General features: G+C 51.0%; 99 protein-coding genes and 3 pseudogenes (1 of these 102 running past the window's edge). 42 read left to right on the top strand and 60 right to left on the bottom strand.

The window, feature by feature from the left end; genetic code table 11:
* Nucleotides 1–40: 40 nt before the first annotated feature.
* On the bottom strand, nucleotides 41–1,561 hold the full coding sequence (locus tag LGV68_RS15025) for an aldehyde dehydrogenase family protein (protein WP_252535636.1): 1,521 nt from the start codon (nucleotides 1,559–1,561) through the stop codon (nucleotides 41–43).
* 294 nt (nucleotides 1,562–1,855) lie between these two features.
* Between LGV68_RS15025 and LGV68_RS15020 the strand changes: the two genes are divergently transcribed.
* The 3 genes from LGV68_RS15020 to LGV68_RS15010 all read left to right on the top strand — a co-directional run bounded on the left by LGV68_RS15020 (nucleotide 1,856) and on the right by LGV68_RS15010 (nucleotide 5,355).
* On the top strand, nucleotides 1,856–3,604 hold the full coding sequence (locus tag LGV68_RS15020) for a sigma-54-dependent Fis family transcriptional regulator (protein WP_252535634.1): 1,749 nt from the start codon (nucleotides 1,856–1,858) through the stop codon (nucleotides 3,602–3,604).
* 434 nt (nucleotides 3,605–4,038) lie between these two features.
* Complete coding sequence (locus LGV68_RS15015; protein WP_020332484.1) at nucleotides 4,039–4,968, top strand: LysR family transcriptional regulator; 930 nt, start codon at nucleotides 4,039–4,041, stop codon at nucleotides 4,966–4,968.
* Nucleotides 4,969–4,971: 3 nt separating this feature from the next.
* Nucleotides 4,972–5,355 (top strand): VOC family protein, encoded by a 384-nt coding sequence (locus tag LGV68_RS15010; RefSeq protein WP_222728889.1) that lies wholly within the window; start codon nucleotides 4,972–4,974, stop codon nucleotides 5,353–5,355.
* Between the two features lie 59 nt (nucleotides 5,356–5,414).
* Here LGV68_RS15010 and LGV68_RS15005 read toward each other — a convergent pair whose 3' ends face one another.
* From LGV68_RS15005 to LGV68_RS14985, 5 genes are all read right to left on the bottom strand, one after another.
* The gene (locus tag LGV68_RS15005) at nucleotides 5,415–6,860 is read right to left on the bottom strand and encodes a PepSY domain-containing protein (protein WP_238855868.1); all 1,446 of its coding nucleotides are present in this window, start codon (nucleotides 6,858–6,860) and stop codon (nucleotides 5,415–5,417) included.
* 106 nt (nucleotides 6,861–6,966) lie between these two features.
* Nucleotides 6,967–7,323, bottom strand: coding sequence for a hypothetical protein (locus tag LGV68_RS15000; RefSeq protein ID WP_047462935.1), 357 nt, complete (start codon nucleotides 7,321–7,323; stop codon nucleotides 6,967–6,969).
* A gap of 107 nt (nucleotides 7,324–7,430) precedes the next feature.
* Nucleotides 7,431–7,817 carry a cytochrome b562 gene (locus tag LGV68_RS14995; protein ID WP_158143104.1) on the bottom strand — a complete coding sequence of 129 codons (387 nt, stop codon included), beginning with the start codon at nucleotides 7,815–7,817 and terminating at the stop codon, nucleotides 7,431–7,433.
* Nucleotides 7,818–7,940: 123 nt separating this feature from the next.
* On the bottom strand, nucleotides 7,941–8,693 hold the full coding sequence (locus LGV68_RS14990) for a phosphatase (RefSeq protein ID WP_222741721.1): 753 nt from the start codon (nucleotides 8,691–8,693) through the stop codon (nucleotides 7,941–7,943).
* 150 nt (nucleotides 8,694–8,843) lie between these two features.
* Complete coding sequence (locus tag LGV68_RS14985; RefSeq protein ID WP_222762435.1) at nucleotides 8,844–9,290, bottom strand: SRPBCC domain-containing protein; 447 nt, start codon at nucleotides 9,288–9,290, stop codon at nucleotides 8,844–8,846.
* Nucleotides 9,291–9,541: 251 nt separating this feature from the next.
* Between LGV68_RS14985 and LGV68_RS14980 the strand changes: the two genes are divergently transcribed.
* From LGV68_RS14980 to LGV68_RS21470, 5 genes are all read left to right on the top strand, one after another.
* Entirely contained in the window at nucleotides 9,542–12,418 is a 2,877-nt protein-coding gene (locus tag LGV68_RS14980) for an HD domain-containing phosphohydrolase (protein WP_222762437.1), read from the top strand.
* 292 nt (nucleotides 12,419–12,710) lie between these two features.
* Nucleotides 12,711–14,213, top strand: coding sequence for a glucose-6-phosphate dehydrogenase (gene zwf / locus LGV68_RS14975; protein ID WP_020332475.1), 1,503 nt, complete (start codon nucleotides 12,711–12,713; stop codon nucleotides 14,211–14,213).
* Nucleotides 14,210–14,926 (top strand): 6-phosphogluconolactonase, encoded by a 717-nt coding sequence (gene pgl, locus LGV68_RS14970; protein WP_222779645.1) that lies wholly within the window; start codon nucleotides 14,210–14,212, stop codon nucleotides 14,924–14,926. Before zwf ends, pgl begins: the two co-directional genes overlap by 4 nt.
* 14 nt (nucleotides 14,927–14,940) lie before the next feature.
* Nucleotides 14,941–16,389 carry a decarboxylating NADP(+)-dependent phosphogluconate dehydrogenase gene (gene gnd / locus LGV68_RS14965; RefSeq protein ID WP_024374350.1) on the top strand — a complete coding sequence of 483 codons (1,449 nt, stop codon included), beginning with the start codon at nucleotides 14,941–14,943 and terminating at the stop codon, nucleotides 16,387–16,389.
* Between the two features lie 129 nt (nucleotides 16,390–16,518).
* Complete coding sequence (locus LGV68_RS21470) at nucleotides 16,519–16,647, top strand: hypothetical protein (protein WP_257939536.1); 129 nt, start codon at nucleotides 16,519–16,521, stop codon at nucleotides 16,645–16,647.
* A 64-nt stretch (nucleotides 16,648–16,711) separates the two neighbouring features.
* On the opposite strand, the gene LGV68_RS14960 is transcribed toward LGV68_RS21470, so the two are convergent.
* From LGV68_RS14960 to LGV68_RS14950, 3 genes are all read right to left on the bottom strand, one after another.
* On the bottom strand, nucleotides 16,712–16,948 hold the full coding sequence (locus tag LGV68_RS14960) for a hypothetical protein (protein WP_020432620.1): 237 nt from the start codon (nucleotides 16,946–16,948) through the stop codon (nucleotides 16,712–16,714).
* 182 nt (nucleotides 16,949–17,130) lie between these two features.
* Nucleotides 17,131–18,870 (bottom strand): methyl-accepting chemotaxis protein, encoded by a 1,740-nt coding sequence (locus tag LGV68_RS14955; RefSeq protein ID WP_165879438.1) that lies wholly within the window; start codon nucleotides 18,868–18,870, stop codon nucleotides 17,131–17,133.
* A gap of 134 nt (nucleotides 18,871–19,004) precedes the next feature.
* On the bottom strand, nucleotides 19,005–19,907 hold the full coding sequence (locus tag LGV68_RS14950) for a LysR family transcriptional regulator (RefSeq protein ID WP_020432634.1): 903 nt from the start codon (nucleotides 19,905–19,907) through the stop codon (nucleotides 19,005–19,007).
* 108 nt (nucleotides 19,908–20,015) lie between these two features.
* Here LGV68_RS14950 and LGV68_RS14945 point away from each other — a divergent pair, with 108 nt between their 5' ends.
* The 4 genes from LGV68_RS14945 to LGV68_RS14930 all read left to right on the top strand — a co-directional run bounded on the left by LGV68_RS14945 (nucleotide 20,016) and on the right by LGV68_RS14930 (nucleotide 23,952).
* On the top strand, nucleotides 20,016–20,876 hold the full coding sequence (locus tag LGV68_RS14945) for an MBL fold metallo-hydrolase (protein WP_252535632.1): 861 nt from the start codon (nucleotides 20,016–20,018) through the stop codon (nucleotides 20,874–20,876).
* The gene (locus tag LGV68_RS14940; RefSeq protein WP_252535626.1) at nucleotides 20,870–21,499 is read left to right on the top strand and encodes a DsbA family protein; all 630 of its coding nucleotides are present in this window, start codon (nucleotides 20,870–20,872) and stop codon (nucleotides 21,497–21,499) included. The genes LGV68_RS14945 and LGV68_RS14940 overlap by 7 nt, the downstream gene beginning before the upstream one ends.
* 196 nt (nucleotides 21,500–21,695) lie before the next feature.
* Nucleotides 21,696–22,616: a homocysteine S-methyltransferase family protein gene (locus LGV68_RS14935; protein WP_252535624.1), complete on the top strand. Its 921-nt coding sequence runs from the start codon at nucleotides 21,696–21,698 to the stop codon at nucleotides 22,614–22,616.
* 4 nt (nucleotides 22,617–22,620) lie between these two features.
* Nucleotides 22,621–23,952, top strand: a complete 1,332-nt coding sequence (locus LGV68_RS14930) for a basic amino acid/polyamine antiporter (protein ID WP_252535622.1) — start codon at nucleotides 22,621–22,623, stop codon at nucleotides 23,950–23,952.
* On the opposite strand, the gene LGV68_RS14925 is transcribed toward LGV68_RS14930, so the two are convergent.
* Both LGV68_RS14925 and LGV68_RS14920 read right to left on the bottom strand, forming a co-directional pair.
* Nucleotides 23,949–24,848 carry a DUF6279 family lipoprotein gene (locus tag LGV68_RS14925; protein ID WP_208593597.1) on the bottom strand — a complete coding sequence of 300 codons (900 nt, stop codon included), beginning with the start codon at nucleotides 24,846–24,848 and terminating at the stop codon, nucleotides 23,949–23,951. The two genes, LGV68_RS14930 and LGV68_RS14925, sit on opposite strands and share 4 nt — an antisense overlap.
* 80 nt (nucleotides 24,849–24,928) lie before the next feature.
* Nucleotides 24,929–25,852 (bottom strand): LysR substrate-binding domain-containing protein, encoded by a 924-nt coding sequence (locus LGV68_RS14920; RefSeq protein WP_020332462.1) that lies wholly within the window; start codon nucleotides 25,850–25,852, stop codon nucleotides 24,929–24,931.
* A gap of 143 nt (nucleotides 25,853–25,995) precedes the next feature.
* On the opposite strand from LGV68_RS14920, the gene LGV68_RS14915 reads away from it, so the two are divergent.
* Both LGV68_RS14915 and LGV68_RS14910 read left to right on the top strand, forming a co-directional pair.
* Nucleotides 25,996–27,177, top strand: a complete 1,182-nt coding sequence (locus LGV68_RS14915; protein ID WP_252535615.1) for a M20 aminoacylase family protein — start codon at nucleotides 25,996–25,998, stop codon at nucleotides 27,175–27,177.
* Nucleotides 27,178–27,205: 28 nt separating this feature from the next.
* Nucleotides 27,206–28,720, top strand: coding sequence for an AbgT family transporter (locus LGV68_RS14910; RefSeq protein WP_252535613.1), 1,515 nt, complete (start codon nucleotides 27,206–27,208; stop codon nucleotides 28,718–28,720).
* A 113-nt stretch (nucleotides 28,721–28,833) separates the two neighbouring features.
* On the opposite strand, the gene LGV68_RS14905 is transcribed toward LGV68_RS14910, so the two are convergent.
* The 3 genes from LGV68_RS14905 to LGV68_RS14895 form a co-directional block, all read right to left on the bottom strand.
* Nucleotides 28,834–29,964: a glycerate kinase gene (locus tag LGV68_RS14905; RefSeq protein WP_047461941.1), complete on the bottom strand. Its 1,131-nt coding sequence runs from the start codon at nucleotides 29,962–29,964 to the stop codon at nucleotides 28,834–28,836.
* A 19-nt stretch (nucleotides 29,965–29,983) separates the two neighbouring features.
* On the bottom strand, nucleotides 29,984–31,336 hold the full coding sequence (locus LGV68_RS14900; RefSeq protein WP_020432650.1) for a GntP family permease: 1,353 nt from the start codon (nucleotides 31,334–31,336) through the stop codon (nucleotides 29,984–29,986).
* Between the two features lie 160 nt (nucleotides 31,337–31,496).
* A complete protein-coding gene (locus LGV68_RS14895; protein WP_024375293.1) occupies nucleotides 31,497–32,630 on the bottom strand; it encodes a sugar diacid recognition domain-containing protein in 1,134 nt (377 codons plus the stop codon).
* A gap of 136 nt (nucleotides 32,631–32,766) precedes the next feature.
* Here LGV68_RS14895 and LGV68_RS14890 point away from each other — a divergent pair, with 136 nt between their 5' ends.
* On the top strand, nucleotides 32,767–33,753 hold the full coding sequence (locus LGV68_RS14890; RefSeq protein WP_202643829.1) for a D-glycerate dehydrogenase: 987 nt from the start codon (nucleotides 32,767–32,769) through the stop codon (nucleotides 33,751–33,753).
* A gap of 30 nt (nucleotides 33,754–33,783) precedes the next feature.
* Here LGV68_RS14890 and LGV68_RS14885 read toward each other — a convergent pair whose 3' ends face one another.
* Nucleotides 33,784–35,499, bottom strand: a complete 1,716-nt coding sequence (locus LGV68_RS14885; protein WP_199465869.1) for an ABC transporter substrate-binding protein — start codon at nucleotides 35,497–35,499, stop codon at nucleotides 33,784–33,786.
* Between the two features lie 90 nt (nucleotides 35,500–35,589).
* On the opposite strand from LGV68_RS14885, the gene LGV68_RS14880 reads away from it, so the two are divergent.
* The 3 genes from LGV68_RS14880 to LGV68_RS14870 all read left to right on the top strand — a co-directional run bounded on the left by LGV68_RS14880 (nucleotide 35,590) and on the right by LGV68_RS14870 (nucleotide 39,499).
* Entirely contained in the window at nucleotides 35,590–36,801 is a 1,212-nt protein-coding gene (locus LGV68_RS14880; RefSeq protein ID WP_222764614.1) for an MFS transporter, read from the top strand.
* A gap of 29 nt (nucleotides 36,802–36,830) precedes the next feature.
* Nucleotides 36,831–37,277: a GNAT family N-acetyltransferase gene (locus tag LGV68_RS14875; RefSeq protein WP_100268811.1), complete on the top strand. Its 447-nt coding sequence runs from the start codon at nucleotides 36,831–36,833 to the stop codon at nucleotides 37,275–37,277.
* 185 nt (nucleotides 37,278–37,462) lie between these two features.
* Entirely contained in the window at nucleotides 37,463–39,499 is a 2,037-nt protein-coding gene (locus LGV68_RS14870) for a methyl-accepting chemotaxis protein (protein ID WP_222766184.1), read from the top strand.
* 57 nt (nucleotides 39,500–39,556) lie between these two features.
* Here the strand turns inward: LGV68_RS14870 and LGV68_RS14865 are convergent, their stop codons facing one another.
* The 4 genes from LGV68_RS14865 to LGV68_RS14850 all read right to left on the bottom strand — a co-directional run bounded on the left by LGV68_RS14865 (nucleotide 39,557) and on the right by LGV68_RS14850 (nucleotide 43,935).
* Nucleotides 39,557–40,015, bottom strand: coding sequence for a GNAT family N-acetyltransferase (locus tag LGV68_RS14865; protein ID WP_252536771.1), 459 nt, complete (start codon nucleotides 40,013–40,015; stop codon nucleotides 39,557–39,559).
* 85 nt (nucleotides 40,016–40,100) lie between these two features.
* Entirely contained in the window at nucleotides 40,101–41,723 is a 1,623-nt protein-coding gene (locus tag LGV68_RS14860; RefSeq protein WP_252535603.1) for a methyl-accepting chemotaxis protein, read from the bottom strand.
* Between the two features lie 168 nt (nucleotides 41,724–41,891).
* On the bottom strand, nucleotides 41,892–43,139 hold the full coding sequence (locus LGV68_RS14855) for a dicarboxylate/amino acid:cation symporter (protein ID WP_032080720.1): 1,248 nt from the start codon (nucleotides 43,137–43,139) through the stop codon (nucleotides 41,892–41,894).
* A 418-nt stretch (nucleotides 43,140–43,557) separates the two neighbouring features.
* A complete protein-coding gene (locus tag LGV68_RS14850; RefSeq protein ID WP_143683944.1) occupies nucleotides 43,558–43,935 on the bottom strand; it encodes a RidA family protein in 378 nt (125 codons plus the stop codon).
* A 317-nt stretch (nucleotides 43,936–44,252) separates the two neighbouring features.
* Between LGV68_RS14850 and LGV68_RS14845 the strand changes: the two genes are divergently transcribed.
* Complete coding sequence (locus LGV68_RS14845; RefSeq protein WP_165879462.1) at nucleotides 44,253–44,420, top strand: hypothetical protein; 168 nt, start codon at nucleotides 44,253–44,255, stop codon at nucleotides 44,418–44,420.
* A gap of 52 nt (nucleotides 44,421–44,472) precedes the next feature.
* Here LGV68_RS14845 and arsC read toward each other — a convergent pair whose 3' ends face one another.
* The 3 genes from arsC to LGV68_RS14830 all read right to left on the bottom strand — a co-directional run bounded on the left by arsC (nucleotide 44,473) and on the right by LGV68_RS14830 (nucleotide 46,602).
* Complete coding sequence (gene arsC / locus LGV68_RS14840; protein WP_252535601.1) at nucleotides 44,473–44,892, bottom strand: arsenate reductase (glutaredoxin); 420 nt, start codon at nucleotides 44,890–44,892, stop codon at nucleotides 44,473–44,475.
* Nucleotides 44,889–45,923, bottom strand: coding sequence for an ACR3 family arsenite efflux transporter (gene arsB, locus LGV68_RS14835; protein WP_222751005.1), 1,035 nt, complete (start codon nucleotides 45,921–45,923; stop codon nucleotides 44,889–44,891). The genes arsC and arsB overlap by 4 nt, the downstream gene beginning before the upstream one ends.
* A gap of 220 nt (nucleotides 45,924–46,143) precedes the next feature.
* Nucleotides 46,144–46,602, bottom strand: a complete 459-nt coding sequence (locus LGV68_RS14830; RefSeq protein WP_158151905.1) for a GNAT family N-acetyltransferase — start codon at nucleotides 46,600–46,602, stop codon at nucleotides 46,144–46,146.
* Nucleotides 46,603–46,693: 91 nt separating this feature from the next.
* On the opposite strand from LGV68_RS14830, the pseudogene LGV68_RS14825 reads away from it, so the two are divergent.
* From LGV68_RS14825 to LGV68_RS14815, 3 genes and pseudogenes are all read left to right on the top strand, one after another.
* Nucleotides 46,694–46,885, top strand: a pseudogene (locus LGV68_RS14825) (tyrosine-type recombinase/integrase); the annotation flags it as partial.
* Nucleotides 46,886–47,301: 416 nt separating this feature from the next.
* On the top strand, nucleotides 47,302–48,216 hold the full coding sequence (locus LGV68_RS14820; RefSeq protein ID WP_252535594.1) for a DMT family transporter: 915 nt from the start codon (nucleotides 47,302–47,304) through the stop codon (nucleotides 48,214–48,216).
* A 265-nt stretch (nucleotides 48,217–48,481) separates the two neighbouring features.
* On the top strand, nucleotides 48,482–49,411 hold the full coding sequence (locus tag LGV68_RS14815) for a helix-turn-helix domain-containing protein (RefSeq protein ID WP_252535592.1): 930 nt from the start codon (nucleotides 48,482–48,484) through the stop codon (nucleotides 49,409–49,411).
* 80 nt (nucleotides 49,412–49,491) lie between these two features.
* On the opposite strand, the gene LGV68_RS14810 is transcribed toward LGV68_RS14815, so the two are convergent.
* From LGV68_RS14810 to LGV68_RS14770, 9 genes and pseudogenes are all read right to left on the bottom strand, one after another.
* Nucleotides 49,492–50,478 carry a sugar ABC transporter substrate-binding protein gene (locus LGV68_RS14810; protein ID WP_061055895.1) on the bottom strand — a complete coding sequence of 329 codons (987 nt, stop codon included), beginning with the start codon at nucleotides 50,476–50,478 and terminating at the stop codon, nucleotides 49,492–49,494.
* Nucleotides 50,479–50,502: 24 nt separating this feature from the next.
* Nucleotides 50,503–51,459 carry an ABC transporter permease gene (locus tag LGV68_RS14805; RefSeq protein ID WP_061055896.1) on the bottom strand — a complete coding sequence of 319 codons (957 nt, stop codon included), beginning with the start codon at nucleotides 51,457–51,459 and terminating at the stop codon, nucleotides 50,503–50,505.
* Between the two features lie 12 nt (nucleotides 51,460–51,471).
* Nucleotides 51,472–52,461 carry an ABC transporter permease gene (locus LGV68_RS14800; protein ID WP_222724472.1) on the bottom strand — a complete coding sequence of 330 codons (990 nt, stop codon included), beginning with the start codon at nucleotides 52,459–52,461 and terminating at the stop codon, nucleotides 51,472–51,474.
* On the bottom strand, nucleotides 52,458–53,957 hold the full coding sequence (locus tag LGV68_RS14795) for a sugar ABC transporter ATP-binding protein (RefSeq protein WP_252535586.1): 1,500 nt from the start codon (nucleotides 53,955–53,957) through the stop codon (nucleotides 52,458–52,460). The genes LGV68_RS14800 and LGV68_RS14795 overlap by 4 nt, the downstream gene beginning before the upstream one ends.
* 304 nt (nucleotides 53,958–54,261) lie before the next feature.
* Nucleotides 54,262–55,140, bottom strand: coding sequence for an arginase family protein (locus tag LGV68_RS14790; RefSeq protein ID WP_061055899.1), 879 nt, complete (start codon nucleotides 55,138–55,140; stop codon nucleotides 54,262–54,264).
* A 41-nt stretch (nucleotides 55,141–55,181) separates the two neighbouring features.
* Nucleotides 55,182–55,835, bottom strand: a complete 654-nt coding sequence (locus LGV68_RS14785; protein ID WP_203345229.1) for a cyclase family protein — start codon at nucleotides 55,833–55,835, stop codon at nucleotides 55,182–55,184.
* Between the two features lie 129 nt (nucleotides 55,836–55,964).
* Nucleotides 55,965–56,951 carry a zinc-binding alcohol dehydrogenase family protein gene (locus LGV68_RS14780; RefSeq protein WP_222751009.1) on the bottom strand — a complete coding sequence of 329 codons (987 nt, stop codon included), beginning with the start codon at nucleotides 56,949–56,951 and terminating at the stop codon, nucleotides 55,965–55,967.
* A gap of 124 nt (nucleotides 56,952–57,075) precedes the next feature.
* Nucleotides 57,076–58,008, bottom strand: coding sequence for a helix-turn-helix domain-containing protein (locus LGV68_RS14775; protein WP_222751011.1), 933 nt, complete (start codon nucleotides 58,006–58,008; stop codon nucleotides 57,076–57,078).
* Nucleotides 58,008–58,979 (bottom strand): annotated as a pseudogene (locus LGV68_RS14770) (PLP-dependent aminotransferase family protein); the annotation flags it as partial. The gene LGV68_RS14775 and the pseudogene LGV68_RS14770, both read right to left, overlap by 1 nt.
* Between LGV68_RS14770 and LGV68_RS14765 the strand changes: the two are divergent.
* Nucleotides 58,975–59,286: pseudogene (locus LGV68_RS14765) on the top strand (tyrosine-type recombinase/integrase); the annotation flags it as partial. The pseudogenes LGV68_RS14770 and LGV68_RS14765 sit on opposite strands and share 5 nt — an antisense overlap.
* A gap of 100 nt (nucleotides 59,287–59,386) precedes the next feature.
* Here the strand turns inward: LGV68_RS14765 and LGV68_RS14760 are convergent.
* A complete protein-coding gene (locus LGV68_RS14760; protein WP_020329838.1) occupies nucleotides 59,387–60,430 on the bottom strand; it encodes a GMP reductase in 1,044 nt (347 codons plus the stop codon).
* 571 nt (nucleotides 60,431–61,001) lie between these two features.
* Between LGV68_RS14760 and LGV68_RS14755 the strand changes: the two genes are divergently transcribed.
* Nucleotides 61,002–61,559, top strand: a complete 558-nt coding sequence (locus LGV68_RS14755; protein WP_233920834.1) for an outer membrane beta-barrel protein — start codon at nucleotides 61,002–61,004, stop codon at nucleotides 61,557–61,559.
* Nucleotides 61,560–61,701: 142 nt separating this feature from the next.
* Nucleotides 61,702–62,697 carry a 2-hydroxyacid dehydrogenase gene (locus LGV68_RS14750; RefSeq protein ID WP_047462007.1) on the top strand — a complete coding sequence of 332 codons (996 nt, stop codon included), beginning with the start codon at nucleotides 61,702–61,704 and terminating at the stop codon, nucleotides 62,695–62,697.
* Here LGV68_RS14750 and LGV68_RS14745 read toward each other — a convergent pair.
* The 5 genes from LGV68_RS14745 to LGV68_RS14725 all read right to left on the bottom strand — a co-directional run bounded on the left by LGV68_RS14745 (nucleotide 62,686) and on the right by LGV68_RS14725 (nucleotide 66,554).
* Entirely contained in the window at nucleotides 62,686–64,158 is a 1,473-nt protein-coding gene (locus LGV68_RS14745; protein WP_020329834.1) for a bifunctional ADP-dependent NAD(P)H-hydrate dehydratase/NAD(P)H-hydrate epimerase, read from the bottom strand. The genes LGV68_RS14750 and LGV68_RS14745 overlap by 12 nt on opposite strands.
* A gap of 98 nt (nucleotides 64,159–64,256) precedes the next feature.
* Complete coding sequence (locus LGV68_RS14740) at nucleotides 64,257–64,697, bottom strand: PAS domain-containing protein (protein WP_024375598.1); 441 nt, start codon at nucleotides 64,695–64,697, stop codon at nucleotides 64,257–64,259.
* On the bottom strand, nucleotides 64,697–65,701 hold the full coding sequence (locus tag LGV68_RS14735) for a response regulator (RefSeq protein WP_020329832.1): 1,005 nt from the start codon (nucleotides 65,699–65,701) through the stop codon (nucleotides 64,697–64,699). Before LGV68_RS14735 ends, LGV68_RS14740 begins: the two co-directional genes overlap by 1 nt.
* Nucleotides 65,702–65,813: 112 nt before the next feature.
* Nucleotides 65,814–66,053, bottom strand: coding sequence for a hypothetical protein (locus LGV68_RS14730; protein WP_020329830.1), 240 nt, complete (start codon nucleotides 66,051–66,053; stop codon nucleotides 65,814–65,816).
* Between the two features lie 144 nt (nucleotides 66,054–66,197).
* The gene (locus tag LGV68_RS14725; RefSeq protein WP_020329829.1) at nucleotides 66,198–66,554 is read right to left on the bottom strand and encodes a hypothetical protein; all 357 of its coding nucleotides are present in this window, start codon (nucleotides 66,552–66,554) and stop codon (nucleotides 66,198–66,200) included.
* A gap of 492 nt (nucleotides 66,555–67,046) precedes the next feature.
* On the opposite strand from LGV68_RS14725, the gene LGV68_RS14720 reads away from it, so the two are divergent.
* Complete coding sequence (locus tag LGV68_RS14720) at nucleotides 67,047–68,210, top strand: threonine/serine exporter family protein (protein ID WP_020432828.1); 1,164 nt, start codon at nucleotides 67,047–67,049, stop codon at nucleotides 68,208–68,210.
* Nucleotides 68,211–68,251: 41 nt separating this feature from the next.
* On the opposite strand, the gene LGV68_RS14715 is transcribed toward LGV68_RS14720, so the two are convergent.
* Complete coding sequence (locus tag LGV68_RS14715; protein WP_269205753.1) at nucleotides 68,252–68,458, bottom strand: ribosome alternative rescue factor ArfA; 207 nt, start codon at nucleotides 68,456–68,458, stop codon at nucleotides 68,252–68,254.
* Nucleotides 68,459–68,835: 377 nt separating this feature from the next.
* On the opposite strand from LGV68_RS14715, the gene LGV68_RS14710 reads away from it, so the two are divergent.
* The 3 genes from LGV68_RS14710 to LGV68_RS14700 all read left to right on the top strand — a co-directional run bounded on the left by LGV68_RS14710 (nucleotide 68,836) and on the right by LGV68_RS14700 (nucleotide 70,927).
* Entirely contained in the window at nucleotides 68,836–69,045 is a 210-nt protein-coding gene (locus tag LGV68_RS14710; RefSeq protein ID WP_000106983.1) for a cold-shock protein, read from the top strand.
* A gap of 115 nt (nucleotides 69,046–69,160) precedes the next feature.
* Nucleotides 69,161–69,703, top strand: coding sequence for a YaeQ family protein (locus LGV68_RS14705; protein ID WP_252535584.1), 543 nt, complete (start codon nucleotides 69,161–69,163; stop codon nucleotides 69,701–69,703).
* 180 nt (nucleotides 69,704–69,883) lie between these two features.
* Nucleotides 69,884–70,927, top strand: coding sequence for a GGDEF domain-containing protein (locus LGV68_RS14700; protein ID WP_233971813.1), 1,044 nt, complete (start codon nucleotides 69,884–69,886; stop codon nucleotides 70,925–70,927).
* Between the two features lie 61 nt (nucleotides 70,928–70,988).
* On the opposite strand, the gene hmpA is transcribed toward LGV68_RS14700, so the two are convergent.
* Nucleotides 70,989–72,173 (bottom strand): NO-inducible flavohemoprotein, encoded by a 1,185-nt coding sequence (hmpA, locus tag LGV68_RS14695; protein ID WP_047462017.1) that lies wholly within the window; start codon nucleotides 72,171–72,173, stop codon nucleotides 70,989–70,991.
* A 232-nt stretch (nucleotides 72,174–72,405) separates the two neighbouring features.
* Between hmpA and norR the strand changes: the two genes are divergently transcribed.
* On the top strand, nucleotides 72,406–73,992 hold the full coding sequence (norR, locus tag LGV68_RS14690) for a nitric oxide reductase transcriptional regulator NorR (protein WP_020329815.1): 1,587 nt from the start codon (nucleotides 72,406–72,408) through the stop codon (nucleotides 73,990–73,992).
* A gap of 66 nt (nucleotides 73,993–74,058) precedes the next feature.
* Here norR and LGV68_RS14685 read toward each other — a convergent pair whose 3' ends face one another.
* From LGV68_RS14685 to LGV68_RS14665, 5 genes are all read right to left on the bottom strand, one after another.
* Complete coding sequence (locus LGV68_RS14685) at nucleotides 74,059–74,928, bottom strand: mechanosensitive ion channel family protein (protein ID WP_222738362.1); 870 nt, start codon at nucleotides 74,926–74,928, stop codon at nucleotides 74,059–74,061.
* 275 nt (nucleotides 74,929–75,203) lie between these two features.
* Nucleotides 75,204–76,433 (bottom strand): peptidase T, encoded by a 1,230-nt coding sequence (gene pepT, locus LGV68_RS14680; protein ID WP_024375586.1) that lies wholly within the window; start codon nucleotides 76,431–76,433, stop codon nucleotides 75,204–75,206.
* A gap of 212 nt (nucleotides 76,434–76,645) precedes the next feature.
* Nucleotides 76,646–77,854 carry a NupC/NupG family nucleoside CNT transporter gene (locus LGV68_RS14675; protein WP_020329812.1) on the bottom strand — a complete coding sequence of 403 codons (1,209 nt, stop codon included), beginning with the start codon at nucleotides 77,852–77,854 and terminating at the stop codon, nucleotides 76,646–76,648.
* A gap of 559 nt (nucleotides 77,855–78,413) precedes the next feature.
* Nucleotides 78,414–79,364, bottom strand: a complete 951-nt coding sequence (locus LGV68_RS14670; RefSeq protein ID WP_233959247.1) for a DUF4382 domain-containing protein — start codon at nucleotides 79,362–79,364, stop codon at nucleotides 78,414–78,416.
* A 241-nt stretch (nucleotides 79,365–79,605) separates the two neighbouring features.
* On the bottom strand, nucleotides 79,606–80,964 hold the full coding sequence (locus LGV68_RS14665) for an alpha-amylase family glycosyl hydrolase (protein WP_252535582.1): 1,359 nt from the start codon (nucleotides 80,962–80,964) through the stop codon (nucleotides 79,606–79,608).
* A 313-nt stretch (nucleotides 80,965–81,277) separates the two neighbouring features.
* Here LGV68_RS14665 and LGV68_RS14660 point away from each other — a divergent pair, with 313 nt between their 5' ends.
* Nucleotides 81,278–81,931 (top strand): DsbA family oxidoreductase, encoded by a 654-nt coding sequence (locus LGV68_RS14660; RefSeq protein ID WP_044365326.1) that lies wholly within the window; start codon nucleotides 81,278–81,280, stop codon nucleotides 81,929–81,931.
* A gap of 65 nt (nucleotides 81,932–81,996) precedes the next feature.
* On the opposite strand, the gene LGV68_RS14655 is transcribed toward LGV68_RS14660, so the two are convergent.
* Together LGV68_RS14655 and LGV68_RS14650 are read right to left on the bottom strand one after the other, a co-directional pair.
* The gene (locus LGV68_RS14655; RefSeq protein WP_020329808.1) at nucleotides 81,997–82,197 is read right to left on the bottom strand and encodes a restriction endonuclease subunit S; all 201 of its coding nucleotides are present in this window, start codon (nucleotides 82,195–82,197) and stop codon (nucleotides 81,997–81,999) included.
* A 62-nt stretch (nucleotides 82,198–82,259) separates the two neighbouring features.
* Nucleotides 82,260–84,176 (bottom strand): methyl-accepting chemotaxis protein, encoded by a 1,917-nt coding sequence (locus tag LGV68_RS14650; RefSeq protein ID WP_032081710.1) that lies wholly within the window; start codon nucleotides 84,174–84,176, stop codon nucleotides 82,260–82,262.
* 302 nt (nucleotides 84,177–84,478) lie between these two features.
* Between LGV68_RS14650 and LGV68_RS14645 the strand changes: the two genes are divergently transcribed.
* The 7 genes from LGV68_RS14645 (at nucleotide 84,479) to LGV68_RS14615 (ending at nucleotide 92,194) form a co-directional block, all read left to right on the top strand.
* On the top strand, nucleotides 84,479–85,435 hold the full coding sequence (locus tag LGV68_RS14645) for a MoxR family ATPase (protein WP_020329806.1): 957 nt from the start codon (nucleotides 84,479–84,481) through the stop codon (nucleotides 85,433–85,435).
* 9 nt (nucleotides 85,436–85,444) lie between these two features.
* A complete protein-coding gene (locus tag LGV68_RS14640; RefSeq protein WP_020329805.1) occupies nucleotides 85,445–86,371 on the top strand; it encodes a DUF58 domain-containing protein in 927 nt (308 codons plus the stop codon).
* A 7-nt stretch (nucleotides 86,372–86,378) separates the two neighbouring features.
* The gene (locus tag LGV68_RS14635) at nucleotides 86,379–86,864 is read left to right on the top strand and encodes a DUF4381 domain-containing protein (RefSeq protein WP_038128037.1); all 486 of its coding nucleotides are present in this window, start codon (nucleotides 86,379–86,381) and stop codon (nucleotides 86,862–86,864) included.
* Nucleotides 86,851–87,819, top strand: a complete 969-nt coding sequence (locus LGV68_RS14630) for a VWA domain-containing protein (protein WP_252535574.1) — start codon at nucleotides 86,851–86,853, stop codon at nucleotides 87,817–87,819. Before LGV68_RS14635 ends, LGV68_RS14630 begins: the two co-directional genes overlap by 14 nt.
* Entirely contained in the window at nucleotides 87,812–89,737 is a 1,926-nt protein-coding gene (locus LGV68_RS14625; protein ID WP_252535557.1) for a VWA domain-containing protein, read from the top strand. Before LGV68_RS14630 ends, LGV68_RS14625 begins: the two co-directional genes overlap by 8 nt.
* Before the next feature lie 2 nt (nucleotides 89,738–89,739).
* A complete protein-coding gene (locus LGV68_RS14620; RefSeq protein WP_252535555.1) occupies nucleotides 89,740–91,401 on the top strand; it encodes a BatD family protein in 1,662 nt (553 codons plus the stop codon).
* A 73-nt stretch (nucleotides 91,402–91,474) separates the two neighbouring features.
* Nucleotides 91,475–92,194, top strand: a complete 720-nt coding sequence (locus tag LGV68_RS14615) for an SIMPL domain-containing protein (RefSeq protein ID WP_024375602.1) — start codon at nucleotides 91,475–91,477, stop codon at nucleotides 92,192–92,194.
* Nucleotides 92,195–92,210: 16 nt separating this feature from the next.
* Here LGV68_RS14615 and LGV68_RS14610 read toward each other — a convergent pair whose 3' ends face one another.
* Nucleotides 92,211–94,328, bottom strand: a complete 2,118-nt coding sequence (locus LGV68_RS14610; RefSeq protein ID WP_252535553.1) for a GGDEF domain-containing protein — start codon at nucleotides 94,326–94,328, stop codon at nucleotides 92,211–92,213.
* Between the two features lie 304 nt (nucleotides 94,329–94,632).
* Here LGV68_RS14610 and LGV68_RS14605 point away from each other — a divergent pair, with 304 nt between their 5' ends.
* The 3 genes from LGV68_RS14605 to LGV68_RS14595 all read left to right on the top strand — a co-directional run bounded on the left by LGV68_RS14605 (nucleotide 94,633) and on the right by LGV68_RS14595 (nucleotide 100,083).
* On the top strand, nucleotides 94,633–95,112 hold the full coding sequence (locus LGV68_RS14605) for a L,D-transpeptidase family protein (RefSeq protein WP_158129592.1): 480 nt from the start codon (nucleotides 94,633–94,635) through the stop codon (nucleotides 95,110–95,112).
* A gap of 227 nt (nucleotides 95,113–95,339) precedes the next feature.
* Nucleotides 95,340–99,140 (top strand): response regulator, encoded by a 3,801-nt coding sequence (locus LGV68_RS14600; protein WP_252535551.1) that lies wholly within the window; start codon nucleotides 95,340–95,342, stop codon nucleotides 99,138–99,140.
* Nucleotides 99,141–99,159: 19 nt separating this feature from the next.
* The gene (locus LGV68_RS14595) at nucleotides 99,160–100,083 is read left to right on the top strand and encodes a diguanylate cyclase (RefSeq protein WP_233926478.1); all 924 of its coding nucleotides are present in this window, start codon (nucleotides 99,160–99,162) and stop codon (nucleotides 100,081–100,083) included.
* 138 nt (nucleotides 100,084–100,221) lie between these two features.
* Here LGV68_RS14595 and astE read toward each other — a convergent pair whose 3' ends face one another.
* The 12 genes from astE to LGV68_RS14535 form a co-directional block, all read right to left on the bottom strand.
* Nucleotides 100,222–101,214 carry a succinylglutamate desuccinylase gene (gene astE / locus LGV68_RS14590; RefSeq protein WP_252535549.1) on the bottom strand — a complete coding sequence of 331 codons (993 nt, stop codon included), beginning with the start codon at nucleotides 101,212–101,214 and terminating at the stop codon, nucleotides 100,222–100,224.
* A gap of 9 nt (nucleotides 101,215–101,223) precedes the next feature.
* Nucleotides 101,224–102,573, bottom strand: coding sequence for an N-succinylarginine dihydrolase (astB, locus tag LGV68_RS14585; protein ID WP_020329792.1), 1,350 nt, complete (start codon nucleotides 102,571–102,573; stop codon nucleotides 101,224–101,226).
* A gap of 23 nt (nucleotides 102,574–102,596) precedes the next feature.
* Complete coding sequence (gene astD / locus LGV68_RS14580; protein WP_158129588.1) at nucleotides 102,597–104,069, bottom strand: succinylglutamate-semialdehyde dehydrogenase; 1,473 nt, start codon at nucleotides 104,067–104,069, stop codon at nucleotides 102,597–102,599.
* The gene (gene astA, locus LGV68_RS14575) at nucleotides 104,056–105,099 is read right to left on the bottom strand and encodes an arginine N-succinyltransferase (RefSeq protein WP_020329790.1); all 1,044 of its coding nucleotides are present in this window, start codon (nucleotides 105,097–105,099) and stop codon (nucleotides 104,056–104,058) included. The genes astD and astA overlap by 14 nt, the downstream gene beginning before the upstream one ends.
* 38 nt (nucleotides 105,100–105,137) lie before the next feature.
* Complete coding sequence (locus LGV68_RS14570) at nucleotides 105,138–106,151, bottom strand: arginine N-succinyltransferase (RefSeq protein WP_020329789.1); 1,014 nt, start codon at nucleotides 106,149–106,151, stop codon at nucleotides 105,138–105,140.
* Nucleotides 106,152–106,154: 3 nt separating this feature from the next.
* Nucleotides 106,155–107,369, bottom strand: coding sequence for a bifunctional succinylornithine transaminase/acetylornithine transaminase (locus LGV68_RS14565; protein WP_104965641.1), 1,215 nt, complete (start codon nucleotides 107,367–107,369; stop codon nucleotides 106,155–106,157).
* 133 nt (nucleotides 107,370–107,502) lie between these two features.
* On the bottom strand, nucleotides 107,503–108,489 hold the full coding sequence (locus LGV68_RS14560) for a helix-turn-helix domain-containing protein (RefSeq protein WP_252535547.1): 987 nt from the start codon (nucleotides 108,487–108,489) through the stop codon (nucleotides 107,503–107,505).
* Nucleotides 108,490–109,143: 654 nt separating this feature from the next.
* Nucleotides 109,144–110,130: an N-acetyl-D-Glu racemase DgcA gene (gene dgcA, locus LGV68_RS14555; RefSeq protein WP_202643778.1), complete on the bottom strand. Its 987-nt coding sequence runs from the start codon at nucleotides 110,128–110,130 to the stop codon at nucleotides 109,144–109,146.
* Nucleotides 110,123–111,145 carry an N-acetyltransferase DgcN gene (gene dgcN / locus LGV68_RS14550; protein WP_020329785.1) on the bottom strand — a complete coding sequence of 341 codons (1,023 nt, stop codon included), beginning with the start codon at nucleotides 111,143–111,145 and terminating at the stop codon, nucleotides 110,123–110,125. The genes dgcA and dgcN overlap by 8 nt, the downstream gene beginning before the upstream one ends.
* 83 nt (nucleotides 111,146–111,228) lie before the next feature.
* A complete protein-coding gene (locus LGV68_RS14545; protein WP_024374912.1) occupies nucleotides 111,229–111,948 on the bottom strand; it encodes an ABC transporter permease in 720 nt (239 codons plus the stop codon).
* Nucleotides 111,949–111,958: 10 nt separating this feature from the next.
* Complete coding sequence (locus LGV68_RS14540; protein ID WP_020329783.1) at nucleotides 111,959–112,675, bottom strand: ABC transporter permease subunit; 717 nt, start codon at nucleotides 112,673–112,675, stop codon at nucleotides 111,959–111,961.
* A gap of 61 nt (nucleotides 112,676–112,736) precedes the next feature.
* Complete coding sequence (locus LGV68_RS14535; RefSeq protein ID WP_020329782.1) at nucleotides 112,737–113,510, bottom strand: transporter substrate-binding domain-containing protein; 774 nt, start codon at nucleotides 113,508–113,510, stop codon at nucleotides 112,737–112,739.
* A gap of 233 nt (nucleotides 113,511–113,743) precedes the next feature.
* Here LGV68_RS14535 and LGV68_RS14530 point away from each other — a divergent pair, with 233 nt between their 5' ends.
* Nucleotides 113,744–114,727 (top strand): LysR family transcriptional regulator, encoded by a 984-nt coding sequence (locus tag LGV68_RS14530; protein WP_020329781.1) that lies wholly within the window; start codon nucleotides 113,744–113,746, stop codon nucleotides 114,725–114,727.
* Nucleotides 114,728–114,756: 29 nt separating this feature from the next.
* Here LGV68_RS14530 and LGV68_RS14525 read toward each other — a convergent pair whose 3' ends face one another.
* Nucleotides 114,757–115,343, bottom strand: partial view of a DJ-1/PfpI family protein gene (locus LGV68_RS14525; RefSeq protein WP_020329780.1) — the 3' portion only. 16 nt of this gene lie beyond the right edge of the window; only the last 587 of its 603 coding nucleotides appear in the window; its start codon lies off the right edge, out of view; it ends in the stop codon at nucleotides 114,757–114,759.

Genomic DNA, 115,343 nt, shown 5'->3' with positions numbered 1-115,343 from the left:
AGCGCCTATCAAAGGCGCTTTGGTTTGATATTGAAACGATTTAGAAGAAGCCGAGTGGATTTACATCGTAGCTCACCAACAGGTTTTTGGTGTTCTGGTAGTGATCCAGCATCATCTTGTGTGTTTCACGACCGATACCGGACTTCTTGTAGCCGCCGAACGCCGCATGCGCCGGATAAGCGTGGTAACAGTTGATCCACACGCGGCCTGCTTCGATGTTGCGTCCCATGCGATACGCGAGGTTGGTATCGCGTGTCCACACCCCGGCGCCCAAACCATATTCAGTATCGTTGGCAATGGCCAGCGCTTCCGCTTCATCTTTAAAGGTGGTGATCGCAATCACCGGACCAAAGATTTCTTCCTGGAACACGCGCATTTTGTTGTGACCGGCCAGCATAGTTGGCTGAATGTAGTAACCCTGGCTGATGTCGCCTTGTTGCTGCGCAACTTCACCGCCACACAAGACTTGCGCCCCTTCCTGACGGCCAATTTCGAGGTAGCTCAGGATCTTATCAAACTGCTCTTGTGATGCCTGCGCGCCCACTTGGGTATCGCTGTCTAACGGGTTCCCTTGTTTGATGGTTTTCGCACGCTCCACCAGCTTGGCGATGAACTTGTCGTAAATCGATTCGTGGATAAGCACGCGCGACGGACAAGTACACACTTCGCCCTGATTGAAGAAGGCCAGCAACGTCCCTTCCAGACATTTTTCCAGATACGCATCTTCGTGATCGAACACATCGGCGAAGTAGATGTTTGGTGATTTACCGCCCAGCTCCACAGTGGATGGAATTAAGCTCTCAGCGGCGCATTTCAGAATGTGGTGTCCGACATCGGTTGAACCCGTGAACGCCAGTTTCGCGATGCGATTACTGGTCGCCAGCGCCTGCCCCGCTTCCACGCCATAACCGTTGACCACGTTCACCACGCCCGGTGGCAGCAGGTCACCAATGGTTTCCATCAGCACCAGAATTGACGTCGGCGTTTGTTCTGCTGGTTTGAGCACCACACAACAACCAGCTGCAATCGCAGGCGCGAGTTTCCACGCGGCCATCAGCATCGGGAAGTTCCATGGAATGATCTGCCCGACCACACCAATCGGTTCCGGGAAATGATAAGCGGCAGTGTTGGCATCAATTTCTGCCGCGCTGCCTTCCTGAGCGCGAATACAGCCTGCAAAATAACGAAAGTGATCGACCACTAAGGGCAAGTCTGCCGCGAGCGTCTCACGAATTGGTTTGCCATTTTCCCACGTTTCAACAAAAGCCAATTTCTCGAGATTCGCTTCCACGCGGTCGGCTATTTTCAGCAGAATATTGGCGCGCTCCGCCACGCTGGTTTTGCCCCACTGTGCCCGTACTTCATGTGCTGCATCCAACGCCAGATTGATATCTTCAGCGCCCGAACGTGCTACCTGACAGTACACCTGGCCATTCACCGGCGAAATGTTGTCAAAATATTCTCCGTTTACTGGTTTCACCCACTGGCCACCAATGTAGTTATCGTAATGGCTTTTGAAATTGAAAATCGCGTTGTTGGTTCCTGGTTGCGCATAAATCATCGTTCGATCCTTCTCACTTTCTCATTCACGTTAGTTTGTTGTTCGGGTGTCGCGTTTTCCTTTTAATTCCGTCCCTTAGAAGACCGTTTAAAACAGACAAGCGGCGCACCTTCTGAAGTACGTAACGCAAATCACAAGCCAGAGTGCGAATTCTTGTTGTTAATGAAATGTAAAACTATGATTAACAAAATGATTAAAAGATCAGTGCTTCAACGGAATGGATGTTCGGGAGCTGCCCCCGATGTTCCAGTGTCCCAAAATGACACACTGCCACTGTGACAACATGGAACAGTTATGCAAATTCAATCAGTTAATCAAGATTGGCTCACCACTTCCTGGCATCGCAGCCAAGAGGCCGGGCTGACACAGCGAACTCGGCCGGAACATATTCGTCTGCCGAACCATGAGCTGAAAGAACGTAAATGGCGCGCCACATCGCTGCTTTCTGCTGTCGAAAAATACGCGCTACCGCTGTTCAATCAAATGTGTGGTCACAGTGACAGTCGTTTGATTCTGACCGATAGCGAAGGCGTGATCCTCGCCACTTGGGGTCAGCAACATTTTAGCGAGAGACTGACGGAAATCGCGCTGGAATCCGGTGCCTGCTGGCAGGAAAAGCTCAAAGGCACGAACGCAATTGGTACTGCGATTGTCGAAGCGCGACCCGTGACCATCATCGGCAATCAGCACTATATTCGTCAGCACCATTTCATCAGTTGTTCCGCTTGTCCGCTGTTTAATCATCAAGGCAAACTGCTCGGCATTCTCGATATCACCAGTGAGCAACAGCAGCACGATCTCTCTACTCAAGTACTGGTGCAAAACATGGTGCAGTTGGTGGAAAACCATCTGCTGTGTGATATTCCGCAAGGCTCGACTCGTATTGATCTCGCCTACGACCGTTCGCTGCTCAACAGTGGCTGGCAAGGCATCGTGATTGCCGATGAAGGCGGAAAAGTGCTGGCACACAACCACATTGCCGCGCAGCTATTAGCGCAAAATTCGGTGGTGGGCCACTCGATTGAAGAGCTGTTTGATACCCGCGTGGCGGGTTTTGTGTTTGAAAAGCATGAACTCAAAGCCAAACCGCGCACAACACGGGCCTACTCCGCTTCCTGTGACCTGCATTTTGGTGATACCCATGTTGAGCAGGCGTGGCAACAAGCCAATAAACTGATCGACAAAGACATTACTCTGTTGATCCTCGGTGAGACCGGGGTCGGTAAAGGAGAATTTGTTAAAGCGCTGCACAAACGCAGTTCGCGCCACAGCAAAGCTCTGGTCAGCGTCAACTGCGGCGCGCTACCCAAAGACTTAATTGAATCGGAATTGTTTGGTTATGTCGCGGGCGCCTTTACCGGCGCCAACAGCAAAGGCTATCAGGGTAAGATTCGCCAAGCCGATCAGGGCATTCTGTTTCTGGATGAAATTGCCGACATGCCGTTGGAGGCGCAATCGCGTCTGCTGCATGTGTTGCAAGACAAGCTGGTCGTCCCGGTTGGATCCAACCAGAGCTATAACGTCGACATTCAGATCATCGCCGCCACCCACAAAGATCTCGAACAGGCGGTGGCTGAGGGTCGTTTTCGTCAGGATTTGTATTACCGACTCAACGGATTGGTGTTGCAACTGCCCGCTCTGCGTGAACGTCAGGATAAAGCGGCACTGATTGAGCATATCCACCACAAATATCGCATTGGCGCACAAGCACTCTGCCCTCACCTGATGACACTGCTGTGCAGCTACCATTGGCCGGGTAACATTCGTGAATTGGATAATTTAATGAAGGTTGCGTCATTACTGTCCAGTGACGAGCCGGAATTGCGTCTGGAACACGTGCCCGGGCATATCACCAAATCCCTCACCAGTACCGCGCTTCCCCCCGCAGATAGCGCAGCGATGGATCTCAAATCAACGGTTGAAGATACTCTGCTGCAAGCGTATCAAGCCAATCAAGGCAACATCAGTCGGACATCCAAGATGCTGGGAATCAGCCGCAATACCCTGTATCGCAAGCTTAAATCGCTCGGCATTTTGAAATAATCCGATGGATAGTTAAAAGTGATGATTTTGACCCTCAGGCTCACTGATTCCAATGAGCCTGTCTTTTTAAAAGAAGACAACATTTTCGCGTGAATACGCGCTTTCTTGAACGCAATATTTATGATTTCAATTCACTAATCGAGCAAAATAAAATTTAGTTTTATCAATTAGATACTAATATGCGGATGATTTATTGGTTTGATGAATACCATTTTTTGGCACAGCGCACAGATTGAGATATTAAAAACGATAGTCGGACACTTATCCGCCACAAATCTGCCAAAATGTCGCACTTTCTTACACTAACCGAACGATTACCTATAAAATCGACGGTTCGATGTTTGCCACTCTGTCCTGTTGCACAAGGAGTTCGTGGCAGCACTAAAGAGCATCCGAAACATGAATTTTTGGAAAATTGAAGAAGTAGAAAGACCATGTTAAATACCAAACTCATTGGCCTACTTCCCGACTTAGCGACATTTATTTTGGTGGTAAATGAAGGCAGCTTTACAGCCGCTGCCCACAAACTTGGGGTTACCCCCTCTGCACTGAGTAAATTGATCACTCGCCTGGAACTGGCCCTTTCCGTCAAACTGTTCGAACGTACCACCCGTAAACTGATCATCACTCAGGCGGGGCAAAAGGTTTACGATCAGTGCCTGGTGATGGTGAATGCTGCTCAACAGGCCGTTGAGCTTTCCGGCTCCGATCACACAGAGCCGTCCGGCGCACTCACAGTCGCGGCGCCAGAGGCGTTTCTGAACTCGGTGTTGCAGCCCTTTGTAGTGCCATTTCTCAAAAAATACCCGCAAATCCAGCTCAAGCTGCGCGCCGCCGATGGTGAAATTGATCTGTTCAAACACAATATCGATGTGGCATTTAAACTAACGGACAAACCGGATGAAAATCTGGTGCTGCGCGAACTGTGTAAAACCAATCTGGTATTGTGCGCCAGCCCGGACTACCTTGAGGAACGAGGTGTTCCGACTCATCCCACGCAGCTGACTGAGCACGATTGCCTGTATCTGGCCGAAACCGACAAAGATCACCTGTGGGACTTTTTGAAAGACGATGAATTTCACACTGTTTCGGTGAGCGGACGTTACGCCGTCAACCATTCGCAAATGCGCTTGAATGGAGTGAAAAATGGTTTGGGTATCGGTATCTTTCATGACTTCGTGGTACAAGATGCGCTGGCAGAAGGCAAAGTAGTTCAACTACTCAAAGACTGGACCATTAAAAGCAACTATCATGGCGCGATTGCCATGCAGTACGCGCAGACCAAATACATGCCCGCTCGCCTGCGTGTGTTCATCGACTACGTCATGAAGCATCTCAGCCCGAAACTGAACGAGAAAGGATAAGTCATGCTGAAACGGATTCACCACACCGCCATTATCTGTTCCGACTATGCTCGCTCAAAAGCTTTCTATACGGAAGTTCTGGGGCTGAAGATTGTTGCAGAGAATTACCGCGCGGCCCGTGATTCCTACAAGCTGGATCTGGCGCTGCCCGATGGTTCTCAAATTGAACTGTTCTCCTTTCCCGATGCACCAGCTCGCCCGAGTTACCCGGAAGCACAAGGCCTGCGCCATCTGGCGTTTGCCGTAGATGATGTTGCAGAAGTAAAGCAGCAGTTGGAACATCAAGGGATCGCGGTTGAGCCAGTGCGCATCGATGAGTACACCGAACGCGCGTACACCTTCTTTCAGGACCCGGATGGCCTGCCGCTCGAACTGTATCAGGCATAACGGCACAAAAAAGCCAGGGTTCATACTCTGGCTTTTTTATTTCATTACGGCATCAAGGCCTATTGCAGGGCATTGCGCAGCGTTGCAACCCGGCTAAAGAGCAGCCAATCACACAGCAAAGCTGCAACAATCGTTGCACCCGCCAGCGGGAATGCCACACCAATCACGACCAGCGTTACCAAACCCACTTTCCAGATACCTGCTTGTGCAAAACGCGGCGGTACCCCCAGTCTGCCTTTGCCGACTGGACGGCGAATCCACCACATCGCGATGCCACTCAGCGCAATCAGAATAAACGACAGGCAAAACGCGACGTTAAGGTATTTATTCAACGAACTTAAATCGCCCTGATGCAGAGAAACTCCAGCGGCCATGGCTTTGGCGAATGGTGTGTAATCCTGCCAGGTCACATCCATCAGCAGTTCACCCGAATATTGGTCAAAGTGCGATGTGCGATCGTTACGCGGATCGGTGATGTCTCCCGCCATGGTATTAGCCGCGACCGTATACACGCCCGTTGCGTTTTTCGGGAAGTAGACGCGGTAATGTTCAAAGCCCAGCGCCTGCGCTTTGACAATGATGCTATCGATATCGACGGTATTCGACGCCATCATGTGCGCTTCTTCCATCCCCATTTTGGAGTGGTCGTGCGCTTTTTCCGGTTCCGCCGACTGAGGCATCGGTGTCTGCTCCAGGTTCCAAGGCATCTCTTCTTCAGAGCCATGATTCAGGCTGGCGTGAGTAACCGGCGTTGAGGTCGGTTTCTGTCCCCAGGTGTAATAGGTTGGAAACGTGTTCCATGCCTGCACCAGCGTTTTCCCCCAAAATCCGGTCCACGACAGACCAGAGATCAGAAAGAACAGCAACACAATCGACAGCACACCACCCAAGTTGGCATGCAGATCACGCATGACAATACGCGTGCCGCTGCCAAAACGGATTTTCAGGAAACCAGCTTTGCTCGCGTTGTCGCGCGGCCACCACAGATACAGGCCACTCACCAGCAGCAAAATACCCAGGCTGGCGGCAATTTCCAGCAAGTAATCGCCAGTGTCACCAATGAGTAGTGTCGCGTGAATGGAGTTCGCCAGCTGATACCAGCTTTGTGAGCGGTCAATAGTGCCCAGCACCTTACCAGTGTAAGGGTTTACCGTCGCAAACAGCTCCAGACCATCGGCCATCTGAATAGAGAATCTGTTCGCGATCTCCGGCGATGCTGACGGGATGAACTGGGTCACCACGGCATGCGGAAAGGCTTCTTGCACCGCCATCAGCTGTTGAGAAACAGCCACACTGTGGTGCTGCGGTATAACTTGCAGTTGTTCACTGTAGCGCGCTTGCTCAATCTCATCATCGAACAACATCACCAAGCCCGTCAGAGAAAGAATGAGCATAAACGGTATGACGAACAGGCCAGCATAGAAGTGCCAGCGCCAGGTGAGAAAGTAGAGTGATTTTCCGCGCGCAGCAGAATCGGGTTGAGGCGTTGAAGCTTGTCCCAACATGAGTTTTCCTTTTTATAAACGCAAAAACACCCTCTTCAATAGGTATTGAAAGGGCGTCAGACGTATGACTTGACTGATTTACTTATAAGTATTGTAAGAATGACATTTAGACAATGATCGGCTCAGGTGGGCCGCGAGGAACTTGTCTTTCAAATCGTACACTTAGAGCCAAAAAAGTGTAGCTGTCTGAAATGACAGAGCTCTGTGTGGTGTTGGGTCGTGTAGTTGGAAGCTTGTCGGCGTGAAAGTTCGAGAAGTGGGCAAACGGACACGGCTTACCATGTTGAGTTTGTGGCTTACCATCGGAGACTTTGACCAGTTCAAAACCATTGATGGTACACAGTGTTGCCCAGACGCCCGCGCTACTGCCGTGCGCATTAATCACAGGCATCAACGACACCAGTACCCAACTCAGGATACTGGCACGTAGCATGATTCTGTGAAAAAGCCGTAAGCGGGTCATATCGATTCTCTAATCTAATTGCCCGCCACTATATCGGCTCATCAATAAAATAACAGTGCTGATACTCAGAAAATTAACAAAACCTGCGATTTTATAAGGATATTTTCTCAACCGAACAGGCGTTTCCAGATGCTTGGATTACGCTTTTCGTGATACTCCTTGCGCAGGCCATCCACTTGCTGAAGTGAACTTTTCGCCGCGTCAAACTCGTCGTGCTCCAACTCGTTCTCGATCTTGTCCAGCGCGACGGTAAGCTTGTTGAAACCTTCCAGGTAAATGTCCTGTTTCTCTGGTGGGTATTCACCCAGTTTGGCTTGGGCCACCAGTTTGGTCAGCTCCTGAATCGGTGCCTGCATCTCTGCTGTCGTCTGCGCTTCAGCCGCATGTTTAAACTCCACTTTCATCTGCTTCATGATCTGTTTGAGATCAGAATCAGCAGCAAACACCTGAGTCGCCAACAGCAGGCCTGCGGTTAAAATAATGGCTTTTTTCATTGTATTTATTCTCTTCCTTTTGATGGACGGGACAGTTTACGCCATCCCTCCGATGATGTTGATGCGAAAATGGTTTCAAATGTTGAGCCATGTGAAACCGTGCCCAGCCTTCACCTGCATCAATCAGCGCGCATACCACGCTTGATAGTCTTCCACAGGTTGGCGGCCACGGGTTTGCAGGAACGCTAAGAACTGCTCAGCAGTATGGGTAATGACGTTGTCTGACTCGACGCCGACGTTGTCCAGCAACTCACTTGCCAGCGTTAAGTTGCCGACATCCTGACAGAAATGCGCATCGCTTCCGGTGGTGATCCAGGCGCCGGCCGCTTTAGCAACTTCCGCAATCTGGTAACAGCGGTCGACGCTACCCACCCGGCTGTGCCCTTTCAGGGTGCTGTTGTTGATTTCAATCGCGACGTTGTGCTCTTTCGCGCAGTGAATCACGCTGTCAAAGTCGAAATCGAAGTGCGGGTTACCCAAATGGCCAAGCGCGTCGATACGGCCACTTTTAATCACATTGATCAGGGCTTCGGTATGGTCTTTTTTGTCCGAGGGACGAAATACAGGCTCATGAAAGCTGGCAATCACCCAATCAAGATGTTGGTCGACGGATGGATGAATATCGATTTCGCCCTGAGTATTGAGAATGTTGGACTCCACACCACGAATGATGGCAACCCCTTCAAGAAAACGAGGCAGGATACGTTGGTTGGCAAAGAACCAATAGTGTGGCGCACCAGGCATGGATTCCGCGTGATCCGTGGTACAGAACATCGATAAACCGCGTTCTGACGCTGCCTTGGCATTTTCGATTAACGTGCTGTAAGCGTGACCACTGGCATAAGTGTGAGTGTGTGTATCAACTGCAAGTTTCATTTCGACATTCCCTCCCTCCGTAATCGCTGCAGTTTATCAGCCACACCGTACGGATACCAACAAAGAGGGAGAGATGCACAAATTTTCCATCAAACCATTGAACCGATAAATATCAGACCAGAGCATGCATGGAATAGGTCAATAGGCAAACTAAGCTTTTTGCTCGCACAACAATTTGATCAGCGGCAATGCCTTTTCCCATCCATCATTGAACATACTGACAAAATCGGAATGGGTTGTAATGGTGACTTGCAGGATCACGCTGCCCGCTTGGGGAATGATGCGATAACTTTCCGTCGAACCAATCCATTTTCTCGCCATGTCGCTGTCAATGTCCTGCACATGCTCTGGGGTGAAAATCGCGACATGATGATACGCCAGTGATTTACCCGGCTTGACAGTATCGAGCACCGCACGAGTGCCACCCAGTTGTGGATCGAAAAACTTCATGTCAGTACCTTCGCGCCATTCACCACTGAACTGAGAATGTGGCGAAAACGCGGTCGCCCACTGGGTGTAGAGTTCCAGCTCCGTTAGCATGTTCCACACCATGTCGGGATCGGACTGAATTTCGACTTGGTAATTCAGGGTCAACATACGGCTTTCCTTTTGTCTGTCATTCATTCGACGGTGCTGATGAGCGCAGTTACGCACCCGGTTGCACCATGTGAGGCATGATTACAGTTATAGATGACACTTGATGTAAATTGCCGATTTTTTACCCAACGTTTCAAAGATTTGTGAGCCAACAACGGAAAGCAAAATAGAACGCACGCAATGTGCTGATTTTTTTGCAAGTTAACTAAGTTGAACAATACTTATACAATCGTTTGGCTAGGGATTGGTTTATGACGAAGCATCATTACCCTTTAAGCATACAGATCAGCACGTTATTTCTGATCCTCATTACTATTATCGGCGCGGTATTGGTGTCCGTCAGTTATCAGCACGCTCAACAATTGTTGATCAGCAGCGCCAAGGAAATCAGTTACGAAAACAGCGATAAACTGGAGGCGACATTCAGCGAGAACGTATCACCCATTCTGACAACGCTGGACTTCATGGCCTACAACAAATTTATCGAACAGAACACGCCAATAATGCAGGAAAATCGCTGGCTCAGCTCTGCTCGTCTTTTTTTTGAAAACAATCCCCACGTTGTCTCGCTGTATTACGGTACCGATGACGGTGACTTCACCATCATTCGCCCCATGTTCACGCCTCAGGCACGCGAACGGTTTAATGCCCCCGATAATGCTGTGATGTTTATTCGTAATACTCAGATCAATGGCAATGGGGAAATGATTTTCCTTGATGCTGATCTGAACATCATTCAGTCGGTTAAAAATACCGACAACCAATACGACCCGCGCGCGCGCCCTTGGTATAAAACCGCGGAGCAGGACGGCGCCATTCGCCTCACCGAACCCTATTTTTTCTATTTCTATAAAGCCTATGGCGTAACGCTCGCTCGCCGCTCCGGCAGTGGCAAGCAGGTAGTCGCCGCTGACTTCACGCTGGACTCGTTATCGAGTCAGATTGCCAAAATCGGCTACTCTCCGAACACCAAGCTGGCGCTGTTCGATCATCAGTTTAACTTGCTCGCCGGCTATCAATCAGACCTCAATCCACGCACCGACGAAGCCAACGTCAAGGACGAGTTGAGTAACAGCGTTTTCGCCCCCGTAGCGAACCGCATCAGCAGCCAAATGCTCTATGAGACCACCACTTATGACCGAACAAAATGGTCAGTCACGTTGACGCCTGTCGCGCTCAACAAACATGTGCATCTGCTTCTGGCTGAAGCGACCCCCACCGACGATCTGCTCGCAACCCTGATTGGCATGCGCAACAAGCAAGTGATCGTAGCCGTTATTCTGCTTGCCTTCAGTTTGGTGCTGGTGTGGTTTATCTCGGGCCGTTTGGCACGCCCGCTCTCGACACTGGTGGTCCAGACCGACAACATCGCCCGGTTTGATTTCCAGAAAACCCGTTATCCGAAAAGCATGATCAAAGAGGTCGCCGACCTCACCCACTCCATCGAACTGATGGAACATACCCTGCATGATTTATTGGGTTTACTGCGCGATACCGCTTCGAATCAGGATTTCGAGGTACTCGCGAAAACTATTACGCATCAAAGTTATCTGGTGACACGGGCAGAAACCATTCTGCTTTATACCTATTCCAATGAGCAGCAGGCGTTTTCCATCGTCGCCAACCACGCCATCATCCCGTTCAAAATTGACCTCAATGTTTTGGTTCAGGATACCCCCTGGCTACTGGCAGAATTGCGCAAAGGGGAAATCGTTCATCTGACGCGCGACGACAATATTCTGCGTAAGCACAAAGATCAGCTCTACAACAGCGACATTTACCTGTTTCCGCTGCTCAACCGCGCCAAACAGTTGGTGGGTGTACTCAACCTCGGCTATGAACGCACGACCACTAAAGCACAGCTCGACAAACACGCCTTCCTGCGCGAAGTGCTGAGCTTTGCTGAAATCGCCAAAGACAACATCGACAAAATGCAGCAACAAAAAGACATGCTCAATGCCTTTATTGCTCTGATTGCATCCGCCATCGATACCAAGTCGCCGTATACAGGCGGCCACTGTCAGCGCGTGCCGGAACTGACCAAAATGCTCACCGAAGCCGCGGCGAAAGATGACCACTACTTCCCCCGTTTCAAAATGAACAACGAACAATGGGAAGAATTAATGCTGGCGGCGTGGATGCACGACTGCGGTAAAGTCACCACACCGGAATACGTGGTCGACAAAGCGACCAAGCTAGAAACCATTTATGACCGTATTCATGAAATTCGAATGCGTTTTGAAGTGCTGAAATCGCAGGCAGAAAGTGATTACTGGCAGGCACTCGCCAACGGTGGCGACGCAAATGAACTGCAAGCGCATCTGGCAGCCACGCATAAGGCGCTGGATGAAGAATTTGCCTTTGTCGCACAATGCAACATCGGCGGCGAATTCATGAGTGATGAAGACATTGAACGCCTGAGCCAGATTGCCCAGCGCCAATGGAAACGGACTCTGGATGACCAATTGGGTATTTCGTGGCTGGAAAGCCGTCGCTGCGGTGATAAACCTGAACTGCCAGTGATGGAAAATCTGCTCGCCGATAAACCAGTGCACCGTATCCCGTGGGAGAAAGGTAAGCGTCCGCAGGATGCCTGGTCGGAAGAATTCATTCTCAAACCGGGAGAATTGCAATACAACCGCGGCGAACTCTACAACCTGGGCGTACGCCGTGGCACCCTGACCGACGAAGAACGCTTCATCATCAATGACCATATTGTGCAGACGATTGTGATGCTGCAGCGTCTGCCCTATCCGGAGCATCTGAAAAACGTGCCGGATATTGCCGGAGGTCACCATGAACGCATGGATGGCAAAGGTTACCCACGTGGCCTGAACGAAGAAGATCTGTCGATTCCGGCGCGTGTGATGGCGATTGCCGACGTGTTTGAAGCACTGACATCAAACGATCGCCCATACAAAAAAGCCAAAACGCTGTCTGAATCAATCAACATCATGACCAGCATGGCCACCTCAGGCCACATAGACCCTAAACTCTACGTCCTCTTCCTCGAAAAAGGCATACACAACGACTACGCCGCGCGCTTCCTTGACGAAGAACAGCGCAACGACGTTGACGTTGCCGAGCACATCAAAACCGTCAAAGCGTACATGAAAGCGCAGTTCTGACTAGAGCAATAACTCCATATGCAACGAAAGCGGCCAAATACGGCCGCTTCTTTTAAAATTAATGACTTAACAAAAAAACGAGTCAATATTTAATCGATTGCGTTATCAATAGTTGATGTGTGTCAAATTGTCGTAGACAATACGCACCCGGGCGAGATCTCAAATCTGCTAGCAATTGTGATCTGGCTATCGGTTTTGTCTATATGAACGATAGGCAATGCCTTCTTTCTATTTGTGTATTGCGCTGCTAGGGTTGGCGCATGCTAACTACCTCGTTTTTAAGGGAAAGATGATGGTAATACCTGAAAACAGCAGCATCGTGATTTTTGGTGCTTCGGGAGACTTGACTTACCGCAAGTTGATTCCTGCTCTGTATCACTTGTATGCGAGCAAACAACTGCCAGAGTCCTTTGCTATTTTGGGCGTGAGCCGAACTGAATACAGCGATGAATCATACCGCGAGAAGTTAAAGCGCTCACTTCAGGAACTGGAAAAGACAGAACCTGCGATTCTTGAAGCCTTCTGTGAACACCTTCACTATCAAGCAATCAATACATCCGACATGGATGACTACGCGAAGCTGACCACTCGCCTTGATCAACTTGCTGACAAGTACGATCAAACTGAACGCAATACACTTTTCTACCTTGCGACCCCTCCAAGCCTTTACGGCGTAATTCCTGCGTGCCTTGCTGCTCAAGGTCTGAACGACGAGAAGAATGGCTGGAAACGTCTGATCATCGAAAAACCGTTTGGTTACGATCTGAAATCGGCGCAAGAGCTGGATATCGAAATCCACAACCATTTCAAAGAGCACCAGATTTACCGTATCGACCACTACCTGGGTAAAGAAACGGTACAAAACCTGTTGGTGTTCCGCTTTGCGAACGGCATGTTCGAACCTCTGTGGAACCGCAACTTCATCGATTACGTTGAAATCACTGGCGCAGAATTCCTTGGTGTCGAAGAACGTGGTGGTTACTACGACGGTTCAGGCGCGGTACGCGACATGTTCCAGAACCACCTGCTGCAAGTGCTGGCAATGGTCGGTATGGAACCACCAGCGGCCATCAACGCCAACTCTATCCGTAACGAAGTGAACAAAGTTCTGCAGAGCCTACAGCCACTGTCTGATGAAGATCTGCGTAAGAACCTGGTTCTGGGTCAGTACACAGAATCCGAAGTTCGTGGTCAGTTCCTGCCGGGTTACCGCGACGAAAACGGTGTAGCGGAAGATTCACGTACCGAAACGTACGTGGCACTGAAGATGTTCATCAACAACTGGCGCTGGAACGGTGTACCATTCTACGTACGTAGTGGTAAACGCCTGCCAACGCGCGTAACCGAAGTGGTTATTCACTTCAAACGCACTCCGCACCCGGTATTTGGTCAGAATGCCCCGGAAAACAAACTGATTATCCGCATTCAGCCGGATGAAGGTATCCTGATGAGCTTTGGCCTGAAAGAGCCGGGCGCAGGCTTCAAGGCGAAAGAAGTGTCGATGAATTTCCACTACGCTTCGCTGGAAGAAACCAAAATGCTGACCGCTTACGAGCGTCTGCTGCTGGATGCCCTTAACGGCGATGCAACACTGTTTGCCCGTACCGATGCGGTGGAAGCGTGTTGGAAGTTCGTTCAGCCAATTCTGGACTTCAAACAAGATCCGCAATCACTGTACGGCTATGCCTGTGGTACCTGGGGACCAAAAGAGTCTGACGAGCTGCTGAAAAACGACGGCCGCGACTGGCGCTTCCCTTGTAAAAACCTGACTAACACGGACTACTGCGAATTATGATCAATCATAAGATTTTTCCAACTGCCGATGCCGTTGTTGAATCCTTAGCGAACGACATGAAGGCGTACAGCGAGCTGGGTCGCCCTGTGCACATCTCACTGTCAGGCGGCAGCACCCCAAAAATGCTGTTCAAGCTACTGGCTTCTGACGCTTACGCCACGACTATCCAGTGGCAAAACCTGCACTTCTGGTGGGGTGACGAGCGTTGTGTGGCACCGGACGATGCAGAAAGCAACTACGGCGAAGCGAACGCGCTGCTGTTCAGCCAAATCGACATTCCGGCTGGCAATATTCACCGCATCCTGGGTGAAAACGAGCCACAAGCCGAAGCGCAGCGCTTTGCGCAAGAAATGGCAGACGTGATTCCGTCAGAAAACGGCACACCAGTGTTTGACTGGATTCTGCTCGGTGTTGGCGCAGACGGACACACCGCTTCCCTGTTCCCGGGCAAGACCAACTACGACGACGAGAACCTGTCTGTGGTTGCCAGCCATCCGGAATCCGGCCAGCTTCGCGTATCGAAAACCGCGAAAGTACTGGAAGCAGCAAAACGCATCAGTTATCTCGTTCTTGGCGCAGGTAAGGCCGAGATCGTTTACGAAATTCACACAACTCCGGCTGAAGATCTGCCTTACCCGGCAGCGAAAATCCAGTCAACAACTGGTGAGACGGAGTGGTATTTAGATTTAGACGCAGCAACGAAAATTGCGTGAAGGAGAGAAATAAAATGAAAGGTGATATCGGTGTAATTGGCCTGGCAGTAATGGGCCAGAACCTAATCCTGAACATGAACGACCACGGTTTCAAAGTGGTAGCGCACAACCGTACTGCGGCAAAAGTTGACGAATTCCTGGAAGGCCCGGCAAAAGGCACCAACATCGTTGGCGCATACACGCTGCAAGAGCTGGTTGATAAACTGGAAGCACCACGCAAAGTGATGCTGATGGTTCGTGCTGGTGCGGTGGTTGACGCGTTCATCGATCAACTGGTTCCTCTGCTGGATAAAGGCGACATCATCATCGACGGTGGTAACACAAACTACCCAGACACTAACCGCCGCGTTGCAGCACTGCGCGAAAAAGGCATCCACTTCATCGGTACTGGCGTATCAGGCGGTGAAGAAGGCGCTCGTTTCGGACCATCTATCATGCCAGGCGGCGCACCAGAAGCTTGGGCAGCAGTGAAACCTATCTTCCAAGCGATCTCAGCAAAAACTGACGCTGGCGAGCCTTGCTGTGACTGGGTTGGCAACGACGGTGCTGGCCACTTCGTGAAAATGGTTCACAACGGTATCGAATACGGCGACATGCAGCTGATCACTGAAGCTTACCAGTTCATGAAAGATGGCCTGGGCATGACTGCTGACGAAATGCAGGCAGTGTTCGCTGACTGGAACGAAACTGAGCTGAACAGCTACCTGGTAGAAATCACGGCTGACATCCTTGGCTACAAAGATGAAGACGGTGAAGCACTGGTTGAGAAGATCCTGGATACTGCAGGCCAGAAAGGTACCGGTAAATGGACAGGTATCAACGCTCTGGATCTGGGTATTCCACTGACTCTGATCTCTGAATCTGTATTTGCGCGCTGCCTGTCTGCACTGAAAGACCAACGTGTTGAAGCAGAAAAACTGTTTGGCAAAACCATCACTCCGGTTGAAGGTGACAAACAAGAGTGGGTTGATGCACTTCGTCAAGCGCTGCTGGCATCAAAAATCATCTCTTACGCACAAGGCTTTATGCTGATGCGTGAAGCGTCAAACGAAAACGGCTGGGATCTGAACTACGGTAACGTAGCGCTGATGTGGCGCGGTGGTTGTATCATCCGTTCTGCATTCCTGGGCAACATCCGTGATGCATACGAAGCGAACCCAGATCTGGCATTCCTGGGCTCTGATGATTACTTCAAAGGCATCCTGACGGGTAGTCTGGCAGCATGGCGCAAAGTGGCAGCGAAATCTCTGGAAGCCGGTATTCCAATGCCATGTACCACATCTGCCCTGACCTTCCTGGACGGTTACACCACGGCTCGTCTGCCAGCGAACCTGCTGCAGGCACAACGTGATTACTTCGGCGCGCACACGTACGAGCGTACTGACCGTGCACGTGGTGAATTCTTCCACACCAACTGGACTGGTACAGGCGGTGACACTGCGTCGACTACCTACGACGTATAAGACGTAACCAGGGGCAATATCAGCCCTGAGCCTACGCCTAAAATTTGAGCATCAAGGAGGATGTTAACATTGTTAACATCCTCTATTTTTTGCTCAGCTTTCCTACTGAGAGAACTAACGATGACATTCATGAAAGACTATGTTTTCGTTCCAGTGGAGTTGGAACACGAAGCGGGTAAGGAAAATGAACAACTGTCAGAGCAAGAAGCAAAACGTCTCGCTCTGGTGCAACAAGCCCAGCAACAAGGCGGTTGTTAACAAAACCCGAACGTAAAAAAAGCACCCTCTGGGTGCTTTTTTATTGGCCACAACGTTCAGCCACTCAGTGTTTTGGCTTATGCCCTTTGCCCGGGTTGTTGTTCCCTTTGAAACTGCGGTTTTCCGGCTTATCGGATTTCGGCTTTTTCGCCTCACAGTCGCCTGTGCCAATCGTGATGCCTTTGGTCGCCACTTCCAGACAATCGGTTGAGATATCCAGTTGATTACCAGCAACGTTCACTTTTGCTTGTGCTGCGCCGCACAGCATCATCAGTGCCAGGCAGGTTCCAATACGTTTCATTCTTTTTCCTTATCAGACAGACTCGGAACGCATTTAACCTTGCTATCATTTTCGGCTCAATATGCCGCCTGAACACTGACAATAAAATCACTTTCCGCATACCGCCCGCTAAAAGTAGCGGATAAAAAAAGAGCACCGCAGGGTGCTCTTTAAACCAATGATGCGCTGATAACGCAAGTCGCTTAGTGGACTTTAAACTGCCCGACCACGTGGGACAGCCCGTTTGAAGTGTCACCCAGCTCTCGGCTGATAAGGTCAGTATCCGACGCATTCTGGTTCAGTTGTCCTATCAGGCTCTGAATCGCCGCCATATTACGGCTGATTTCGCCCGTTACCTGACTTTGCTGCTCAGCAGATGTTGCCATGAGCGTGTTGAGGTCGTTGATCTCCACCACCGATGTGGTCACCGTGTTGAGCGACGCCATCACTTTGTGGGTACTGTCCGATGTCGCTTCACAGCTGCGACGAGTCGATTCCATCTTGTTCACCACATTGTCACTGGTCTGACGCAGTTTCGACAGCATATCGTTGATCTGCGCCGTGCTTTGCTGCGTGCGGGCTGCCAATGCGCGAACTTCGTCAGCGACCACCGCAAAGCCTCGGCCCTGCTCACCTGCACGTGCCGCTTCGATGGCCGCATTGAGTGCCAGCAGGTTGGTCTGCTCAGCGATGTCGCCAATTACCTGCAATACGGTGCTGATTTGCTTGGTGTCTTCGCTCATGGTGCCGATGGTGTAAGACATTTCCGCTACGTCCGATTCCAGCTCAGTCACGCTGTTCACCGCATCGTTGACGGTGTGTTTCGATTCGTCTGCGTAGGTGTTGGTGCGCTCGGTGAGCTTGGCAGCGTCTGCCGCACTCTGCGCGATGGAAGCCGCCGTCGCACTCATCTCTTCAATCGCCGCAATCACCTGCTCAGTTTCAACAGTATGCGACTGCAACATGTGAACGTTTGAAGCAGACTGACTGGACAACTGATTCACCGCACCATCAATTTGTGATGATGAACTGGAAACCTGAATGAACATGCCTTGCAGCTGCTCAATGAAGCGGTTGATCGACGAAGAGATCTGACCGATTTCATCTTTCGAGGTGACGTCAAGACGCTGAGTCAAATCACCATTGCCCTGCGACAGATCTGCAACCAGATCTTTCAAACGCAGTAACGGTTTAAACGCGAAATGCAGCATCAACACACTCAGAGCAATGATAATCGCCGCACTGATCAGCAGCGCCAGCGTGATCATCCAGTTGAGACTGTTGGTGTTCGCTTGAATCTTATCCAGATCAATATAACCCGTCAGTGTCCAGTTCTGGTCACCCACTTTCACCTGACGAGAGATGGGGATCAGGTTGGTGCCGGTTTTGTTGGAGAAAATGGTGACGTTGTTGCTGGATGTCAGTTCCAGGTAGCTCCCTTCGAGCGCGTAATTCTTCAGTACGCTGGTCAGCTCATTCAGATCGAGTACAAAGAAGTTCACCGAATCATCGACCTTCTTCACCGAAATGGTAAGCATCGGGTGGCCATCTTCCATTTCTACCGGACTGATGGTTGGCTCCATGCTTTGCGTTTCTGCCAGATCGATGTACTTCTGCGCTTTGGCTTCATCCATCGAACCTGTGTCATCAAATGCATAACCACTCACAATCTTAATGATGCGGTAAAAGCCGGAATTCTCTTTGGTATCCACGATATCCATCATACTAAAGTTCAAGCTGCTCGCGAGCGAGAGCTTAGAGCCCAGTTCAGTATTCAGTTTGTGGTCTACTAAATCGATATTGTGCGTAATGTTCTTAGTGTCGGACTCGTAAATGTAGCCACTGATAAAGTGGTTAACACTCAGATACGAAACCAGAATGGTGACCGTTATAAGCGAAACGATTAAAAGTATAAGTTTGTTTTTAAAGGAAAAGTTTTGCATGACACTTTACATCCATCAAAGTGATCTTAGTCCATTGATATCCTACACATTGCAGTGCATCTGAAATGTAATGAAAATGTTTCTTATATTCATGTAAACAACATGCTATGCGACCTTTGTTTTTCATGCAAATACTAAAGTCGAATATTCTGCCACTTGTTGTGCTTAAAATAGTCGAACAGATGATCAATTAGGCTACGGACCGCAGGAGCAAGATGTTTACGTGACGGATAGAGTGCATAAATATCCATCGTAGTCGGCTGCCATTGAGGCAACACCTGCACAAGTTCGCCCCGCTCCAGCGCACTGGTGACCAGATAGGTGGGCTGCATACTCACTCCCATGTCCAGCATGGCCGCACTGAGCAACGTGGTGGCTTCGTTGGCGGTCAGCGCGCAGTGTACTTCCACCGCCGCTTGTTCACTGCCGCGGGTCAGATTCCACACATGACGGTCAAAGTTCTTGTAACCCAAGCAGCGATGCTGCGCTAAGTCTGATGGAGTATGAATCTCGCCTGCCTGCTGAAGATACCTCGGCGATGCCACCAGCATTGACTCACAACGCCCTATCCGGCGGCCGATGAGCGACGGATCCGGATTGGCCGCAATACGAATTGCCAAATCTATGCGTTCCGTTACCAGATCTGCGGCTCTGTCCTGCACATCAATGTCGATCTCCACCTGCGGGTGCTCAGCCAGAAACGAATTGACGGCCGGGATCAACTGAGAGAAGCCAAACGACATACTGGTCGCGAGGCGTATTTTGCCACGCAATTCATCGCGGTTGAGCAAGCGGTGTTGCAGCCCTTCTGCCTGCTCCACCCAGAGCTCGACCTCGCTCAGACACTGCTCTCCCGCCGTGGTGAGCGACACTTTGCGCGTGGTGCGGTTCAGCAGGCGCACATTGAGCCAGCTCTCCATCGCATCAATGTAACGCGTCACCATCGGCCGTGACATCTCCAGCCGATCGGCGGTCGCGGTAAAACTGTTGGTCGTCGCGACATCAATAAACACTTTGGCCGCAATCAGTCTGTCCATAATTAGCTCGATTTAAGAAACAATGATGCTAATTATTCGCTATATATCCGAACAAGTCCAATGCGTAAACTGCGTCCATCAACTCAACGAAGTGAACAGGACAACCTAATGAAAACCACACTTGCATTAAGCACAACCCTACTTGTTTCTGGCGGCGTGCTGGCGGCACAACCTTTGACGCTGAATATCTACAATGCCGATGGCAACAGCTTCCATGTCAACTCAACTCTGGTTTATGGTGAAACCGAAGCGATGGTGATCGACACTGGCTTTACCAAAGCCGACGCACTGCGCATCGCGGCCAAAGTGGCCGATTCTGGTAAGAAACTGACCACCATTTTCATTAGCCAGGCGGATCCGGATTACTACTTCGGTGCTGAAGTGCTGCATGAACTGTATCCGGACGCAAAAGTGCTGACTACGCCTGCGGTGCGCGCCACGATTGAAGCGAATCTGGCTGGCAAACTGGCGTTCTGGGCGCCGAAAATGGGCAGCAACGCGCCGGTGAAACCGGTATTGCCGACTGCGTACAACGGTCACACACTGAACATTGATGGCCGCACCATTGAAATCCGCGGCAACGAAGGCGAACTGAATCATCGTCCATACTTGTGGATTCCGGCAAATCAGGCGATTCTGGGCAACGTTGCAGTATACGGTAACGTGCATTTATGGATGGCCGACGCACAAAGCGATGCCGAGCGTCAGGCATGGACCCAGCAGTTGTCTGAAATGGCAGCGCTGAAACCGAAAATGGTCATTCCGGGCCACATGATGCCGGGCACCAAAACCGACAGCAGCGCGATCAAATTCTCGCAACAGTATCTGGCTGATTTCGCGAATGCGAAAGTGCACAGCAAAAATAGTCAGCAGCTGATCGACGCCATGCAACAACGTTATCCGACCGCAGGTCTGCCAATGGCACTGGAAATCGGCGCGAAAGTACATACAGGAGAGATGCAATGGTAACGGCTCACTATATTTTTGACCCGATGTGCGGCTGGTGTTACGGCGCCACCGCATTGATGGAAACCTTGGCAGCGCATCCCGATGTGAACTTGGTGATGCATCCGGGTGGCATGATGACCCGCAGCGCGCTGAGTGATGATTTTCGCCAGCACATTCTGGAAGCGGACCAACGCATCGCGGGCCTTACCCGCCAACCGTTTGGTGATGCGTATATCGCCAGAGTGCGCAGCGGCGAAACCATCATGCTCGATTCTTATCTCACGGCGCAGGCTATTCTGGCTGCGCAGCTGACAGGTCAGTCGCCGTTCGAGATGCTGAAACGCATTCAGGCTGGCCACTACGTCCAAGGCCTAGCCGTCGCGGAACGCGACGTGCTTGATGGCCTCGCAACTGAAATGGATATTGACGCCGACAGCTGGCAGCAGGCAATGCAGGAAGCGAAAGCGTCGCTCATGCCGGAGATCGAACGCACCCAGATGCTGATGTCGCAATGGGGCTTGGGCGGTTTTCCGTCACTGGTGTTGGAACAAAACGGTCAGTTCAAATCCGTTCCGCTCAGCCACTACTATGGCCGGGAACGTGACTGGGATGCCCTGTGGCAATCCATCACTGCCAATTCGTAACCCTTCTTTCACAACGCACCGCTCTCGGTGCGTTTTTTTGCTTCTGCCTCTCCGCCTGCTCACAATCTCACCAACGCCTGACTTTTTTCGAGTCATATCACTTTTTCTGTTGAATCTGAATCGGCTTCGCCTTAAGTTATAGACGTCTAAACGTCTTTGCGTTTAAACATCTAATAAAAATAATGAGGTTCTTACTATGTCAAATCACGCTGTCAGTGTTCTCGACGGGGGAATGGGTCGAGAGTTGGAAAAACGTGGCGCGCCGTTCCGCCAGCCTGAGTGGTCAGCACTGGCAATGATCGAAGCACCAGAAATCGTACGGGACGTTCATCGTGCGTTTATTCAAAGCGGTGCCGAAGTGATCACCACCAACAGTTATGCTCTGGTTCCATTCCATATTGGCGAAACCCGTTTTCATCAGGAAGCCCAGCTTCTTGCACACTGCGCGGGCGATGTCGCGCGTCAAGCCGTGCAACTGGAAGGCAAAGCGACTCGCGTTGCAGGTTCGATTCCACCTCTGTTTGGTTCATATCGTGCTGATCTGTTCGATGCCACGCGTGTTGAAGAAATTGCCACGCCGCTGATTAACGGGTTGGCGCCGCATGTTGATTTCTGGCTGGCGGAAACTCAAAGCCTGATTGCCGAATCAATGGCCGTGAAAGCCCTGTTGGATGAGCTGGATACACAACACAAACCGCTGTGGGTGTCGTTCACTCTTGAAGACGCAGAACCCACCGATGTGCCGCGCCTGCGCTCGGGCGAAACCGTTGCCGATGCCATTCACGCCATGATCACACTGAACGTCAGCGCGATTTTATTCAACTGCTGCCAGCCGGAAGTGATTGAAGAAGCCCTCACTATCGCGGCCAGTATTCTCAAAAATACCGGCGCGCAGCAGATTCAGCTGGGCGCTTACGCCAACGCGTTTCCTCCTCAACCGAAAGATGCCACTGCCAACGATGGCCTCGACGAACTGCGCGCCGATCTCACCCCTCCTGCTTATCTGCTGTGGGCTGAAAAATGGCAACAGCAAGGCGCCAGTCTGATTGGCGGCTGCTGTGGCATTGGCCCTGAGCACATCGCGACGCTGAGCCAACACTTCAGCCACGCTGGGTGATGGCATGCAGAACACACAAAAAATTGGCCTGACGGCGCTGACCGCACTGGTGTTTAGCTCCATGGTTGGCGCAGGCATTTTCAGCCTGCCGCAAAACATGGCCGAAGTGGCGGGCGTCGATGCGATTCTCACTGGTTGGCTCATCACTGGCGTGGGTATTCTGCTGCTGGCGGGCTGCTTTCTTCATCTGTCTCGCCTGAGACCGGATCTCGATGGTGGTATCTACACCTACGCGCGCACTGGCTTTGGTGATGTCGCGGGCTTTCTTTCCGCCTGGGGTTACTGGCTGTGCGCCACCATTGGTGTGGTCGGCTATTTGGTGGTGGCCTTTGCCGCCGTCGGCGCGTTTGTGGATACACCCGATTCGGTATTATTCGGCGACGGCAATACGCTCCCGGCGTTCATCGGTGAATCCATCATTTTGTGGTCAGTACATTACCTGGTGCTGCGCGGCGTGAAACAAGCGGCGTTCATCAACCTGCTTGCCACATTAGCCAAAAGCCTGCCGCTGATTGCGTTTATCGTTCTGGCTTACCTGGCTTTTGAGCCAGAGACTTTCAACTTCGATCGCTCTGGCAGCACGCTCGGCACCCCGTTTATGGAACAAGTGAAAAGCACCATGCTGATCACGCTGTGGGTTTTCACGGGCATTGAAGGCGCGATCGTGTTGTCGATTCGAGCCAAGCGCCGTGAAGACATCGGCAAAGCGACCTATCTCGGAGTGGTATTCGCGCTGGTGTTGTACGTGGCGATTACGTTGCTCTCTCTGGGCGTGATGAGCCGCGGTGACGTGGCAGCGCTGAGTAATCCGTCGATGTCTGGCCTGATGGCGCACATGAGTGGCAGTGTCGGTCAATGGGTCATTAGTCTCGGGCTGATTGTGTCGGTGCTGGCCTCGTATTTGAGCTGGATTCTTTACTCCGCCGAAGTGCCGTGTACCGCTGCGCAACATGGCGCATTTCCGCGCTTTTTTGCTAGGCAGAATGAGCAAGGCACATCGACCGCTTCTCTCACTCTGACCAGCCTGACGGTGCAACTCTGTTTGGTGCTGATTTTGTGGACGGGCGAGAGCTACAACACCTTGGTATTGGTCTCTACCTCAATGATTCTGGTGCCGTACTTTTTGGTGGGTGCATATCTGGTGAAAGTCTCCTTTGAGCAGCGCTGTCGCTGGCCAATCAAAGCCATCGGTCTGGGCGCCAGTGTGTATGGTTTGTGGCTGATCTATGCCGCGGGTCTGAATAGCCTGGCGCTGTCAACCTTACTCTACATACCGGGACTAATGGTGTTTTTCTACAGCCGTCACAAGCATCGCCAACTGGCACTGCAACCTTAACCCTGCTCTTTCGTTTGCTCTGCCCTTTGCTTGTTGAAGGGCAGACGCGCACTGCTTTTCGCATCGTCATTCAGCTCCTGCGCCAACTGCTTCCACCCGCTCACTTCATCACGGAAATAGCGCACTTGCTTCGGTGTCGCTAAACGCACAATCTGCACCACGTATTTGTCGCTGATGCTGTCGTTATACTTTTGCTTCGCTTTCAGCACCGGACTGTAGTACTGCTCCGGCTCAAACAACAAGGCTTGCAGATGAGTGCTGAACCTTGACTCATCATGGCGCTCATCAAGCAGGGTTTTGAGTTCATTGCGCAGGCGGGCCTGAAACGCCATCCAGTCGTTGGTGGTCACCTGCACCTCATTAGCCCACTGCTTCACCAGTGTTTGCTGCATTGGAGTCAAATCACCCAGCCATTGCTCCATCCGTTCGGAGATGCGTTCGACGTAACGGCCGCGGATCTGAGGCTCACTGAGCCCCTGATATTTATCGGCGAATTTCTGATGGCGCTTGATCACCCCCTGCAAAAACTCCTCAGCCTGCGCGTCACTGAGGTTATTGGCTAGCTGATAAACGTCGGGAAGAAACTTACTCAGCAGACGCTGATAATGGTCATTGATCAACGCTTGCTGCTGCTTGAGATCCTGCTCAGTAAAGCTCGCCGGGTCGAGTGCTAGCCACTGATCGAGCTGCTCAATGTAGGCGGGCAGCTCGGCACTCTGGTGCCACTGGCTGAGCAGCATAATGCGATCGCTCAACCTATCTTCCTGCTCATCGGTCAAATCAACGTAATCTTCCAGATAGTCAATAACGATCCAGTCGATATTGTGATAAACAAATTTAGTGCCGCACCCCACCAGCACCAGCGTGCTGAGCAAAAGCGCTATCCATTTCGCCATGACGTTTTATCCCTGTTGCTCTGTGAGTAAACATAGCCATTGAAAGCTTGTTGCGCGACCTTAACTCACCAATATGACCGTCAGGCGAATACGTTCAAACTGGCGTGAATTTTTTTCTCAATCAACGTGATGAGTTCACCGTTGAGCTCATTGAGTGCCGGTTCGACGTTTTTCGCCAGCGGTAGAATGATTTGAAAATCGTAATGAATATCAAACCCCAGCGGCCTGACCACCACCCCTGCCCGTTTGGCATCACATGCAGAAACCGTATTAACAATCGACAGCCCGGTGCCGTTCGCCACCAGCCGAATCGCCATTTCGCTCAATGACACCGTCCAGATTTTCTTGGGCGTGACTTGCTGGTCAGTCAGGTGCTGAGTAATCAGATTGCGGCTCTGCTCCGCAGGCTCGCCACAAATCAGCGTTTCGTTCTCGAAATCGCTGATCTCAATCACCGACTTCGCCGCCAGCGGATGGTCAGCCGGGATCAAACAGACGCCCGGCAACGAATGCTGAAAGCTCTGATAACGGGGATCCAGCCGAGTGTCCGTCGTGATGCCAAAGTCAAAGCGCTGCGCCACCATATCTTCCGGAATCTGATTGGAGCGGTACGAATAGAGGCTGATTTCCAGATCCGGAAACTGCTGGGCCAGTTGTGCGGCAGCCTCCGGAACCAGACTCATGGCAAACGAAGGCATGCTCACCACGCGCAGTTGGCCTGTCGCCTGTTCTCTCAGCCGATCGGCAAACTGTCGCAGGTGATTAAGACCTAGGTAGACCCGGTCAACTTCGTCATAGAACAGAGTGCCACGCCTTGTCGGGAGCAGGCGATTATTGTGACGTTCAAACAATTCAAAGCCCAGGCGAGCTTCCAACTGCTTGATTAAGCGGCTGATAGCGGGCTGAGAAATCAACATCTTATCCGCCGCTTCCGTCGCACTGCTGGTCTTCATGATCCACATAAAGGCTTCAATCTGACTGTCCGTAAAACCCCGATGAGCCATAACTTTTCCTTATCGTCCAATAATCACAAGTCATTAGAAAGCGTAAAGGCAGCCAGTATACAGTTAAAAACAACAAAAATGTCACATTTGAACTCATATGCATAACATTTGGCTATGGGTAACACTTAGCAAAGGACGAGGCGATGATCGAAGAAATCTCCATCAATAATGAGCTGTTTACTGCCTGGCGACGCGACATTCACCAACACCCGGAACTCGGGTTTGAAGAACACCGCACCGCCCAAGTTGTCGCCGACAAACTGACCGAATGGGGTTTCGACGAAGTCCATACGGGGATCGCCACCACGGGCGTTGTGGGTGTGCTGCGAGGCCGCACCGCATCAACTCGCACCATCGGCCTGCGCGCCGATATGGATGCGTTGCAGATGACCGAGAATAACGACTTCGGCCATGCCTCTTGTCATCAGGGGAAAATGCATGGCTGCGGCCACGATGGGCACACCGCGATGCTGCTGGCGGCAGCCTGGTATCTGGCCCGCCACCGCAATTTCGCTGGCACCATTCACTTTATTTTTCAACCCGCCGAAGAAGGTTTAGGCGGAGCGAAAGTGATGATTGATGACGGCTTGTTTGAACGCTTTCCGTGTGACCGTGTTTACGGCATGCACAACATGCCGGGCATTCCCCAAGGCCATTTCTGGTTGCGTGAAGGGGCGCTGCTGGCAGGCTCCGATCGCTTCACCATTGAGATTCAGGGTAAAGGCGGCCACGCGGCCCTGCCGCAGCATGCCGTCGATCCGATGCTGGTTGTCAGCGCTATCATCAGCGGCGCACAAAGCATCATCAGCCGCAACACCTCGCCGCTCGACTCTGCGGTGCTGTCGTTTACCGATCTGCATGCGGGTTCCGGCACGTTCAACGTAATTCCAAGCAACGCGACCATGATGGGCTGTATTCGTACCTTTGATAACAGCGTACGCGAGCACGCTATCGAACGTCTGGAACAGCTGGTTGAGAGCACCGCGCGCGCTTATGGTGCCAGCGCGTCGGTAACCTTCCGCCCCGGCAGCTACCCAGCAACCATTAACGACGCTGATGCTACCCGCCTTGCCACCGAAGTCGCTCGGCAAGTAGTAGGCGACGCGAACGTTAACCCCGACTGCCTGCCGCTGTCTGGCAGCGAGGATTTCTCATTCATGCTGCAAGCCGTACCGGGTTGCTACCTGCTGCTCGGCAATGGGTTGGAAGGCGAAATCGGTGGCATCTGCGTGCACAACCCTCACTACGATTTTAACGATGAAATCATTCCGGCTGGGGCCTCGTTTTTCGTGCGCCTGATCGAACGCGAATTGCCGACACAGTAATCCAGATTTATCCCAAGGAGAATTTTTCATGGAAGAAAGCAAAACCCTGACCTCCGGCAACAGCTCCGGACTCATGCATCGCATTGCGAATATGGCGAATGCCTTACCGCATCCTTTCATCATGTTTTTCGCCCTGTTTGTCGCAACGTTACTGCTCTCGGCTGTGATGAGCGTATGGGCGGATCCGATTCATCACCCGGTGACCAATGAGCTGATTCAGGTACGTTCCCTGCTGAGTTGGGACGGCCTCAAGTTTATGGTTACCAAAGCGGTGACGAACTTTACCGGCTTTCGTCCGCTCGGCTTAGTGTTGATGATGGTGCTGGCGCTTGGTTTGATCCAAAAAACCGGTCTGGCTGACGCAACCATTAAGCGCATGCTGAGCAACGTCTCACCGCGCTTAATTACGCCTGCGGTCGTGATGACATCGATCATCGGTAACCTGGTTTCAGATGCCGCAGTGTTCCTCATTCCGCCGCTTGCGGCCATCATGTACAAAACCGTCGGTCGTAATCCGATTGCCGGTATTGTGGTGGCCTTTATCGCCATTTTCGCCGGATTCAGTGCCAACTTCTTTATCGCAGGGACTGACCTGCTGCTCTCCGGGATCTCTACCGAAGTGGTGCAGAGTGTGCGTCCCGGCTATGAAGTCAGTGTTTTGGCAAACTGGTTCTTTATGTGTGTATCCGTGCCGTTTATTACTCTGATCATCACAGTGATGAACGATAAATACACCGAGCCGATGCTGGCGCGTTTTCATGTGCAGGAGACTGGAAACAAAGACGCGCAGCATACCCAACTGACAGACATTGAACGCCGTGCGCTGCGCAAAACCGGTCTGGTCGCATTGGGTTATGTCGCTGCGGTAGCGCTGCTGATTTTGCCGGAAACGTCGGGGCTGAGAAACCCGCAAGGTGGCCTGCTGCCTTCCCCGTTTATGAGCGGCTTGGTGCCGATCATCATGATCTTTTTCTGTTTGTGCGGCATCGTCTACGGGGTTTCGGTAGGCAAGATCAAATCGTCTGGTGACGTGCCGCGCTTAATGGAAGAAGCAATGCGCGAGATGTGTGGCTTTATAGTCATCGTTTTTATGGTGGCGCAGTTTATTGCGATTTTTAACTGGTCCAACTTAGCGATTGTCGGCGCGGTCAACGGCGCGGACTGGCTGCTGCACATGAATCTGCCCTCTTCTCTGGTGCTGGTCGGTTTCATTCTGTTGGCGGCGGTGGTTAACCTGTTTATTTACAGCGGCTCTGCGCAATGGGCGTTGATGGCGCCTATCTTCCTGCCGATGCTGATGTTGCTCGGCCTGGAGCCGGAAGCGATTCAGGCGGCTTACCGCATCGCAGATTCGTCTACCAACGTGATCTCGCCGATCAACCCATATCTGCCACTGATTCTGGCAGTGATACAAAACTACAATAAGTCGTTCTCGCTGGGGCTCCTGCTGACCACAGCCATGCCTTATTCACTGGCAATTCTGTTTGGTTGGAGCGCGCTTTACTTCGTCTGGTACGGTCTGGGATTACCTTTTGGTTTGTAACCTTTGCTTATCGCTCACAAAACGCCTTGTATCCTTCCGGTTTTGTGAGCATTTTTCTTCCTCACCCTCGCGATGGTGAGCATAAAAAAGCCAGCTTTCGCTGGCTTTTTTCGTTAGGAGAGATTCCACAGTCTGGCGACATTCTCGGCCAAATCGGCGAGGTTAAAGTCGGACTCTTTGAGCGCATCTTCCAGTGTCATGGCTCGCGGCACGGCAGAAAACACCGCATCGATACCACATTGATACACCGCCTGGTAGTTGTCTCCGGTACAGCCGGAAAGCGCGATCACCGGAATATCAAACCGCTTGGCGACCTGTGCCACGCCCATCGGCGTTTTGCCGTGGACCGTTTGGCTGTCAATCCGGCCTTCACCCGTAATGACCAGATCCGCGCCCTGCACCAGCTCGGCCAGTCTGACGGTTTCAAGCACGATGTCGATACCCGGTTTGAGTACCGCTTGCGTGTAACCCAATAACGCAGCGCCCATACCACCCGCCGCGCCCGCGCCCGCAGAATCAATCACGCTTTTACCGGTGGCGTGTTGGGTGAGCAAACCGAAGTTTTTGAGTGCGTCATCCAGCAATTCAACATCCGCCGGCGTTGCACCTTTCTGTGGACCAAAAATAGCGGATGCGCCTTTCGGGCCACACAACGGGTTGTTCACATCGCTGGCGACCAGAATTTCACACTCGCTCAGCCTTGGATCGAGCGCGTCAATATCAATCTGCGCCAGCTCGGTCAGGCCTCCGCCCGTCAACGCAATACTGTCGCCATCACGGTTGAGAAAGCGGGCGCCCAGCGCAGCCAGCATGCCGACACCGGCGTCATTGGTCGAGCTGCCGCCCAAGCCGATGATCAGCCGTTTCACACCTTGATCCAGCGCGTGACGAATCAGTTCGCCCGTGCCAAAACTGGTGGTCAGTTTCGGGTCACGTTGCGCCAGAGGCACATGGTGCAACCCACTCGCCGCCGCCATTTCAATCACCGCGGTCTGGCTATCGCCTAACATTCCGTAGAAAGCATCCACTGGCTTGTTTTGCGGTCCTTTCACTTTGAGATGCACCAGATAACCTTCGGTAGCATCCACCAGCGACTGAACCGTTCCTTCACCGCCATCAGCCACAGGTACTGAGACAAATTCTGCGTCCTGCCACACTCGTGCGAGTCCGGCATGGATGGCGTCACTGACCTGCTTCGCCGTTAAACTTTCTTTAAACGAATCTGGGGCGATAACCACTTTCATATCACTCTCCTAAATTAAATTACAGCAGGACCAGGCTCAGGATATACACGACAACCATTGCCGTAATGCCCTGTACCAGTGTTGCCATGGTTTGTGCGCGGTACGCAAGGCCGACGCTCATGCGGCTGAACTGCGACACCACCCAGAAGAAACTGTCGTTGGCGTGCGATACTGTCATCGCGCCGGCACCAATTGCCATCACGGTGAGCACGCGACCCATTTCGGAATCCAGACCCAGTTGGCTCAGCATTGGCGCAACCAGTGCAGACGTGGTCACCAGTGCCACCGTCGAAGAACCTTGCGCCGATTTCAGTGCCGCCGCGACGATAAATGGCATAAAGATGCCCACACCCAGTGCCGATAGCGTGGTACCGAGGTAGTCGCCCAGTGGCGTCGCTTTCAATACCGCACCAAATGCGCCGCCCGCACCAGTGATGAGAAGAATCGGAGCCGCTGCGGTAATGCCCTGGCTGATGCGTTCACCAAATTCGGCTACTTTGTTATCGGATTTGAGCAAGCTCACCGACAAGAATAGACCAATCAGCAGTGCCGTCAGTGGCTGGCCAAGGAAGCTCAACACGTCAAAGAGTACGCCGTCACCGAGCGGATGACTTGGGAATTTGGCCACAGAGCCAAGACAGATCAGCAGAATCGGCACGAAAATCGGTGCAAAAGCCTGAGTGGCGCTTGGCAGCTTGCCATAAGAGGCTTTCAGCGCTTTCCAGTCTTGTTTCAGGTGTTCTTCATGATCGATACCATCCGGCTCTACGTCCTTGAAACGGTTCGCCCACAGCATACCGGCAATCGCCGCAACCGCCGCTACGAACACGCCAACCGCAATCACCAGACCCAGATTGGATTCCAGCCCCAGGTTACCTGCCGCTGCGATAGGTCCCGGAGTCGGTGGAACAAAGGTATGGGTGGCGTAAAGACCCGTCGCCAGCGCCACACTCATCGCTACGCTGGAGGTGCGCAGGCGTTTGGCCAGCGACTCTTTGAGCGAGTTGAGGATAACGAAGCCAGAGTCACAGAACACCGGAATCGATACGATGTAACCAATGATGCTCATGGTGAGAGTTGGGAAACGCTCACCCAGCAGCTTAATCACGGTGTCTGCCATGGTAATGGCCGCGCCGCTTTTCTCCAGAATGATGCCGATGATAGTACCCAGCACAATCACCAGGCCGATGTAGCCCAGAATGCCGCCAAAGCCTGATGCGATGGTTTTCGCGATGCTCTCTGCCGGCAGTCCATAGGCAAACGCAGCCAGAAATGCGGCCACGATCAGTGCTAAAAAGGGGTGTAACTTAAATTTGGTGGTTGCGAGCACTATAAAAGCGATCACCGCCAGCAGAATGAGGATTAGACTCATACCAAAAACTCCATGTCATTTTTATCAGTGTCAGGCCTCAAAGCGGGCCTGTGTAGGGTGAGTCTATTATCCGGAGTTTATGGCGCGATTCCTTTAGGCAACTGGCCAAATAACCTTGGTGAATAACTGTAACATTTTGTGCATACGCACAAATTATCACTCATTTTGAGATCTGACACGCAATATATAATTCGACCAATCCAACGAAACTCTGGGTCGAGATCCCGGTGATCTCGGCGATTTTATCCAGCCGATAACGCAGCGTATTGCGGTGGATATAAAGGGCATTGGCGCACTCGGACAGATTCCCTCCCTGCTCAAATAACACCTGCAGAGTTTTCATCAACTGACCGGACCGATCGCGCTGCTTGAGCTTCACGACTGCTTCACACAATTGTTCACCCTGCCAGTAGTCACGCAGTGGCGACATCAGTACCGGCAGTCGCAATTCCTCAAACAGATGCTTATGTTGCTTAGGCTGCTTCTCTTTTCCTATTCGCAGCACCTGCTTGGCACTTTGATAGGAAAGGTGCAGTTCACTCGGGTCGGGAAAGAGCTGGCCCAGCGCGATGTCGTAACCATCGATATGATGCTCCGTCAGGCGGGCAATCAGTTTATCGATGCGCAGGCTCTCCTCATCACTGGTCCAGTGTTCAGGATGTTTGACTGGCTTTAACACCACGATTTCGTTCATCGACACCACCGCGACCAAGTTGTCACGTTCCGGATGCTCAAGCAGGTCGACCACCTGACGCACGCTGTCGACATTTTTGGCGGATGTTTGCTGGCGAAACTCAATCACCACCGCCACTCTCGGCTTTGTTACATCGAGCGAAAGGCGCGTCGCCCACGCCTGCAATTCATCATGTGACAGCGGATGACTGATCCAGGCCGAAATGAACTCTTCGCGGTGGCGGCGATCCCATTGCAACTGCTCAATCAGTTCAGCCTGGTCGATGATCATTTCCGCACTCATTTTGACCAGATTGGCAAACTCGCGAATCTCATCCGGTTCTCCGGTTACGCCAACCACCCCCACTACCTGCTGACCTTGCATCAGCAGCATATTGATGCCCGGTTTAACGCCCTTCAGCGACTGGCAGCTTTGCGAGTTGAGCTCAATCGAATCACCATGCTTCAACGCCAGAATGGCACCATCGTGCACATGGCCGATACGTCTGCGGTCGCCGCTGCCGATGATGATGCCGGCATGATTCATCACGTTGATGTTGTAGCCGATGATCGACATCGTGCGGTCAACGATCTGCTGCGCCAGGTTTGCATCTAACATGATGTTCTGTCCTAATGTTCAAAGGGGTTAACGGTGAGCTTATATACGCAATTGTCACCAACGTCTTTCTCAATCGCTGTTTTTGTGAGTAAGCACAACTCAGCCGCTTTCAAACTTGTCATCTGTTAAGGAGAACCCGATGAAACCACAAGTCGTGCTGTACAAATCGCTTCCACCCGCCGAGCTTGCTAAGTTACAGAGTCACTTTGATGTGATTGAGTTTGACGGTGTTAATGACGGCAACCGCGCCGAATTTACCCAAGCACTGACACGCGCTGAAGGTACTATCGGTACCGGTGTGATGATGAGCGCCGATTTACTCGACCGCGCACCAAAGCTCAAAGCGATGGCCACCATTTCGGTTGGCATCGACCAGTTTGACGTCGACTACCTGAGTCAGCGCGGCATTCCGCTGATCCATACGCCGGGCGTGCTCAATGAAACCGTCGCCGATACCGTAATTTTGCTGGCGCTGGGCGCAGCACGACGAGCGGGTGAACTGTCTGCGATCGTGAAACAGGGACGCTGGACCCAGAATCTGACCGAAGCACACTTTGGCGTCGATTTTCATGGCAAAACGCTGGGTATTATTGGTATGGGCCGCATCGGGTATGCGGTTGCCAAACGTGCTCACTATGGCTTTGGCATGCCGATTTGCTATCACAATCGTTCCGTCAATGTGGAAGCCGAACAGGATTTCGGAGCCCAGCGGATGGATCTTGAAGATCTGTTACAAATCGCCGACTTTATCGTTGTGTTAGTGCCGCTGAGCCCGGAAACCGAACATCTTATCGGCGACAACGAATTTAATCTGATGAAACCGAGCGCGGTGTTTATCAATGCCGCACGCGGCAAGGTGGTCGATGAGCCCGCATTGATTCGGGCGCTACAAACTGGCGCCATTCGCGCGGCCGGGCTGGATGTTTTCCAGACTGAACCACTGCCTGCGACCTCACCGCTCACCCAGCTCGACAACGTGTTTTTACTGCCTCATATCGGTTCGGCAACCCACGAAACCCGCCTGAGTATGGTGCAGTGCGCCGTCGATGGCTTGATTGCCGCCATGCAGGGTGACTATTCCGACGCGTGCGCCAACCGAAAGCAGCTCGAACAGACCATCGTCTAACCCACACGGCGCACCGTAAGGTGTGCCTGTTTAGTGCGTCATCACCACCTCAGAAAAATCGACCCAGCCATTGGAAAGCAATTCGGTGATGGTGACCGACTTGGCGACAGACAAGTTTTGCTGAACATGAAAACGCGGCAGATAGAGCCCTTTTTTGATCAGCTTCTTCTCCAAAGATTGGTAGGCTTTAACGCGCTTAGATTCGGATAACGGATAGATGCTCGCCAGCTCTTGCTGAAGCCACTGCATCTGCGCATCGGTCAAACAGACTTGCACGTTGGTGCTCGCCAGCAACCAACCGAGCCAGGACATGTCGACATCATCACTAAAGACTTCGCCGGACAGAATAATATCGGCCTGTGACAGATTCGGTTTTCGGCAAAATTCAGGAAACGGTAACACCAGGACCTGACACAGAATCCCAAGCTCACTGAGTAAATCCGCAAGGTGGTGTGCGTATTCGATGTGCTGTCCCAACTCGTAGGTGAGCAGCTGTAGCGGCTTTGGCGGTTTATCCAGTTGCGCCGCGAGTTGTCTTGCCAAACCAAGATTGGCCTGCAATGGCTCTGACGGTGTGGATAACATTCCGTTTGCTTTGGCAACGTTGTCAGCAAACGAAGCGGGGACACCTAACGCATCAATGATGGCCATCAGTTTCTTGCGGCGATTCAGACTGCTGAGCCACACTGAACGATTGGCATTAAGCAACACATACTCGCAGCCCGCTTCCCATTGTGCTTTCTGCTCGTATTCACCCTCATGGTTATCCAGCTCCAGCAACGGATGGAAAAGATGACTGTTGGGCGCAAAATCTTTGGCTTTGTCGCCGATATTCCACACTTCGATGCCATCGACCCACGGGCGATAGCCGTGGTAGTAACGCGACACTTTCATCAGCGTGCGCCATTCGGTTTGCTCTACCAGTTCAAAAGGACCGCTGCCGATAACATTGGCCCCTCGCCCTTCACTTCCCTCCGTCCAGAATGCAATTCCCATCGCTCCGGTACAGAGCAGCTTGGGCAGAATATGGCGGGCTTGAGAGCTGATGATTTCGAGGCGATAGCGGTCATGCACTTCAATGCCGTCAATCAATTGATACAGCAAGCGATAATACTCAGACGTAGTAACCAGACGTTCGAAATGCTGTCGCACCGATTCGGCGGTCAAAGGTTCACCATTGTGAAAACACAGCCCTTTGCGCAGCGTGATCGCCATGCCGCGCTCGGTGGTTTGAAAGATCTGAGCTAAATCGCCGCGATAGCAGCGCGCTTGCTCATCAAACCGCAGCAACTTGGCATACAGATAGTTGGCCAGATGCTGCTCAGTGCGACGCGTGATCCCAATCGGGTCAAGGTCGTGCGTACCACGATAAAAGGGAATTTGCAGAATATCTTCGTCGTGACTGCCTGTTTGATAACGGGCGATGTAGGCGGCAATAAAAGCTTCACGTTGCTGTGGTGCAATCAGGCTGACAGCGAGATCTACTTTGCCTTCTTCAATCCAGCGACGCGCTTTGTTTTCGAGCATGGGTCTGGGATCTTTGAGTAAGGTCGCTGACGGAAAATTGCCGCGTCCGACCGACGGTTGCCAGCGAATCACGCCGTTATCCACCAGCTTTTTCACCACCAGTTGCGCGTTGCGTTTGGTGCAACCCAGTTCGTGCGTGAACGTGTCCAGAGAGAGCGGCGTTGGTGTATTAAGCGCCAGACGATCACGCAGCAAGGTTAATGCCTTCCAGTAATGCATAAAGACGAAATCCTTTTTCTATTCTTCTATTTTTCTTCATCTTTTTATTTCGATAATGAATAAACGTCTTCGTGAAAAAAGGAACCTAAAATGAACACGTTAACGGATTATCGAACTTCCATCTGGAAAAGTTCCAGCTTTGTCATTCTATTCTCAAGCGCTTTTTTTGTCGCATTAGGAAGCAAAATATACGACTTAGCTCTCCCATTGTTGGTCTATGATCTGACCCAATCCTCTGAGATGATGGGTTGGATGCGCGCCGTCGAATTTCTGCCTAACCTGCTGCTGGCGCTGTTTATCGGTGTGTGGGTTGATCGCTTTGATAAAAAACAGTGGTCGCAGGCGATGCTGCTTGGCCAGATCGTCACCATTCTTATCTCCTACTCGGCGGTGAACTGGATGACAGAGCCGCTGTATGTGCTGTTTCCGTGCGCGTTTTTGATGATGGCGTTTAACTACGGCTACCATAATGCGCGCATGGCGATGCTCAAACTGGCGCTGCCGCAAGAGCAACAAAATACCGCCACCGCGCGCATGAGCTCGCTCTACAGCCTGATGGAAACGGTCGGCCCCGTGCTCTCCGGCGCGTTACTGCTGCTGTCTCAGTTGCATCAGATTTTTCTCGGGCTTGCTCTGCTCTGGTTGCTGGCCTACTGGCAGCTCAATCGTCTGACGCTGGAAACGCCCCAAGTGAGCGACCATCCTCCGCTGTGGCAGGCACTACGCGAAGGGTGGCAGGTTCTTTACAATGAAAAGAACATGTGGCTGATCACGCTGGCGGTGATGGTGATCAACACCACTGGCTCAATCTTCTGGATTCAGTCGATCTACTTTGCCAAAGCGGAATTGTCGCTAAGCGCCATCGAAGTCGGCTATATGGTCGCCGCTTCGGGCATTGGTGGGGTACTGAGCGCATTTGTGGCCGACAAAGTTCGCCGTCAAATCGGCCTGGGGAAACTGCTCATCCTCAGCATTGCGCTCGAATCGGTCGGGTTTGTTCTGCCAGTGCTGAGCCCGACGCCGATGATGTTGATCGTGGCCTTTTTCTGGGTATCGGCGGTGGGGCTGTTCAGTAACATCTGTATCTGGAGCTATCGTCAGGAAGCGTTTTCGCAGCAGCATCTCGGCCGCATTGCCGGCCTGACGGGTTCACTGTTCAAGCTGTTGATGCCGTTTGGCTTAGCGGCTTCCGGCTACTTAGTCACGCGTTATGGCTCGGCGGAACTGTTTAGCGTCTGCTTTGCCGTGCAATTTGTGGTAGCGATTTTCCTGCTTTTCAGTAGAGTGAGAGCGATACCGTAACGGAATACCTCACAGATTGAGAATGATGGATGAAGCTCTCTTATCGCCCCGCCACTGATGCCGATTACCTGTTCGCTTTTGAGTTGAAAAAGGCCACTGAACAAGATTTAGTCACACGTAATTTTGGCTGGGACGAAGAGCTGCAATGGGAGCTTCATCGTCAGGAATGGAAATCCGGTTTGCCGACGATCATCTGCATTGATGACCAACCCATCGGCACTTACATGCTGCATGATAAAAATGACACCCTCTATTTTTCCCGCTTTTTCATTCTGCCCGACTATCAGGGACAGGGGGTTGGCGGCCAAGTATTAAAATCGGTGACGGAGTTTTCTGACAGAACAAATCTCCCCTGCGTTTTATGCTATCTGCAAGGCAATCGCGCCGCTAATCTTTATCAACGCTTTGGCTTTCGTACTTATCGCGAAGATACCCAATTCGTCTATATGAAATATCGCCCTGGAACCCATCTCTGATATTTTCCTTCATTTCTCGCTATCTCTTTGTCATTTCATCACTTATTTATCCATCGCCTTCAATTGGAAACGGTTTCATTGCCCGAAATCAATGTGCCATAGGGATGAGTTTTTTATAGTCGTTGAGCGTTTTTCAGGGGGAACGCATTACCAACAACAATAATATTCATCAGAAGAGACTTACCATGATTCGCTATTACAAAAATAAAACCGTGGGGTTCCAGCTACGTGCTGTCATGGCGATATGCCTGCTGATTGCGTTCAGCAGCATCGCCGCTCTGGTTTATCACAACGCGTCACGCATTCTGCTCGACGCCACACTCAAGGAACAGCAGTCCAAAGTCGATGCGATGGCGAAAACCATCGCCGGCCAGTTTGACGCTTATCTGGAAACCGCGCAGGTTCTGGAGTCCACTTTCCAGCACGGCTACCTCAATGGCACCTCAATGCAAAGCAGCAGCGTTGAGTTCCAGGGACATGAGGTCAACGACATCGTGCAGAACGGCGTCAGCCTGATCAACAACAATACGGTGGTGGATAGCTTTACCCGCGACACCGGCGCCGTGGCGACGATTTTTGCTTCTGCCAATGGTGACTGGCTGCGGGTTGCCACATCACTCAAAGATCACTCCGGTAACCGGGTGATCGGCACATTACTGGGCCGTGACCATCCGGGTTATCAAAAGCTGATGAGTGGTCAGCCTTACTACGCGCAGGTGACGCTGTTCGGTCAACGCTACATCACTTACTACGCCCCGATTAAAAACCATAACGGCGAGCTGATTGCTATCTCCTTCATCGGTTTACCAGTCGAGAAAGCGGCGCAGGACATCTTTGACACTCTCAAAGCTGTCGCCTGGGGTGACACCGGCTATACCGTAGTGGTCGACAACAGCGAAGACCATCGTGGCCAGTACCTGCTGCATCCAACCATGGCAAACGGTTCCAACTCCATCATCAACACCACCGACGCACAGGGAAACAAGCCGTTTTCCGCGATTTTCCAGCAAGCCAGCGGCCTGATTCTCTACCCGAGCCAGACACAAAACGGCATCAGCGAAAAATACATGGTGTACGCTGAAATCCCCGGCTGGGACTGGAAACTATTGGGCGGTACCTATACCGCGGAAGTGACCAAAGCAAGCCGCGATTTGCTCAAGCTGATCGTGCTCATCTCGGCACTGGTTGCGACAGCCACCTTTGCGGTCGTGACGCTGTACATCATTCGCACTACCAAACCGCTCACGGTGTTAACCGGATACATGGAGCGTTTGAGCCAGGGGGAAGTCAGCCTCAGCGTTGCCAAAGGGGATGCGAAATCGGCCAATGAAATTGTGCGCCTGACCAACGGTGTGGCCGACATGGCGACGCAACTCCATGTGCTGGTGAGCGATATTCGTGGCACCAGCGATAAGGTTCACAGCCAGTCCGGCAGCGTGCTGAGCGATGCTCGCCACAACCTGCGCCAAGCAGATGCACAGCAGCAACAGGTTGAGCAGGTGGTCACCGCGATTGAAGAGATGGCAACGTCGGCGCAAGCCGTCGCGCAGCAGGTTGAAGCGATTGCCGGCAACGTACGCGAAGCGGATCTCAACACCCAAAGTGGTTTGTCGGTGGTGGAAATGGTGTGCATTGATGTCGCCCAGCTCAACGATCAGCTCGATCAATCGGCGGCGGCGATCAATCAGGTCAGCGATGACAGTGCCAGCATTCATGCGGTGACCAAAATGATCGATGAAATTGCCGAGCAAACCAACCTGTTGGCGCTCAATGCCGCCATTGAAGCCGCGCGCGCCGGTGAACAAGGTCGAGGTTTTGCGGTCGTGGCAGACGAAGTCCGCACTCTCGCGCACCGCACACAAGTATCGGTCAAAGATGTGGTCACCATCATTGATAAGCTGAAAGATTCCACCAGCAACGCGGTGTCACTGATGAAAATGAGCCAGCACAACGCCAACCAGGTATTAGATAAAGCTCAGGAAGCCGGTACCTCGCTGGAGTCTATCGCCGATCAGATTCGTGATATCGCTGGACAGTCGGATGCGATTGCTGCAACCGCCGAGCAGCAAGCGCAAGTGTCTCAGGAAGTGGCCGCAAGCGCAGCGCAAATTAGCCAACTCAACAGCGAAAGCCGCGATACTACCGCGCAGACCTCACACAGCGCCGATGAGCTTTCTCAACTGGCGAGTCATCTCAAACAACAGGTCGATTTCTTCCATTGATCGCCTGATAAAAGAGCCGCAATTGCGGCTCTTTTTTATTCCTCGGTAACGGGTCGTTTACACCGATACATTGCGGGCGATCATCAGCACTTCATCGGCTGAATAAAGGTTGCTGATGGTGGTTTCCACCTCTGCTCCCAGCGTCTCGCGGTAGAGCTGCTGCGCGAAGTTATCCGCGCGGGTGGTCACCAGAATGTGTATCAGCGTTGAGCCCTGCTTGCTCAATTGCGCTTTGACCAGAGGCAGCGAAGCGGCGATCAATTCCCGTCCAATGCCCTTGCCCTGATGCTCGGGCGCAACCGCCAACTGCTCCAGTTCCAGCACGGCTTCCGGCCGGAATCCACTTTTCTGAACCCAGATGATATAACCGACAATCTCGTTGGCCTGCTGCGCGACAAAACAGAGATAACGGGGCGCAGCATTGAAATTACACTGCAGCCACTGCTGCGAATGGCGCTGCCTGGGAAACGCGGACTGGTGAACCAAAGCAGCGGCAGGAATATCCTCTGCAAGCATAAAACGAACGGTCATAACATTCTCCGAAATCAGACGCAGCGCCACTTTAGCATCTCCTTTCCTTTAATTCTGAGTGACAACCCGACTAAACTTTGAAGCGACTCACCAATCGATCCAACTGCGCGCATTGTTGATTGAGGGTTGCACACGAGGATTTGGTTTCGTGCACCATATCAACCATGCGCGAGGCGTTGTCAGCCATATGCTGAATGCTGCCGTTCAGTTCTGAACTGACCGTCGTTTGCTGGGTTGCTGAGGCTGCGATTTGGGTGTTCATATCATTCATGTGCGCGATGGAAGCGGAGATCTGCTGCAACGAAGCATTCGCTTGTTCCACTTCCTCCATTGCCTTTTCCCGATGCGCTGAGCTGTCTGCCATCACTTTTACCGCCTGTGACGCGCCGGATTGCAGACTTTCAATCATCTGTTGAATCTGCCCGGTGCTTTGTTGCGTGCGGCTTGCCAGGCTGCGCACTTCATCGGCTACCACCGCAAAACCTCGGCCCTGCTCGCCAGCCCGCGCGGCTTCAATCGCAGCGTTAAGTGCCAGCAGGTTCGTTTGCTCGGCAATACCGCGAATCACATCCAACACGGAGGCGATGTTGAGCACTTCCTGATCCAGTTGATGAATAGTTTCTGTCGCGCACAGCATCTGTTCCGACAGTTGATTAATGGAGGTCACCGTCGCACTCGCGGTTTGTTGCGCACTCGATACATCCTGATGCGCTTCGTGGCTCGACTGTGCAGCCTGGCAGGCGCTGTCGGTCACCGACTGACTGGTCGCCTGCATTTCGTGCACGGCGGCGGCGACTAAATCATTCTCCTGCTGCTGCGCCAGCGAAAACGCACTGACCTGATCCGCAGAGTGAACAATCACCTGCATTTCCCGCCGCAGTGCATTGCTCAGCTTGGTCACTTCTTGCATCGTATGGTGAATCTGAGAGACGAACTGGTTGAACGCTTTGGCAACGTGGCCCAGTTCATCATTGCTCTGCTCAGGAAGGCGCTGCTTCAAATCGCCCTCGCCTGACGCGATATCCACCATCGCCTGTTCAATGTTACGAATCGGTTGCAGCACAAAGCGAAACGCAACCGCGAAGGCGGCCATCGCGCTCAGCAGCGCACACACCAGACCGATTTCAAGGATACGCTGCGCCACCTGCTGGCTGCGCTCAAAATCTGCCTGCAACTGCGCCTTTTTGTCATCAAGCCGATTACTGATGGTTTTCAGCTGCTTACGAATGACCTTAAATTCAGAGTCGAGTTGGTTATGGATCTTTGCGTAGTACTGATCAGCCTGATAAGGATGAGTAAACACTGGCTGATACAACTGCACCCAACGATGGGTTGCCGAAAGGAGCTGATCAAGATCGTCTTGCACCGACAACGGCAGCAACTGCTGCTCAATCAACGTCGCCACTTTGGCCATTCGGGGCGCGGCCTTGTAGGCATTGTCGTCAAATTCCGCGCTGTAGTACTCGATCGACGCTTGGTCCTGATTGAGTAACACCCCCTGCGCCGCATGCATCACCTGATAGAGATCGCGGTAGGCATCATCAAGGCTGAACGCCACAGGATACATGTGTTGATTGAGGTCCTGAGTGATTTTTCGCTGTTGTTTGGACTGGTAGATGCTTGATGCGGTCACCAAGCCAAAAGTAAAAACCATCAATAAAATAGGAATGGATAACTTGTATTTAATCTTCATTTCAACATCCGCAGATTCACTTCAAAATAGACGGCAACTATTGTTACCGCTGCAGTGAGTGCAAACGTTGATACGCATCGGTATTCAACCGCCAGCAAATTTTCATTTGGGTTAGTTTTGACCCATAAAAAAGCCCCGGAACAGTCCGGGGCTTTTTATATACTTTAGTTAGCTTTGGTAAGTTTGTTCGTCCAACTCACCTTCGCTTTTCGCAACCAGAACGGCCACCATCATGTCACCACAGATGTTGATAGTGGTGCGTGCCATATCCAGAATACGGTCGATACCAGCGACAATCGCCAGACCCTCAATGGGCAGACCCACGGTGCTCAGCACCAGTGACAACATGATCAAACCCGCACCCGGAACACCGGCAGTACCAATCGATGCCAGTGTCGCGGTCAGGATAATCGTGATGTAGTCCGACGTTTGCAGATCAACACCGAACGCCTGAGCGATAAACAGTGCACACACGCCCTGATAAAGCGCGGTGCCGTCCATGTTGATGGTCGCACCCAGAGGCAGAACAAAGCTCGACACCCCTTCCGATACGCCCAGCTCTTCACGTGATGCTTTGATTGTCGCTGGCAGAGTGCCTGAGCTGCTTGATGTGGTAAACGCAACCGCCGCAGGGTTTGAAATGCCTCGCAGGTATTGGATTGGGTTCAAACGGCCCAACAGCGTCAGCAGACCGCTGTAGAAAATACCGATGTGGATCAGCGCGCCGATATATACCGCAGCAATCACTTTGATCAGCGGCATCAGCACGTCGAGGCCATACGTACCCGCAACCCACGCCATCAGACCAAAGATGCCGTAAGGTGCCAGCTTCATCACGATTTCAGTCAGCTTGTACATGGCTTCGGCCAGGCTTTCAAACACCTTCACCGCAGGCTCGCCTTTCTCGCCAACCAGTACCAGAGATACCCCCAGGCCAATCGCAAACACGATGATTTGCAGAATGTTACCCGCTGCCAGAGCGTTCACCGGGTTTTGCGGGATCATCGCCAATAGCGTTTGGACCAGAGGCGGCGCAGCTTTACCTGCTTCATCCAGATCTTTCGCCACCATATTCAGGCCGGCACCCGGCTGAAGCAGAGCTGACAGCGCCAGACCAATGGCAATCGCCACCGCGGTGGTGCCAAGATAAAGGATAATCGCTTTAGCACCGATACGGCCCATCTTGCGGGTATCTTTCATCGATGTGATACCGACGATCAATGAACAGAAAACCAGCGGTACGATCAGCATTTTGATCGCATTAATAAACAGTGTGCCGATGGGTTTAAGCAGCGCAGCGCTTGGGCCCATCAGAGCGCCCACCACGATACCCGCGACCATACCAACCAGAATTTTCTTCCATAACGCCATACCTGACCAAAATCCCCGACGGGGCAATTGTGCTTGAGTGTCCATTTCTTCCCTTGTGAGTTGTAGATTGCTAGTGAAAACGACCAAAAAAAACAAAGCGCCGATTACACAATAAAAGTGCTCTTCGGTAAACAGTCACAAAAGACCAGTTTTCACTCAATTTGTAGAATAAACAGCCAATTGAACAATCCGAATTATCAATTGAAAGCACAAACGACATCATTCACACGGTGAAAAACATTCATTTTTGACATAAATATCAAACATTTAATCAAACATTCAGATGAAAACAACTGTCAGGTCGGTCACAAAATCAAGGGGGGGGAGCCGGGGTAAAAAAAGTCAATTTGACAGGTCAGACTTGTCAAAATCTGACCAATTAAGGAAAGGGGAAATGAATGTGAAGAGGTAAATCAGGCATCGCTGGCTCAACGCGGGCAGGCCAGCGAGCGAAACGAACGAGCTAAGCTTGCAAAGCGATGATCGCTTCCATTTCCAGCAGCAAATCCGGATGGATCAGGCTGGAGATTTCCACCAGCGAACAGGCGGGCAAATGTCCGTCGTAGAAGGCAAACAGTTGCTCTCTGACCGCCGACAGTTGAGCAATATCTTTGAGAAATATCGTCACTTTCACGATATCGCCCTTAGAACGTTTTTCTTGTTTGAGAACACCTTCAATCTGTGCCAGAACCTCGGCACATTGTTCTTGAAAACCACCAGCCTGAGCTTTGGTAGCAAGCGCCGTTAATCCGGAAAGATACAAAGTTTCGTTGTGTTTGGTAGCATGCACGTAAGGCCCCACCGCTTCGGGTAAAGTATCGTAATTCACTCTTTGTACCATGTGGTTCTCCTTAACTGATGTACTGAGTCAGCTCGACGTGTGGCGCTCAAGGCGAAAGATGCGGCTCTTTCACGCCGTAGCCGTCGACCGATTCACCTTACCAGAAAAACAGCGACGAGTAGCGGGGGTAGAATCAGATTTTCTACCACATTTCTCTTTTTCATCACTCACTTAGTCCGTGACGCAAAGATGAACCCGACTCAGAACTTCCAGCGCAAACTGAGGTTAAACACATCCCGCGTAAAGCGTTTGATACCGAAATCAATCTATCGATAGAAGTACCAAACTCGTTAATTCTCAATGCGGTGTTAACTCCGTTGACGACTGCGTTATCGAGCGTGCTGAGCCTGACGTTAGGCAACGTGCTGAGTAGTGTTCTGAGCGGAATACTGCTTCCCACATTAGATGTATTGGGTGTGCAGGTGGGCGGTGCAGATATGTGGGTTGACGCGATTCAATCCTCCCCATCCGGCCTGATTTTGTAGCCGGAAAGCGTCAGCGTTGTATCGCGTCACAACATGGTTTGCGAACGTGAAATCACACTACTCGGTGGCCGGAGGCATCCAGAATCAGTTCGCCATCTGCTTTATACAAAGGGCCTGTCGGCCACCTATCGAGTAAATCCAGTACCGATTCACTAGGCCGGCACAACTTAACCCCTTTCGGTGAGCAGACAATCGGCCGATTGACCAACACCGGATAACGCAGCATGGCATCGAGAATCTGCGCGTCACTCACATCTTCAGCGAGCAAACCCAGTTCCTGCGCCGGAGATTTGGTGGTACGCAGCGCTGATCGAGGTGTGAGATCGGCAGCGGCAAACAGTGCCAGCAACTGCGAACGGCTCCATCCTTCTTGCAGATAGTCGACGATCACAGGCTCATAACCCGCCTTCTCGATAATCGCCAGTACGTTGCGTGACGTTCCACAATCCGGATTATGGTGAATAACGATCATTGGGATGATTCCATCACGTCAAACCAGCCACGGGTACGGTTCGCAAACCAAACCAGCGACAGCATCACCGGCACTTCCACCAGCACCCCCACTACAGTTGCTAATGCCGCACCAGAATGAAGACCAAACAGCGACACCGCAACCGCCACCGCAAGCTCAAAAAAGTTCGACGTACCAATCATACAAGCTGGTGCTGCCACATTATGAGGAAGCTTCAAGCGCTTAGCCGCCCAATAAGCAATGGCGAAAATGGTGTAGGTCTGAATCAGCAGAGGGATGGCGATCAGCACAATCGCTTGCGGACGGGCCAGAATGGTCTCCGCCTGAAAACCAAACAGCAGTACCACCGTTGCCAGCAAACCTACGATTGACCACGGTTTCATTGTCGCCAGGAAACGATTCAACGTTGAGTGGTCATTGGCTTTATCCAGCTTTTGACGAGAGACAGCCCCTGCCAACAGTGGAATCAACACGTACAACACTACCGAGAGCAACAGTGTGTCCCACGGCACCGTAATGTCGGTGACGCCAAGCAGAAAGCCAGCAATCGGCGCAAACGCAAAGATCATGATGATGTCATTAATTGAAACCTGCACCAACGTGTAGTTTGCATCGCCTTTGGTTAACTGACTCCAGACAAACACCATCGCCGTACATGGTGCAACACCCAGCAGAATCATGCCTGCAATGTATTCGCTCGCGGTTTGCGGATCGACCCAGTCAGCGAATAACCCCTTAAAGAACAACCAACCCAATAACGCCATGGTGAACGGCTTGACCAACCAGTTGATCACCAGAGTTAGGACCAGACCTTTCGGCTTCTTACCAACATCTTTCAGAGAGGAGAAATCAATCTGCACCATCATTGGAAAGATCATCAACCAAATTAACACCGCGATCACGATGTTCACGTGTGCCAGCTCAAGGCCTGCAATCGCTGCAAACGATTGAGGCGCCAGACTGCCCAATGCAATGCCACCCAAAATAGCCAACCCGACCCAAACGGTCAGATAACGTTCAAACAGACCCATTTTTCCTCCGAACACTTAGTTTTCGCCCATGCGCACTGTCCGCTCTTTCACTATAAGCCAGCGCAGCCATGTCGGTACTCTAACGCTGAAATAAACATATGAAAAGACATATATACGAATTTCCATATATTAAATTTTAAACATGGCAGTTGAGTGACAACGCGCGAGTAACATTGCACTGGTTGAGCAACAGAAGTGATTGGAACGATGAAATTCAGATTCAACGGATAACTTGTTGATGTGGCTCAGATGCTAGGGAGATACGCATAACACAATGATTCGGTTCACATTCCGTATCGACTACCGTCCAACCTAAACGCGAATAGAGGGATGGAAGGTTAGTGTAAACGTAAAGATGACGCTGGTTGAAAACGGAAACTTGACTGACGCCCAGACAAATCAGTTCACTGGCAATCCCCTTTCCCCGCCACGGTGGAGAAACAGAGACGGCATTGATCCAAATGACATCAGCGACCTGATTCGGCTCCTGATAATAGGAATAAGCCAGCCCACCAATCACTGTGTTTTGACTGAGCACCATGATGACAGGTGGAAGTTGGACATCCGGCTTATAAGTATCGCGAAAACGGAATTCGGACCATTCACCTTGAAACAGACGTTCGACATCCTGCCAATAAGGACTAGTTTCGTCGCATTGTCTGAATTCTAAGTTGTGCATTTTTGATCGTTACGCTTGGGGTCAGAGTGCTCAGCATAGCCTCTGTTATGCGCATCAGCCATTGTGAGCCGTCTTAAGTTTGAGCGCCTGCCACATTCTTCGCCATACCTTTGCCAGCCACTTCATAATGAATGGTGGTAATATCCTCGCCCTACGTGACATTCTCGGCCACGCAGATCTCAGTATGACAATGCGCTACGCGAACTTCGCTCCAGATCACCTGACGGAAGCTATTTTCCTAAACCCTATCGCCTCGCAGACTGCCGCCACTGAAAAAAGTTGAGGCTCTGTCGCCACTTATCCTTTTTGACGTAAAAAAAGAGCCACTAATAGCGGCTCTCAATAGTTCGTATTTTCTGTTGATACAACCATAAGTTGATATTTTTGTGATACTTTGTATTAAAGCTAATTATTTATGTAGGAAACTTTCTTACATAAAAATCCCCCTGCATTCCCCTCTCCTCCTCTTTTCAAACGCATTCGAGAGGCGCTCAAACAATAAAGGAGAAGTCTTATATTAGACGTTCTCCTACAAAATAAGTGCATTAAAAAGGCTTAACAGAAAGCGTTAATAAATATGCGACTAGCATTACAATGTGCATTTGTCTCACTCACACCAATTCTTGTCAGATACGAGCAAGTAAGCCAAATAATATACAGGCATGATGAATTTACATCTCAAGGAAAGAGGAAATCATCATGAATATGGGATATTTAAATGTACTAATGTGTTATCTGCTGGTTGGTATTAGTTACCCGATTGCAGCCGAATCGATGAACAGTATTCCAGTATGGACATTCATCGCTATCACCTTCGCTATTGGTTTTGCGTTCTTATACATTATCGGACGTGCGACCGGAGCCCCAGCTATCTTTTCACTTAGCCTGAAAACATGGGCAATCATCAGCTTACAGTCGTTACTTGGTGCTGTGTTATATACTGCATTCCTGCTCTACGGATTTGAATACTCAAACGCAATTTCTGCCTCAATTTTTACGAGTATCGCTCCAGCCGTAGTACTAGCACTGTCATACTTTTTGCTTAAAGAAAAGCTTAGCTCCCGCAAAGGATTAGCAATTCTGTTCGCAATCGCTGGTGTACTTGTCTTAACTGTTCCATCCAGCGACACATCCGGAAGCACATCGTTTTACGGAATCGTTCTTCTTGCACTATCGACACTTTCAACTTCAGGTTGTGTCATTGCAGCGAAGAAATACGATGTGCAACTTCCAGCCTTAACGATGGCTACAGGTGTTTGCTTTACCGGCATGATCTTTACCCTGCCGTTAATGTTCCTGCTTGAAACAAAAGATATTGACCTCTCACTACTGTTTAACGGTAAAAACACAGTCACCATGATTTACTACGGTATTCTGGTATGGGCTGTCCCTTACTTCTGCTTCTTCAGTGGTGTAACTAAGATTCCGGCAAGTGCTACCGGTATGGCGTTTGCGATAATCCCAGTAGCATCAACCTTCTTCTCTATCATTTTCTTCGACCAGTCACTGACTGTGACAGACGGTATCGCACTACTCATGGTAACCGGTTCTATCCTGCTGTCTGAGTCGACAGAACCTGAAGCCACTGTGCCACAGCCCGAGTTCGAAAGTTAATTGGCGCAAACGCACCAGACTGAACATTACAGACAATCGACGCACTCCTGAGGTGAAAGAGCACCAAGGGAGTGCGTTTTTCTTTATTACTGTATAGTCCATTCATCCTGTCGTCTTACTATCAGCAACACTATCTCTCTGTTTTCCTTTTATTTATGCAATATGCACCTTTTTCCCGCGCAAGGCTCTAATTAAGCCCCCCATGGCACTTATATTGCTTAGTTGCTATTAACTAGTTCTAGTTATAGCTGGGAACACCTGAATTATGAGCACTATTTTTTCGACTGACACATTAGAACAAAAAGATAGATTCAATTACTGGAACGATGTGGTAACTAAACACTATGCACCGTGTTTAGGAGTTGCCAGTGATACGACTCAGTTTAAAGCTACAACCACAGTTCAGCATGTCGGTTCTACAGAGTTAAGCCACGTCGCTTCAGAAAGTATTCGCTACGATCGCCGTGTAGCCGATTTACGCTCAGTTCCCAGAGAAGATATCTTTCTATCCGTGATGTTAGAAGGTGAAGGTTATTTCGAGCAGAATGAGCGTCAGGTATCACATCAGGTCGGCGACATTCTGATCTATGATTCAGGCAAACCATACTCATTCAATTACACGTCAGCATATAAAGCGATGCTTTTGCGCATACCACGCCCTTTAATTCAGGCCAAAGTTACTCGGTTGGATAATCTGGGTGGCACCGTACTGAATGATCAATCGTCTTTTGGCCGGTTAATTAAATCGCTGATGAATGAAACATCGATTATCGCGTCATCACCTGACCTTATAAACGAAGACGAATTTATTGTGCCAACGCTCGATATGCTGACAACAGCCATCAGCCGGGCAACGAGTACCGATACCCCTATTGCCTCTCACAATAAACTGTTAAACGAAATCAAAACTTACATCCGTAATCATATTACTGATGAAGAGCTAAGCCTTGAAAGCGTCGCCTCTGAAAAAGGGATTTCTCTGCGCACACTCAGCCGACTATTTGCGGAGGCGGGAGAAACCCCACGCAACTGGTTACAATCACAGCGCCTATCCTGTGCTTATGACGCTTTAGCCAATAAACGAGTCACCAATATCACAGAAGCGGCACTCACCTTTGGCTATAAAGATCTGTCTCATTTCAGCCGTACCTTCAAAAAGCAATTTGGTTATTCACCAAGAGAACTGACAAGATAGTCATCCCCCAAAAAAACAGAATAAAAAACGGATAAGTCTTCAAAAGGCTTATCCGTTTTCATTTTAATCAAGATAACTAATTATAGGTCTTGAATACCTTTACACTCACTCAAGTTGTCTTTAGTGATAATTGGGTTTGGCATATAGATATATTTATCCAGCTTCTCACCATCCAGCAGTTTAACCGCTGCATCTACCGCGTATTTCGCATCACTGTAGGCATCGGATAATACCGTAGCGTACTGAATGCCTGCTTTGATATTTTTATATCCAGGGACTTCACAACCCACACCAACCAGAGCAAGTTTCTTCGCATCAATATTGGCACGCTCAGCTGCAACAATTACACCCGCCATCATCAGATCTTCTACCGCGTATACACCTTCAACCTGATCGCCAAAACGAGTAAAGAGTGAAGAAGCCGCCGTCATAGAGACATTCTGATCCCAGTTACCCGGTTGTTCACCAAGGATTTTGATATCCGGAGCAAGCTTATTAAGCTCTTCGGTAAAGCCTTTCATTCGGCCAATCGACGTTGGAGCTCCCGGCGTACCGGTAATCACAAAAATTTCGCCTTTTTTGCCAAAACCTTTTGCTTCAAATGCATCAACCATTGCTTTAGCCGATTCACGACCTATCTCTTCACTGTTACCACCCGTGTAAACATCCCAAAATTTTTCAGACTGTTTTGCAGGAAGTGCATCACTGATGATCAGTGGAATACCCGCTTTTTGGATCTTGCGCATTGATGGAATCAAAGCGTTAGCATCGACCGGCCAAAGGATGATTGCATCCGGGCGTTTAGCAATCGCCTGTTCAACCTGATTGGCCTGATTAGCAGGGTCAAATGGGCTGGTTGTTGTTTCAAAATTCAACCCGGCGGCTGTTGCTTCTTGTTTGAAGAAACGTAAATAGTCAGCACAGTAGGTACATTCTTCTGTTGGTTGCAGCAAGATGACTGATTTACCTTCAGCGGCTTGTGCAACTGAAGCCGACATTGCTGAAGCTAATGCTGCTGTGGTTGCCAGCGCAGTCAAAGAGTGTTTTACCAGTGATTTTGTTTTCATCGTGACGTCTCCGTTGTCCGTTGATTATCCATGTGTTTTTTTAAGCAGATTTAAGCGTAATGAACTAAGGTCCCCGTTCATCAGAACGACAAAACCAAGAACACAACCGTTAACGAGTAATGTAGTGGCAGAGCTTGCACCCATAAGGCTTAAGCCATTGCCTAATGCGGCGAGAATCATTACTCCTACCGCAACCTGATGAATTTTCCCTACGCCTCCGCCAAGTGAGACACCACCCAGAATGGCTGCAGAGGCTGCCTGAATCAGAAGCGTGTCGCCTAATGTTGGGGAACCGGTAGCAAGGCTTATTGAAATCAATGCGCCCGCTAAGGCTGCAAGCATGCCAGAGCAACCAAATGCGACACATAATGCGGCAGATGTGTTAGCTCCACTCATAATTGCAGATTGTCTGTGGCTGCCCGTCGCATAGAGGTCTCTTCCAAGACGTGTAAAGCTCAGTAGCAGATACACCACTATCATCGCAGCAACGGTAATTAAGATACGTGGAGAAAGTACGTAGGCTATTTGAGCGTCTAAAACATCTGATGCATCAAAGTTGTAATAAGGGACAACGTTGCCATCAGCGATCCAATATGCAAAACCTGATAACAGAATCATCATGCCTAATGTGCTCACTAAAGATGAGACTTTTAGCTTAATGATGAACGCGGCATTAATCAGACCGACAACCAAGCCAAACATCACAGCCCAAAACACACCGATAACAGCACTGTCTACACCGGTTTTAGCCAAAATAAGACCGCCAACTGCAACCATTGAAGCCACTGACAGGTCGAACTCACCAACAATCATGGTGAGAACCAAACCTAACGCCACCAATCCGACTAAGCCAAAATTCTGCATTAAGGCAAAAAGATTACCGCTGGTTAAGAAGAAACTATTCATACAGGCAAAAAATACCGGTATAGCGATAAACAGAAAGACTCGTAATATATCTGACGAATTCCATTTAGATTTCATTTTGCGCCTCCCTTATTTACGCTTACGAGACAGTAATGCGCCCAGCACTACAGAAATAAGAACAACAGCACCTTTCACCATCAGCTGCATGTCGAGAGAAAAGCCCGCCAGCAACAATACGTTTCCGACGACAGCCAGGAACAATGCACCAAATACAGCATCCTTGATACGACCATGCCCGCCGGCTATGGCGACACCGCCAACCAGAACCGCAGCAATCGCACTAAAATCTAGCCCCGCACCCAAAGACAGGTTTCCTTGAGAGTTTTGAGACGCGATCAGAATACCGGTCAAAGAAGCGGTTGAAGAGGCAATAATGTAAGCCATGGCAACCGCCAGCCCCACGCGTAACCCGGATAACTTAGCCGTTGTGGAGTTAATACCAATCAGCTGTATTTCACGTCCTAATCGCATACGAGATAAAAAGAATTCACACGCAAACAAGACGAATATCAGAATAAATATCTGGTTTGGAACACCCGGAAATATATGACCAACACCAAGCCAGTGAACACTGACATCACTGGTAATAGTCCGGCCGCCCGACACCCAGGAACCGATACCGGTGATAACCGATGACGCGGCTATCGTAGTAATAATAGGGTTGGTTTTCATCGCACCGACGGCTGCGCCTTGAATCACACCAAAGATTATCCCTACGGCTAATGTCAAAATAATCGCAGCGGGAATTCCTAGCTGTAATGAGCTAGCGAAAACAATCGTGGAGATTGACGTTGTGGCACTGATAGACAGCATAAACAGGTTGCCACTAATGGTAACCAGTGCCAATCCGCAGGCAGCAATCCCTACCGATACCGTTGAAAACAGAATTGAACTGAGGTTTTGCGCAGTCGCAAACCCTTCAATAAACACACTTGCCAACAGAGCCACAATGACAATCGCGATTCTGACCGATGTTGCCTGAATTCGGGTCGGAGAAAATGCCGCACCGCTTAGCGACATAAAAGGTAACGTTGATTTTGAAGAAGCTGCTCGTATCATGCTGCATCCCTCACTTTTCCATGCAAAATGTCTTGTAAGATGCTTTCTTGAGTCGCATCTTTCCTTAATGCGCTGTTAATAATTTCACCTTTAAATACCGTGACTATGCGGTCAGCGAAATCAAGAATCTCTTCCAGATCCGTTGAGTAGAAAACGATAGAAAGCCCTTGGTCAGCACGGTCTCTTAACCGTTGATAAATATCGGCACGGGCACCAATATCCACCCCACGAGTTGGCTCGTTAAGTAGTAATAAATCGGGATTAGTCGCAATGGCTTTGCCCAGAACGACTTTCTGTTGGTTGCCACCACTGAGTGAAGAAACAGGTTCATGATTTCGGTCGGGATTTAGCGTAAATGATTCCGCTAGCTCCACGCCATTTCGGGTATCTTCAGACTTTGAAATTACACCCCAGCGAGACAAAACATCCAGCGCTCTTGACGTTAAATTCATACCAATCGGCGCTTCTAAAAATGCACCTTTGCCTGCCCTGTCTTCCGGGACATAAGAGATAGAATGCTGTTCAGCATCATAGATAGAATTAAGAGAAACCGGCTTTTGATTTAGCAATAACTCCCCTTGTTCTACGGGGGCTAAACCTGCCAATGTACGTAAAAATAGATCAGCACCAGCGCCAAGTTGCCCAACAACAGCAACAATCTCACCTTTATGGCAGGTAAAATCTAGCGGCCCGTAACCATTCTCTATCTGCACATCTTTACATTCGAGCAGCACTTTTCCATGTGGTCGTTGAGGCCTGATTACGCCCCTCTCCACTTCATGGCCTAACATTGCGCTAACCAGCTCCGGTCCGGTGACATCTTTAGTATTACGAGTAAAGATATGCTTGCCGCCACGAAATACCGTCACTCGGTCGGTAATGGTAAAAACTTCATCCAACCGGTGGCTGATAATAACCAAAGTAGTGCCAGCCGCTTTAAGCTTGCGCATAATAGAAAAGACTTTTTCAATTTCTGCGTCAGACAATGTCGCAGTTGGCTCATCAAGAAGCAGTACGTGGGCACCGCTTGCCAGCCCGCGTGCAATCTCGACCAGTTGTCTTTCCGCTAAAGAAAGTGTCTCTGCAAGCTGAAAAGGAGAAATATGTTCTAATCCAACATCAGCAAGCAGCTTGGTGACTTGCTCGGTATAACGACTTCTGCGATAGAGTTGTCCATTGTCTTTCATGCCGATAACGATGTTATCCAGTACACTCAGGTGAGGCAGAATAGACAGTTCCTGATGAACAATAGTAATCAAAGACGGGTCAACACGTTTGCCGAGCTCAACCTGCATTCCCCCAATATCTAAAGTTCCGGTATCTGGCGTGACATAACCACCCAGAATTTTGACCAGCGTGCTTTTGCCCGCTCCGTTTTCCCCGCATAAGCCGAGAATTTCTCCACTACGGAGAGAAAAACTGACATCGTTTAGAGCGAACACGCCACCATATCGTTTAGATATGTGACTTGCCGTCAGTATATTTTTTGCTTCCATTGCGCTGCTGTCCTTTCTCAAAATCATTGAGATTGAGGGCTTACTTCTTTTTCAATCAAAGTTTTCAACTCTAAGTAAGCCGCATAACTCATACATTTTATTTATGTATTGAGGACATCTTAGCCTTGTAATGGCGAGTGATACTTGTCTGACCGGGACAAGTATTGTGATAATCAGGACACAGGAAAAAGTCCTGAATTTGAGACTTTTAATTCAACAGTAACAAGCAGATATAAAAAAAGGGTAAGCAACCCTAAGGCCGCTTACCCGTATGCAAACACACAACAAATACAGAAAAATACGTTTATTTCTTACCCAGCAAAGGCAGCTTTTCAAGCATGTTTTTTAGGTTCAATGAATCCCATGGCAAGTGTTCAGCGATACCCAAGCCCACAACTTCGGTGTTTTCGCTGGCTACGTTAATAACTTTTACAACGTCTTCCAGAGTGATCTGCCCCTGAGCGATCCCTTCATAGGCATCTGCCGGTACATTTGGATTTTTGAACAACAATGAGCCGAAGTTCGCGATACTAAGAACATCAAGATCAAGGTGAATCGCCAGTACCTTAATGTTCTCTTCTTCTACCCATTTTTGAATCGAAGTAATTTCACTTTGAATCTCTTCCGGGCGACACACACGCATGTTGCGGTCTTTCAGGAAGTTCGCTTCAAACTCGCTTTCGTTATTAACTCCAGCGTACATAATCTTGTTCGTTTTAATTGGCGTACTAACAAAGTTAGTCAGATCGCTGTCACCTTCACCCATCAGAGCACGTAATACCGATGCATGAGAATGTTCAAATTCTTCAGATGTCATGATATCCGGATGAGCATCCACCCAAAGAATACCCAGATCATCTCCGTACTTTTCTTGCAAGTATGCAAATGGTGCTAAATCAACCAGACAGTCACCGCCAAGAACAACCAGACTATCCGGCGAGTGTTTTTGGATAAGCTCTTTTGCGTGTTGAATTTGAGGGATGATCTCTGAACGACCCACAATCCCATTTTCGTTCTCAAGCTGACGGTTTTCGTCAAAAGTGACATTCACTTGTTCAACCGGACCGTTCGCTTCAGGCGCTAACCAGGCCAGCAACTGAGCACCGAAATAGTAAGCGTGATTGTTTCCGCCTTGCCATTGCGGCATGAGTAGTCGAAGGGTTTTGTTATTTTCTACAGACATAAATAAATTACCTTAAATTGAGATACAGACTAACCTCTGTATCACTCATAAACTGTTGCAAATACACGTGCTGGGAAGCTGGCAAGTGGGACTCGGGGCGGAACCGCAGTCAAATAGGCATCTTTACCTTCTGCGGCAGCGATGTTGGTCATATCTTCACAAATCACAATGCCATTACTCAATAAAATGTTGTGAACCGGAATCGCTGATTCCGAGGTTTCGATGTTATCAACCAACGGAGAATCTATCCCAACCAGAACAACGCCTTGCTTTACTAAATAATCAGCCGCTTCAACAGAAAGGTATGGCGTATTAATTCCGTACTCTTCCTTTCCAAAAAACTGGTCATGCTTGCTGTTAAGCAGTACCGCTTTACCTGTCACATCTAAGCCTTCAAAATCTTCCACTTCAAAAGAGATTCTGCTGTCTGGCTTATTCACCACAATAAGCGGAAGGTGAGCTAATTTTTCTAATGGGTAATCACAAATCTTGTCACCATCCGGGTCTTCATGATAAGGCGCATCGATATACGTACCGGAAATACCCAGCAAGTTAATCCCGTCAATCAGAGCATTATTGCCAAATCGAGGGAAATGGTCATACACCTCGACATGGCTAAGCCCCGGGTAAGTTTCCATTCCATGTTCTAACTTGTGGTTAAGTTCGATATATTCCTTCACAACTATCTTAGTCATTGAATCCGTCCTGATTATTTGTGTTCCATTACTAGTCAATATACTCGCTCCGAAGGTGAATACTTGGCTGAAAAAGACAGATACTTGTTCAGCAGTGCCAAGTCACTTCACTTCAGGTAGCAATACCTGTCATTCGCCTAACTGCTCCAGCCGAAGCAAAATGGTTCCCTGAGCCTGACGGGAGGTTAAATGCCGATATGCTTGATCGTATTCTTCAAGCGGAAATACACTATCGATCCGAGGTTTTATTTCCCCTTTCTCTAATAGAATTTTTAGAACATGAAACACATGTTCAACGTCTTCATCCGTTTCTAAATGCGCATCAAAACCAAGCAGTTTTTTCTCGTAAACAACGACATCAACAATATCGATTTCTGAAGTAAAACCACCAGCAAACCCAATAGAAACGGCAGCACCCCGGGTTTTCAGACATTTCATTAACTGGCCTAAAACTTCACCCGCCACGGTATCAAAAGCTAAATCAACACCTTTACCCTGAGTAAGGTCCAATACCGTTGAAACCATATCCTGAGCAGAAAGGTCAATCACATGTTTAGCACCAGAATCCAACGCATTGGCTATTTTCCCGCTGGTTGAAACAACGCCAATTGGTGTTGCTCCTAATGCGTTTACCAGCTGTATTAAAGCGTGACCAAGAGAACCGGTCGCACCCGAAATCAGTACTGTTTGTCCCTTTTTAAGCTGGCCCACCCGACTAATTGCCTGATACGCAGATACGTAATTAATTGGCAACGCCGCAGCAATATCCAGATCAGTACCGACCGGAAGTTCGACAATCCATTTGTCTTCTACCAATACGAATTGTTGTTGCAAGCCATCTTCGGTAATGCCCAAAGCACCGCCACCATAAATAGCCACAGCAGTACCCGCTTTAAAACGCTCACTTTCTTCAATGATACCAGAGCCATCATTGCTTAATACTAACGGGGCTTTTGCTGCAGGAACGCCGCCCATTCGAATCTGGTTCGACAGTGGATTTACCGTTGCAGCATGCATTTTCACCAGTGAAAATCCCGGCTTAATTTCAGGAGTTGAACGCTCTTCAATTTGAAGAACCGGCTGAGCACCGAATTGCTTGGCGACTAATGCTTTCATTGTTATTCCGACAATTCTCATACGCTGCACATGTCAGCGTGATTAAACGTGATGGAATTATGAATGAAAGCTCACTACAAACGTTACTCTCTAACGGACAGCCTGTTTGCTGTAAACGCCAAGTTTAACCCTGACGAAGTTGTGAAGGCGTAACGCCGTATGTTTCTTTAAACATCTTGCTAAAGTGAGAAATATTAGAGAAACCGTGGTGGTGTGCAATATCACTGATAGGTACATCTGGCTTGGTCATTACCCACTTATAGCTTGCTTTAATCCTTTGCTGCCATACCCATCGCATGACCGAAGTCTTTTCCTTACTGAACAATCGGCTCAATGTTCTTGAAGACATATGAAATTGCTGAGAAATGGATTCAACAGACAAAGACGAGTCACCAATATTGTCAATAATGAATTGCTGAACCAATGTCAGGTTATCTTTCTTATCACGCTGAATCGCTCGATCACCTTCAGGTGAAGCAACCTCAAATGCACTGCCCAGCATAGATAAAATGGCAAAGAGCATCTTATCGCCAACAATATCTTCCTGCTCTTCACTTTCCCATGCTTGCTCGATCATTGAACCAACGAAGCGCCCTAATGGTGAGTCACGTTTAAGTGTCTTATTTAATAGGAATTCGGCGCCGTTTATTCTTGCATTAAAGACTGAATGAGGTACTGAGATAACTATTTGGTTATCTCCTTGAGGGAAACGATATGAGAATGGCTGGTTGTTGTCGTAAACAACAATATCGCCATCTGACTGTTCTGTTGTCGTATTATTTTGAGTTAGCTGAGCATAGGGGCATAACGACAGGCAGATAAAATAATCATCCGTATAACTTGCTTCTTCCGTTTCGTGGTACTCCATCGGTGTGGAGTGTATACGGGTGATTAAGGCACTTCTCCCCAGAGATTTAACCGCTAACTCCCCCTGAAAATCACCTTCAGTCAGGTTAGTATTTTTGGTCACCGCGGAATACGTAGAGCCAACCAGACTTTGCCAGTATTCAAAACTCTCTTGTGCTCTAACGTCTCGTGTGGAATAGCTTCTACTCACTAACTCTCTCCCCCTTCGATTAACGCAGTAATACAACCTGATAAAAGGTCGAGTGCTCGTATATGAATATTATCAAGCTCAAAAGATGCATTTAACCGAATGCAGTGATTATACTGCCCCGTCAAACTAAACATCTTGCCAGGAGCAATACTGACATTTTGTAGCAACACCCGATGGTAGATTTGAATCGCATCAATATGTTTAGGCAGTTCTAGCCAAATAAAATATCCACCATGCTGGCTGATAATCTTAACCTTATCTGGCAGCTGAGATTGCAGCACTTCAACCATTCTCTTTTTACGCTCGGCAAGTTTCTTACGTAACTGTTTGAGATGTAATTCATAATTACGGCTGGTCAAATATTGAACCAGAGTCATTTGAATTGGCGCGCTAGTGGCCATTGTGCTCATTAATTGCAGCTTCTGTATCTCAATCGCGCGTTTGCCTGCCGCAACCCAGCCAATACGTAAACCTGCGATTAAAGATTTTGAAAACGAAGAACACAGCATGACATTACCTGAATCATCGTACGTCCGCATTGCGCTTACTGCTTCATCGCTCTCATACAGTTCACTGTACACATCATCTTCAATCAGTGCGACGTGATACTTTTGCATCAATTCAACCACACGCCTCTTCTTTTCATTTGATAACGTATAGCCAAGCGGATTCTGATGATTAGACATCAACCAACACGCCTTCACATCGTGGGTTTGCAACGCGCTCTCAAGTGAGTCCAAATCAATCCCAGTAAAGGGATCCGTTCGAATAGACAGGGCTTTCAGCCCTAAACGTTCCAGTGACTGCAAAGCACCATAAAATGTTGGCGACTCCACAACAACCCAGTCACCGGGACGAGTGCAGGCTTGTAGACTCAAATTTAACGCTTCCAGTGCACCAGCAGTAATGACTATTTCATCCGGCGAAATTTCAATCCCCTTTGCCGCATATCGTTTAGCAACGATCGACTTGTACAATGAAATCTATAAACCAACCAGCGGAAAGCTGTTTACCCAGTGCTATACGCCTTTCTGCTACATTTTGAAGAACAAACTGGGGTTAGATATTCCGACGGGTCAAGCTTCCCACATTCTTCGCCATACCTTTGCCAGCCACTTCATGATGAATGGTGGCAATATCCTCGTACTACGCGACATTCTCGGCCATGCAGATCTCAGTATGACAATGCGCTACGCGCACTTCGCTCCAGATCACCTGACGGAAGCTATTTCCCTAAACCCTATCGCCTCGCAGACTGCCGCCACTGAAAAAAGTTGAGGCTCTGTCGCCACTTTGTCGCCACTTACCCTTTTTGACGTAAAAAAAGAGCCACTAATAGCGGCTCTCAATAGTTCGTATTTTCCGAGCAATCTTACGATCACTCTTTACCGAATACGTTGTTCTCTTGCTCTTGTACGCGGATGAATGTAGTACGCTTTGTTAGCTCTTTAAGCTTTGCTGCGCCTACGTAGGTACAGGTTGAACGCACACCGCCTAGGATGTCTTGAATAGTGCCGTGCACACTGCCACGGTATGGCAATAGTACGGTTTTTCCTTCAGCTGCGCGGTAGCCCGCTACGCCGCCAGAGTGTTTGTCCATCGCGCTCTTTGAAGACATGCCGTAGAACTTCATGAACTTCTCGCCGTCTTTTTCGATGACTTCGCCGCCTGACTCTTCGTGACCAGCCAGCATGCCGCCCAGCATGACGAAATCTGCGCCGCCACCGAAGGCTTTAGAGACATCGCCTGCACATGAACAGCCACCGTCACCGATGATGGTGCCGCCAAGGCCGTGTGCCGCATCAGCACACTCAATGATGGCAGACAGTTGCGGATAACCGACACCAGTTTTGACGCGAGTGGTACACACAGAGCCTGGGCCAATGCCGACTTTCACGATGTCTGCGCCTGCAAGAATCAGCTCTTCACACATATCGCCTGTCACAACGTTGCCTGCTGAGATCACTTTATCCGGGAAGGCTGCGCGCACTCGTTCAACGTACTCAACCAGATGTTCTGAGTAACCGTTGGCAATGTCGATACAGATGAAGATGAATTCATCTGACAGCGCCATGATGTCTTGGGTTTTTTGGAAGTCTGCGTCGGAAGTACCGGTAGACACCATCACGTTGTTCAGGGTGGCTTTATCTGCGGTTTTCGCAAACTCAGCCCAGTCTTCAACGGTGTAGTGTTTGTGGACTGCGGTCATTACACCATGCTCAGCCAGCGCTTTGGCCATCGCAAAGCTGCCCACTGAGTCCATATTCGCCGCAATGACTGGCACACCGGACCATTGACGACCACTATGCTTGAAGGTAAACTCGCGGGTTAAATTTACTTGAGAACGGCTTTTCAGGGTTGAACGTTTCGGGCGAAACAGGACATCTTTAAAACCCAACTTAAGTTCTTGTTCGATACGCATTGTGTAATTCCTTGATTGATTCACAGTTTGTGTCTCTTTTGCAGAGTGCGTAGTACCGCGGTTGGCAGACTTTGGTACTTTTCGGACACAAAAAAACCGGAGCGTTGGCAGACGCTCCGGTTTTCAGCATTATAGGCCGCGATTTCTTTCCGGCAAGTCTGATATTTGACTTTTTTTTGTGTTACCCTGTCGAAGATTTCATACCTGTTCGCACTCCTTTCTCTCCCCTTCGCCTAAATATCAGATTTAACACTTAATATTCAGTGAGTTAATTAGAACCTACTTATTAAACTGCTCTAGGAAAACGTTCACCGCAAACGTTCACTCTGAGTGAGAAAACCTAAAAGTGGGACTGATATCTCATGTTCAAACGGACAAATGGCAGCAAAACACCACAAATTATGACGGCGATATTTCGCTGATCACACATTTTCTTCTCTCTGCGTCGAAAGCCTCTGAAACGGTGTAAACCTTGCTAAGGTTTAACTATCGCTAATTCCTTCAACGGAAGTTAGCAGCGCCAAATACCTGTTTTTGGCTAACTTCTATGAAACAGCAGTGGAGAACAACAATGATAAAACCCATGATCGCCGGGATAACGCTGGCAACACTGTTTGCCGCCACGCCAACTTTTGCCGCCACCAACAGCCAGCATCAGTTCAACGTTGATGCAGGTTATACCACCTTAGATAACGGTCACAGCAGTGATCAGGTATTTACCACAACCGTCGGTTACAGCTACTACTTTTCGCCTTTCATGGGCGTAGATTTAGGCTATAACGGCACGATGTCGAGCACCGCAAAACTGCGCGATGGCAACGGCAATGCCATCGAAACCAAATACGACAGTTTCTACGGCGGTATTCGCGCTGAGGCGCCAGTCACCCGATACGCCACACTCTACGCGCGCGGCGGCTTTGCCTATACGCAGTTGGAAGAAACGAATGTCAGCACCGTGCCGGAAACCTCCTCGACACATTCGGGCGTTAATCCGTATGTGAGTGCTGGCGCTCGCGTCGCCACCGGATTGAATCCGAACCTCGAGTTTACGGCTGAAGTCAGTTACCAAGACCTTGATAAAGGTTACTCCAGTACCTCATTCAGTGTGGGTGCGCGTTTTAGAATGTAATTTTTTTCCTCAATCTGAACATAAGGCGAGCGACCACCGCTCAGCCTTTGTTCACACACAAAACTTATGGTTTATTTTTGCCACCATCCGTTTAACTATAGCGATAATTAATTGAAGTCAGGTCTTATTTAAGGAGACTGCTATGATCGATATCGCTTTCTTCAGCGCAAAAACTTACGACGAAACCTCATTCAAAAAAATCGTCGACAAAAACGCGTTCACGCTCCATTTCCATGATTTTCGTTTAACGAAGAAAACCGCCAAAATGGCCAAAGGCTGTAAAGCTGTATGTGCCTTTGTGAACGATGATCTGAGTGAAGATGTTCTGACTGAACTGTATCAAGGGGGTACCCGCCTTGTTGCGATGCGCTGTGCAGGTTTCGACAAGGTTGATCTGGATGCCGCTAAACGCATTGGTATGCAAGTGGTGCGTGTTCCGGCTTATTCACCGGAAGCTGTTGCGGAACATGCCATTGGTCTGATGATGTGTCTGAACCGCCGCTACCACAAAGCGTATCAGCGTACCCGTGACGCGAACTTCTCTTTGGAAGGCCTGGTCGGTTTTAACTTTTATGGTAAAACCGTCGGCGTTATTGGCTCAGGTAAAATTGGCATCGCGGCCATGCGTATTCTCAAAGGGCTGGGCATGAACATTTTGTGTTTCGATCCGTATGAGAACCCGCTGGCGATTGAAATCGGCGCAAAGTACGTGTCGCTGCCAGAGCTGTTCGCCCAAAGCGACATCATTACCCTGCACTGTCCGATGACGAAAGAGAACTACCATCTGCTGGATGAAAATGCGTTCAATCAAATGAAAGACGGCGTGATGATCATCAACACCAGTCGAGGTGAACTGCTGGATTCGGTTGCCGCGATTGAAGCGTTGAAACGAGGTCGTATCGGCGCACTGGGGTTGGATGTGTACGATAACGAGAAAGATCTGTTCTTCCAGGACAAGTCGAACGATGTCATTGTCGACGATGTGTTCCGTCGCCTGTCAGCGTGTCACAACGTACTGTTTACTGGCCATCAGGCGTTTCTGACCGAAGATGCCCTGCACAATATCGCCCAGACAACGCTGAACAACGTACTGGCCTTTGAGCAAGGCACGACGTCAGGCAACGAACTAATTAACTAAACTGCGCAGATGGTGCAGTAAGTCACTGGCGAGCAAGCCACGCTCGCCAAACGCTTTGGCGTTTTGATCCGCCGCTAAACTGTGGATCAAAACGCCCATTTTCGCGGCCTCAAACAGACTCAGGCCCTGCGCAAGCAGTGAAACGATAATACCTGTCAGCACATCGCCCATTCCGCCCGTTGCCATTCCCGGATTGCCCGCCAAGCACACGTACGTTTCTTTGCCATCACACACCAGTGTCCCGGCCCCTTTCAATACCACCACGCCGCCATATTTTTTCTGCAGCGCTTTCACCGCGTTATAACGATCCGCCTCGATATTGGAGACTTTGGTATCCATCAGTTTGGCCGCTTCTGCCGGATGTGGCGTCAGAATACGCTGCTGGTCGAAGTTTGCGGATTGCGCCAGAAAATGCAGCGCATCAGCGTCCATGACTTTCGGTTTGGTCTGCTTTTGCACTTTGTGCATCATTTGCAGCGCGGTGTCATTTCGCCCCAGTCCCGGGCCAATCGCCAGCACATCACACCATTGCAGACGCTCATCGATCATCGCTTCGTCAGTCCATCCTGCCGCCATGATTTCAGGACAAGCGGACAACATGGGAGCGGTATTACTCGGATGCATCAGCGTGGCGGTTAATCCACTGCCGACCCGCGCACACGCCTGAGCCGCAAGGATCACCGCGCCCCCCATACCGTCATTTCCGCCCACGATCACAGCTTTGCCATGGCTGCCTTTGTGCGAGCAGGGTTCTCGCTTGGGCAGCAGTTGCTTAAGCGTTTTCTGATCGATCGCCTGAACGGTCGGCACATTTTGCTGGCTAAAGCTTTCTTCCAGCCCCAACCCGGCAAAGTGCAATTCTCCAACGTAGTTACGCGCTTTACCCGTTACTAACCCTTGTTTCAGCCCGATAAAACTGACGGTATGCTGAGCGCGTATCGACGTGCCCAAAACCGCACCAGTGTTGGCACATAACCCTGACGGAATATCAATTGCGACAATCGGCGCTGAGCAGCGGTTCAGCGTATCAATCAATTGCTGCATCGGTTCGCGAACGGTACCCGTTAGGCCAGTGCCGAGCAGCCCATCGACGATCAAATCAACATCATCCGGCACCACTTCATCGATCGGATACACTTCTCCCCCATGATCCAGCCAGTGGTAATAGGCAGAAAGTGCATCTCCCTTGAGCTGCTCTGGATCCCCTATTTGCCAAACCGTTACCTGAACGCCCAGCGAGCGGGCCAGACACGCCACAATATAACCGTCGCCACCATTGTTACCGCCACCGCAACATACCAGCCAGTGATGCGTTCCCGGATATTGGGCATACGCGACGGTAAACACCGCCTGTCCGGCCCGTTCCATCAGGCTGAACATCTCCAACCCTTTGGTTTTGGCCGCCATCACTTCACCTTGTTTGACTTGTTGCGCGGTATAGAAAACTTTCGGTAACGGCATCAGTTTGGTCCCTGTATACAAAACAATAAACTTAAAGTGTATGCAAAAAAGCCAAGGTTCACCTTGGCTTAGTTGTCAATTTTCTGCTTGGACGCGATTTACTTGGGTTGCAACGTCATCAGCGCTTCGGCGGTGGCATCCTGTATCGACAAGAATAATGAATTCACCTTGCCTGTCGGCGTTCGCATCGGGTTGAGCGTGATGTTTTGATACATGAACTCGGCCTGCTGGGTCACCGGACGCACGTTGCGGCATTTAAACAGATACGGACGCTGCTGCCAGGTAATGAAACTGCGACACCCCAAATCGTAAACAGGCTTGGTTTTGAGTTTGAACCACTCTTTATGAATCTCAGGAAACAGAGTAAACAAGGATTGGCCTATCGCTTCATGCGCTAACTTACCACTGTGATGAGTCATAAAGCCGTTCCAAACCTGAACGTTGTAATCACGATCGAGGACAATCAGCCCCATATCGACGTTCTGAACCATATCCACCATCCAGTGAAATTGTTCAAATTCTGCAGGAAGCGACAACATCAGAAATCCTCCATCAGATAAGCGAGTTTGCTGTCCAGAAGCGGTAGCGATTCATCAACAAACATAAACAAGAGATCGCAGCGGATCGACGTGCCTTCTATGTTGTAACTGACTTCAAACGTCATGGTTTTCTTAAACGAACCTGCGGTTGACTGAATCACTGAATCGATTGGAATGTGCTGACCGAGCAGCACCGGCGAACTCTGGAAGAAACGCACTTCGGCCTGCTCGCCCAACCCATTAAGAAAAGACCCGACCAAAATATTGGAGACATCCATGATGAGCTCCAGCTCTTCCAACTCTTCATTATCCGCGGGCACTTTCATCAGTTTTTTCAGATCGGCGACACTGGAATCGGTCAGCAAAACTAAGGCTTCCCCGGCAATCCCTTCGCCACTAAAGCCCTGACACACACCGGAAACGTGGACGTTATCTGCCAAGTCACGCAGCGCCATGTGCAGTTCACTCACTTCAAAAATATTTACGTTTGGCAGAGGTAACTGCACAAACACATCGAAGTGACGTGCTAAAGCATCCGCTGCCCGGCCGATAGAAACGTTCGCCACTTCCATATAAATATCGCGGCGGCGCAGAACCGGCAGTTCAATGGAAATAGGCGTAACGATACGTGGCTGCGTGGGCGGTTCAACCAGCGTACGGATAACCGCATTGAGATCGTCTTTATTAATCGGTTTTTGAATGAAAGCTTTAGCACCGAGGGCCAATACGCGTTCTTTCGCTTTGGGTTGAATATCGCCGGACACCACCACCACAGGAGTGGTATAGCCTTTATCACGCATTGCTTCTAACGTGCCGAAACCATCCAGTTCCGGCATCGTCAAATCGAGAAACATCAACTGAAAGCGCTGAGTTTCTAAAATACTCAGCGCATCCAGTCCATGTACGGCAAAGGTGATATCTGCATTAAGCGATGCAGGGAGAGAGCGTGCCATCTGCTTTCGAGCCAACGCTGAGTCATCGCAGATGAGTACTGAATACGACATATCATCACCTTCTCATTCTCATTTTGGGTTTAACCTAGAGTGTATACCTAAATTTGCGAGAGAGGCTAGAATTGTGGCCTTAATTATTGATAAATAGGATGATTCCTATCCGTTAGTAATTTGGCCATAAAGTCAGAAGGACAATACGTAGAACAATAGCCAACACAACCATCGCAACCCCGAGTCGATATAACTTGTATTCCTCGATGGTCATTGGAACGCGCTTGTAAAACATTGTCGCCACACCTTTCCAATCCTGACTGCGTTTGCCGTATCGGGTAATCCCTGTCAGCACCAGCAAAATGCCCACTAAAAGTACACTTTTTTCAATCCAAAACAGTGCGGTTTCCATACTTCTACCATCCTTCAGTTACAACTCAACAGACAGTGTATAAAGAAACGAGCGGTATGACTGTAGAACTATAGTCGAACGTCAGGACACGCGAGATGAGCCACAAAAAAAAAGAGGCCTGACGGCCTCCATTTTTGTAATTGCTTAGTGATGTAGGGTTGGTTTGGGCACCACTGTAATGCTGTCTCGATAGCTGAACCACAAATAGGTCACGACAATCGAGAAGAACAAATAGGACAACGCAAACACTAATGGCGAGGTAATCAGTTGCGCCGACAGTCCCCAAGCTACTCCTAATACGGTGACACCCACTTTCGCCAACAATCCACACACCAGCAGGAATACCGCTAGTTCAGGGAAACGAGAGCTGCGAAACGCAAACCAGTAACAGCTACCTACCGCCAATGCCGCGACAGATAAGCCAAGCATGAAAGAATGGAAATGTTCAGCTGACGCAACACCTGCCGATACCGATGCCATCATGATCAATAACAGTTTCATAATCTGCCTACCTTAGTTACAGAAAGCATCCTTTCAAATTTGAAATCTCACTTTTTGCATATTTTCTCGCATCGAATTTTTATTTCAAGAGCAAAAAAGCAACAAAAAATGAACAGAACTCAGGCCCAAAGCGATTGTTAATTAAGCGTTAAATTAGGCAGAGAGACACTTTTAGACTTACCAAAGCTTAGCGCGAGACATCTTTTCGAAAGATGACATTTTGAAACAAAAAATTAACCATAATTTTTTTATGACTAATGTTTTCATTTTGTGATCAGCGCACAGTTAACCCACGGCGAAAAACTTCAGATTGCAAAAATGGAAAGGAGCACTGATTACGGAGATTGAAAATGGCAGAAAAGAGGAGGAACGGAAGAGATAGCTGTATCACACTTTTAAACTATTGACCGATTTAACAACGCGAGGGTTATCGTCTTAGGGATTGCTCTCTGCTACTTTTGCGCCACCTTTGATTAACCTCACTTTCACCTCATGCCGTCACAGTATCGAATCGACAAAATTGTTGAGATTGGCGACACACTTCATCGCAGCGGATGTGCCCCTTATAAAGTAGAAAAATACACCCAGTTTTATGCGCAAAAACATGGGGTGGATGTGATGATTCAGGCGACACCGACAACGATCAACTACCAGTTTCCAGACGACAACAACGCTGTGGTCATGAAACGTTTAAAGCCAGCTTCAATTAACCTTAGCTTGCTGGCCAATACGATTATCCGTATCAACCAGCCAAGCCATGAACCAGTTCCCGAACCCATTGGTTATCCCAAATGGATCATCGCGCTCGCCAATATGGGAATTCCGCCAGCCTATCTGATGTTAGTGGGGAGTACGCTGGAAGCGGTTATGATCGCCGTGTTACTTGGCTTTCTGGTTTGGATCAGTCAACTGATTTGCCATTCACGCCGAGCGATTGCGGTGGAATTTGTGGCTGCACTTATTACTGGTGTGCTGGTGGCATTTCTGGCCAGTACCGGCTTACCCATTCCGGTTTGGGCGTTATGTGTTGCGGCCGTGATTCTATTTGTCCCCGGATTATCAATTGCGAACTCGTTGGAATGTTTGGCCTTCAACGACCTGGTCTCCGGCACCAGTTTATTCGGTCAGAGTGCGCTGACGCTCATTAAGCTTTTTGTCGGCATTGTGATTGGTTTAAACATCGGGGAAGCGATATGGGGTCAAGCTCCGGCGACAACGTACAAAAACGAAGTACCGCTGGCCCTGCATATTTTCGGCTTGTTCCTGCTCTCGACATCGATCGGTGTCCTGTTTAATGCACGCCCGAAAGATATTCTGCTCGGTTTGCCCGTCGCCGTATTGGGGATGTGGGGACCATTTTATCTCGGCTTTGATGCAGGATGGGTGGTGGGCACCTGGGTAACGACCGTACTGATCACTTTGTATGGCACCTGGCTGGCCAAAAAAATGGAGCTCACAGGCTCCATCTATATCGTTCAGGGGATCATTATTCTGGTTCCGGGTAGCCGGGTGTTGATCAGCGCCAGCCAATCGGTATTTGAACAGTCGATTCTGCCAATCCCAAGCATTGGCCTATCGGCGTTGTTTATGTTTTCCGCCATCGTTGCGGGCCAGATTACCGCCTATTCGATTTACTCTCCTAAAATCGAACGTTAATCATGTTGCCCTAAGTTAAGAGCCCTATTCGAAAGTCACTCTTAAGCGGCTTTTGAATAGGGCTCTTTCCCTCTGTGTTTCATTTTGCGGCTGAAACTACCTTTCCCTTTTTTCGCTTTCTCGACTCGTTGTCTGAACAACTGACTGGTAACGACGGCTTTTAACGCGTTGTCTTTGATCGTACCGCGACCAAACTCGGTTTCTATTACCGGATTGTCACGAGACATCTTTGATGAATGACTCATCATCGCCTCCTTTGTATTGGCATTAACATGTGATTACATTTTCGTAGCACATTTTGCGCCGAAATCTTGGCGTGTCAATCATCTACGAGGAACTGGGGCCACTATTTTTAAGAATGAGTACATACACAATTGCACAGAAATGGCGCATAGAGCATAAAATCTGACAAAATCTGAAAAAGCTTTTCGAGAGACATCAAGATTCGATTGACAACCCTACGGATTGCTCTAGACTCGTTAGCAGCTAGAAATGAAGTTCTTTGTATACACATTCGTTGGATTACTTGTAACTCCCGTCGTGTCGTACGCAATAGCAATCTACTTTTCCACGCTATCCGCGCCGTGATCGGCCACAATATTTAAATTTTTTTAGGATATACACTATGTCTACTCCAGTTACTGGTACCGTTAAATGGTTCAACGAAACTAAAGGCTTCGGCTTCATCAAACAAGAAAACGGTCCTGACGTTTTTGCTCACTTCAGCGCAATCCAAGGTGACGGTTTCCGCACTCTTGCTGAAGGTCAAAAAGTTGAGTTCGTAATCACTCAAGGCCAAAAAGGTCCTCAAGCAGAAAGCATCAAAGTTCTGTAATAGACTTTCCGAATTTTAATAGCCAGCTTTTAGCTGGCTATTTTCGTTATTGGGCCTCCCACTTTTCAGGCTCGTATAATCCTTATCCCTTAAAGTTAAAGTGTGAGCCGTTTTCATGGCACTGAAACCAACCATTTATAAGTTCCGCATCGCACTGACGGACATGAACCGCGATCATTACGATACGCTCAACCTTACCGTGGCACTCCACCCTTCAGAAACCGAAGAGCGCATGATGACACGTGTACTGGCTTACTGTCTTAATGCCCACCCTCAACTACAGTTTACCAAAGGCATTTCGACCACCAGCGAGCCGGACATCTGGCAACAAGACTTAGCCGGGCACAACGAACTCTGGATCGAATTAGGTGAGCCAGAGGTCGAACGGGTGAAAAAGGCGACCCGCCTGGCCGATGTAGTAAAAGTCTACACCTATCAAACCAAGTCAGATATCTGGTGGCAACAGAACAAAGGTAAACTAGGCTACCACAGCGCTGAAATTGTGCGCTTTGACCCTGAAGCAATCACTGCCTTAGCTGCGAATCCCAAACGCACGGTTGACCTCTCGGTAATGATTACGGGTCATACCGTATTCGTTGAAGGTGACCTCAACAGCCACGAGATCAACTTCGATCTGCTGCAAGCGTTACCAGACTAATTGCACACATTTCAATAGACATCAAACTTTTGGAATCGCCGGAACAATCATAACTAGAGAAACTTGTGATTTTCCGGCAACATAGGGCGCAAAAATTCAGTCTTAAAAAATGGACACTTCAGCAAATTGTTACATCTTTGTTGAGAAAAGGACGTCAGGCTACCGGCTACTGGACTAAAAATGATTGCACGGCTTATCAACCACCACCTTCGTCTGACTAACGATGACGAGCAGTACCGGCGTATATATCTCAATTGCGCATCGGCGATGTTGCTCGCTGCAAACAACGTCTTTTTCTTGTTCTACAATACGGTTCTCGATTTCTATCCTCCTTTGGTATACGCGCATCTGACAACACTGGCGATTGTCTGTTATACCCAATACCTTCTGTTTGTTAAGAAAAAGGCCTGCATGTCAGCAGTACTACTCACCTGCGTGATTTTCCTGTTGACCCATTTTTATATGTTTGATGAAGGGAACCGCGAATACGCTTTAATTTTTGGGTTGATCACGCCAGTCGTTGCAATTGCATTACTGCCCAGAAAAATTTCACTCCCCGCGATTGCCATCCAGTTTGCCGTCTTTAACTACTTCATGCTGTCGCACATGGATGTTTGGCAACCCGCAGAAGATAACTTTGCCAGCTACATCAATTTGGTGGTCGTTTGGATCACATTAGCCATCATCATTTGGTATTTCGACGCCAGTCGCTTGCATGCATACCGGAAAATGAACGAGGCCAACCTCAAGCTGGAAAAACTGGCGATGACCGATTCTCTTACGGGTGTGTTCAACCGCCACTATATTGAGCGCCGCATTGCCAACAGCACTCGTCCCTTCCATGTGGCCATGATTGACGTTGATAACTTTAAGATGGTCAACGATCAATTCGGCCACGTGGCCGGAGATAACGTCCTGAAAGGAATTGCCGATGTGCTCACCCAGTCGTTTGCCAGTGTGGGGATTGTTGGACGCTGGGGTGGCGAAGAGTTCATTGTACTGCTTACTGAAGGCGACAGTGAGGATATCTACCATTTGACTGAACAGGCACGGGCAAAAGTCGCGACCACTAATTTTGAGATCAAAGCACCAGTATCCATCAGTATTGGGCTGGCTCAGCATGATCTCGGTGACTATGAAGCGACGCTGCGTAACGTCGACAAAGCGCTTTACAGCGCGAAGTCGGAAGGCAAAAACCGTATCGTCTCGACATTCCGTTACTAGTATCCTTCCATGAAAAAAGGCCCCGCAGGGCCTTTTGGTGTTCTTGATGATGTCTCAGTAATCAGGCATTGAGCGTAGCGTGCGGACCAAATACTTCGTAGTGAATACGCTCACCACTCACACCCAGAGCCATTAGCTGTTTCACGATGCTTTCCATGAAGGCCAGTGGGCCACACAAATAGAAGTCACCATCTGTCAGTGGCAGATCAACCAGACTGAGATCCATCGCTCCAGAGCGCGAAGCGCCGCGTTGACCATTCAGATACCAGATATGCTGCTGCCAGCCTTTTACCGCTATCAGGGTTGCAGTTTCGTCAACAAAAGAGTGCTGCAAAGGCGAGTTACACGCGTGCAGATAAGTCACCTGCTGTTTCTCACCCTGAGCCAGAGTTTGCAGCATGGCCTGAACGGGTGTCGCGCCCACACCAGCAGAAATCAGGACCACCGGGCGATCACGCTCAACATAGAAGAAATCACCAGCCGGAGCGTATAGCGAGACACTATCCCCCTCTTCAACATGGTCATGCAGGTGATTTGACACCAAACCTTCAAACTCGCTGCCAACACCTTCACGCTTAACTGAAATGCGGTAGTTCACACCATTTGGTGCTTGTGATAGTGAGTACTGACGGATCTCTTTGTACTGACCACCCTTTGGCGTTACTTCAATCCCAATATACTGACCCGGCTGATAATCCAAGACAGACCCGCCATCTTTTGGTGCCAGAATGAAACTGGTCACCAGCTCCGATTCCACTCGTTTTTCTGCAACGACAAATTCGCGCGCATTCGCCCAACCACCGACGGCTTGTTTGCGCTGCAAATACAGTTCGCCTTCCCGGTCAATAAACACTTTGGCCAGGAACAGATAGGCTGCCGTCCACGCTTCTTCCACTTCTTGTGTGAATGCGTCAGGCGCCAGTTCACGCAGGGTTTCAATCAGATGATGACCCACGATTTGGTAGTGTTCTGGCTGAATGTTGAAGCTGGTATGTTTATGCGCAATACGTTCAACTGCTGCCGTCAGCGCGGCAAGGTTTTCGATGTTCTTGGCGTACGCCGCAATGGCTTCAAACAGCGCAACACTCTGACGACCCGTTTTTTGGTGTGTCATGTTGAAGATGTCTTTCAGTTCCGGGTTGTGGCTGAACATGCGCTGATAAAAATGTTGAGTCAGCGCAGGACCTGCGGACTCAAGCAAAGGAATGGTGCTTTTGATGATGGCAATATTATGATTGTTGAGCATAGATCCAATTCTCCTCAAAGGTGGATACAAATTGTAAGGTGGCTAAAGACCACTCTGTCTGGTTTAAAGCATGACTTTCTGAATCTGATATTGCACTATCCGTACCAATTCATATCTTATTGATTTTTAATAATTTGATTTAATTTCAATCACAAGCAATGAGTCAAATTAACTCTTTTCAATCAGGTCACTTTGACACTAAACTATCCAAAACGAACATTTGGACTCTAGAATGCAGGATTTTTCTATTTCGACGCTGGTCGATATGACCATCGGCCTGGCGAGCGGGCTCAATGATGAAGACCGTTTCAACCGATTGTTGGATGCGGTGCGAAAGACGATTCAATGCGACTGCGTGGCGTTGATGTCGCTGCAGGGCGACACGCTGGTGCCGCTGGCGATGCAGGGCCTGACCCGCGATACTCTCGGACGCCGTTTTCTCATTCATGAACACCCGCGTCTGAATCAAATTTGCGCCTCAACGACTCCGGTACGCTTTGACGCCGACAGTACACTGCCCGACCCGTTTGACGGCCTGCTGATGGATCACGATGATGACCTGCCAATGCACTCCTGCATGGGGTTGCCGCTGATTTTCGGAGACAAACTGCTCGGCGTACTGACGCTCGACAGCCTGACGACCAACGCGTTTGAACATATTCCGCTGCGCAGCCTGGAAGTGTTATCCGCCATCGCCGCTTCGACCCTAAAAATGGCGCTGACCTTTTCTCAGCTCGAAGCGCAGGCAAAGCAGACCCAGCAGCGTCTGGAAGAGCTCAATGAAGAAGCGTGGGAACGTGATGGTGGCGAAATTATTGGGTCTAGTGACGCCATGCAGGTAATGAAGGCCGATTTGGAAGTCGTCGCGCCGTCCAACTTTAATATTCTGATTCACGGTGAAACTGGCGTGGGTAAAGAGCTGGTGGCGCGCACCATCCATCATCTGTCACCGCGTAAACGCCAACCGTTGATTTACGTTAACTGCGCCGCCATTCCGGAAAATTTGGTTGAAAGCGAATTGTTTGGTCACGTCAAAGGCGCTTTTACCGGCGCCGATCGCCATCGTCTCGGGAAGTTTGCGTTGGCAGACGGCGGCACCCTGTTTCTGGATGAGATCGGCGAACTGCCACTGGCGGCACAAAGTAAAATCTTGCGTGCGCTGCAGAACAACGAGATTCAGCCAGTGGGTCAAGATCAGGTGCAGACCATCAACGTGCGTATTCTTGCCGCGACCAACCGCGACTTAAAACAGGAAGTCGAAGCGGGCCGCTTCCGCGCGGACCTCTACCATCGCCTGAGTGTGTATCCTATTCACGTTCCGGCACTGCGCGAACGTAATGGCGATGTCACATTGCTGGCTGGTTATTTCCTCGAAGTGGCACGGCGTAAACTCGGCATCGTGCAGCTCAAAATTCATCAGGAAGCGCTCAGCCAACTGATCTACTACTCTTGGCCTGGCAACGTGCGCGAACTGGAGCACGTCATCAACCGCGCTGCATTAAAAGCGCGTGCCAAGCATCCGATGCAGACGCTGATCACCGTCAGCGCCGAAGATATCGGTGTACTGGAAGGCGAAGCTCATACCCCAGCGAAAACGGCGGTGAAAGCGGCAGCCGAGCCGGCGGTTGATCTGTCGAAGGGATTGCGTGATGCCACCGATGATTTTCAGCGTCGCTTAGTCAGTGAGGCGCTGACTCAAGCCGATTTTAACTGGGCGAAAGCGGGTCGCCTGCTCCAAATTGATCGGGCAAACCTGACTCGCCTTGCCAAACGTCTTGGGCTGAATGTGACGAAAACACACAAGATTGAGCAGAATTAACCTCACACAATGCGCACAAAAAAGGGATAACATCGGTTATCCCTTTTGTTTTTATCGCCAATCAAATCAGGCCGCAGCTGAAGGCTCTGCGAGAGTCGGCTGGCGTGGAAACGCTCGCTCGTACTCTTCCATAAAATCACGGCGAATCAACTGCTCAAGATGCGTTGCACGCTCGGTCGGACAGAAAATCATGAAGTGCACAATCTGCTCTCCCGCTGGCGCACTGGTAATGTCTATGTGTGGCTCGGCATTCGGCAAATCCACGCCAGCGTGCTTTTCAATCATGCTGTTGTAGCGGCGCGCGACATCAATAAAGTGCGAGAAGTGCTCTTCAATCCGTTCATGCATGACAGGCACTAACGGATAAAGATTCACAAATTCCGGCACCACCACCGTGAAGTTATGAAATACGTAGCGTTTCATAAAATTGAGGTTTTTGACCGGAAAGGTAAAAAACATGCTGTTCGGCAAAGTCGCCGTCTTGCCGGTGTAATGATACTGGCCATGTTGCAGGTCGATTTCCTGAATCACCGTCGCCATCATGTTGTGCTCAATCACTTCGCCGCTCAGTTTGCCGACTTCAATCCAGTCGCCAATGCGGAATGAGCGCGAGCTGGCGCGCTGAATCGAACCGGTAAAACAGAGGATGATCTCTTTGGACGCAACCACAATAGCCACGGCTATCGCGGTAACAGACAACGCAAACTGGCTGATCTCCGGTTGCCACAAGACAAACAGCACAAACAAGGTGGCGGCAAAGGTACCGTTTTTGGTACTCGACATCCATTTCCGTTGATGTTCGGTTAAAAATGCCGCATCGCCACGGATCTGCGACAGCGCAACCCGGCGCGTGAACACCGCGAACAGTAAAATGATGAGTGTAAATATAAGTTTGTGTGTCAGCAGATAATCGATAACCGCGTTGAGCTTCTCCACTACCTTCTCCTACTTTCTGTGCACAGCGACTGCCATTCATCTCTGCGGATGATTAAACTCTGTGATTAATTCAAATTTGGGGCATTGTAACCAAGTAACGCGGGAGTGTCGGCACAGGCTGCTCGTTCTATGCGCCCTGTCAAAGGTTTATCCCTATCCCGCTTAACTAGTGCGCAGGCAGTTGAATAAACGTGGGCGTCAAGAGATTCCGCCACAAAACAAAGCGCCGCTTTACAGAGGCAAAGCGGCGCCGGAATATAAGAAGATGAGGACAATTAGCGATAATGATGCGCGGTATTTTCCGCCAGTTTCACAATCACTCGAACTGCCTGTTCCATGCCTTCAATGGTAATGAACTCATGAATACCGTGGAAGTTGTAGCCACCAGTAAAAATGTTCGGACATGGCAACCCCATGAATGACAAACGTGCGCCATCAGTCCCGCCACGAATCGGTTTGATCAGCGGCTGTACGTCGCACGCTTCCATCGCTGTTTTCGCTAACTCAATGATGTGCGGATGCGGTTCAATCATCTCTTTCATGTTGGCATAGCTGTCGTTGACCACTAACTCCACATGGCCTTTCTTGAGTTGACGGTTTAACTCGTCCACCGTTTGCTGCAAAAACGCTTTGCGAGCTTGTAAGCCCTCACGTTCAAAATCGCGGATCAAATAATCCAGTTGCGTTTTCGCCACGCCCATTTTGGCAGACTTAAGATGATAGAAACCCTGATAGCCTTCGGTACACTCCGGTGTTTCCTGCTCTGGCATCATCAGGATAAAGCGCGCTGAGATGTGCATCGCATTCACCATCTTGCCTTTGGCAGTCCCCGGGTGCACGTTCACGCCGTGACAAATCACTTCCGCGCTCGCGGCGTGGAAATTTTCATATTCCAACTCGCCCACAGGTCCACCATCAACGGTATATGCCCACTGCGCGCCAAACTTCTTCACGTCAAAATGATTCGCGCCGCGGCCAATCTCTTCATCCGGGGTGAAAGCAATGCAAATATCCCCGTGGGGAATCGAAGGATCCGCCATCAGCATTTCGACTGCGGTTATGATTTCCGCGATACCCGCCTTGTTGTCAGCTCCGAGCAGAGTGTTGCCATCAGTGGTGATGAGGTTATAACCATGCAGATGATGCAGATCCGGGTATTGAATCGGTGACAGTACTTCGTCTCCCTTACCCAGCGCGATGTCGCCACCCTGATAGTTTTCCACGATTTGCGGTTTCACATGCTTACCGGGGGCATCGGGTGCAGTGTCCATGTGCGCGATAAAGCCGATCGGCGGCACCGGATAATTCACATTGGACGGCAGCTTAGCCATGACATAACCATGCTCGTCCATACTGACCTCGCTCAGCCCCAGTTCCAGCAGCTCGTCGTGCAGCGCCAGAGCAAACACTTTCTGACCAGTCGAACTCGGACAGTGGTGGTTTTTCGGTTTCGATTGAGTGTCGTAGGTTACATAGCGTAGAAAACGCCCCACAAGATTATCCATAGCAAGTCTCACTGTCTGTCAAAACGCAGTTGAGCTTCTCCTCAACTGAAAGAAAACGCGCTTACTCCCAGCGATGCAACATTCGGTGCTGAGATACGCAGCCAATTGCAATCCATAGTACGGATTCTTCAGGAGGATGATTTGCTATAAATCAGTTTTTGGTGGATTAGAACAGAAACGCCCGCCTCAGGAAGAGACGGGCGTGAAAAGCATTACAGCGAGATAAAGATGCCGGCTAAACAGGCACTCATCAGGTTAGCTAACGTACCAGCGAGTACCGCCTTAATGCCGAGGTTCGCTACTTCAGAGCGGCGCTCTGGCGCGATTACCCCAATCGAACCCAACTGAATCGCAATAGAACCAATATTGGCAAAGCCACACAGTGCGAAAGTCACAATCACTTGCGAGTGCTCACTCAGCAGTGCACGGTGGTCAACAAAGTCGATGAAGGCAACGAACTCGTTCATCACGATTTTCTGACCAATGTAAGAACCCGCCATCAGCACATCACTGCTTGGCACGCCAATCACCCATGCCAGTGGCGAGAACAAGTAGCCAAACAGCGCTTGCAGAGTGACGCCGCTAAAGCCCAGCACTTCACCCAAGCTTTCCAGACCCGTGTTGACCATGGCGATCACGCTGACGAACGCGATCAGCATGGTGCCAACCGCCACCGCGACTTTCATACCGTTCATCGCGCCGCTGGCAAGGGCGTCAATCACGTTGCTGTCTTTGGCACTGTCCATTTCAATATCGCTCTGATCCACCGGCGTATCGCGCTCTGGCACAATGATTTTCGCCATCAGCAGGCTGCCAGGAGCCGCCATGAAACTTGCCGCAATCAGGTATTTCAGATCCACACCCAGGCCTGCGTAGCCACCCAGAACGCTGCCCGCAACCGAGGCCATACCGCCCGCCATTACCGCAAACAGCTCTGAACGGGTCATGCGTGACAGGAACGGACGCACCAACAGCGGAGATTCACCCTGCGATAAAAAGATGTTGCCCGTTGCCACCAGCGATTCGGCTTTACTGGTGCCGAGGAATTTCTGAATACCACCACCAATGAACTCAATCACCTTTTGCATGATGCCGAGGTAGTAAAGCGCAGAAATCAGCGCGCTGAAGAAAATGATGATGGGCAGGACGCGAATAGCAAAGATAAAGCCCGAATTCGCCAGGTCACCAAACAGGAAGTTGATGCCCGCATCGGCAAAGCCCAATAAGCTGGAAACCCCGCCACTCAATGACGCCAGCGCACTTTGTCCCCAAGGGAAATAAAGTACCAGCGCGGCAAAACCCACTTGCAGTAAAAGCGCGCGGGAGACAGTTTTCCAGTTGATTGATTTGCGGCTTTCCGATAACGCCACCGCGCACAGTACCAGCACCAGAACACCGATGAATCCAAATAAAAGTGTCATTGTTTTACCCAGTTAACATTTTGTAATAAAAGGAAAAACCAAAAACTTGGTAAAGGAGGAAGCACGCACCTCATCGGCAATGTCGGCAGACAGCGCACTGTGAAGAGAGAACAAATTGTTCATGAGAGATCACCTTATACAAGCGTTGGATGGATCGCAGCTGGTCCGGTCCGTGGGGTCATTCACAGTTCCATGTGACGGCTTGTATTGGCTGAGCACCGGCTCATAGCCGGGCGGAAAGTATAGCGATAGAAAATAGAACTTCATCACATTTTTTGACGCAAACGTTCAAGCGTTCATCCATTGAACAATTGATCAACACATTGGGTAATAAGGGGGACGAGTTATGCACCCAAGCGCATTTAAAATGCCACTTCGCTTCCAGAATAGAATAAAAAAGGCGCGATACTCAGCCTGCAATTTGCAGTTTGAGCTATCGCGTCTACGTTTAATTAAGTCTCTCTAAAATCCCTTTAGATACTAAAATCGCTAACAACGTCATTGCCTCTTGTGATCTGTCTTCGGATCCTCGAGGCGCTTTTATTTGTGCGTTCAGCGATTAAAGCACAGGGGTAAAGTTCACTGTACTCGTTGTTCCCATAGTCAGCGTCACTTCAGCCACTTGGCCATCCGGGTTTGGAATGGTCAGGCCGTCGTACTGAATCGCGCTGTCGTCATCACCGTCACAATTAAACGCAACGGTATAATCCCCTTCCGGAAGATAACCAAAGGCATAGCTGCCATCATCAGCCACTTCCGTAGAGCTGTATGGAGAGACCACGCCATCTGGCACCACAGTGTTAAATTCAGAATCACTTTCGTCCACCAGGTCGCCCAGCGTCGATGTCGCTACGCTGCCCTGATAGAGGTACACATATTTGCCAGTACTCAGCAAACAGGTGCCTTCATCAAAGAGGGTTGGGTCGACGGTGCCAGACAAACTGGTGGCTTCATCGTTGCTCACAATAGACACACCATGAGGTTTTAAAATGTAACCATTGGTGCTGCCACTGCTGCCACGCATCACCAGTGAGTATCGCAGATCAAATTCAATTGTGAACGCTTGTGTGGCTTCATCGCTGACAGTGAAGCTGCCCAGTTGCAGCTTATTACTAGGTTGCTTGAGCGCCTGAGTGCCGTCTTCATCCACGACGAAATTCACGTTCGATTCGGTGCTGATGTGCAGGATCAGGTTTTTATAAGTACCCACCGGGATCGACTGGCTGGTGATGATCAACTTCGAGTCGGTACCTTGATAATCCATTAGGTCAATCTGCTCATAATCCATACTGGGATCCGAAGGATTGACGTCCAGATAGATCGACGACCCGTCTGCTTGAACCAGCTCTACCTGAGTAAAACCGATGGTAACGGAGCTTGCGCTGTCGACTGGTGCATCTGAAACCGAAAAGGAAACTTTAGACGTTTGTACAGATGAATCATCGCCGCCACCGCAGCCCGCAAGTAAAAGAGCAGCACTGCTGAGTGCCATCCAAGGTAAGATTTTCATGTTCACACCACTTATTGATACACTCATCAATTATAGTGCGGAAAAATCGTTCCTCGACAACGTAGTGAGCATTCTGGCAGTAACCTGACAAATTGACGCAATTTTACAAAACGCTGTCATTTTAAGTGTAAAAAAGTCTTTTAAATCAAATACAATCGAAGACCTATCCACGTTGTTAAGTTTATAAACTCCTGTCTTTTCAATGTATTAGCCGCAGTGGCCGCTGCGGCTATTTTTTTATCTATTTTTCGCTCACCCACAACATCCTGCTGCCCATCGATGCCGTCTCTATCATCACTTGCGTGCCATCAGACGCAAACGTCTCGCCACTCAGTACATCCGTCAGTGACTGCGGCCAGTTGAGCTCCACCGTCTGACTGCGGGATGACTTGTTGATGATCACCACGCCTTTTTCACCACGGCTGAACACCAGCAGATCATCATTGGCTTCAATGTTCACCATCGGCAAACCGTGCATGCGGTTGTGAAATGCGATTCTGGCGACCATCTGCGTATCGCGCCAGCTGTCCCGCCAGCGCGGCTTCCCTGCTCCATCACGAATACCACTCGGATCCAGATCGGTGTAGATCAATGGCACACCACCGTCACGTCCCAATACATAGCTGTAAGCCAGCGCCTCACATTGTGGCGTCATCACCAGATTGGCGAATACATCGTTGTTGGGAATGTCATGGGTGATGGCAAACGTAATCGCCCGCTCTTTGGAGAGCGCTTCACCAAAACAATAGGGATCAATCAACCCTTTCAGGCTGCCACCCGGTTGCAGTGCATTAAACAACGTCTGGAACAGCGGAAAGTCGTAGGCCCCAAGTCGGGTCTCTTCCAGATACGGCTGCAAAAACAGCTGATACTCTTCCTTGGTTGCACCACCATCGGTGATAATTTCACCAAAGATGTGCACATCGCGGGTAATCTCTTCCGTCCAGACTTTTTTCAGATGCTCAATCGTCATGTGCTTAGCGGCATCAATTCGAAAGCCTTTTACACCGAGATTTTTCAGCGCCAACAGGTAGTGTTGCTGCTGTGTCACTACATGGTCGTTGTCTCGCAGTGTTGGCAAACCTTGGTCATGCGGGCCGCCGGTAATGCGCCCGTTCTGCACCTGCCATTTGTCTTTCCAATCTTTAATTCCGAAGGCTTCGACGAAATCATCTTCGTTGAACAACGGCTGAGACAAATCGCCGAACAGACACTGATTCTGGTAGTAGCCTGAACGTTTGCGATAGGCCTTCATATCCGCCTCACTCGGATATTGCAGATCAAGCCTCTGTTTGGATTCATTGGCCATGTGGTTAAACACCACATCAGCATATACGCGAAGATCCAGCGCCTTTAACGCTTTGATCATGTTAATAAAGTCTTCGGTGTTGCCAAGTTGGTTGTCGATAACCCGATAGTCCTGCGGCTGATAACGCTGCCACCAGGGAGTACCGGATGGGTGTTGATAAGATTTCATCGGTGGCGAAACCAGCACCGCTTTGTAGCCAGCCTGCTCAATAACGCCAGCTCGCTCAGTAATCAAAGAATATGGCCAGTCGAACGCATGCAAAATGACATCCGTCGGATGAGAACTGATCATGATTTATGCTCCTTCTGCGTTAGCAAGCGAAGAAAACGAAGAAAGTGAATGCAGCTTGCTAATCTTGACGCTGATTATAAATCGACCAATCATGTCGCAATCCCCCTTTGGAGAATAATTTATGGTTGAGAGTCAGGGCGTAGATCATCGATCTTGCACCGATTTGGTTAAACTTTGACTCACTCCCAAGTAACCGATCATGCAAAAGCTATACTTAGTTGCAGGGTCGACACCCCATCTGAGCGTGGCCACTGGCCACAATCCATCAAACTCAAACAGTTACAAACACACCCATTAAACGACGGAGATTGAAATGCGCACACTTCGAATTGACATCGTCTCCGATGTTGTCTGCCCTTGGTGCATCATCGGTTACAAAAGGCTGCAAGCCGCACTCAGCATCCTGTCAAACGAAGTCCGGGCGGAGATCCACTGGCACCCGTTTGAACTCAATCCCACCATGGCTCCGGGCGGCGAAAATCTGCGTGAACATCTGGCCCGTAAATATGGTACGACCCCACAAGCCAGCCAGCAGGCACGGGATACGCTCATCCGCTTTGGCCAGGAAGTCGGCTTTTCCTTTCAATTTTTTGATGACATGCACATCTACAACACACGTAAAGCCCATCAGCTGCTGATGTGGGCGAATCAGCACCACAAGCAGGGCGAACTGGAAATGCTGATGTTCGATGCTTACTTCTGTCAGGGGCAAGTGATGGACGATGATGAAGTGCTGCTCAGCCTGGCAGAACAGGTCGGCCTTAACCGGGCCGAATGCCAGCAGGTTCTGGCGGACGAATCCTGGGCGAAAGCGGTCGCCAATACCGAGCAGCAGTGGTTGCAGGCGGGCATTCACGCCGTGCCGGCGATCATCATTGAGCAGCGCCATCTGATATCCGGGGCGCAAACCACCGAGAACCTCTTGCAGATGCTGCGTGAGATTGTCAGCAAATCACCAACGCACTAACATTCCGTTAGTGCAGAAAAAGAAAAGGCACCGAGCGGTGCCTTTTGAATTCTATTGAACGCAGCTTAGTGAACGGGCGTGTCAGATTCTGCGAAGAACTTACCGAAGTACTGCTCCATCACTTCCGGCGTCAGTTTGCCTTCCGCTTCAAGCTTTTTCAGCTCAGCAGCAATCGCTTTCTGCTCTTCCAGGCTTGGCAGCGCCACCTCTGGCTCGCTCCCCATTTCCTGAGACATCTGCTCCAGTTCTTTCTCAAAATCGCTCATCTTACTTACCTAATTGTTCATAAATCACTGAGGGGGAGTTTACCCAACTCCCCCGCCTGATTCTAGAGCTTAAAGCTGCCAACCATCTTATCCAGACGTGCCGACAGGTCACGCAGCTCCTGACTCGCTTCCGCCAGCTCTTCTGCGGTGCTGGTGGTGACTTCGTTGATGGCATTGATTTCTTCGATGTTCTGGTTGATGGTGTGGACCACGGTTGATTGCTCCTCGGTCGCGGTGGCCACTTGCGTGTTGCGATCCGAGATGTCGTGAATGCGATCCGAAATACTCACCAGCACCTGCACCGCTTCATCCGACGAAGAAACCCCTTCTGAAGTCACAGCAATACCCGCCGACATGGCCGTTACGGCGTCTTTGGCATCGCTTTGCAGCTGGTTGATCATCTTCTGAATTTCTTCAGTCGAGGATGCAGTGCGGCTGGCCAGATTACGCACTTCATCGGCCACCACGGCAAAGCCACGGCCCTGTTCGCCCGCACGCGCCGCTTCAATTGCCGCGTTCAGTGCCAGCAGGTTGGTTTGATCCGAAATATCGCGAATCACATCAAGGATTGAACCGATATCTTGTGTCGTGGCTGCCAGTTGCTGTACGACCTGACCCGTACTTTCGATGTCGGCCGCCAGTCGGCTGATCGCATCTTTGGCTTTGTTCACTACGGCACGGCCTTCGTCAGTGCTGTCTGAAGCCTGATTCGCCGTTTCTGCTGCGGTTGCCGCATTTGACGCAATTTCCGAGATGGTCGCGCCCATCTGGTTAATCGCAGTCACCACCTGAATGGTCTGGTCACGCTGCTGTTGGCTGTTGTCGTGAGTGGTGTTGGCTTTGTGCGAAACGGTTTCCGCCGCCACTTGCAGTGAATTGCTGGTAGAAGCCACTTCCTTCATCGACTGATGAATCTTTTCGATAAAACCGTTAAAGCCTGAAGACAGCTGGGCGATTTCATCTTTACCCGCGATCTCAATACGCTGTGACAGGTCACCGTCACCTTTACCCAGATCAGTAAAGCGCTGCGCGATTTGACGAATCGGATTGGCAATGCTGTTCGCCAGCACAATACCCATCACAATGAAAATCGCCGCCACCACAATCGTGATGATCAACATACGCTGCGCCATTTGGTCGAGATCGGCGAACACTTCGTTGACCGGTACCGTACCAATCACGAACCAGTCCATCGATTTGATGTACAAACTCGCGACAAACACTTGTTCGCCGTTGTACTGAGTGTTAATCAGGTTAAAACCGGACTTGTTCAGCAACTGATTTGAGTCAGCGCCATACAGGCTGTTGAGCGACGCTTTGGCCTGATTCTTCTGACGATGAATCTGCACGTTCCCTTTCGCATCGGTCAGGAACACAAAACCGGTATCTTCAATTTTGAAACCGTTCAGCAGTTTCACCATGTCGTCCATCGACTTGGACAGACCGGACATACTGTCACCGTTCAGCTGCTGATAGTTGGCAAACATTTTCACTTCGCCCGTTGCTTCCTGGAACATACTCACCATGGTTTGGTTACCCGATGAGGTGAAACCGAAGAACCAGCCATCCTGCTGCTGATTAAGCTGGCGCAGGAAGCCATTCTGGTTCCAGTAATAAGCCGTTTTGCGGTTGGCCACCGAGGCGTCGTTCAGTTTGTACTGATTGCGCACGTTGTTCAGCTGTTTAACCAGTACCGCCTCTGCCGCAGGATCGATATCCTTGTTGGCAATGGCTTGCTTAATGAATTCGTTATTGGCGATCTGTTCCGCGGCCTGAAGAAGCGTACTCACTTCGCGGTCGATCTGAGCGCTGATCTGTTCCAGCATGGATGGCAGCTCAATGTCTACCAAACGATGCTCGAGCACATCACGTGCCTGACGTTGAGCCATCACACCCAGAATGATGGTCGAGGCGAGCACGGCCAGAGTAATTCCGAGCACCACCTTTTGTTTAATTGTCATATTATTGAATTTGAACATCTTCTCCGCCTTTTACACTTGGCTGCTGCCAATACCAGTCACGTTGTCGGCCACTCAGTGGCTTTCTTGAGAGTTATCTCTGATTTTTATGTAATAAATGTCTTAGGTTTCACAAATTTGGCCACAATCCGTTCAATAAGCGGCCAATCATCCAGAGCTAAGCATGGTCGAGAATGTCCAGAAATGACCAACTTTTCGCCAAACAAACTCTCTGTCGAAGTTTTGCGGAACTTTTCTTACAAACGACTCACTAAATGCCCAGAGTAAGAAGGGTATACAAACGCCAAGGAGAGTTGGGTTTCATGCAGTCACAGACTTTTCAAACACTACAGACCTATCTGAATCAACAAGTCATCGGCCAGGAATCGCTGGTTGAACAGCTACTCGTCGCGCTGCTCGCCGATGGCCATATTCTGGTGGAAGGCCCTCCCGGGCTGGCCAAAACCCGCGCCGTCAAATCTCTTGCCGATTGTATCGAAGGCGATTTTCACCGCATTCAATTTACGCCCGATTTATTACCCGCCGATTTAACCGGTACCGATATCTACCGCCCGGAAACCGGTGAATTTACTTTTCAGGCCGGACCGATTTTTAATTCTCTGATCCTGGCCGATGAGATCAACCGCGCGCCCGCGAAAGTGCAGGCGGCGATGCTCGAAGCGATGGCCGAGAAGCAAATTACCGCTGGTCGTCAGACTTACCGTCTGCCAAAGCTGTTTCTGGTCATGGCAACTCAGAACCCGATTGAACAGGAAGGCACCTACCCGCTACCGGAAGCGCAATTGGACCGCTTCCTGCTTCATCTGGATGTGGATTACCCAAGTGCCGAACACGAGCTGGCGATTCTGCGCCTCAATCGTGGCGAGGCTCAGGGCACCGCGACCGCGACGCCACCGCTGGTTACTCAGGCACAAATTTTCGCAGCGCGCCAAGAGGTGCTCGCTATCCATATGGCGGAGTCGATTGAGCAGTATCTGGTTCGTCTGGTGATGGCAACCCGCCACCCTGCGCAGTACGACGCCAAACTGGCGGAATGGATTGAAATGGGCGTCAGCCCGCGTGCGACGATTGCGCTGGATCGCTGCGCCCGCGCACACGCATGGCTGAACGGACGTGATTTCGTGAGCCCGGATGATGTGCAGGCGATGGTTTTTCCGGTGCTGCGTCACCGCTTGCTGCTGACTTATCAGGCGCAGGCGGAAGGCGTGCATCCGAATCAGGTGATTGCACACTTATTGTCTCTGGTCGGCAGCGCATAAGGTCGAACCATGGCAACGACACCGCTTCATCATTTGCCACCCCATGCTAATGGCGTAACACTGAGCCTCGAAGAGCTACTGCCGTATCAGCAGCAGAGCGTACGCTGGCTTCCGCCGGCGCGCAGCTTATGGACGCAAATGTCCGGTCAGCATCAGAGCCGCAGCCTGGGCCGCGGAATGGATTTTGCCGAGGTGCGCCAATATCAACCTGGCGACGATATTCGTGCCATTGACTGGCGGGTCACGGCGCGCACGGGCAAGCCGCACACCAAGCTGTTTACCGAAGAACGGGAAAAGCCAGTGGTGCTGTACATCGATTTAAGTGCGTCGATGCAGTTTGGCTCGCAGCTGATGCTGAAATCCGTGCAAGCTGCGCACGTCGCCAGCCTGATCAGCTGGCTCTCCGTAGCACAAAAAGATCGCGTTGGTGCGGTGATTGACTTGGGCAACAAGCAGATTGAACTCAAACCCACCAGCCGCCGCAAAGGGCCATTGCAGTTAATGGCGCAGTTAGTCAGTGCGCAGCAAGAAGCGCTCAGTAGTCTCTCGCCTGAACAAGCGCCGTTGCACAACGCACTGCAAGTGCTTAACCGCATGTGCCCCAAAGGCAGCGAGGTCATTTTGATCAGCGACTTCGTGCGGTACGACGATTCACTTAAGCCATTATTCAACCAGCTGCGCAAGCATAACCGCGTTCGTCTGGTGCATATTTATGATCCGCTCGAGCAAGGGAACACCGCTTTTCGGGGTGTGGAACGGGTAAGAGATAACCAACAAACGCGCTGGCTCAACTTTTCGATAAATAGTACGCGCACAGGCATCAAAAAAGCCTTTGAATCTCAAAAAGAAAAACTAAAATCATTGAGCCAATCTATGGAGATGGATTACCGCTCACTGACATGTGAGATCCCTTTGCTGCAACAACTGTCCGGATAATAAAAATATGAAGGAAACATCGTCGACATCCCTTGATCTTAATGCTTTGCATCTGCCTGCTGCACCGTCCTGGTGGCCTTTGGCCTGGGGTTGGTGGGCAACAGCGGCAGGCATTATTGCGGTTGTCGTAATTATCATGTTGATGATTCGCTGGAAACGTAAACGCATGGCGCCGAAAAAAACGGCTCTGCGTCTGCTCAATCCGCATCTGAAGCAGACGCCTTCTTCGGCGATTGAACTGCTCAGACAAGCGGCGCTTTGTTATTTTCCTCGCGAAGAAATCGCCCATCTGACGGGCAAAGAGTGGTACAACTTCCTGGATACTCAGGTCGGCCGTCCACTGTTTGTTCCGAACGAGAATGTGTGGCAGCAAGCCTTGTATCAAAAGCAGAAAGTCGAACACGCCGATGCGCTGGTCGCTGACTGCTACCAATGGGTTAATGATGCTTTGCCGCCCAAGAAAAGGAGACCTGTGAGCATTGGCAAACATTGAATTCGTATGGTGGTGGCTGTTTGTTCTGGTGCCACTGCCGCTGATTGTTTATCGTTTTTTACCTCCGGTAAAAGAAAGGGCAGCGATTCAACTGCCCTACCTTCCTCAACAAAATCAGGCAATTGCTCCGCGCCAATGGCTTGCGAAAACTCTGGTCATTGCGCTCTGGCTCTGTTTGGTGACCGCCGCAGCGAGGCCCGTCTGGTACGGCGAACCCGTCACCACATCGCCCAAACACCGCGACATGATGCTGGTGGTCGATTTGTCTTATTCCATGAGCCAGCAGGACATGAAATCCGGTGATCAGTTCATCGACCGTCTCAGCGCTGTCAAACAGGTGTTGTCTGATTTTATTGCCAAACGTCAGGACGACCGCTTGGGTCTGATCTTTTTTGCTGACCACGCTTATCTGCAAACGCCGTTGACACTGGATCGTCAAACGATCGCCCAACAGCTCAACCAAGCCGTACTGCGCCTGATAGGCACCAAAACCGCGATCGGTGAAGGAATCGGTTTAGCCACCAAAACGTTTATCGACAGCGACGCACCGCAGCGCGTGATGATTCTGCTCAGCGACGGCAGCAACACCTCGGGTGTGCTCGATCCAATGGAAGCGGCCAAAATCGCGAAGAAATACCACACCACCATTTATACCGTCGGCGTCGGTGCCGGGGAGATGATGGTCAAAGAATTCTTCATGACCCGTAAAGTCAACACGGCTGAAGATTTGGATGAGAAAACCCTGCAGGCGATCGCCAATGAGACTGGCGGTCAGTACTTCCGCGCGCGCAATCAGCAGGATTTACAACACATTTACGACACCATTAACCAGCTTGAACCGATCAGCAAAGCCAGCCAGACCTGGCGCCCTCAAAGCGAATGGTTCGGTTATCCGCTGGCTCTGGCCCTGTTGTTGTCCGTTATTCTGATGATCATGAGGAGAAACCATGTCTGATTTTGTTTTCCTCTCCCCGTTATGGCTCTTAGCGCTGATCCCATTGGGCGGATTGGTTTTGTGGCTGAGCCGACGCGCGAAAAACCAAACGCTGATTGCGCCGCACCTTGCCTCCGCTCTCGGTCTTGCCAGCCCGAAAAGCCAACGCGGTGCGCTGCATCTGCTCGGACTCTGTTGGCTGATTGCCGTCACGGCATTGGCGGGCCCGAGTTTTGAGAAACAGCCGCGCCCAAGCTACAGCAACAGCAGCGCCCGAGTCGTGGTGATGGATATGTCGCTGTCGCTGCACGCCGCCGACATCAAACCTAACCGACTGGCGCAGGCGCGCTACAAGGTGTTGGATTTATTGAAAGGCTGGCAAGAAGGCAGTACGGCTCTGGTGGCCTACGCGGGTGATGCTTACACCGTCAGCCCGCTGACCAGCGACAGCGCGACGATTGCCAACCTGGTGCCCAACCTGTCGCCGGAGATCATGCCATTTCCCGGCGCCAATGCCGCCAGCGGCGTCAAACTGGCGATTGAAATGCTGAAAAACGCCGGGCTCAATCGCGGTGACATCATTTTGCTGGCTGACGATCTCGACTCGAGTGAAAGCAAAGCAATTCGCGCGCTGCTCGACGGCACAGACTGGACACTGATGATTGTCGGTATCGGCACACAAGCGGGTGCCCCTATTCCGCTGGATGACGGGTCGCTGCTCAAAACCGATGCGGGCCAGACTGTGGTGGCCAAAACGGACTTTGCTGCCATGCAGTCACTGGCTTCAGCGGTGAATGGGGTGTTTACCCCCTATCGTGCAGACGGTTCGGATGTCGAGCGCATTCTGGCGCAAACACGCAGTGAAAAACCGGTAACGGGTAGTAAAAATGCACAAACTATCAGCGATCAGGTCAATAACGGCTACTGGTTGGTCGTTCTGCTGCTTGCTCCCGTCCTACTGCTGTTTCGACGCGGTTTTGTTTTTGTCGCCCTGCTGGGCTTGACCTTAGGTTTGCACACGCCGACGGCTGAAGCTTCTCCATGGTTAAACCGCGACCAACAAGCCATGCAGGCCTTTGAGCAGAAAGATTATCAGCATGCCGCCGAGCAATTTTCTGACCCGCAGTGGCAAGGCATCGCCCGTTATGAAGCGAAAGATTATCAAGGCGCGATTGACGCGCTTTCTCAGGTTGCGAAGCCAGACAGCCGCACTCAATACAATCTGGCCAATGCCTACGCCCAAGCTGGTCAACTGGAAAAAGCACGCGATCTCTACCAACAGTTACTCCAAACCGAACCTGACAACGCGGATGCCAAACACAACCTGCAAGTGGTTGAGCAGGCGCTGAAACAGCAACAGCAACAGCAACAGCAACAGCAACAGCAACAGCAACAGCAACAGCAACAGCAACAGCAACAAAAATCGTCGCAGGGTTCTGAGCAAAAGCCAAATCCATCGTCTTCAAACGGCGAGCAAAGCAAGGATTCGCAAAACTCGTCGTCACAAACAGCCAAAGACGAGCAAAATCCGTCTCAATCGTCGAATCACTCGGCGCAAAATTCAGATTCCGCCAGCCAGTCTGAGGCTCAGGCCAATTCGCAGCAAAACCAGCAAAGTGAGCCGCCACGTTCCCAAGGACAGAGTTCAAAGCCACAAGAGGCTGAGCAAAATACGCCTGAAGGATCGCAAGCGAAATCTGACCGTGAACAGCAGGCCCAAGTGAGCCAAGCACAATCGCCAAAACCGTCCGAGGCGCATTCTCAGTCTCAAGCGGACGTGGCCGCTCAGGCACAGCCGACGACTCAGAGCGTCGATCCGCAGCTAAGAAAACTCGAACAGGTTGAGAGTGCTCGCGACCCCAGCCAGTTACTGCGCGCGCAGCTTTATTTGCAGGCGCAAGACAGAGAGCCTCCACAAACGCAAGGTAAGAAGTGGTGATCATGAAATTGTTACAACCTCGTCTCTCAACGCTCAATCGTCTTGTAATCGGATTGAGCACGCTGCTGATGTGTATCGTCAGCTTATCAGCCCAAGCCGCTAACTTTTATGCCAGTGTCAGCAAAAACAAAGTGGCCAAAAACGAAGTGTTTCAACTGACCGTCGTCAGCGATCAGAAGGCGTCGGGTGACGACATCGACTTCAGTGTTCTGGACAACGACTTCTTCATGAGTCGTCCGAGTTTCAGCTCATCAGTCAATATCATTAACGGCAGCCGCAGTAACCGCAGCGAATGGACCGTGTCGCTGGCCGCGAACCGTCTCGGCGTGGTGACCATTCCGAGTTTTGAACTCAATGGGGCCAGAACGCAGCCGATCGCGCTGCAAGTTACGCAGGATGAACAAGCCCCCAACAGCGATGATCTGGTCGAAGTACGCAGCCAACTGTCACGTTCAACACTCTATCCGAGCGAAAGTGCGCTGTTTAAAGCCAGATTGATCATCAAGGCCGATCCGCGCCGTTTGCAGGATCCGAAAATCGCGCCACCTTCTGTCGACGGAATGGCGCTGAAAGCGGCCAGTGAGCCGAATCAGTACCAAACGGTGATGGACGGAATTCAGGTCACGGTTGTCGATCAGGACTTTCGTATCACCGCCAGTGAGGCGGGTGATTTCACTCTGACTGAACCGAGCTTCCAAGGTGCGCTGATATACGGCAGCAGTTACAGCGGCAGCACGCGTATTCTGCCGCTGCAAACCACGCCGAAAACCTACACCCTGCACGTCGATCCCAAACCAGCCGACTATCAGGGAGCTTGGCTCCCCACCAGCAAACTCACCCTTAGCGAGCAATGGCTCGACAGCCAGGGAAAACCCATTAGCGGCCGTCATTTCGCCACCAAAGTGGGCGATTCGATTACCCGAGAGGTAACGGTTCAGGTCACGGGTCTGACTCAGGAACAGTTGCCCAACATCAGCCTCAGCTACCCGGATTCTGTGCGGGTGTATGATGAAAAACCGCAGTTCGCCACACTGGATAGCGGCGATGTCGCCATGACGCTGAAACAGGTACTGATCCCGCGTCAGAGCGGTGAAATTGCGCTACCCAAAGTAACGATGCAGTGGTGGGATACCGTCACCAAAGCGCAGAAAACCACCACAGCAGAAGGCCTGACTTTAAGCGTCGCCGCGGGCGATCCCGGCACCGTGACCGCTTCAACACCACTTCCTGCGACGCCTGCGCAAGTGCAGACAACCACGGTTAACGATGCTGGATTCTGGCCCTATCTGACGGCGCTGTTTGCGCTGTTGTGGCTCGCCACACTGGGGCTGGCCTGGCGCTGGAAGTCCTCGCCAGGCAAAGCAGCACCACAAAGCTCAGCTCAGCCTGTCGCCGATACGCCTTATGAACAGCTGCAACAGGCTTTGAATCGTGATGATGGCATCGCCATTTCGCGGGCCTTGAACGTTTGGATGCAACACGTGACGTTAACGGATGCAGAAACCGCGCAGCTGACGCTTGCGCTGCACGAACTCAATCAGTCGCTCTATGGCGCTCTGCCGGGCAAAAACAACAGCAGCGAACTAAAACGGTTAACCAAAGCCATTCACAAGCAGCAACCGAAACGTAAAAAGCAGGTCAAATCGCCGTTAGCAAGCCTATGAACGTGATCTGCCGCCTAACTCCACTCCGACAGTTTGGTCTACGCTGTCGGAGTTGGGTTGACAGGAGAAGACCATGACACAATGGAATACCAAATCGGCGCTGACCATGGGGATCAGCATTCTGCTCGGACTGGGACTGCTGGGCTACTTTGTCGAACAAGCCGCAGTGAAGTTCAAAGAGTACGACCGCATCGTCACGGTAAAAGGCCTCTCGGAACGTGAAGTGCCGGCCGACACCGTGATTTGGCCCATCCAGTTCACGCTTGCCGATAACGAACTGCCGACCTTGTTCACCACTCTAGATGCACAAACTCAGCAAGTGATGCAGTTTCTGGCGCAGCAAGGTATCGACACCCAATCGATTTCTATCTCTGCCCCTGCAGTGATTGATAAAAAAGCCCAGCAATACGGTGGCGAAGCGCGGATTGAATACCGCTATCTCGCGACGCAAACCTTAACCGTCTACAGCACGCATGTGGATTTGGTCCGTCAGGCGATAAGCCAGATAGGTCAGCTAGGTAAACAGGGCATCGTGTTTAATCAGGACAATTACAACAATCGAGTGGAATATCTGTTTTCTGGCTTGAATGACATCAAACCAGCCATGATTGAAGAAGCGACCAAACAGGCGCGAGAAGTGGCCGAGAAATTCGCCAAAGATTCGCAAAGCAGTCTGGGCAAAATTAAACGCGCGACACAAGGCCAGTTCTCGATTGTCGATCGCGACAACAACACGCCATATGTGAAAAAAGTGCGCGTCGTCTCGACCGTGGAATATTTCCTTTCTGACTGATACCAATCAGGCCTGATCAATTAGACCAGGCCGTTTTGCTCTCCCCCACGACCCGGTTGCGGCCAGCGTGTTTCGCTTCATAGAGCGCTTTATCAGCCTGAGTGTACATCTGGTCAAACTGGATTTCGCTCGGCTGAATACGCGCGACGGCAAAGCCAATTGACACGGTCAGCCAGTCCCCATCCGGATTGCAACAATGAGCAATCTCTTCCCGCTCAACGCTCTGGCGAATGCTCTCCGCCAACGCCGCGACCTGTTGTGGCGAGTGATCCGCCAACAGTAAAATAAACTCTTCACCGCCAATGCGGCAGAAACCTTCATTGTGTGCTGGCGTATGCTGGCTGAGAATGTTGCCGATGCGCATCAGTGCGATGTCTCCTTCCAGATGCCCGTATTGGTTGTTGAACAGACCGAAGTGGTCAATATCGAGCAGAATCACGCCGAAATCGACACAGCGTGCATCCCGACGCTCACAGGTTTGTTCCAGAAGATGGGTCAGCATGCGGCGGTTGCCCAATCTCGTCAGCGGGTCCATTTTGGCCAGCAGATCGAGCTTTTCATTGGCTTTTTGCAGATCGCGCGTGCGATTGCGCACTTCGCGTTCCAGATTCTCGTTCAGTTCACTGATCGCCTGCTGCGCTTTGGCACGCAACAACACTTCGGTCAGGTTGGAGGCAAACATACGAATCACATCGCGCAATTGCGACGACAATGGCGAGCGGCGAATCAGGTTGTCAGCGGCGATAAAGGCGATCGGTTTTCCTTTGTCTGCCAGCATAGTCATCGCCGTCCAGCCATAACCGACGATGCGGCTGTCGTGATAAATCGGCACCGATTCTTTAAACACCACATCACTGGGATGATTGCGCGCCAGTGCCACGATATCGTTATTTTCCACCGTCGAGCGAAAATAGGACTCGTCAACAATATTGCCCTGAATGTTGGTGCCCCAAGTGCCTTGCAGATAAGTACAGGATTCATCGGTCAGAAACACGGCCATGCGATCAATCCCCATTCGGTTGATGGCAAACGCCACGGCCGATTTACACACGTCGCTCACCGTCAGGCAGCGCGACAGTTCCACCATACTGGCGTGCAACATGCGTACGTTCTGCTCCTGCCGTTTGCGAATGTAGATTTGCGCCAACAGCGAGCCAAACGACTCCAGCATCTGCTTCTGATACTCATCGGTCGGCTGGCGATGAAGAAAGTTATCCATCGCGATCCAGCCAAACACGTCGTCACCATCGCGCAGCAGCAACATGCCGTTCCAGCCCTGACCAATCACCTGACCGGCCGTGTAGAGTGGCGCCTCTTCAATCACCACTAACGTTGAATTTCCGTCAGCAATCGCCGCCAGATAACGCGCTTCCAACTGATGCAGATCATACTGATTGTGGTGTTCGCTGATGGTCTTGCCGTGTTCGTTGGTGCCGTAAGTGCCTATAAAACATCGCTTTTTCATATCCAGCAAAAAGAACGCCGCGCGATCAAAACCGAGACGATCCCGCACTGCCTCCACCGCTGCGCGGTGCAGGGCATCGAGGCTGTCTGGGTTCGCCAGTTCAATCGCCAGTTGATGCACCAGCTTCATGTTGTCGATAAAGGTTTCACGCTGGGTAATTTCATCGCGATACTTGGCTTCACGAATATCGCGATGTTTAAACTCCTGCGCCGCATCGGTTTCCGCCCGAATAGATTGCCAGCGCGCCGCGATCAGTTGCAGGCTGTCGAGTTCTCCACTTTTGAGCATCTGCGTCACCCGGTCTTCATCAACCGCCTGAATGAGCAGATACATGCGCCGCTGACTGTGATTATCCAGCGTGAGTATATAGCTTTCTCCACCCAGCAAGGAGTAGTAGTCCCAGCCACAGGTGTTGGTGGCAAGCGGGATCAGCGTGTCGGAGGTATCAAACTGCGCCGCCCATGACCAGAAGGTATCCGGGTACTCGCTCAGCGGGGTATTCTTACCACAACTGAAAAGCGATTCCGGTTGATGTGAAGACGACGGCGCGTAGCAGACCAGCATGGCATGAGGTGCCAGCAGGGGTTGCAGAAAAGCAAATGTCTCGTCTGCCAGCATCGCATAGTTGCGGCAGGCAGAGAGTGTTTTCAGCAAGGACCGAGAGAGCATAAGAGAGCCTGATATGTCTGATTGAATAGGGAAAAATTAGAAAATTGCCCGTTTATCTTCAATCACTTCACCGTACCGATGTTAAGCGCGCCGCAAATCCGCCGCGCGAACTTTTGCATTCTGGAGCCGAACAACAGTTTTGAGATCTTGTTTCCAATTATTTTTCAGACAATAGCCAGTAAAAACCTCGCTTCGCAAATGTAAGACAAAGTAATTCCACACTTTTCGAGTCAGGCCAAATCATTGCTGGCATCCCCCCCTGCTCTGCATTCATAATAACGGCACTGCTGATGGAACCCTGTTTATGCTCAAATCCGGCTGTTTTTTGCTGCTCTTATTGTTCAGTTGCTCCGCTCTGGCCGATGTGGAATTGGTCAAAGTGGATAAATCGAAGCGTCGTATGTATCTCATCGACGATGGTCAGGTGATCCGTGAATTTCGAATTGCGCTGGGCAAATCGCCAAAAGGGCACAAACAGCAGGAAGGCGATCAGCGCACACCGGAAGGCCGCTACTACCTCGATTTCGTTACCGAGCATTCCCACTTCTATCGTTCCATGCACATCAGCTACCCCAATCTGCGCGATAAACACCACGCTGAGACACTCGGCGTCGACCCGGGCGGCGAAATTAAAATCCACGGTTTAAAGACGGATTATTCCGGCAACCCCGAGTTTATTCAGAGCTTTGACTGGACCAATGGTTGCATTGCAATCACCAATCAGGAGATGGACGAGTTTTTGAGTCTGGTCAAAATCGGCACCCCGATCGAGATTCAGTGGTAACCCACCAACTTCCTTGTTCTGCTGTTAGCGCCACGTCAACGTGCGTCATTGTGTGATTTCTATCTATATAATCAGCGGTAAAACGCCGCGCTAATTCCATGATTGAGCTAAAGTAATTGTTAAAAATACATAATATTTCATGTACTTTAGACGCTCATTCATTTTAACGCCGGAATAAACAGTCGTCCGAGTGTAGCGTTAACCACAGGGAAAGGTCCAAGGGAACAATGCCAGCGCCAATGCCCCCCATTTATAAAAATCTGCTCAATATTCTTTGGCTGCCCCTCATTATTTTCGCCTTAGGGTATCTGGTGGCGTCCTATCTGGATAGTCAGCAGCAACAGCAAAATCACCAGACGATTCAGCGTGAGCTGGATGCTCGTCTCAAACAGATTAGCGAAGGTGTGGTCGAACGAGTCTCGCTGTATCAGTATGGTATTCGCGGCGTACGTGGCGCCGTGATGACCTCCCGCCTCGAAAATTTTGATTATGCACAAATGCAGGCTTACACCAAAACCCGCGATTACCCATTGGAGTTTCCTGGTGCGCGTGGTTTCGGTTTTATCCGCTTTATCCTGCCCGACCAAAAAGACGACTTTGTGGCCAAGGCACGCGCTGATCGCCCCGACAATAGTTTTGATATTCGCACGCTGACTGCGCACAACGACAGCCTGTTTGTGATTCAGTACATAGAGCCGGAAAACCGCAATAAGCAAGCAGTGGGGCTGGATATCGGCTCCGAATCGATGCGACGTGAGGCAGCGCTGAATGCCGCTCGATTTAACGAAGTGCGCCTTACTGCCCCCATCACTTTGGTACAAGCCAGCAAGAAAACCAAACAAGGCTTTCTGATCCTGATGCCGATTTACCAGCACAACGAAGTGCCGGCACGTATCGACCAGCGCTTGCAAGAGCTGGCAGGCTGGAGTTACGCGCCGATCTTAATCGATGAAGTGCTCAGCTCCGTTTCAGGGCTAAATGATGATGTCACGCTGAGCATTTCCGATATCACCAATGGTTCGCCGCTGCCGTTTTTCTCACGTGGCACCGATGATGCCACTACCTCATATAATACTCAGCAGATCATCTGGTTGTTCGGACGCGACTGGTCACTGAATCTAACCGCAAAACAAAGCTTTATTGACTCACTGCCTTTGCCTGCTAACGAATATATCTATCGTGAAATTCTGGGCAGTACGCTGGTCATGATGCTGATCGTATTCAGTATCCAATTGATTGCTATGCGCCGAACGCAAGCAACCAAACACAAAGCAGAGCTCGCACTCGCAACGGAAAAAGCGCTCAAAGAAGCCAACGCCCTCCTTGAATTGCAAGTTATCGAACGTACCCAACAGATGGCGAAAATTAACGCCTTGCAACGCACCATTCTCAGCAGTGCGGGCTATGCGATCATCGCTACCGATCTCGATGGTATTATCACCGTATTTAACCCTTCAGCGGAAAAGTTACTTGGCTACACCGCCAAGGAAATGATTGGTGTCAGCACCCCTTCACGTTTTCATCTGATGGAAGAAGTGTCCGCGCGCGCAAAACAGTTGTCTTCAGAGCTAGGTGAGAATATTCAGCCCGGATTTGATGTATTTGTAGCAAAAGCACGCCTTGGATTCGTCGACATCACCCGCTGGACCTACGTACACAAAAACGGCCATCACATTCCAATCCGCCTTATCGTCAGTTGCCTGCTGGACGATAACCAGGAGCCGTTAGGTTACCTTGGCATCGCTGACGACCTAACCGACATGCTACAGCGCGAAAAAGAACTGGCAGAAGCGAAAGAACTGGCAGAGCAAGCCAACCGCGCAAAGTCGGACTTTCTGGCCAACATGAGTCATGAGCTGCGCACGCCGATGAATGCGATTTTGGGACTACTGCAAATCGCGCAGAATACCGATCTCAACAAACAGCAGCGCGACTACCTCAATAAGACGCAAAATGCCGCGCAGTCCCTGCTGGTGCTACTTAATGACATTCTCGACTTTTCGAAAGTGGAAGCCGGAAAAATGGAGATCGAACAGCAACCATTTTCTCTGCCGGAACTGATGCACGAAACCGGCATTCTGCTCTCATCTAACCTGCAACACAAACATCTGGAGATCATCTATCAAATTGATGAAGACGTGCCTTCTTACTTGGTTGGTGACAGCCTGCGCCTGCGCCAGATCCTGCTCAATCTGGCGGGCAATGCGATTAAGTTTACCGAAGAAGGCGAAGTGAAAGTCGCCATCAGCACGGTTGAACACACCGCTGATCGCTACGTTTTGCGTGTCACCGTTACCGACACCGGCATCGGCATGACAGACGAACAGCAAAGCGTGATCTTTAAAGGCTTCAGTCAGGCGGAGTCGTCCATCAGCCGTCGCTATGGCGGTACTGGGCTGGGTCTGTCTATAGTGAAGCATCTGGTCAGCCTGATGGATGGTACGGTCGAGGTAAAAAGCCAGCTAGGCGTCGGTAGTGAATTTAGCTTTACGGTCAGTTTAGGTTGCGTTGAAGAGTGGAAGTTACCCGAACCAGCGGCGGCACTGCCTAATGGTCTCAATGTTCTGATCGTGGAAGACAACAACACCGCGCGTTTGATTTTCGATGATCTGCTCAAGCGGTTCGGCTGCAAGGTGACTTCCGTGGCGGATGCCGAACAGGCTTTGCCTCTGATTGAACAGGCCGATGCGAACCTTCAGCCGTTTGACCTGCTGTTTATTGATTGGAAACTGCCGGGCATGGATGGGTTAAGTCTGACCCAGACAGTGCGCAGCCAACTCACGTTGAAAAAGACACCACAAGTAGTGATGGCAACTGCGTTTGGGCGTGAGCTGCTGGATGAACATCTGGAAGAGACTCAATCACTGCTTGATGCGCTGCTGGTGAAGCCAGTAACGCCTGATATGGTGAAAAATACCCTGTTGGACGTGGTCAATAACCGCAATAAGCCACGTGATGAACAACTTGGTTATAAAGCCCAGTCACAAGCTTTGCTTGGCCTGAAACTGCTGTTGGTGGAAGACAATTCAACCAACCGTCTGGTCGCCACCGAGCTTCTCAGTCAGCAAGGGGCTACCGTTGTAGAAGCGGAGAGCGGCACCGAAGCACTGGCGGCCCTCACTCAACAAGAATTCTCATTGGTACTGATGGATGTACAGATGCCGGGGATGGATGGTTATGAAACCACGCGCCGTATTCGTCAGATCCCGCATTTTGCTGACTTACCGATTCTGGCCATGACCGCGAACGCGATGCCAGAAGACAAAGTCGCTTGTCTGAACGCTGGCATGGACGATCATATTGCCAAACCTTTCCACATTGGCGAAGTGGCAGAAAAAATTCTGCAATACACCAGTCAACTGTCGCCGCCGGAAGAACACAAAACGGAAACTGAGACTAAGTTGAAGGACCTGACTCAGGCTGCTCTGCAATATGGTGAAACTCAACATATTGATGTGATGTCTGCAATTGAACGCCTTGGCGACACAGCCATCTACGCTCGCGTAGTACAGCAATTTGCCGATGATATTCAGCAGGCTATTCCTCAGTTCCAACAGCAGGAACTTCCCGCCAAAGAGGCGCGTTTGCTCTACCACAGCCTGAAAAGCGGCGCAGCCAGTTGCGGTCTGACCTCACTAGCACAGAAACTGCAGCAAGCCGAACAGTATTGTGCGCAAGACCCAGATAGTGTCATTCCGCGCAACAGTAGCCTACTGGCCGAAGTATTGGTTGCACGCTCAAAACTCAACAATCTTTATGAGCTGCTCACGGCGGACAATGAGAAATCGACTGAAACCGCAGACGAAATTCCGGAACTGGATTCAAAAATCGAGCAACTGGTTCATTATCTGAAGACGTCAAACATGGCGGCGATGAGTTTATTTGATGAAATTTCCGAGCAACTTCAATATATTGATGCATATCAGACAGCGGAACTGTCTGCTCATATGCAGAATCTGGCGTTCGATCAGGCGGCTGCAATCCTAGGACAAATTAAAAAGACAAAAGGCTTAGCCGATGCATCATAACTCTTTCTCCCCAGAGTTAATGACAGAACCCAGATTCACCGTGTTAGTCGTCGACGATCAGGCGACCAATATTCAGTTGATCTACCAGCTTTTGAAAAATGAGTACGACGTCCTGATGGCCACAACTGGCCAGCAGGCGATCGCCGTGTGCCGCGAGCACAAACCCGATCTGATTTTGATGGATGTATTGATGCCGGATATCAACGGCTGGGAAACGTGTAAGATTCTCAAGCGCGATCCGGACATCGCCACCATTCCGGTGATTTTCGTCACCGCCCTGACTGATCAGGATGATGAAAATGCCTGCTGGGACGCGGGTGCGGTCGATTTTCTGCAAAAGCCAATCAACGCGAATACCCTCAAACACCGCGTCCGCGCGCACCTGACCTTGAAACATCAGTCGGATTTGCTGCGCTCACTGGCTTATGTTGATGGCCTGACCGGCATCAGTTCGCGTCGCCATTTTGATCAGTATATGGAAGCTCAAATGGGCCATGCGTTTCGCAAGCAGGAAAGCTTAGGTGTGCTGTTGATTGATATCGACTTTTTCAAGCAGTACAACGATCGCTACGGCCATATCGCGGGCGATGACTGTTTGCGCCAAGTGGCGCAGAGTCTCAAACAAAGCTGTCTGCGCTCGGCGGACATGGTGGCCCGTTATGGCGGAGAAGAGTTTGTGTTGGTACTGCCCGATACCAATGAGAGAGGTTTGGAACGTATCGCTCAGCGCATCAAGCAGCAGCTTGAACAAGAAGCGATTGCCCACATTGGTTCTCCGACCTCGCTGCTGACGGTCAGCGCTGGCGGCGCGGTTTACTTACCAGGAGAGCTGCCTGACGGCGCCGAAGCGATGCTGATACTGGCAGATACCATGCTCTACAAAGCCAAAGCGGAAGGTCGAAACCGCAGTTGCATCGAAGTTTTGCACGCCGAAGTGTTGTAGTCCGCTTGCGCGAAATCCGCACGCTACGTGACATTGTCACGCCGAATAATTCAACTTTCCCCCTCATCTCCTGCCTAGAGACAAAAAAATAGCCACGGCGAAACGTGGCTAAAACTCACAGCAGTTAGGAAATTTGAATCAGGCAATCCACTCTTCCAGCGAAGTGCGGGTCAGCATCAATCCAGCGCGTAGGCCCGGGCGAACGCCGCTGTTCGGGAAGATCAGCCATTCCTTTTCCTGATGAACGCGGTATTCCGTGTCACCATCTTGCGCCAACAGTTCACCCCGTTCAAATGCGGTAAAGTTCTCGACGCTTTCGGCGAAATTGAGCCTGAACGCTTCCGACAGTTTCGTCAGTTCCTGACTCACTTTGTACACCGGCATGGCCTCGGCGCTGTTATCCGGCGTGACTTCGTCGCTGACCAGAGCCTGCAACCCCTGCTCGATACCGACAAACTGACTGAGGTCATTTTCGCCAAACGGCAATGCTTTACCCAGTTCCAATGTGCAGCTGTCTGCGCCGCATTGTTGGCTGGAGAAGTAGCTGAACGTCGCGGCAGGCGCATGGTTGATCACCAGCGCTTCGAGGCCCACACGGCGCAGCCATTCGATGGTCGCTGCCGGATATTTGCCACAGTCGACGTATGGCATCAGACCAAAGCGGACATGGAACGACGGTTTGCGCGCGGTGTGCAGGTCAAAGTGCACACGTTGCGTCTCTGGCGCAGCCTGATAAAACTCGCTCACCAGCGTTTCAATCAGCGCGGCGCGACGGGTTTCGTCACACGGCTCATAATTATGATGCTTGCCACTGAACAGGCGGTTCATGTCCACATCCAAGTAGCGTTCACCACTGCGCAGCGCCGGCAAATTCCCCAGAATCACCAGCAAGCGTACCGCCAATTTGCGCTCGCCACTGAGCAGATCCTGCACCAGTTGCGCCACAATCTCGACCGGTGCCGTTTCATTGCCGTGAATACCGGCAGAGATCACTACGCTCTTGTCGCACGCCGCTTTCGGCGTGAATTCAATCACGCCGGGCGCGCTACGCTGCCAATGTAACGCTGGTGTTTCACCTGACTGCGGGGAATAGACATCCCCCGCCAATGTTTCGTACAGAAATTGCATCATCGCAACCTCTTAGCGCTGGAACGGATAAATTGAACCCAGACCCATGATTTGAGTCAGCTCGTCCAGTGCAGTGCGGTTTTCCACCAGCAATTGTGGGTCCGCCAGATCCGCTTCCGTCAGACGGTCACGGTAGTGTTTCTCAACCCACTGCGTCAGAGACAGATACAAGCCATCGTTCATCAGTGCTTTGGGGTTCGCCGCACGTAATTCGTCGTCGTTTAAGACCACACGCAGACGCAAACACGCAGGACCACCGCCGTTGCACATACTTTCACGCAGGTCGAACACTTTTACTTCGTTGATCGGGCCGCCGCTGGTCACCAGTTCGTTGAGGTACGTCCACACGCGCTCGTTCTTGCGTGACTCTTCCGGTACCACAATCATCATGCGACCGTCGGCTTTGGTCAGCAGTTGGCTGTTAAACAGGTACGTACCGACCGCATCTTCCACCGACACTTTCGCTGACGGCACTTCAATTGGGGTGAATTCACAGTCAAAACGGCCCAATTTGTGGCGAATTTCGTCAAACACTTGCGCTTGATGAATAAACGCTTCCTGATGGTGGAACAGCACCGGACCGTTGCTCACCGCGATCACGTCGTTGTGGAACACACCTTTGTCGATCACATCCGGATTCTGTTGCAGGAACACGGTTTGCGATTCATCCAGTTGATGCAGACGCGCCACCGCTTCACTCGCTTCACGGGTCTGACGCGCCGGGAATTTCTGCGGCTCAACCTGACCACCAAACGCCTGACGACCATAAACAAACACTTCCACACCCTGTTCACCGTAGCTGCGGCACAGACGGTTGTGGTTCGCAGCGCCTTCGTCGCCCATCAGCGCTTGCTGAGGCAGCGCCGCGTGGTGCGCAAAGTGGTTCGCATCGGCAAAAATCGCCTGCAGCGCATTGCCAGTGGTGATGTCTTCAATCGAGCGGTGGAACTTGTTGTTCAGGTTCGCCACGGTAAAGTGCACTTTGCGATCCGCCGTGTCGGCCGACGGTGACACCGTCGCCGCGTTTGCTACCCACATTGAGGAGGCCGAGCTCACGTTCGCCAGCAGTTGCGGCGCTTTCTTCGCGGCCTGCGCAATCACTTCGGCATCGGTGCCAGAAAAGCCCAGTTTGCGCAGCGTGTGCACGCATGGGCGTTCTTGTGGTGGCAGTACGCCTTGTTTGAACCCCATGTCGGACAGGGTTTTCATCTTTTGTAGACCTTGCAGCGCCGCCACTTTCGGGTTCGCGACCGCATTTTTGTTGGAGGTCGAGGCCACGTTGCCAAACGACAGACCAGCATAGTTGTGCGTTAAACCGACGAGACCATCGAAGTTCACTTCATAAGCTTGTTTCACTGACATAGGGTAATACTCCTTCTCGCCTTTTAGTTAAATTGTAGGCCGGGTAAATGTTTTTCTGGCAGGGTCAGGTGTTCATGTTCCAGTGAAGCCATCGGCCAGGAACAGTAATCCGCTGCGTAGTACGCGCTCGGGCGGTGGTTACCGGATGCGCCGGTGCCACCAAATGGCGCGTTGCTGGAAGCGCCGGTCAACGGTTTGTTCCAGTTCACAATACCGGCACGCGCTTCAATCAGCAGTTGTTCGTATTTTTCACGTTGTGGCGAAATCAGGCCGGTCGCCAGACCGAAACGGGTACGGTTCGCCAGTTTGATGGCTTGATCATAGCTGTCGTAGCGAATGATGCTCAGCAGCGGACCAAAATATTCGTCATCTGGCAGCTCGCTGACCGACGACACCTCAAGAATGCCCGGAGACAGCATGGCGCTGTGATCATTGAGCTTTGCCATACGCAGCAACGGTTCAGCACCAAGGCCAATCAGTTTGTCCTGCGCAGCCAGCAGTTGCTCTGCTGCTGCGGTTGAAATCACCGGGCCCATGAATGGCGCCGGATCGTCGTTCCATTGACCGATACGAAGATCACGCGTCACCTCAATCAGGCGACGAATCAGTGCATCACCCTGCGCGCCAGAGCGCACCAGCAAACGACGTGAACAGGTACAACGCTGTCCGGCACTGATAAAGGCCGATTGCACCACGATGTTCACTGCGGCATCCAGGTTGTCGTATTCATCGACGATCAGCGCGTTGTTGCCACCCATTTCCAGCGCCAGAATCTTCTCCGGCTGACCGGAAAGCTGACGATGGAGCAGATAACCGGTATTGGCTGAGCCGGTGAACAGCAGACCATCGATATCCTGATGCGAAGAGAGGGCAATCCCGGTCTCTTTTGCGCCCTGAACCAGGTTCAGTACGCCAGCCGGCAGACCCGACTGCTGCCAGATTTCCAGCGTGATTTGCGCCGTCCACGGCGTCAGCTCACTCGGTTTAAACACCACGCAGTTACCCGCAAGCAGCGCGGGCACAATGTGACCGTTTGGCAGGTGGCCCGGGAAGTTATACGGACCAAACACCGCCAGCACGCCGTGAGGACGGTGACGCAGCACGGCCTGACCTTCGGCCATTGCCGTCACTTTCTGCCCGCTGCGTTCATGATAAGCCTGCACGGAGATCTGCACTTTGTTCATCATCGCCTGCACTTCCGTCAGCGCTTCCCATTTTGGCTTACCAGTTTCCTGAGCAATCACGTCCGCCAGGCGATCGCGCGCTTCATTCAGGTTGGCAACAAAACGGTTCAGAATCTCGATACGCGCTTCAAGCTCCATGCGCGCCCAACTTGGGAACGCGTCACGGGCCGCTTGGACCGCTTGATCCACCTGCGCATCGCTGGCCGCGTTGCCAGACCAGATGGTTTGTAGATCGCCCGGGTTGTATTTCGACAATGCAGCGCCTTGGCCTTGCAGCCATTCGCCGTTAATCAACAGATCATGCGAGGTCATGACGTTTCTCCTTGGCAAACAGCGGCGCAATGCGCACGTGATCGCCATCGCTCACCAGCAGCGCTTTCGCCTGCTCTGCCGACAGCACAATTTCCGTCTCGGTGCATGGCTGATTGCCGATCAGCGCGCGGTAGTTCTGGTAGCTTTCGTTACCGATCAGTAAGGTGGTCTCAGTTTCTTCGATGTGCTCAGCAATCACGACTTTACGGGTTTCGAAATCACGCACGATGCGCAGATCTCGGGTGTACGCTTCCAGCGTCGGGCCCGCATCAAAGATGTCGATGTAGCCTTCGTAACGCATGCCTTCACCTTCCAGAATCTTACGGGCTGGCAGCGTGTTTTCATGCACTTCGGCGATCACGGCTTTGGCTTCGTCAGTCAGGAAATCGACGTACAGTGGGTGCTTTGGCATCAGCTCAGCAATGAAGGCTTTCTGGCCGATCCCCGTCAGGTAATCCGCTTCGCTGAAATCAATCGCAAAGAAATGGCGGCCCAGACTTTCCCAGAATGGCGAGTGGCCGTTTTCATCCGACACGCCGCGCATTTCAGCGATCAGCTTGTCGGCAAATTTGTCCTGAAACGTCGCCATAAACAGCATGCGCGACTTTGACAGCAGGTGACCGTTCTTACCCTGGCGGTAATCCGGGTCAAGGAACAGCGTACACAGTTCGCTGTAACCTGTGTGGTCGTTACTCAGAAACAGTGTTGGCATCTGAGTGTACACGTTCAGTTCTTTGGAGGCATGAACCAGTGTGCCGACACGAAAATCGTACCAGGCTTCCGTCAGGCCAATCGCGACTTCCACGCCGCTGATCCCAACCACTTCACCGGTTTCGGTTTCTTCCAGCACAAACAGGTAACCCTGATCGTGCAGTGGCGCGTCACCTTCCCAAGTCGCAATCATACGTTCGATACGATCGGTCAGACGCGCTTCGTTGTTTGGCAGAGACGTAAATCCTACCCCGGTTTTGGTCGCCAGCTTCAGCAGCGCCTGTTTGTCATCCCTCGTTACCGGGCGAATTACCATCATAGTCCTGATTCCTTGTTCTATTGTTGAAGATGAAAGTGTTACAGCGAGACGATCCACACCGGCTGGCCAGATTGCAGCCCCGCTTCTTCCATCATTCCTTTATCTACACTCAACTGGTTCCCTGACAACGTGCCTTCAGCAATCATAGCGCTGAAGCCGTGCGGACCTTCAAAGCCGACCAAAAACGGCATGCCTTCTCCACCGAGTGGTTGCGCTGCAATTTTGCCGCGCTGCATGCCATGCCACACCGACAACGTATTGCGCGGTGCGGTCAGGATTGGACCTGCATCGAAGATCTCGACGTATTTATCTGGCTCAAACCCTTCGTCGCTCAGCAGCTGGCACTGCAATTCCGCATCCGGGTGAACCTGCCCCATCACCGCTTGCGCTTCCTCATCAATCAGAGGCACGTACAGCGGGTGGTGTGGCATCAGCTCGGCAACAAAGGTTTTGTCGCGCGTGCCGTTGTAGTACTCGACCTGGTTGTAATCCATACCGAAGAATTTTCTGCCGACATGCTCCCAGAACGGGGCTCGACCGTTCTTGTCTGCAATACCCGGCAGAACCGCCATCCACTCACTGGCAAAACGAATCGGAAACGCGCTCATATAGAGCAGGCGGCCGAGGGTAATCAGTGAGGGGTAGGTGGTCGCTTTGAGTGAGGGAACCACATAAAACGAGCACAATTGGGAGTGATCACTCAGATCGTGATTCAGCGTCAGCGCATGGATGCGGCTGTGAACATTCAACGCTCGTGATGAGTGGATCAGAATGTCATTGCGAAACGCGTAAAACGGTTCGCGGTAGCCCGCCAGTGCGTTGATCGCTCCCGTGCCCAAAAGGCGTCCGGTGTGTGTCTCTTCCAACACAAAGAAGTAAGACTCTTCTCCCGGACAAATTACGTCCTGCTCAAAGGCGGAAACCGAACGTTCCACTTTTTTCATCAGGTGATCACGCATGGCGGGCAAGGTGCACACCATCGGCCCACTTTCGTGTGCCAGACGCTCGATCTCGTTAAGATCACCCAGGTTTGCAGGACGCAATAAAATCATGATTTATTCCTTATGCGTAAAGGCTTCCAGTGCCTGTTCCAATCGATCCAGACCGGTATCGATTTCGTTGGTTGTGATATTCAGTGCCGGCGCAAAACGAACCACGTTCGGGCCGGCAATCAGCGTCATCAGGCCATGCTCGGCCGCCATGTTGCTGATGGTTTTCGCCTGCCCCGCGTGCTCAGCAGTCAGTTCGCAGCCGATCAACAGACCGAGGCCACGCACTTGCTTAAACACGCCAAGCTTGGCATTGATACTTTCCAGACGCGTCACAAAGTGATCGTGCTTGGCTTTCACGCCCTGCAGGAATGCGTCCTGATTAATCTCGCTCAGCACGGCACCAGCAACAGCCGCAGCCAGCGGGTTACCGCCGTAGGTTGTGCCGTGCGTGCCAACCGACAGCGCCGGGGCAAATTTATCGGTGGTCAGAATACCGCCAATCGGGAAACCGCCACCCAGTGCTTTGGCCGTCGACAGCACATCCGGCGCCACGCCATAGTGCATGTACGCATACAGGTGTCCGGTGCGGCCAACGCCCGTTTGTACTTCATCGAAAATCAGCACCGCATCGTGCTCATCACACAGCGCGCGCAGGCCTTGCAGGAACTCAGGCGTTGCCGGAACGACACCGCCTTCGCCTTGCATGGGTTCAACGATGACCGCACACGTTTGGGGGCCGATCACCTGTTTCGCCGCATCCAGGTCGTTGAAATCAACGTGGTGAATCCCGCCGGGCAGCGGCGCGAAATCTTGTGAGTATTTTGGCTGACCACCCGCAGTCACGGTAAACAGCGTGCGGCCGTGGAACGCATTACGAAAGGCGACAATCTCGTTCTTATCGCTACCGTGTTTATCCAACGCGTACTTGCGGGCCAGTTTCAGCGCCGCTTCGTTTGCTTCCGCACCCGAGTTACAAAAGAACACTTTGTCTGCGAAGGTGCTTTCCACCAGCGTGCGAGCCAGCGCCAGCACTGGCTCGTTGGTGTAGCCATTGCCGAGATGCCACAACTTGTCCGCTTGCTCGGTCAGAACCGCTTTCAGCAGCGGGCTAGCATGACCCAGTGCGTTCACCGCAATGCCGCCAGCGAAATCGATGTATTGTTTGCCTTGCTGGTCGTAAACGGTCGAGCCTTCACCGCGAACCGGAATAAACGGTGCAGGAGAAAACATTGGGATCATGTATTGGTCGAAATCGGTTCTGTTTGGCGTGAGCGTCATGTTGTGTGCCTCGTTGTGTTTTTCCATTGCCACCAGATTACTCAATCGGTTGCCAGAATTCGTTCGGATTTCCGACCAAAACTTATAGATTTTCACACCAGTTTAAACGGACTGGTTTATTAAACGGACTGCTTTAAAACGTTTTGAAGCGTTTTGCCCGTTCATCCCTCGGCGTCATGTCGTAGTGCGCCTTATAGGCCGACGAAAAATGAGGCCCGCTGGAAAAACCGCACATCAGACCAATCTGTACCACCGACTGGTTGGTGGTTTGCAGCAGATGACGCGCTTTTTTCAGCCGCAACTGCAAGTAGTAGCGCGCCGGCATGGTATCGAGGTAACGCTTAAACAAGCGTTCTAACTGGCGACGGGAAATGTGCACCAACTCTGCCAGTTCATCGCTCGACAGCGGCTCTTCGAGGTTGCTCTCCATCAGCGCGAGCGCCTGTTGCAGCCTCGGTTGCATCTCTGCGCCGCTGGTGACGCGCTGCTTATCGCTGCCCGGTCTGACCCGTTCGAGACACAATGCATCTGCCAACGTTTGAATCGTCTCTTCACTTTCAAAACGGCTGAGATAGGCCAGCAGGCAATCGAGAGCAGCCGCCTGACCGCAGCCACTGCTGAGGCGTTCACCGAGCACGTAAAGTTCGTGACTGAGCGCCAGTTGCGGATAACGCTGCGCCGCCGCATCCAACGTGTGACCATGCCACGCCCACGTCGCGTCCAGCCCGATGCCACTCTCCAGCAGCCACAAGCCGCCGTTATCCAGCGCCAACAGGTGTGAATCACCTTGGGCGGCATACTCCGCCAGCGCTCGTTTGACGTCATCGCTCAACGCAGCTTGCGGCGCATGGCTTGCCAGCACAATCAACAGTTGGCAATCGAGCGCGTCGCTGATGGCCTGTTCGGCATGAAGCGTCAGCCCTGCAGTCATCGTCACGGGCTTATCGGTTTGTTCGGCGATGTAAAAGAGCGTGTATTTTTCTTCGTCCAGAATCTGGTTGATGCAGGCCAGCGACTCAGTGACCGCACCCAGGGTGAGCAGTGAGCAAGGTTGAGGGACATAGAGTCCGATTCTGTGAGGCGAAGAAGATGAGGTCATATCGTGATTACTATGTTCCATGTTGAGTGGCGGCCTTGCGCACCCATTTCGGTTGACCATTCACCTTCACTCACCGCAGCAATCTGCTTGCTCGGCCTGGACGGGGCAACACACCGAAATTCCTTTCGCGCCTATTTGCATGAGCTCGGCCATAGTCGGCGTGACCAAGAAAAAGCGAATAATTAATCAGCTTTATTTCTTCATCATGAAAACTCATGCAAATAAAACAAATAAAATGAATTTTTATATTCCATTCTGCCCATAATAAATACCCACAGGGCTCGTTACATAGTAAATTTAAACACAATAAAATATCAACATATTAAACAAATTCGAAACATATCTCTTTGAATTTATTTCAAATAAATTTAATTAACCAATTGTTTTATAATACTTATTTGTAGAATAAATCGAGAAAACAAACACAATGAAAAGATTATTTTCAGCTTGCTCATCAATGAAGCAATTTTATTAATTCAAATTCAGATTTTTATTTAATTATTTTGAATAAAACATCAAATTAAATATTAACTCTAAATAACACCTCAATCCGAATGGAGATAGATTCAAGAAGCGACGTCACGGCGAAAATTCATCCGTAGAAACAAAAAGCCATGGCGAATGCCATGGCTAAAGAGGAACAACAAACAATCACACAGTGGAAGGAAATCCGTCTCAGCCCCACACGCCTTCGCTCGGTTCCACCACACTGTCACGGTAGTGAAGCGAGGGAGAGCGATCTTCTGACAGCAATAAAGGCCCGTCGATATCAACCCAGCGTGCTTGCTGCGCCAGCAGAAGTGCCGGAGCCATCGCCAGTGACGTCCCAATCATGCAACCGACCATCACCTCAAAGCCCATCGCCTGCGCCTCTTTGAGCAGTGCCAGCGCTTCCGTCATGCCGCCGGTTTTATCCAGCTTGATGTTCACTGCCTGATAACGTCCTTTGAGCGCCGCCAGCGAGGTGCGATCAATGCACGATTCATCAGCGGTGATCGGCAGAATCGGCGTAATGGTTTCCAACAGATGCTCTTCTTCAAACGCCAGCGGCTGCTCGACCATTTCCACCCCCAGTTTTGCCAGCTCAGGCAGATAGTCGCACAACTGGGCAAAGCTCCAGCCCGTGTTCGCATCAATCACCAAGCGCGTATCGGGTGCGGCGGCGCGCACTGCACGCACACGTTCTATATCACCGCTGCGGCCCAGTTTGAGTTTGAGAATCGGTCGATGCTTCTGTGCCGCGGCGGCGCGGCCCATGTTCTCCGCGCTGTCGAGTGACAAGGTAAAGACGGTCGTCACAGGGTGCGGTGCGGCGTCAAATCCGGCCATCTGCCAAGCAGGCTGCTGCTGCAACTTGGCTTCAAGCTCAAACAGCGCGCAGTCAATGGCGTTGCGCGGTGCGCCGGAAGGCAGCAGATCGCGCAGTTCATCACGGCTGATGCCACCTTCAACCGCCGCCACCGCTGATTGCACATCCGCCAGCACATCGAATGGATAATCGGGCTCAAAAATGTCCATGCGCTCGCATTCGCCGCGCCCCACACAGCCATCCTGCTCAATTTCCACCACCACGACTTCGCCATGCAGCATCGGCGCCATGCGAGAAATGACGAACGGTTCGTGCAGCGGCCATTGCTCGACGCGTACGCTCATCTTACGCATAACACACCTCAGTCAGGCCATCGACGATCTTCGCCACGCCCGTGCGCACTGGATCAACCACGGGTACACCAAACTGCTTCTCAACGCGGGCGATTTCAGCCAGCGCTTCTTCCTGAGTCAGGTTGACCGTGTTCAGCGCAATGCCACCTAAGCGAATATTCGGGTTCGTCACACGGCCCATGGTCAGGTTGATGTCGATGGTGGTTTGCAGATCAGGCACGCTAAAGCCCGGCATTTCGTCCATCTGCGTGCGGCCCGCTTCGTGGCACACAATGATCACATCCGCCTGCGCGCCATGCAGCAGACCTAAACTCACGCCCGCGTAAGCCGGATGCAGTAACGAGCCCTGGCCTTCAATAATGTCCCAGTGCTCAGGTGCGTTGTCCGGCGACAGGTTTTCCACCATGCCGGAGATAAAATCAGAGACCACGGCATCGACCGGGACACCGCTGCCTTCAATCAAAATGCCGGTTTGACCGGTCGCGCGAAACGTCGCGGCCACGCCACGTTTTTCCAGTTCACGATGAATCGCCAGCGTGGTGAACATCTTGCCAACACAGCAATCGGTGCCGACACTCAGCAGACGTTTACCCACACGTGGTAACCCGGTACCACACACCATCGGCCCTTGTGGAACACGCACATCAATCAGTTTTTGCCCGGTGCGCTCAGCCGCCGCCACCAGCTCAGGAATATCGTTAAGGCGCATGTGCAGACCGCTGGCGATATCCATGCCCGCTTCCATCGCGTCAATCAAAATATCCAACCACGCCATCGGCAAAGTGCCGCCCACCGGCGCCAGACCGAGAATGAAGGTTTTGGCGCCGCACGCCGCCGCTTCACGCGGTGACATTTCCGCTAAGCCCAAATCGGCTTTGGCACCCGGCAGACGAAATTGCGCCAGGCATTTTTCCGGGCGCCAATGCGCCACACCTTTCGCCACTTTCGCCATCAGCAGGTCATTGGCATCGCCCAGAAACACTAAGTAAGGGGTTTTCAATTCAATCTTGTTCATTGTGTTGATCCTTTTTTACAGTCAAACGAGCCCACAAGAGCCGTAACTCCTGGTGCCATCAGGTTGTGGTTAGCGTGGAAAAATCAGGTCGCAGCAGCGGTCACGGGGTTTGCTTCCGGTGTTCGCTGAATCTGGTGTCGATAGAGGTAACGCTCTGCCTGACGCCAGGCCATCACAAACACCGTCGCAATGATGAGGTATAGCCCTGCCGCCAAAAAGTACGTTGAAATATCAAAAGTTTGAGAAAAAGCGCGCCGTGTTTGGCCCATTAAATCCATCACGGTGATCACGCTGGCCACCGCGCCGCCTTTGAGCATTAAGATGCATTCATTGCCCAGTGCCGGAAACGCAATCCGATACGCCAACGGCAGCACAATGTGGCGATACAGCAGGCTGTTGTTCATGCCCATCGACTTGGCCGCTTCAATTTCGCCGGCGTCGACCGACTGAATCGCGCCGCGCAGAATTTCCGTCTGATAAGCCAGCGAGTTGAACGTGAACGCCAGCAGCGCGCAGTTAAACGGGTCGCGGAAAAAGTGCCACAGCCCCATCTCCATCAGCCACGGGCGAAATTGCCCGGAGCCGTAATAGAGTAAAAACAGTTGTGCAATCAGCGGCGTGCCGCGAAAGAACGAGATGAACCACTGCACCGGCCAGCGATAAACGCGCGCACGCTGAATGCGCAGCAGCGACATCGGCAACGCCAGCAACGCCGCCAGTGACACTGAGATAAAGGTGATTTTGAGTGTCATCCATGCACCATCCAGCAACATCGGCGCGACTTTAGCGATAAATTCGGTCATGACGGTCTCCTTATCGACTCACGCGAATGCCACGTTTGGAACGCTCTTCCATTGCTGCCAGTACCCGCTCACAACAGACGCACACGGCCCAGTACGCCAGGCACACGGTGAGATAAAACAGGAACGGTTTCTTGGTTGCGCCTACCGCGATATTCGCCGCGCGCATCAAATCATCCAGCGCAATCACCGACACCAGCGCGGTGTCTTTGAGCAGGTTGATCCAGAGGTTGCCCAATCCGGGCAGTGCCAAGCGCAGCAGTTGCGGGCGCTCAATCAGCCAGAAAATCTGCCCGCGGCCCATCGCCAGTGAATAGCCCGCTTCGCGCTGGCCTTTATCCATGGCTTTCCACGCGCCACGCAGCACTTCCGCCGCGTAGCCACTGAAGACCAAGCCCAGCGCAATCACGCCCGCACCAAACGGGTTGAGTTCAAAAAAGCCGTTGCTCGGGTCAAGCCATTTTAGGGTTTTATTAATCAGCAGACCGACGCCGTGGTAAATGATGAACAGCGTCAGCAGTTCCGGCAGGCCGCGCAGAACCGTGGTGTACACGGTGGCAAACCAGCGGTGGCCTTTGTGCTTGCTGATCGACAGTGCGGCGACACCCGTGCCAAGCACCATTCCCACCGGTAACGCACACAGCGCCAACCCGAGCGTAATCGCCAGCCCTTTGAGCAGTTCGTCACCCCAGCCACTGTCACCCAGACTCAGATACATCAGATAATCCATCGCGTCGCTCTCTTCGTGATTCCATTCAAGTGGCGACTCACGCCGCCACCCGTCGGCTGACTTATTTCAGCGTCAGCAGGTTAATCTTGAAAAACTCGTCGTTGATTTTCTGATAGGTGCCATCTTTGATGATGTTAGCGAGCGCCTGATTGACACGCTGGCGCAGGGCATCATCTTCTTTGCGCAGCGCAATGCCCACGCCGTCGCCCACGTATTTGCTGTCAGTAATCAGATCGCCCGCTTTGTGGCAACACGCGCCGTCGTCTGAGTTCAGCCAATCGGTCATTGGCATGATGTCGCCCGCCTGCGCATCAATCCGGCCACTGGCAAGATCGAGGTTCACCGCGTCCTGAGTCGGATACAGGCGCACATCCGATTCCGGATAGTTGGCCAGCAGATATTCCGCCTGTGTCGTAGAGCTTTGCGCGCCGATGATTAAGCCTTTCATCGCTTTCGGCGACACATCTTTGATGCCTGAGTTTTTATCAACCACAAAGGTCATCGCAGAAGCCTGATACGGCGCGCTGAACGAGACCTGCTGCTTACGTGCTTCGGTAATGAACATCGAGGCGAGAATCATGTCGTACTTACCCGCGAGCAGCGCCGGAATAATGCCGTCCCAATCCTGAGCGACAAATTCACATTCCACTTTCATTTCGCTGCACAACGCCTTACCAATTTCAATATCAAACCCAGCCAACTGACCATCAGCGGTGTAGTAATTGAACGGAGGGTACGCGCCTTCGGTGCCAATTTTAATCGTTTCTGCGCTGGCTGACGCCGCGAATGCCACTGAGGTTGCAAGTAATGCGCCCCATAGTTTTCCTTTTGTCATCATGGATTCCCTTCTACTTTTGTTATGCCCGTACGACTCATGATACGCCCGGTCGTTTGGTTGAATGATTTCATTCCAGACTGTCGTTTGCCCTGAAGACCGCTTCCTTTCAAAACCGCAAACGATGCAAGCTCACTAATGAGTATGTTGAAAGTTGGATAAAATCCATAATGATGAATAAGTATGATATACATAGTTTATCGCTATGGATAATTCGCCAAGGAAGCCACATCATGCTCAACGCCAAAGATCGCCTGCTGCGCAATCTCGACTGGAACCTGCTCTATACCTTTCTCACGATCGTGAATGAAGGCGGCATCAGTGCAGCAGCACGTAAGTTGTCACTCAGCCAGCCCAGTGTCAGCAATGCGTTGAAGCGTCTGGAAGAGCATGTCGACAAGCGGCTAATCCTGCGTAAGAAAGGCGTGTTCGCCCTGACGCTGCACGGCATGAGGGTGTATGAATACGCCTCGTCGGTGGGACGAATCATCGGCAACATGGCGGATCAGTTTGTCGATCAAACGGATAATATTCAGGGCGAGCTGAATATTGAGATTGCCAGCCATCTGCAATGCCCGGCGTTTGACGCCACCCTCGCCCAATACCATGCGCTGTTTCCCAACGTCATTTTCAACGTCAACACGCACCCGAGTGCCGACATTGTCAGCCATGTGGCCGACGGCCTGCTGCACATTGGCCTCAGCAATAAAAAAATCGCCAAAACTGGGATTCGTTGTGATTTTCTCGGCTATGAGCAGATGGGTTTTTACTGTGGTCGTACCCATCTCTGCTTTGGGCGCGATGACCTGACTTTGGACGAAATCAAAGGCCTGCCCTATATCTCGTTTGAAAGTGACCAACCCGGCGAAGGCTTAGACGCGATTGCCCACTTTCGCGATCAACAGCAGTTTTGGGGTAAATTGGTTGCCGTATCGTCGAATTTAGAGGAAGTTCGCCGCATGATTATGGCAGGACTTGGTTTTGGCGCACTGACGGTGGAAAGCGCCAAGCCGTATGTGGCGCAAGGGTTGTTATGGCCCCTACCGCCGTATGAGTCGCTGCCTGTGACCGAAATGTATCTGGTGACGCCGGAAACCGTTTCGCTGAGTGATATCGAAGTGCATTTTGTGCGTCTGCTGAAACAGCAAACCCAAGCGCTGGTACGCAGAACGCTGAATGCGATCCAGAGCGCGCATCACCAGCCATTGAGTGACTAACCGTTGAATACTGCGTGGATATCGCGAAATTATGCGTCGATAAAGGGCAAAATCACCGACATCGCGTGTTGCACGGTCTGCTCCTTTTCACCGACGGGCGCAACGTAAAACATCGCCTCGCTTGCGGCCTGCGTGCCGGCCAATGTGGCAATGGCCCACGCGGCGAGATATTGTGACGCTAAGCAGCCGCCAGCGGTCGCAATCGACCCTTGGGCAAAAAAGGGTTGATTGAGGACCTCAACGCCCGCCTCGATCACCCAAGGTTTGGTGGTTAAATCGGTGCAGGCTGGCAAGTTTGTCAGCAAGCCCAATTTTGCCAGCAGCAGCGCGCCCGAACACTGCGCACCAATGAGCTGCTTGGCCGGATTGAGTGCCAGACGTGACAAGATTGCCTCATCGCTTGCAATATCCCGGGTCAGAATGCCACTGCCAAACAGCACCACATCGGCCTGATTGGCAAATTCCAGTGGCTGCTGCGCATCAATGGTGACGCCATTCATTGAGGTCACCTGCGCCGTTGGCGAGGTGATTTGCACGTTCCACCCGTCGCCTTTCATCCGGTTTAAAATGCCCGCAGCAATGAACGAGTCGAGCTCATTAAATCCTTCAAACGTCA

The sequence above is a fragment of the Vibrio sp. LQ2 genome (assembly GCF_023920125.1).
GTDB lineage: Bacteria > Pseudomonadota > Gammaproteobacteria > Enterobacterales > Vibrionaceae > Vibrio > Vibrio fluvialis.
The sequence above is the reverse complement of the archived record's forward strand: the minus strand, read 5'-3'. Positions and strand labels throughout refer to the sequence as shown.

Coding starts and splice junctions, on each gene's coding strand:
- LGV68_RS14755 (WP_233920834.1), top strand. CDS start 61,002: ATGATAAAACCCATGATCGCCGGGATAACGCTGGCAACACTGTTTGCC.
- LGV68_RS15005 (WP_238855868.1), bottom strand. CDS start 6,860: ATGTTGGGACAAGCTTCAACGCCTCAACCCGATTCTGCTGCGCGCGGA.
- LGV68_RS14560 (WP_252535547.1), bottom strand. CDS start 108,489: ATGGAACATAGTAATCACGATATGACCTCATCTTCTTCGCCTCACAGA.
- LGV68_RS14815 (WP_252535592.1), top strand. CDS start 48,482: ATGAGCACTATTTTTTCGACTGACACATTAGAACAAAAAGATAGATTC.
- LGV68_RS14925 (WP_208593597.1), bottom strand. CDS start 24,848: ATGGCGAAATGGATAGCGCTTTTGCTCAGCACGCTGGTGCTGGTGGGG.
- LGV68_RS14980 (WP_222762437.1), top strand. CDS start 9,542: ATGACGAAGCATCATTACCCTTTAAGCATACAGATCAGCACGTTATTT.
- LGV68_RS14700 (WP_233971813.1), top strand. CDS start 69,884: ATGATTGCACGGCTTATCAACCACCACCTTCGTCTGACTAACGATGAC.
- LGV68_RS14850 (WP_143683944.1), bottom strand. CDS start 43,935: ATGGTACAAAGAGTGAATTACGATACTTTACCCGAAGCGGTGGGGCCT.
- LGV68_RS14635 (WP_038128037.1), top strand. CDS start 86,379: ATGAAGGAAACATCGTCGACATCCCTTGATCTTAATGCTTTGCATCTG.
- LGV68_RS14890 (WP_202643829.1), top strand. CDS start 32,767: ATGAAACCACAAGTCGTGCTGTACAAATCGCTTCCACCCGCCGAGCTT.
- LGV68_RS14795 (WP_252535586.1), bottom strand. CDS start 53,957: ATGGAAGCAAAAAATATACTGACGGCAAGTCACATATCTAAACGATAT.
- LGV68_RS15020 (WP_252535634.1), top strand. CDS start 1,856: ATGCAAATTCAATCAGTTAATCAAGATTGGCTCACCACTTCCTGGCAT.
- LGV68_RS14780 (WP_222751009.1), bottom strand. CDS start 56,951: ATGAAAGCATTAGTCGCCAAGCAATTCGGTGCTCAGCCGGTTCTTCAA.
- gnd (WP_024374350.1), top strand. CDS start 14,941: ATGAAAGGTGATATCGGTGTAATTGGCCTGGCAGTAATGGGCCAGAAC.
- LGV68_RS14730 (WP_020329830.1), bottom strand. CDS start 66,053: ATGGAAACCGCACTGTTTTGGATTGAAAAAAGTGTACTTTTAGTGGGC.
- LGV68_RS14705 (WP_252535584.1), top strand. CDS start 69,161: ATGGCACTGAAACCAACCATTTATAAGTTCCGCATCGCACTGACGGAC.
- LGV68_RS14595 (WP_233926478.1), top strand. CDS start 99,160: ATGACAGAACCCAGATTCACCGTGTTAGTCGTCGACGATCAGGCGACC.
- LGV68_RS14875 (WP_100268811.1), top strand. CDS start 36,831: ATGAAGCTCTCTTATCGCCCCGCCACTGATGCCGATTACCTGTTCGCT.
- astA (WP_020329790.1), bottom strand. CDS start 105,099: ATGATGGTAATTCGCCCGGTAACGAGGGATGACAAACAGGCGCTGCTG.
- LGV68_RS14910 (WP_252535613.1), top strand. CDS start 27,206: ATGGAAGAAAGCAAAACCCTGACCTCCGGCAACAGCTCCGGACTCATG.
- arsB (WP_222751005.1), bottom strand. CDS start 45,923: ATGGGTCTGTTTGAACGTTATCTGACCGTTTGGGTCGGGTTGGCTATT.
- arsC (WP_252535601.1), bottom strand. CDS start 44,892: ATGATCGTTATTCACCATAATCCGGATTGTGGAACGTCACGCAACGTA.
- LGV68_RS14800 (WP_222724472.1), bottom strand. CDS start 52,461: ATGATACGAGCAGCTTCTTCAAAATCAACGTTACCTTTTATGTCGCTA.
- LGV68_RS14760 (WP_020329838.1), bottom strand. CDS start 60,430: ATGCGTATCGAACAAGAACTTAAGTTGGGTTTTAAAGATGTCCTGTTT.
- LGV68_RS14725 (WP_020329829.1), bottom strand. CDS start 66,554: ATGAAACTGTTATTGATCATGATGGCATCGGTATCGGCAGGTGTTGCG.
- LGV68_RS14545 (WP_024374912.1), bottom strand. CDS start 111,948: ATGACCGAATTTATCGCTAAAGTCGCGCCGATGTTGCTGGATGGTGCA.
- LGV68_RS14530 (WP_020329781.1), top strand. CDS start 113,744: ATGCTCAACGCCAAAGATCGCCTGCTGCGCAATCTCGACTGGAACCTG.
- LGV68_RS14615 (WP_024375602.1), top strand. CDS start 91,475: ATGACACAATGGAATACCAAATCGGCGCTGACCATGGGGATCAGCATT.
- LGV68_RS14915 (WP_252535615.1), top strand. CDS start 25,996: ATGATCGAAGAAATCTCCATCAATAATGAGCTGTTTACTGCCTGGCGA.
- astE (WP_252535549.1), bottom strand. CDS start 101,214: ATGATGCAATTTCTGTACGAAACATTGGCGGGGGATGTCTATTCCCCG.
- LGV68_RS15025 (WP_252535636.1), bottom strand. CDS start 1,561: ATGATTTATGCGCAACCAGGAACCAACAACGCGATTTTCAATTTCAAA.
- pgl (WP_222779645.1), top strand. CDS start 14,210: ATGATCAATCATAAGATTTTTCCAACTGCCGATGCCGTTGTTGAATCC.
- LGV68_RS14745 (WP_020329834.1), bottom strand. CDS start 64,158: ATGCCGTTACCGAAAGTTTTCTATACCGCGCAACAAGTCAAACAAGGT.
- LGV68_RS14955 (WP_165879438.1), bottom strand. CDS start 18,870: ATGCAAAACTTTTCCTTTAAAAACAAACTTATACTTTTAATCGTTTCG.
- LGV68_RS14660 (WP_044365326.1), top strand. CDS start 81,278: ATGCGCACACTTCGAATTGACATCGTCTCCGATGTTGTCTGCCCTTGG.
- LGV68_RS14655 (WP_020329808.1), bottom strand. CDS start 82,197: ATGAGCGATTTTGAGAAAGAACTGGAGCAGATGTCTCAGGAAATGGGG.
- astD (WP_158129588.1), bottom strand. CDS start 104,069: ATGACCTCGCATGATCTGTTGATTAACGGCGAATGGCTGCAAGGCCAA.
- LGV68_RS14990 (WP_222741721.1), bottom strand. CDS start 8,693: ATGAAACTTGCAGTTGATACACACACTCACACTTATGCCAGTGGTCAC.
- LGV68_RS14870 (WP_222766184.1), top strand. CDS start 37,463: ATGATTCGCTATTACAAAAATAAAACCGTGGGGTTCCAGCTACGTGCT.
- LGV68_RS14995 (WP_158143104.1), bottom strand. CDS start 7,817: ATGAAAAAAGCCATTATTTTAACCGCAGGCCTGCTGTTGGCGACTCAG.
- LGV68_RS14610 (WP_252535553.1), bottom strand. CDS start 94,328: ATGCTCTCTCGGTCCTTGCTGAAAACACTCTCTGCCTGCCGCAACTAT.
- zwf (WP_020332475.1), top strand. CDS start 12,711: ATGGTAATACCTGAAAACAGCAGCATCGTGATTTTTGGTGCTTCGGGA.
- LGV68_RS14665 (WP_252535582.1), bottom strand. CDS start 80,964: ATGATCAGTTCTCATCCGACGGATGTCATTTTGCATGCGTTCGACTGG.
- LGV68_RS14565 (WP_104965641.1), bottom strand. CDS start 107,369: ATGACGCTCACGCCAAACAGAACCGATTTCGACCAATACATGATCCCA.
- LGV68_RS14735 (WP_020329832.1), bottom strand. CDS start 65,701: ATGTCGTATTCAGTACTCATCTGCGATGACTCAGCGTTGGCTCGAAAG.
- LGV68_RS14605 (WP_158129592.1), top strand. CDS start 94,633: ATGCTCAAATCCGGCTGTTTTTTGCTGCTCTTATTGTTCAGTTGCTCC.
- LGV68_RS14785 (WP_203345229.1), bottom strand. CDS start 55,835: ATGACTAAGATAGTTGTGAAGGAATATATCGAACTTAACCACAAGTTA.
- LGV68_RS14600 (WP_252535551.1), top strand. CDS start 95,340: ATGCCAGCGCCAATGCCCCCCATTTATAAAAATCTGCTCAATATTCTT.
- hmpA (WP_047462017.1), bottom strand. CDS start 72,173: ATGCTCAACAATCATAATATTGCCATCATCAAAAGCACCATTCCTTTG.
- LGV68_RS14860 (WP_252535603.1), bottom strand. CDS start 41,723: ATGAAGATTAAATACAAGTTATCCATTCCTATTTTATTGATGGTTTTT.
- LGV68_RS14940 (WP_252535626.1), top strand. CDS start 20,870: ATGGTAACGGCTCACTATATTTTTGACCCGATGTGCGGCTGGTGTTAC.
- LGV68_RS14880 (WP_222764614.1), top strand. CDS start 35,590: ATGAACACGTTAACGGATTATCGAACTTCCATCTGGAAAAGTTCCAGC.
- LGV68_RS14855 (WP_032080720.1), bottom strand. CDS start 43,139: ATGGACACTCAAGCACAATTGCCCCGTCGGGGATTTTGGTCAGGTATG.
- LGV68_RS14535 (WP_020329782.1), bottom strand. CDS start 113,510: ATGACAAAAGGAAAACTATGGGGCGCATTACTTGCAACCTCAGTGGCA.
- LGV68_RS14830 (WP_158151905.1), bottom strand. CDS start 46,602: ATGCACAACTTAGAATTCAGACAATGCGACGAAACTAGTCCTTATTGG.
- LGV68_RS14945 (WP_252535632.1), top strand. CDS start 20,016: ATGAAAACCACACTTGCATTAAGCACAACCCTACTTGTTTCTGGCGGC.
- LGV68_RS14960 (WP_020432620.1), bottom strand. CDS start 16,948: ATGAAACGTATTGGAACCTGCCTGGCACTGATGATGCTGTGCGGCGCA.
- LGV68_RS14710 (WP_000106983.1), top strand. CDS start 68,836: ATGTCTACTCCAGTTACTGGTACCGTTAAATGGTTCAACGAAACTAAA.
- LGV68_RS14625 (WP_252535557.1), top strand. CDS start 87,812: ATGTCTGATTTTGTTTTCCTCTCCCCGTTATGGCTCTTAGCGCTGATC.
- LGV68_RS14905 (WP_047461941.1), bottom strand. CDS start 29,964: ATGAAAGTGGTTATCGCCCCAGATTCGTTTAAAGAAAGTTTAACGGCG.
- LGV68_RS21470 (WP_257939536.1), top strand. CDS start 16,519: ATGAAAGACTATGTTTTCGTTCCAGTGGAGTTGGAACACGAAGCGGGT.
- LGV68_RS14670 (WP_233959247.1), bottom strand. CDS start 79,364: ATGAAAATCTTACCTTGGATGGCACTCAGCAGTGCTGCTCTTTTACTT.
- LGV68_RS14935 (WP_252535624.1), top strand. CDS start 21,696: ATGTCAAATCACGCTGTCAGTGTTCTCGACGGGGGAATGGGTCGAGAG.
- LGV68_RS14790 (WP_061055899.1), bottom strand. CDS start 55,140: ATGTCTGTAGAAAATAACAAAACCCTTCGACTACTCATGCCGCAATGG.
- LGV68_RS14805 (WP_061055896.1), bottom strand. CDS start 51,459: ATGAAATCTAAATGGAATTCGTCAGATATATTACGAGTCTTTCTGTTT.
- LGV68_RS14810 (WP_061055895.1), bottom strand. CDS start 50,478: ATGAAAACAAAATCACTGGTAAAACACTCTTTGACTGCGCTGGCAACC.
- pepT (WP_024375586.1), bottom strand. CDS start 76,433: ATGGATAATCTTGTGGGGCGTTTTCTACGCTATGTAACCTACGACACT.
- LGV68_RS14740 (WP_024375598.1), bottom strand. CDS start 64,697: ATGTTGTCGCTTCCTGCAGAATTTGAACAATTTCACTGGATGGTGGAT.
- LGV68_RS15000 (WP_047462935.1), bottom strand. CDS start 7,323: ATGACCCGCTTACGGCTTTTTCACAGAATCATGCTACGTGCCAGTATC.
- LGV68_RS14650 (WP_032081710.1), bottom strand. CDS start 84,176: ATGTTCAAATTCAATAATATGACAATTAAACAAAAGGTGGTGCTCGGA.
- dgcA (WP_202643778.1), bottom strand. CDS start 110,130: ATGCGTAAGATGAGCGTACGCGTCGAGCAATGGCCGCTGCACGAACCG.
- LGV68_RS14620 (WP_252535555.1), top strand. CDS start 89,740: ATGAAATTGTTACAACCTCGTCTCTCAACGCTCAATCGTCTTGTAATC.
- dgcN (WP_020329785.1), bottom strand. CDS start 111,145: ATGAACAAGATTGAATTGAAAACCCCTTACTTAGTGTTTCTGGGCGAT.
- LGV68_RS14715 (WP_269205753.1), bottom strand. CDS start 68,458: ATGATGAGTCATTCATCAAAGATGTCTCGTGACAATCCGGTAATAGAA.
- LGV68_RS15015 (WP_020332484.1), top strand. CDS start 4,039: ATGTTAAATACCAAACTCATTGGCCTACTTCCCGACTTAGCGACATTT.
- LGV68_RS15010 (WP_222728889.1), top strand. CDS start 4,972: ATGCTGAAACGGATTCACCACACCGCCATTATCTGTTCCGACTATGCT.
- LGV68_RS14985 (WP_222762435.1), bottom strand. CDS start 9,290: ATGTTGACCCTGAATTACCAAGTCGAAATTCAGTCCGATCCCGACATG.
- LGV68_RS14640 (WP_020329805.1), top strand. CDS start 85,445: ATGGCAACGACACCGCTTCATCATTTGCCACCCCATGCTAATGGCGTA.
- LGV68_RS14920 (WP_020332462.1), bottom strand. CDS start 25,852: ATGGCTCATCGGGGTTTTACGGACAGTCAGATTGAAGCCTTTATGTGG.
- LGV68_RS14930 (WP_252535622.1), top strand. CDS start 22,621: ATGCAGAACACACAAAAAATTGGCCTGACGGCGCTGACCGCACTGGTG.
- LGV68_RS14645 (WP_020329806.1), top strand. CDS start 84,479: ATGCAGTCACAGACTTTTCAAACACTACAGACCTATCTGAATCAACAA.
- LGV68_RS14820 (WP_252535594.1), top strand. CDS start 47,302: ATGAATATGGGATATTTAAATGTACTAATGTGTTATCTGCTGGTTGGT.
- norR (WP_020329815.1), top strand. CDS start 72,406: ATGCAGGATTTTTCTATTTCGACGCTGGTCGATATGACCATCGGCCTG.
- LGV68_RS14865 (WP_252536771.1), bottom strand. CDS start 40,015: ATGCTTGCAGAGGATATTCCTGCCGCTGCTTTGGTTCACCAGTCCGCG.
- LGV68_RS14720 (WP_020432828.1), top strand. CDS start 67,047: ATGCCGTCACAGTATCGAATCGACAAAATTGTTGAGATTGGCGACACA.
- LGV68_RS14950 (WP_020432634.1), bottom strand. CDS start 19,907: ATGGACAGACTGATTGCGGCCAAAGTGTTTATTGATGTCGCGACGACC.
- LGV68_RS14675 (WP_020329812.1), bottom strand. CDS start 77,854: ATGACACTTTTATTTGGATTCATCGGTGTTCTGGTGCTGGTACTGTGC.
- LGV68_RS14540 (WP_020329783.1), bottom strand. CDS start 112,675: ATGGATTATCTGATGTATCTGAGTCTGGGTGACAGTGGCTGGGGTGAC.
- LGV68_RS14750 (WP_047462007.1), top strand. CDS start 61,702: ATGATCGATATCGCTTTCTTCAGCGCAAAAACTTACGACGAAACCTCA.
- LGV68_RS14570 (WP_020329789.1), bottom strand. CDS start 106,151: ATGATTTTATTGCGTCCTGCAAACCTGGGTGATCTTAACGAGATCGAG.
- LGV68_RS14885 (WP_199465869.1), bottom strand. CDS start 35,499: ATGCATTACTGGAAGGCATTAACCTTGCTGCGTGATCGTCTGGCGCTT.
- LGV68_RS14900 (WP_020432650.1), bottom strand. CDS start 31,336: ATGAGTCTAATCCTCATTCTGCTGGCGGTGATCGCTTTTATAGTGCTC.
- astB (WP_020329792.1), bottom strand. CDS start 102,573: ATGTCAGTGAAACAAGCTTATGAAGTGAACTTCGATGGTCTCGTCGGT.